Origin of the sequence: Microcoleus sp. CAWBG58, assembly GCF_020883045.1 — a bacterium.
Classification (GTDB): domain Bacteria; phylum Cyanobacteriota; class Cyanobacteriia; order Cyanobacteriales; family Microcoleaceae; genus Microcoleus.
Genome location: NZ_JAHRFA010000007.1, coordinates 48,510 through 145,020 on the forward strand (window position 1 = coordinate 48,510; position 96,511 = coordinate 145,020).

Consider the following 96,511-nt stretch of genomic DNA (forward strand, 5'->3'; position numbering starts at 1 on the left):
TAAAGTCCTCACTACTAACCAATTATGGAAGGACTAAAGTCCTCACTACTAACCAATTATGGAAGGACTAAAGTCCTCACTACTAACCAATTATGGAAGGACTAAAGTCCTCACTACTAACCAATTATGGAAGGACTAAAGTCCTCACTACTAACCAATTAGGAATTCAAATTATCGCCGATTTTAACTGTACCGCTGTTGATGATTTTGGCTAAAACTCCTGTTTGTGCGTGACCGAATTCTTTTTGTAGTAAACTCAGTAGGGCTATATCTCGATCGCCCGTTTGTGGATTTACTTCTACGTTGACACAGCGACCAATTCGTGCAGTAACTTCGATCCGTGCCGCACCTAATTGAAACTTTTTTCCGATCAACTCAAATTCCGACCAAGCTGAAATGCCATCTAGCACAACGTTTGGGCGAAATCTGCCCACATCTATATTTTGCTGGGCGACTTCGGTTAATCGATCGAGTGTAGCTTGACTGAGGAGAGAAATATGTACCGGTTCTCGATCGGGATAACGAGTTTCGCCACTACTGTTACCGATTAACCGCAAAGGTACAAGCTGCGGGTGTCTCGCTTCTTTTGTTGGTTGAATCGCCGCCAGATAGTCGGTAAAAAAAGTGCTGATGCGATCGCGCCCCGCTGCTGTGTTCGTTTCTGCCGATAATACTGCAACTCCTTGACGCTTGACTGTTAAAACAGCCGTTTCCGGTTGATAATGGCATTCCAAAGCTGCTAGCAGAGGCCAATCGTTTTGAACCGCCAAATATTTTTTGCTAATCCAAGACGCGCTATCGGCGGGCATCTTTGCACCTTCAAGATAATCTGTAAATAGCAGTGCAAAAGCGCGATCGCCCTTAATACCGTGTCCTTTCGTTAAAGCAAACTCCGACATTGCTTGCGGTGTTAGTCCTTTAATTGGATAAGTAAATAACTGTTTGACTGTTGCTACTATCATAAAAATCTCGGAAATTGCTACAATTTTAACTTGAGATCTTCTTCCACCTTTATTAAGGTTATGCAGGCTAGTTTGATTGTCATGCTTAAGGTATGTAGTTGCGCTTCAGCGCTCTTTATAATATTAGGAAAGAGGGCTAAAGTCCAACAACGTACCTATTTCTCTTTAGTCAAGGTATGTAGTTGCGCTTCAGCGCTCTTTCCTAATATTATGAAAGAGGGCTAAAGCCCAACTACGTACCTGTTTCCATGATAACAATAAAACCACCGCAGACATTAATTTAACTCAACCTAAAAACCAATTAAGCTAGCAATTCATAGCGGCGAATATCTGGAGGTGCAACTGCTAAACCGTCTAATTTCTTCACGGCGGCTTGAATGTGAGTTGAAGCGAGATGCTGTTCGAGCAAAGCTGCACTTTCCCACTCTTCAACGAAGGTAAAATCTGTAGGATCAACTTTATTTTGGAGAAGTTCGTATTTGATGCAGCCTTCTTCTTGCCGAGTTGGCTCCATAATGCTCAGCAGTAGAGATTTAAGTTCTGCTACTTTGTCGGGAAAGGCTACGAGGCGTGCGACTACTCGCAAGTTTGGTGTGGACATAGGAGAAAAAATCAACAGATATGGCGATCGAATTTACCGAATATTTATCGGGCAAACTCTATTAAACACGATTTTATATCATGTCTGCGGTGACCACAACAATTAAATAGGTTCGTAGTGAGGACTTCAGTCCTCATCCAAGAAAGGACTGAAGTCCTCACTACAAACCTTTTTTCTTGGTGTATTCTACCTTCTTCCCTCTACCTTCTTCCCTCTACCTTCTTCCCTCTACCTTCTTCCTTCTACCTTCTTCTCAATCTTTGGGATAAAATCGCTTGTTGTCTGTAGAATATTCCCAGGCGATCGCCTCCGGGTCTTTTTCGCTACTCCACTGAGCAAACTCTGGCTTAACTTTCCATTTGCCGATCGTACTTGCATGAACCTTGAACCTGCGGGAAAGTTCCGTTTGGGTAAAAGAGATTTTGGGCTTTTGAGGAGTCTTGGTTTGAGCAATCGGAAATAAATTTGGTTTTTTATCTTGTGCTTTTTCCCGATTTGTGGGAGGCTCTTGAACAGCTACTGTTGCATTAGGTATTTCGCTTTGAGTGACAGTTGGAGCTATTTGAAAATAATACAAAATTCCGCCTTCTTCGGTTACTTGAAAATCGGCGGCAAACTCAAGAGCCCGTTCGTCGAGATATTCTTGAACCTTGTCTCCGGGGAGTTTCGCATTCATCGCCAAATCCAAGGCCGTAACTCGCCCTTGATTTTCCTTGATCAACCTGTAGAAAACCGAGTCTAAATGAGCGAGTCTGTGTTTTTGCTGCTGCTGGTAAAGCTTGTAAGCCCAAGCAATGCCCGCTGTGGTGGCGATCGCCCAAAACATCGTTCCCGACTCGAAACTGGCAACCGCCGTCAAGCAAATAGGCAAAAGCAGGGTAAGATATCCCCAAATGCTGCCCTTCTGTTGGTTATTGCTGTTTTTGACCATAGTTCCTAAACGGCTACGTAGTTTAGTTTAGCAGAGCGTGTCTGAAAGCCGCAGGAGTGTTTTGACACTGGATATCTCGATCGCCCTTGCCAAAAAACGGATACCGTCCAACGTACTCCTGTCAAGCGATCGCTTCCAATTTTACAGCCCAGTTCAAGCCCCCAGATTCAGATCGAGGAGTAAATCTCAAATCTAAAAATGGAAAATCGACTGAAACACTCTACTACAACATCCTATAATTTACTTTTTGCAACCGAGGATTCATGTACTTTTTTCGCAAACAGATTGCCATCCTGTTCGTAGTTTTTGCTTGCTGTACGCTGACGATTAGTTGCAGCGGCGATAACCGAACTGTCCAGTGTACCAAACTTATTGCAATTGTCACCAAAGGCAGCGCTCTCATCAATTTTAAGAACGGCACCTACGATGCTGCAACGAGCAAGAACTTAGCTAAAGATTTGAACCAGACAGCTAAAGAAATTGAAGCTTTGCGAATCACAGATGCAACCCTCAAAGAAATTCAGGGGCCGTCGGTTAAATATTTCCGGGACATGGGTCAAGGACTCGGCGATATAGGTAAAGCTCTTGAGGCAGGAAATCGGGCTTCTACAAGTATAGAAGGTCGAGAGCAAATCAAAACAGCTCAAGCAGATATTATCCAAGCCGGACAGCGGGCAAATCAAGCAGCCAAAAGTCAAGATGTTTTGACTGCCAAACTGATTAATTATTGTAAGAGCGATCGCTAATTCAACAGTTGACAGTTGACAGTTGACAGTTGACAGTTGTAGAGCGACCTCTACCTATAAGTCAGAGGATTGAAACAGTGAATAATTTTGTTTTATTTCCCCCTCGAAGGAGGAGGCTTTAAACAGTTGACAGTTGACAGTTGACAGTTGACCATGGGAAAGCGATCTCTACCTAAAAGTCAGAGTATTGGAGTAATGAATAGTCCGATCGTAATTTCTACGCCCAAGGGAGAGGCTTTCAATCAATTCTTTCTGGTAAACCCATTCTTCTTGGTAAGTAATTACAAAAACAAGCAGAACATCAATTAGACTACCCAGCAAGATGTTATTGTTTTTGGCGATCGCCTAGATCACAACCAATCACCAATGACAAAATTCAATGATGAATTTCTAGATTCAAAATATAGGAACCGAGTTGTACTTTTTCCGACCACAACTCATATTCTAACCGCAGGTGTTCCGGTTCCGGCTTGCCTGTCAGGGTCAAGTTGCGGGTGAAGTTTCGGAGGCGCAACTGTTCGGGAGTCGCCAGCGATTCGCCCTGAAGCCAATAACGGCTCAAGCCGTACATTCCGCGTTCCCAGCAGTGGCGGTAACTGTACTTGCCGTTTCCTTGCATCGTCATAATCACTCGATAGGGCGAAACTTCCAGCCACAGCAACCGGGGTTTTGTAGTTGTGGGCAATATAGCGACTTGCTCGGCAGAGTCGTCGGATTCGTCGGCAACTTGGCGATCGAGTATTGCTGGTTCGTGCAACAACAAGTGAAAGCGATCGCGGTCTTTTTGATACAGGGTACCAGCGGTTTCAACAACTGACCACAAAGGTAAATCTGTGGATACCAGCGATAAACTTACGGGCTTGCGATGGTGCGTCAGCATAAATAAAAGTGTACGAGTTATTGTGGTTCGGGCAGTTTGAGATTTGAGATTTTAGAGTTTTGATTTTAGATTCTAGATTTTCTCGGCTCCAAATTCCGGAACTTTTGATTAAAAAACATACAAAATCTACAACTCGCAGTCAGAAACATAAATTTTTTCAGTCCAAAGTCAATTATCCGATCGATAACTCAGAGCTGAACCTGAAATCTCAGCAGATATACGGACTGTAATTGTGAAATTAAGGTAAAATCCATGCAGTGGTATCTCCTCTCCCCTGTAGCCCATCGCAGTTTTAGCAAATAATGGAACTGTATCCACCTGCTCCCAACCCTTATGCAGTCTGTCATTCCCCAATCTAAAATTTAAAATCTAAAATCTAAAATGGTATGACTTAGGACTGGGAAAAGGTTAGGATAGCTAACGCCGTCCCATCCTAGTCTATCTCATGCAAGCTGCCATTATAACTACTTCGCCCCAGAGCGAAAGTCAAACTTTAAGCATTCAAAAACCTGCCTCGGGCTTGTCGCTGGGAGGCAGGATTCGAGTTCCGGGCGATAAGTCGATTTCTCACCGCGCTTTGATGTTGGGTGCGATCGCCCGCGGTGAAACGACAATTGAGGGACTGCTGCTAGGAGAAGACCCCCGCAGCACTGCTAAATGTTTCTCCCTTCTGGGAGCATCGGTTTCGGAACTCAACGAGGAACGGGTGACTGTCCGGGGCGTTGGAATTGGTGAGTTACAGGAGCCTCTGGAAGTCTTGGACGCGGGTAATTCCGGCACGACGATGCGGTTGATGTTGGGAATTTTAGCCTCTCATCCGGGGCATTTTTATGCGGTAACGGGTGACAGTTCTTTGCGATCGCGCCCCATGTCGCGCGTCATTAAGCCGCTGCAACAAATGGGCGCGCAAATTTGGGGTAGAAAGAGCAATTCTTTAGCTCCTTTAGGGATACTCGGACAGCAGTTAAAAGGGATTCACTACCATTCTCCGATCGCCTCAGCTCAAGTTAAATCCTGCATTTTGCTAGCCGGTTTGATGGCCCATGGAGATACTACAGTCACAGAACCCTCTCTTTCGCGGGATCACAGCGAGCGGATGCTGCGGGCGTTTGGAGCTAAATTAACCGTCGATCCAGAAACTTGTAGCGTGACAGTCAGTGGCGGAGCGCAACTGCAAGGACAGAATGTAATTGTACCGGGAGATATTAGTTCGGCGGCCTTTTGGCTAGTTGCTGGGGCGATCGTCCCAGGTTCCGAACTCGTAGTCGAAAACGTCGGCGTCAACCCAACTCGTACAGGTATTTTGGAAGCTTTGGAGATGATGGGCGCCGACATTGAACTGCAAAATCAGCGAGATGCTGCGGGGGAACCGGTAGCAGATATCTTGGTTCGCTTTTCCCCACAGTTGCGGGGATGCACCATTGCTGGCGACTTAATTCCCCGACTGATTGACGAAATCCCGATTTTGGCAGTAGCCTCCGCCTTTGCGTCGGGTACTACCATCATTCGAGATGCGGCCGAGTTGCGAGTCAAAGAGAGCGATCGGCTGGCCGTGACTGCTGCGGAACTCAACCGCATGGGAGCCAAAATTACCGAGTTACCAGACGGTTTGGAAATTACCGGGGGAACTCCGTTAACTGGCGCGGATGTTGACAGCTACACCGATCACAGAATAGCGATGAGTTTGGCGATCGCAGCCCTCAGCGCCACAGGCGTTACTAACATTCACCGGGCCGAAGCCGCTGCCATTTCCTACCCCGACTTTACCGCCACTTTGCAACAAGTTTGCCATCCAAATTGAGAGGGGGAGAGGGGAAGATTTGGAAAATATTCCCGGGAGTATGTCATTTTTTCAAAAAACATTTTTTTTACAGTGCTGTCCCCGCTCGCGAGCTGATATAGACCGCGAGCGGGGAAGCTCGCACTACATATCAAATGCAAAACTGAGATGCTCTCTATATTCCCTCTTTCTTCTGTCAACCCTTGTCTAAGCGAGCTGTCAACTGTCAACTGTCAACTGTCAACTGTCTAATTAAGAATCTCGACCGACAACTTGTTCTTTTAAAGAATCAATTTCCGTTAACAACTCTTTGCGGCTAGTAGCATTGAGCAAATAGCGGTAGACAAACCAACCCGTATATCCGATACCAATCAACTCAAAAAAGGGAGCTACCAAAGGGACATCATTAAGAGCATCTAAAACTCCCAGCGTTACCTTAATACTAATAGCGCCTGCCAGGATTAAACCAATAGTTACCAGAGGTTTTTGATATTCAACAAAAAAGGTTGAGAGATAAGCTGGAAGCTCGGACAAAATTGTGAGAATTCGATCTTTAATATCTTGGGACTGGCTCTCTGATGTTTCTGAGGTTGTCATTGTAGTGATGACCCCCGGCTGTTCATTCACTAGGTCTACAGTCACAACTTCAGTGATGGTTTGCGTGTCGTCAGAAAAGTTAGCTTGGTTCATGGGATAGTTCCTCCGTTGTCAAGTAAAATTGCACGCTTTGAGTTACTGCCAGTATGATTATCCGGCAATTAGCACAGCATTAATGCTACTGGGGCTAATTGATGAGATTAAGGCAGAGCTTCACCAATTGCAAGCAAAAATAACGATATGTGTTGATTCTAAACAATTGCCACTGTTGACAAATCGCTCTTTTGGCTCATTTTTTGACTTCCCTGAGGTCGATTTGATTGGCACAAGTGCGTCCTTGTTCAAAATCGGTGATATTGCCGATCGTGGTTTCAGCGATATTTTGCAACGCTTCCTCGGTGAAAAAAGCTTGATGTCCGGTAATCAGGACGTTGGGAAAAGTCAGCAAGCGCTGAAATACGTCGTCTTGAATCACCTGATTTGACAAATCCTCAAAAAACAGATCCGTCTCTTGTTCATACACATCTAAGCCGAGGTAGCCAATTCTACCAGACTTCAGTCCTTTGGTAACAGCTTTAGTGTCGATCAACTGACCGCGACTGGTATTGATCAACATCATCCCCGGTTTCATTTGCCCGATCGCCTCTGCACCGATTAAATGATAAGTTTCTGGTATCAGCGGACAGTGGAGGCTGACAATATCAGAGTTGGCGAACAGTTGGGCCAGCGCCACGTATTCCATCCCCAAGGCTAAGCAATCAGTGTTTGGGGAAACATCGTATCCCAGCAAGCGACAGCCGAATCCGTGCAGAATTTTGGCAGTTAGCGCCCCTATTTTGCCAGTTCCGACGATTCCCACCGTTTTACCGTGGAGGTCAAAACCCAACAAGCCGTCTAGGGCAAAATTCCCTTCGCGGACTCGGTTGTAGGCGCGGTGGATTTTGCGGTTGAGGGACAAAATCATTGCGACTGCGTGTTCGGCGACGGCGTAGGGAGAATAAGCGGGAACTCGGAGAAGAGTTAAGCCTAAATCGCGGGCTGCTGCTAAATCGACGTGATTGAATCCGGCCGATCGCAAAGCCAACAACCGAACGCCATTTTGGGCGATCGCCCGGAGCGTTTTTGCGTCCAAAGAGTCGTTAACGAAGGCGCAGACTGCCGGAAATCCAGCAGTCAGAACGCTAGTTTCCAAGTTCAGGCGCGGTTCAAAAAACACCAACTCGTGTTTGTCGGCGTTGGCTGCTGTCAGAAAAGTGCGATCGTAGGATTTGGTGCTGAATACGGCTACCTTCATGATTTTTGCCTGCAAATCCAGTAATAGTTGGCGATTCCTTCCAGATTAACTCTCTTTCCTTACCACCACCCCATTCCCTCAAAAAACTTGGCTTCCCTGAGAAATATAGCGTTTGGCGACTATAGCATTTCTGAAGCAACCCGATTTTTAGCCCGATCGCAAATCCTGGTGACGTTAGAAAAAAAACTGCTTAAACTATAGTAAAGCACGAGCCTTCACTTACTAAGTTTTTAGGATAACTCAGATGCGAAAACAACTCAAAACAATAATTTATGAAATCTTAGAATTCTCAGAAAACAAGAATTTCTACAGTTTACTAGATGACATTTTTATCACCTGTTTGATTTTGATAAATGTCGCAGCTTTTATTGCTTCTACTTCGCCTCACTTGTCGCAGGAGTACAAAGTATTTTTGGAAAATATCGAAATTGTTTCATCCTTAGTGTTTACAATAGAATATGCTTTGAGGTTGTGGGTGTGTACCGTCGATCGCAGATACAGCCACCCACTTTGGGGAAGATTTAGATACAGTCTGACACCGCTAAGCATAATCGATTTAATCTCAATTTTGCCATTTTACGCCTTGCTATTGTTTCCGAATTTAAGCTTCGTTAATTTAATTCGACTCCTCCGTTTGTTGCGCTTGCTAAAAATGAGCCGTTATTCAGAGTCTGTAAGAACTCTAGGAGCAGTATTGTATGCAAAAAAAGAGGAGTTAATCGCCACTGCATTTGCCGTTTTCATTCTGTTAATATTTGCATCTAGCGTCATGTATTTTGTTGAATACGAAGCGCATCCAAAAGCTTTTGGAAGTATCCTCGATTCAATGTGGTGGGGAGTTGTGACATTGACAACTGTCGGCTACGGCGATATTTATCCTATCACTCCTTTAGGTAAATTGTTAGGAGCAATGTTAGCATTTTTAGGTATAGGAATTTTTGCACTGCCGGCTGGGATAATTGCTTCGGGTTTTTCCGAGGAAGTGCAAAGGAGAAAACAAGAAAAAATTGGGGCAAATTTAGACCAATCTGCTAATTGTCAATCGGTACAAATGCTCGGGGAAGTCGAGATTGGTTTTGAACAACAGCAAAGGGCGATCGCGCTTTACGTCGAAAGTTCCGCCGACTTAATGCAAATGTGCATCAACTCAGCGAAACAGAAGCTAGGAAGTCATATTGAGAATGAAGAAGTTCTTCGGGATTTAGCTATTCATCTGTACAACGAAACTGTTCGCAAATTCCAGCTTTAATCGAAGCTAAATATTATCTATCGATTACAGGTTCGTAGTGAGGACTTTAGTCCGCATTCCTGAAGGACTGAAGTCCTCACTACGAACCAATGACTAATTACCAATCTGGCGGTAAATTGTAATATTCAAGAGTCGATCTATCTTTGAGCAATTCTTGAGTTTGTTCATCCACCCGAATCTGACCATCAGCCAAGATTAACGCCCTTTGAGTCGTTTTCCCAATCCAGTTCAAATCGTGGGAAGCGATCAAAATTACCTCGATCGGCAATTGCGACAAAACCTTAGCCAAATGCCTACGCCACGATGGATCTAGTCCATTTGTTGGCTCGTCTAAAATTAAAATTGCCGGCTCTAATGCTAAAATAGCCGCTAATGCTGCTAACCTTCTTTGACCCCCAGAAAGCTCGTGGGCCGAACGGTTAGCAAATTCTACCAAACGGAATTCGTCTAATAAGCTTAAAGCCCGATCGCGCGCCATCTCCAAAGATACCCCATAATTGCGCGGCCCGAACATCACATCCTCTAAAATAGTTGGCATAAATAGCTGATCGTTAGCATCTTGAAAGCAAAACCCAATCTGCCTCCGCGCTTCCGATAAAGTTGCCTGTTCTAGCTTAATTCCCTGCACTATAACCTCGCCAGATTGAGGCATTTTCAAGCCGATTAAATTTTCCAGTAAAGTGCTTTTGCCAGCACCTGTTAAACCAAGTAGAGCAACTCTTTCTCCCGGTTGTAAGGTGAAGGAAATTCCTTGCAATACAGGTTTTTGCTGCGGATATCCGAATACTAAGTCTTGCACTTCGATTGTTGGCGTCATTTTGAGATTAGTCAATTTTTGTTTACCTCGATTTTGGGATTAAGAGTTTTTAACCGCAGAGGGCGCAGAGAGCGCAGAGAGAGGAATTGAGAAGGTAAAAGGTAAAAAGTTAAAATATAGATGCACGAATTAATCAATTCCCAATGCCCTATGCCCAATTCCCATAAGAAGCTATTGTTAATCCGACTGCGGTTAAAATCGTGACTGTGAGCCAGAATCGCTCTTTTGATGTTGATTTTGACTCGGTGGGTAAAGTTCCTTTGTAGCCGCGAATTAGCATGGCTGCGTGGACTCTCTCGGCGCGATCGAGACTTCGCAAATAAAGAGCTCCTATCATTGAAGCACTGGCGTATCTCAGCCATCCTACGCTACCCGACAAACCTCGCAGTTGAGCGGATCGTTTCATCCGGTTGACTTCTGCGAGCAATATTTCTAAGTATTGTCCAGCTAAAAGCACAATCTCTTGTAAGCCTGCTGGTAGGGGCAATCCTTTCAGGGCAATTCCGAAACTGTGGGGCGGCAAAGTTAGCAGAAAACTGTTCATAATTAGCAGGCAAATGAGGGAACGCAGCAACAGAAAACTCGCTCGTTCCCAACCTTGGGGTAGCACTAATAAGGAGAGGAAAATTAATTCTGCTCCTAATAGTTGCAGCAGGGTTCGCAGCGGTGCTTTCAGCCAAAGTGACCAAAAAAGTGCGATCGCCCCATAGATGCCCAGCCACAGCCAAGCACCCATTTTCATAAAACCAATCCCAATCACAATTGTGAGAGACAGTCGCAATCGAAAAGGTATTGATAATTTAAGCATCTTTAGATTTCACCAACTGAGCAATCCCAAAAGCCGTACCGAAACAAATAGCAGAGCCTAAAACTCCAGCAATGCTAGTACCTATTGGTTGTTCTTCTAATCCTTTAACACCGTAACCAGCTAGAGGAGTTGGAATCTCAATCGCCACAGCTTCTTTATCTTTAAAACCGTATTGTTCTGCTACCGCTTCTAACCCATCAGGCCAACTTGAAGCAAACAGCGAAAGCACACCACTAATTAATAAAACTCCAATTACTGGCACTAGCCATTTCTGTAATTGTGGCTGTTCTCCTGGTAACAAATCCGGCCGTACTTTCACGAGATAAGTTAAAACGCCGCCTGTAATTAGCCCTTCACCAATGCCAATTAAAATATGTATGCCTACCATTGCTGGCAATGCGATATTCAGCGGTACTGTACCAGAAATTGCCAATTCAATAGCCACACAAATCGAAGCGGACACAACACTGAGGGCGGCCGCAATCCCCGCAGCTAGCGGCAAGCGATTTCTGGAACCTCCCAATAGTTGCTGCAATGGCTGCAACAGCCACCAACCCACCCAAATTCCGACTAGCCCCATATTAAAAATATTCGCTCCCAGTGCGGTGATGCCCCCGTCGGCAAACAAGACGCTTTGAATTATAAAAACCGTACTCATCGCCAGAGTTGCCGCCCAAGGGCTACCCAAAACCACGGAAGCTAGCGCGCCTCCCAACAAGTGCCCGCTGGTGCCACCTGCTACAGGAAAGTTAATCATCTGGGCCGCAAACACAAAAGCCGTGGTTAAACCCATGACAGGAGCTTGTCGCAACCCAAGACTGGCGCGGGTTCGATTTAGGGCAACTGCAATAACTGCTGCGCTTGCTATGCCCGTGGCAATTGCTACGGGCGGTGAAAGAAAACCATCAGGTATGTGCATCGATATCTCCAAAACATGAGAACTCCCAACCTTTTAGTCAACTCTTTTTTACAAAACTTTACAATCCCCTCTGGGGGGATTTTTGCCGATTTTGGTTTCAGAAGCCACGTATTATCGGCTTTTTGATAACTATTATCAATAATTCGCGATCGACCAGGCAGTAAAATTCATGAACAGTAAGGCTTTTATGCAAATATTAAAATAAAATTAACAAAAGACTGAAAGTCAATAATTAGTTTTATTATCTGTTTTTGAGAATAACTTGCATTACTAGCTTTTTAAAAGAAGCAGCAAAAATGCTCATTAGCTAGTAAAACTAAAAGTTTTGGGTGCTCTAAAAACTAAAAAGCCGGATTCTATTGCTAGTTAATGTCGTTTTAGCAGTATTTTAAGGCGATCGATCGCGTGAATGTGCGATCGGTCTTTTCCGTGCGGCTTAATTCTCAATAACATCAAAAAACTGATGCAATTATTCTCAAATAAGTTCCTGAACAATCCAAACTCAAGGAGGCCCAGCAGTGGTACAACAATCAACACCAGATTCAACTACCGATTTAATTCCATCTGAATTTCCCAGACAATTAGATATCGCTCAAGTTTCCGTCTATGGGCTGAGTATTTTATCCGCTGGTTTATTTCTGTTTATGCCCTTCGTTAACGTACTCCATCCCAGCCCTTGGCAACGGTGGATGGGAACCATTCATGGCATGGGTTCAATGTTGGCATTAGTAGTCATGGCTTATACCGGACACTTAGCATTTCCCTTGCTACGAGGAGTCGGTAAAATTTTGCCGCAAATGCGTACATTAGCCTTTTGGTCAACTCTTTTGAGTTTTTTAGCCATTGCTACTGGCAACTTATCATATATGCGCTATCGAGCAGGCGCAGATTTTGGTGGAGCTCGCGCTTGGCTGAAATCAAACTCACCTTTAGTCCAGTATGTTTTGATGGAATACCACGAATTTACCGTGCTATTTACCTTGCCATTAGCAGCAGCTTGCACCTGGATTTTGTGGTACTACGGCGACTCAATTTTAGAGAAAAAGAACCGCCCAGTTTTAACAGCTACTTGTGTAGCTTTGATGGGAATCATGTTTTTTGCAATGGGTGGCATGGTGAGCGGACTTGGTGTTGCCAAAATTCGCGCTCTCTAGTTAGTTTTTAGCTTGACTAATGACTAACAACTAATAACTAATAACTCAATCTAGGAAATACTCAAATGACTCGACAGCTATCCCGCGACAAATCAGCGGCAAATGAACCTATTTACGGCAAAATCTGGAGCAATCTCAAAGAATTTCCACAAGGATTAGCTGAGGGAGCAGCAACTCCGCCGAGTAATTCTGGCCCGGCTGCTGCTGCATTAATTAGTGCTGGCATTGGTTGTTTCACAATGATGGTGAGTCACCACTTAGGGGACACATCCAAAGAGATAAACGAAATGCTTTGGAATCTCGGCACTTGGATTCCCGGAAGCAAAACTGGCAATGAAATGTGGGGAAATATCGGCAGTTACACGGGCAAGGAAACTATGTTGCTTATCGGTTGGCTGATCAGTTGGCCAATCCTGTATGCAATTTGGAAGCATAAAAGTGTTAAAAGTCGGACCATATTTTTCTGGACATCTGCTTTGCTAGTGGCTGCCACAGCTATGTCTTGGCATCCTTTGTTCCCCTATTTGCCGTTAATTTAAGTAATACGAGGTTTGATGATGGAAACACAAAATAAGCCACTTCCGGCGAGGGAGATGCACAAATTCGTTTGGGGTTGTGTAGGAGTTTTTACTCTTGGATGCGTGACTTATCCCATTGCTATGTGGCGCGTCACTCAAATGGAAAAGTTTCGTGGTATTTATGTCAAGTCTTTGACAATTGAGGGCAAAGAACCCGCGAAGAAGGTGGCAGATGCTAGCATTGTTGCTAAGGTAGCGGAACCAGCTATTGCCAGTAGCCCAGCACCTTCGGCTTTAGTGGTTGATAGTACAAAAAAACTGCCTGAAAAGTCTCCTGAAATTGTGCCTGTTGCGAATAAGTCTCCTGAAACGGCTATTGCAAGTAGCCCTACAGATAAGACTGTCCAAGCTTTACCTGTGTCAGCGGGTAAGCAGGATGTTCAGGCGGTTGAGGTCACTAATCAGACAGCGGAAATTACCGATCGCACCAAACTAGATGAGTTAGCTCTAAAAGTGTACGATCGCATAAATCAAACGTGGCAAGGTACTCCCACATTTACTCAAAATCTAGTCTATCGAGTCAGTGCAAGTCAAGACGGGGCGATCGGCAACTTCGAGCCCCTCAACCAACCAGCCAAGGATTACACCCAAGAAACCCCCCTGCCAAATCTGCTCAAATCTGCCCAAACTACCAGCAGCAGTGCAATACCCGTAGCTAAATTGACAGTAGTATTTGCACCTACTGGAACCTTAGAAGTTAACCCCTAACTCAGATACAACATCCGTCTCGTAAGGTGCATAATTTGCACCTTACTTTTGCTTGTTAACTAAAATGTGATATTATAAACACCACCCTGTTAAGCATTCTACCTCTCAGACAACAAATGAAAGAACTTGACGAGAAAAAAACCCAAGAACTGCTATGCACCATCATGGAATGGGAACTAGCAGGAGTAGTGCGCTACACCCACTATGCACTCATGGTGACAGGGCCAAACCGAATTCCCATCGTGCAGTTTTTTCAAGCACAAGCAACCGAATCCCTACTCCACGCCCAACAAGCCGGAGAAATTTTAACAGGTTTAGACGGACATCCCAGCCAAAAAATTGCCCCCATCGAAGAAACATACAAACACTCCATCAAAGACTTGTTGGAAGAAAGTTTAAATCACGAGAAAAAAGCGCTCAAAAAGTATAAATCCTTACTTGAAGTCGTCACAGACTCCAGCGTTTATCTCGAAGAATACGCCCGCACCCTAATTGGACAAGAAGAATTGCACCAAGTGGAACTAAAAAAAATGCTGCGGGATTATAGTTGATTTAGTCATTAGTCATTAGTCATTAGTCATTAGTCATTAAGGGTAGGGTGCGTGGCTACCTTGAATCCCTTAAAAAAATAGATGATCTCGGAGCGACGCACCTTGCTATTGTTCAATACCCCGGACTGTTTTTTGAGCAGCGACCCAAAGCCTCATTCTACCGTTAATATTTCACAGAGGCTGGAGCCCAGAACCCCCATTCTACCCTTGGTCATTGAAAACTGTCCGGACTATTGATTGTTAGTTGTTATTGATTGCGATAGATAGCAGCTTCTGAATAACCTATGACTATTTGACTAATCACCAATAACCCTTCGACTCCGCTCACGGTACTGCAAATAACTAATAACCAATAACTAATAACCAATAACTAATAACCAATAACTAATAACCAATAACCAATAACCATATAATGAACTTTACTGAAGCCATCCCAACCTTTGTAATTACTCTCCGTGAAGGCGTAGAAGCCGCCTTAGTCGTCGGAATTGTCCTAGCTTGCTTGAAAAAAGCCGACCAAACTCACCTCAATTCTTGGGTTTATGCAGGTATCGCAGCAGGCATTGCTGCTAGCGGTTTTGTCGGTGTTTTATTCAATGGATTGCTCGCAGCACTATCAACATCAAATCAGCCTTATGCACCCGTAATTAAACAGCTATTAGAAGGCGTATTGGGAATTTTTGCGATCGCCATGCTAAGCTGGATGCTAATTTGGATGACTCAGCAAGCCCGCTTTCTCAAAGCTGAAGTCGAAGGCGCCGTCACCGCCGCTTTAAAAGAAAATACTAATGCCGGTTGGGGCGTATTCGGATTAATATTTATCGCCGTACTTCGCGAAGGTTTTGAAACAGTTATATTTATCAGCGCTCAATTTCAACAAGGTTTAACTCCAGCTTTAGGTGCTGTGGGCGGTTTGCTTGGGGCTGCAATCATTGGTTCCCTAATTTTTAAATGGGGTGTCAAAATAGATATCCGCCAGTTTTTCAAATTTATGGGAATCTTATTATTGCTAATCGTCGCCGGTTTAGCAGTCTCTGCACTCAAACATTTTGACGCCTCCGCTGCCATTTTGTCCCAGACGGATAGCCAGTATGCAGCAATTTGTGTTTTTTACGATCGCACTGCACAACTCCACTCTTGTATTTTAGGCCCGATGGTGTGGAATGCAGCCGGAGTTTTGCCCGATCGACAATTTCCGGGAGTGATTCTCAAAGCGCTCTTTGGATACCGCGATCGAATCTATCTTTTGCAAGCTGTTGGTTATACAATATTCTTACTAACAGTCGGCGGTCTTTACTTCCAAAAATTAACCCCTCAAGCGACTCTTCCTACAAAAAATACTCAGCCTGCTCCCCCTCAGTAGCCTTAGCCTTAACTACCAGTTTTTATCCTTTTCTTGGCTGCTCCAAGGCAATCGTAAAAAAATCCTCTCAAATTTTCCGGCTGGGGGATTGATTATTTGAATTATGTATGATACTATTTAATAATGGCAATATAGTTTATTTTTTTGATAAATACTTATATTTCTATTATTTAATAATACCGTCAATAGCGACAAAAAGCAAGTGGCAATCTTCAAAAAAAAGAAAATTTTTTCACTAAACCTAACAAAATTTTAAAAGTTAACAACGAGCGGTTAACAGATGTCTCAAAAACGGGGCCTAAGTGTTACAGCATTTAAGCCGTATATTTCAATGACCCGTTATCGAGTCGCCAAATCCTCTATCCGAATTCCACTCTCTGGGTCGATCGCCACAGACAACCTCTGACACCCGCAGCAGCTTACCCTTAGCGCCATTGCCTGAAGTCCCAGGCAAACCCAGAATAAACCGGAAACTGTTCTTGTCGGCAAAAAATCGACTCCCAGCAAGATTTTTGGCGAACAGTTTTCTGATATGCGCTCAAGAGGGCTTATAATTAGTACAAGAATATTTACAGAACCCTAAAAGTTCTTAATGAACCTTATAATCCTTAATGCAGCTTAAAATTAAAAAATTGCTCCTTAAAGTTACCTGGAACCCCCAGAAGGCTGTAGCCTCCGCCATCTGGTTAGCGGTGAGATAAATGATGATGCCTCGGATACTTGTTATTGATGATGACGCGGCGATCGCCGAACTCGTAGCCGTCAACCTAGAAATGGCTGGCTACGAAGTCACCCAGGCAGAAGACGGCATCAAAGGTCAGGCACTAGCAATACAAATGCTCCCCGACCTGATCATGCTAGACCTGATGCTGCCTAGAGTAGACGGATTCACAGTGTGTCAGCGATTGCGGCGTGACGATCGCACCGCCGACATACCCGTCTTGATGTTGACAGCCTTAAGTCAAACTCAAGATAAAGTAGAAGGCTTCAACTCCGGCGCCGACGATTACCTGACCAAACCCTTTGAACTAGAAGAAATGCTGGCACGAGTGCGAGCCTTGCTGAGGCGCACAGACCGCATCCCCCAAGCTGCCAAACACTCAGAAATCCTGAATTACGGCCCGCTAACTCTTGTCCCCGAAAGGTTTGAAGCTGTTTGGTACGTTAATACCGTCAAACTGACTCACCTAGAGTTCGAGTTGCTGCACTGCTTGCTCCAGCGCCACGGTCAGACAGTCTCTCCCAGCGAAATTCTCAAAGAAGTCTGGGGCTACGACCCCGACGACGACATCGAAACAATTCGCGTACACATAAGACATCTGAGAACCAAGATGGAACCAGATCCCCGCCATCCTCGGTACATCAAAACCGTATACGGCGCGGGTTATTGTCTGGAATTGCCGAGCAACGAGCAAGTCGCCGAGGAAAGCAAATCCTCTGCTTGAGCTAGCGCCCCAGATGCGACGAGCAATTAAAAATCTAGCTAAAAAAGCCTGAGAGCAAGTGTTCTCAGGCTTTTGATTTGAAAGGAAGAAAGTTCGGCAACGGATTCTGTAACGGATTTAACGGATGTTAGGAATAATGCAGAATCTGTATCGAGGGCTTTGTACCCTGGAGGTTTTTGGTCAATTGCAACACCTTAGTAAAATTCTTTATCAATAAATCTAGATATATTTCACGATCGCTAAATCCATACCAATCAGAAAAACTCTGGTTATCGATCCCTCCGACTCCATGAAACCCTTATAAAACAGTCTTTTCCGCAGCCTTGTTACATATCTAAACCAAAATTAATGAAAAACTTTATCAAAAAGACTTGACTCAGCCAGCAAAATTGTTGATTATCTATATCAATAAGCTCCACAAGCTTAAGACTCAATTGACACTGTTCTCAAGAGGTAACTCGCCGTGACAAGCATGGCCAAAAAATCCTTCCCAGCCGAAGGAGAAACCTTTCCCTGGTGGGCCGGCAACGCCCGCTTAATCAACCTTTCCGGTCGCTTGCTGGGCGCTCACGTCGCCCAAGCCGGCCTCATAGTCCTCTGGGCGGGAGCCTATAGCCTGTTTGAGCTTTCGCGATTCAACCCAGAATTACCCATGTACGAACAAGGCTTGATTCTGCTACCAAACCTAGCCAGACTCGGCTTAGGTGTCGGAGCCGGAGGCAAAATTGTCGATACTTATCCGTACTTTCAAATTGGTGTCGTACACCTCATCAGCTCAGCCTTTCTCGGCTTCGGCGGCATCTTCCACTCCCTCAAAGGGCCAGCCACCCTCGAAGAAAAAACTCCTTTCTTCGGCTACAGATGGGAAGACAAAGACAAAATGACCACCATCTTAGGCATCCACCTAGTTTTGTTAGGTATTGGAGCCTTCTTGTTGGTGGCCAAAGCAATGTATTTCGGTGGTTTGTATGATACCACGATCGGGCAAGTGCGCGTTATTTCGGAACCGACTTTCAACCCGACTGTGATTTTTGGCTACCTGTTCGGTGCAGGCGGCAAAAACTGGATTGCCTCCGTTAACAACCTCGAAGATGTTGTCGGCGGCCATATCTGGGTAGGAATTCTCTGCATAGTCGGCGGGTTGTGGCACATTCGCACCAAGCCTTTTGCCTGGACAGAAAACCTGTTCGTCTGGTCAGGAGAAGCTTATCTCTCTTACAGTCTCGGCGCTTTAGCTTTAATGGGCTTCATCGCCGCCTACTTTGTCTCAGCCAACACCCTGGTTTACCCAGTTGAATTCTTCGGCCCAGCTTTAAAAATTGGCATCCAGCAATATCCCTATTTCGACAGTGGAGAAGTTTTGACTTCTCGAACTTGGCTAGCAAATTCGCACTTCTGGTTAGCCTTCTTCTTTTTGCAAGGACATATTTGGCACGCTTTACGAGCAGCAGGATTTGACTTCCGCAAAGGCGAAGTCGCGAACCAAGTTGCAGCGAATGCGGCCAGTTAATCAGAATTTACGCGCGGGGGTCAAAAACCCGGTTTCTGCACCAACATTTCTCGAAAAAAGCGACGACTTTTGTGAGAAACCGGGTTTTTTGGGCAACTCCAATTCACCGAAATTAGAGGAAAGCGAAAATGCAAGCAATAGCTGAACCGAATTTAATCCCAGAACCGGAAAACTCCGAAAACGAGTATGGCTGGTGGGCTGGTAACGCCCGTTTCACAGAATTTTCAGGACGTATTTTAGGAGCTCACGTAGCTCACGCAGGTTTGATTGTACTCTGGGCAGGGGCAATGACCCTGTTTGAAATTTCCAATTTCAATCCGCAGCAGCCCATGTACGACCAAGGTTTAATCCTGCTGCCACATTTGGCAAGTTTGGGTTTAGGAGTAGGTAAAGGCGGTCAAATTGTTGATGTCTATCCCTATTTTGCGATCGGAGTTGTGCATTTAATTAGCTCCGCAGTTCTTGGTGCCGGCGGCCTTTACCACTCCTTGCTCGGCCCGAAAGTATTGCCACAAAACAACACTTTCTTTGGTTCCTTCGGCTACGACTGGGAAGACAAAGATAAGATGACCAGCATCATCGGCATTCACCTATTACTATTAGGTGCTGGTGCTTGGCTGCTAGTCGCAAAAGCTTTATTTTGGGGAGGTCTTTACGATCCCCACGTCGCGGATGTACGGATAATTAGCGAACCAACCCTCAATCCCGCCCGCATCTTTAGCTATCTCTTGCCCGTACACGGCCCGGAAGGAATGGCAGCAGTTGACAACTTAGAAGATGTTGTCGGCGGTCACATTTATGTTGGCTTGCTGTGCATCATTGGCGGTTTCTGGCATATCTTCACCAAGCCTTTTGCTTGGGCCCAGCGAGTCCTATTTTGGTCGGGAGAAGCTTACCTTTCTTACAGCCTAGGCGCTCTGGCTTACATGGGCTTTTTGGCAGCCTACTTTGTGACGGTAAATGACACAGTTTATCCAGAAGTTTTCTACGGCCCTGTGGGTTTGACAGGCCCCGAAGCCACAGTAGTTTCTTCGCGGACTTGGCTGGCAACAAGCCACTTTATCTTAGCGATTTTGGCGCTTTCCGGTCATATTTGGCACGCCCTGCGCGTTCGTACAAAAGCGGCGGGGTTTGATTTTCGATCGGGCGAATTTGTAACGGCAACTCCTGCTATGGTTCCAGTTGCAAGTGCAACGACAACCGTAAGTTTTTCTGACACGACTGTAACTTTTTTGCGGAATTTGCCGATTTACCGCAAGGGATTGTCTCCCATAGTTAGGGGATTAGAAGTTAGCTTGGCTCACGGCTATTTCCTGGTAGGAGCTTTTGCAGTATTGCTGCCTTTGCAAGAAAAAGGTTTAGCACCTCTGGCAGCATTGCTGGCAACACTGGCATTAGTCTTGATTTTAGCAATGGGCCTCTCGATTTACGAGAATCGGAACATCGAAGCAGGTAAAGTTCTTTACTGGCACAAAACCTCGGAAGATTGGAGTTTATTCCGGGGCGGTTTTTTGCTCGGAGGTACGAGCGGAGCTTTCCTTGCTTATTTGCTGCTAGACAATTTTGCTGGCATTGATGCAATTTTCCGAGGAGTTGTGAACTGAGTTCAAAATAGAATCTGAATCCAATTTAAGCAAGAAATTAGAACTTTGTTTCTTGCTTAAATTGGCTCATTTCTGGATTTGTATGTAGTGTTGAGAAAATCACCCTATGACTGTTTTTATTTGCTGTTTCTGTATCGGGACTGTGATGGTTCTGTTTTTGTGCAGTATTTCGGTAGCGCTGCGAGAAGGATTCCACCAAATTCGGCGACTGCATCAAATTCCGTGTTCGGATTGCGAGTTTTTTACTAATGACTACCGTCTCAAGTGTACCGTGCGGCCATCTGTTGCCTGTACTGAAGATGCCATCGGCTGTACTGACTTTGAACCGAAAACTTGTTTTGCCAATTCCTGTCAGCGACATTGCTCCAGACTTCACAAAGCTTATACAGAAATACCGACAACTAATTCTCCAATTACATCTGCCGAAATTCTTTCTTCCTAACATCCGTTAAATCCGTTACAGAATCCATTGCCGAACTTCCTGACATCCGTTAAATTCATTACAGAATCCGTTGCCGAACTTCTTCCTTCACAAATATGAATTTATACAGTCCTAACTCACTTAAACTCGAACTAAACCAGAGGGGTTGCCGCTTGACACCCCAGCGAGAAACTATTTTGAGCGTCTTTCAAAATCTGCGGCAAGGCAATCATTTGAGTGCCGAAGAGTTATATAAAACTTTACAGAATCAAGGAGAAGGAATTGGCTTATCTACTGTTTATAGAACACTGCATTTATTAGCCAGAATTGGAATTTTGCGCGAACTAGAATTAGCAGAAGGACACAAACACTACGAACTAAATTTGCCTGAATTGCACCACCACCATCACCTGGTTTGCATTCAGTGTCACAAGACTTTTGAGTTTAGCGATGAATCGATTTTAAAGATTGGTAAGAAACAAGTTGAAAAAGCTGGTGTAGAACTGCTAGACTGTCAATTAACTGTGCGTGCTGTTTGTTTGGAAGCCTTGCGGGAGGGATGGCCTTCTTTGTTGCCGAGCAATTGGTCCTGTCCGAGATATCATTCAGAACTTGAGGATAAGGTTAGTTAAGTTGGATGAAATAAACCACGGGAATTGGTTATTGGTCATTGATAATTGGTCATTGATAATTGATAATTTCTTGTTAGTTATACCGTTTTGAAAAAAATCAACAAAAGATTTGCTGGGTTTGTTTCGTCCACCTAATGTGCAAGGTGCGTCGCTATGAGATTATAGGTTAAATTTACGGATTGTTCGCAAGCGACACACCCTACGAATACTCATGACTACTGCCAACTGCCAACTCACTAATGACTTAAGTTGTACTCAAGCAACCTCTGAATCGAAACGTTGGTGTTCCATGCGGAATACGTTAGCGTACAAACTAGCAACAATCTGTTTGCCTTCCTGCGTCAACTGCAAATAACCGAGAGATTCGCTGATGTGAGGATAAATTCCACTCCAGTAAAACTTAGAGTAGCTTTGCAGCAAGTCGCCCGGATGTCGGTATCCCAAAACTTTAGTAGCACCGCTTTCTTCCAACTCGTAAAACAGCGCGCCAATTTTTTGTAAATATTGTGGGTTGCTGAGCTGACCTATCAAGTCAGCACCGCGAACTAAACTAGAATAATTACCTGCATCTTGGTCAATGTTGCCGTCAAGCACCGAGAAACGAGTTTGTTCTATGTTTTGCTTAATTATCTCAGCATTAATTAGCTTGTGGTTGCCGAAGCGCTCGTCAATGAATAGTTTTGCTCTGTCAACTCGGTAAGGAGATAAACTAGCCGCTGTTGCACCAGGAGCAAGTGCAATTCTCATGCCATCTTTTCCGGTAGCATACAATCCTGCTGATGCTTGGTCTTCTCGGCAAACTCCTTTGACATATCCGATATCTTGGCACAGCAAAGAAATGATGAAGTGCAGCCAATTTTCACAGGAGACTCCGCCCTTGCGAATGTGTTTTCCCCGCAAAATTTCTTGACCGACCAAGGTAATACAAATGGCGTGTTCTGTATTGTGATAAAGAGCGTCGCTGCTGGCAATGTTTTCTAACGCCATTGCCCCCACCCAGGCAATAATATCGGCATAGTCGGATTTGTAGCCTCCGTAAGTGCGGCTGTATCCGTTCTCTAGTTGTTTGATGAAAGCCTCGATCAGCAGTTCTGTAGAATTAAACATACCCTGTCCTTTTCCTTTAATATTGCCTGTCAAGTGTGATGAGTCTTATTTGAGTCTCTATATAATATAATTTATATATGATTTTATGGATGAGATTTTAACTCAAAACTCAAAACTAACTCACCTGCGTTGTTGGCGCTTGCCTTTGGAGGTAATATCAACACTCCAAACGCCACTTAGTCCATGACTAAAAGCCATCCCCGTCGGACTGCATAGAGCAGTCTGCTAACAATTTTTAGCTCGTCTGAACTTTTTAAAGTTTCAGAATTAATTTCGTATTGAATTTGGTGGAACACCGTCCGATCTATCTTACCGGATTTCCAAATATTCAAGTAAAGTTCGGAAATTGTACTTTCAGGAATATAAGTTTTGGTTTTCATCTGCGCTCAACTAAATGTATATTGCTTATTATCAGGTAATTTTATATAACTTTATGTGATGTCGATCTCTCTGAGGCTGTGATGCGATCGCACGGTAGAGTTGATGGGCGTCTCGGAAAAATGGTGGTTCGATATTTCGATCGCGATCGATTTTGCACCGCTGCTGTGACCCTCTTCAAAGTTGGGCTTCAATATATAATGCCACATATGTATTGGTACGACGGGCGATCGCCGCATCCCAACTTCCAGCAAACAAGCAAGAAAGTTCGCCCGCCGTGGAAATTTCTTGCCAAAAAAACTCGAGTCGTGTACTATATAGAGTCTGGTATCCTCACTTACCCATAATTATTTTCATTTATCCCGTCCCCCCACAGGGGAAGGGACTTTCAGTGCGGATGCCGCCAAATCACTATATTCAGCAAAAAGCTAGAAATGCCGTAACTCATGCCCACTATTCAGCAACTCATCCGTTCAGCACGGGAACAAACGCAGAAAAAAACCAAATCGCCAGCTCTCAAGAGTTGCCCCCAGCGCCGCGGAGTTTGCACCAGAGTGTACACGACCACCCCGAAAAAACCCAACTCGGCGCTGCGGAAAGTGGCTCGGGTACGGCTGACCTCTGGTTTTGAAGTGACAGCCTACATCCCCGGGATCGGTCACAACTTGCAAGAACACTCGGTAGTAATGATCCGGGGCGGTAGGGTAAAAGATTTACCCGGAGTTAGATACCACATCATTCGCGGTACATTAGACACCGCCGGAGTGAAAGACCGCAAGCAAGGTCGTTCCAAGTACGGGGCCAAGCGTCCTAAAGAGAAAAAATAACGCGGATTTCGCCCGATCGCCGGAGTTAAGAAGCAAAAATAAATCCGATCGTCGATCGAGATTTGAGCTAAAAACTCCCAATTCAATCAATCAAAATCAAAAATCCCAAATAGAACTATGTCTCGCCGCACAGTTATTCAAAAACGTCCAGTTCCGCCAGATCCAACCTACAACAGCCGGTTGGTAAGCATGATGGTGAGACGGATCATGCAGCACGGCAAAAAATCCGTGGCCTCCAGCATAGTCTACGACGCCCTCAAAACCATCCAGGAACGCACAGGAGCCGAACCGTTAGACTTGTTTGAAAAAGCAGTCAAAAACGCTACACCCCTGGTAGAAGTCAAAGCCCGCCGGGTAGGTGGCGCTACATACCAAGTGCCGATGGAAGTACGTTCCGATCGCGGAACTACCCTCGCCCTCCGTTGGCTGATCAGATTTGCCCGCGCCCGCACAGGCCGCTCGATGGCAGCTAAACTGGCTAACGAACTGATGGATGCAGCTAACGAAACCGGTAGTGCAATTCGCAAGCGCGAAGAAACACACCGTATGGCAGAAGCTAACAAGGCTTTTGCTCACTACCGTTACTAATTGCCAACTAGGGCATGGAGAAAAGGTCGATCGCGCAGCATAAAAGCATCGGGCGATCAATTAAAAAGTGTAAATTTTGAGTATTGAGATTGCTTCTCCAGGGACAATGCTGCCGGCCATTCGTGAAGCAAACTCAAAACTCCCAAAGTAAAAATTCACCCTGTCTCTGAATCCTCCATGTCGCATCCTTAATATTTTTGTAAACAAATGTTGCAAACAATATTAAAATGTAACAATAAGCTCAATAAACTTATGTTGTAAGTCGATTGGGAGTGCAAAATAAGGTTACTGTGTAGTATAATAGTATTATAACAGCAACACAAGATTAAGGAGGTAGCTGTGGTACGTATCGTCCCGCTAGAAAAAACTCGCAACATCGGCATCGCCGCCCACATTGACGCGGGCAAAACAACAACAACAGAAAGAATTCTGTTCTATTCTGGCATGGTTCACAAAATGGGTGAAGTGCACGATGGAACAACAATTATGGACACGATGGCGCAAGAGCGAGAGCGGGGAATTACGATTACTGCTGCCGCTATCACCACCACTTGGAAAGAGCACAAAATCAACATCATCGACACTCCCGGACACGTAGACTTCACGATCGAAGTAGAACGTTCCATGCGAGTGCTTGACGGAGTGATCGCAGTATTCTGCTCGGTAGGCGGAGTGCAACCACAATCGGAAACAGTTTGGCGGCAAGCCGATCGGTATAAAGTACCGCGAATCGTGTTTGTCAACAAAATGGATCGAATGGGCGCGAACTTCTACAAAGTCTATGCTCAAATTTGCGATCGGATGAGAGCGAACGCTGTACCCATCCAAATCCCGATCGGCAGTGAGGAAAACTTCCGGGGAATTGTAGACCTAGTGCAAATGAAAGCCTATATCTACAAGAACAACATCGGCACTGATATCGAGGAAGTAGAAATCCCCGATGAAGTCAAAGAGCTAGCTGCCCAATATCGCACCAAGCTGATCGAATCCGTAGCAGAAACCAGCGACGCCCTTACCGAGAAATACCTCGAAGGTGTAGAACCAACCGAAGACGAAATCCGTTTGGCCCTGCGCCACGGTACTGTCGCAGGTACGATCGTCCCCATGCTGTGCGGTTCGGCATTCAAAAACAAAGGCGTTCAGTTGTTGTTGGATGCAGTCATCGACTACCTGCCGTCGCCCTTGGAAGTTCCCCCAATTCAAGGACTCCTACCCAACGGCGAGACAGCAGAGCGCTTTGCCGACGACAACGCCCCGCTGTCAGCCCTGGCATTCAAAATCATGGCAGACCCCTACGGTCGCCTGACCTTCCTCCGCGTTTACTCCGGTGTCCTCAAAAAAGGTAGCTACGTCCTCAACTCCACCAAAGACAAAAAAGAGCGGGTTTCTCGCCTAATTGTACTCAAAGCGGACGATCGGATAGACGTAGAAGAACTCCGCGCCGGAGACTTGGGAGCAGCCTTGGGTCTGAAAGACACCTTCACAGGCGATACCATCTGTGAAGAAGGCTCGGAAGTGATTCTGGAGTCCCTGTTCATTCCCGAACCGGTCATTTCGGTGGCGGTAGAACCGAAAACCAAACAAGATATGGAGAAGCTCTCCAAAGCCCTCCAGTCCCTCTCGGAAGAAGACCCCACCTTCCGAGTCAATGTTGACCCAGAAACCAATCAGACAGTCATCGCCGGCATGGGCGAACTGCACTTGGAAATTTTGGTAGACAGGATGCTGCGCGAATTCAAAGTAGAAGCCAACGTGGGTCAGCCCCAAGTAGCCTACCGAGAAACCGTTCGCAAAGCCGTTCGCGCCGAAGGTAAATTTATCCGCCAAAGCGGTGGTAAAGGTCAGTACGGTCACGTCGTGATCGAACTAGAACCCGCTGAAGAGGGAACCGGCTTTGAATTTGTCTCCAAAATTGTCGGTGGCACTGTACCGAAAGAGTACATCAATCCGGCAGCACAAGGGATGAAAGAAGCCTGCGAATCAGGTATTCTAGCAGGATATCCCGTGATCGACCTCAGAGCTACTATGGTAGACGGGTCTTTCCACGATGTAGACTCTTCAGAAATGGCATTTAAGATCGCCGGTTCAATGGCAATCAAAGAAGCCGTGATGAAGGCGTCGCCAGTGCTGCTAGAGCCTATGATGAAGGTAGAGGTTGAAGTTCCCGAAGATTACATCGGGAACGTCATCGGAGACCTCAACTCGCGTCGGGGTCAGATCGAAGGTCAAGAGACGGATCAGGGAATTGCCAAAGTTTCTGTAAAAGTTCCACTAGCAGAAATGTTCGGTTACGCTACTGACATCCGCTCAAAAACCCAAGGTCGAGGCATCTTCACAATGGAATTCAGCCATTACGAAGAAGTGCCGCGAAATGTGGCTGAAGCCATTATCGCTAAGAACAAAGGGAACTAATGATTTAAGGTTTTAGATTTTGGATTTTGGATTGAATCCAAAATCTAGAATCTAAAATCTCAAGTCTAAAATCGCTAAAAAAAACAAGGAACAGATCGAGAATGGCACGCGCAAAATTTGAACGGACTAAACCCCACGTAAACATCGGCACAATCGGTCACGTTGACCACGGCAAAACAACTTTGACCGCGGCGATTACGATGACTCTATCTGCACTGGGTCAAGCAAAGGCTAAGAACTACGCCGATATCGACGCTGCGCCCGAAGAAAAAGCACGGGGTATTACGATTAATACCGCTCACGTAGAATACGAAACCACAGGTCGTCACTACGCCCACGTGGATTGCCCCGGACACGCTGACTATGTGAAAAACATGATCACCGGTGCTGCTCAAATGGACGGCGGCATCCTAGTAGTGTCAGCGGCAGACGGCCCCATGCCTCAAACTCGCGAACACATCCTGCTAGCTAAGCAAGTTGGCGTTCCCAGCTTGGTTGTCTTCTTGAACAAAGAAGACATGGTGGATGACGCTGAACTTTTGGAATTGGTAGAACTGGAAGTTCGCGAACTTTTGAGCTCTTACGATTTTCCTGGCGATGACATCCCCATCGTGACTGGTTCGGGCTTGAAAGCTCTCGAAGCAATGCTTGCTAATCCGAAGACTGTCAAGGGCGAAAATGAGTGGGTTGACAAGATTTACAAGCTGATGGAAGAAGTAGATGCTTACATCCCTACTCCAGAACGCGAAATTGACAAGCCTTTCTTGATGGCTGTAGAAGACGTATTCTCGATTACTGGTCGGGGTACTGTGGCTACTGGTCGGATTGAGCGCGGCAGTGTCAAAGTCGGCGAAACAGTCGAAGTGATTGGTCTTAAGGACACTCGCAGCACTACAGTGACTGGTGTGGAAATGTTCACCAAGTCCTTGGATGAAGGCTTGGCCGGCGACAACGTGGGTCTACTTCTCCGGGGTATTTTGAAGGCTGATATTGAAAGAGGCATGGTAATTGCCAAGCCAAAATCCATCAGTCCTCACACTCAGTTTGAATCTGAAGTTTACATTCTGAAGAAGGAAGAAGGCGGCCGTCACACGCCATTTTTCTCTGGCTACCGTCCTCAATTCTACGTCCGTACAACTGACGTAACCGGTACAATCATGCAGTTCACTGCTGATGACGGTTCGGAAGCTGAAATGGTGATGCCAGGTGACCGGATCAAAATGACTGTCGATCTGATTCACCCGATCGCGATCGAACAAGGAATGCGCTTCGCAATTCGTGAAGGCGGCCGCACCGTCGGCGCCGGCGTTGTTTCCAAAATCCTCAAGTAGGAATCCGCTAACAGCCGTGATAGCAGAAAAGCCGACAAAAGTCAATAGGCTTTTCTGCTATTTAGTGAGTAGTTAGTAGTTATTGGTTAGTAGTTATTGGTTAGTAGTTATTGGTTAGTAGTTATTGGTTAGTAGTTATTGATTAAATATTCGATAATAAAGAACAAATAACAAGTAACAAAGAACAAATAACAAGTAACAAAGAACAAATAACAAAGAACAAAAAATAAACTGAACCTAGAAAATTAAAGAAACCAAAATGGCAGCTATCCAACAACAAAAAATTCGCATTCGCCTCAAAGCTTTCGATCGCCGAATTCTCGACGCATCCTGCGAAAAGATTGTAGATACAGCAAATCGGACAGCAGCCACTGCGATCGGCCCGATTCCCCTACCGACAAAACGACGGATTTATTGCTTGCTGCGATCGCCCCACGTAGACAAAGATTCTCGCGAACACTTTGAAACCCGCACGCACCGCCGCATCATCGACATTCACCAGCCTTCTGCTAAAACAATTGACGCTTTGATGAAATTGGATTTGCCAGCAGGCGTAGATATTGAAGTCAAGCTGTAGATTGACAGTTTGAGAAATAACAAGAGAAGGAACAATGGAAAAATACATTGTTCCTTTTTTTTATCAAATTCTTAATGAAAATTTCCCGATTGCAATGGTGACGCGCGGGTGGCTAGAAACCGGGTTTTTACGAAAATTGTTGGTAACAGCGCGGAAACTCAAAAAAACCCGGTTTCTTAGATTAGGCGCGGGTGGCCAGAAACCGGGTTTTTACGAGAATTCTTGGTAACAGCGAAAAAACTCAAAAAAACCCGGTTTCTTAGATTAGGCGCGGGTGGCCAGAAACCGGGTTTTTACGAAAATTGTTGGTAACAGCGCAGAAACTCAAAAAAACCCGGTTTCTTAGATTAGGCGCGGGTGGCCAGAAACCGGGTTTTTACGAAAATTGTTGGTGACAGCGTAGAAACCCATAAAAACCCGGTTTCTTAGATTCCTCACGGGTGGCCAGAAACTGTAACTGTCAACAGTCAACTCCTATAACTCCCCACCAAGCAAAAAATCCTGTCACAATAAATGAAGACTACGGAGAGATCGAGGGTATGACGAGAGAGGAGTTGTTGCAGTTAATCGATCGAGCAGCCTCAGAGGGCTCCAAAGTATTGGATTTGTCGGGGTTGGGGTTGGAGGAATTGCCGCCGGAGATTGGCAAGTGCACGCAGCTTCAGCGTTTGATTTTGGGGAAGTGGATTGATGAAGATGAATTTGATGAATATGAAGGCTTGGGCAACAAGTTGACGGCATTGCCTCGTGAAATCGGTCAGCTTACCAATCTCAAAATTTTACAGCTTGGTTTTAACGCCTTATCCAGTTTGCCTGATGAAATGAGTCAACTGGTGAATCTCAAGGCGTTGCATTTGCCTAAAAATCAGTTTACTCAACTGCCCGATTGTATTTTTCAGTTACATCAGCTTGTTTATCTGGGATGTCGGGAAAACCAAATTTCTATACTGCCACCACAAATTCAAAACCTGAAGCTACTGGAAACACTGGGACTGGGAGAAAATCAGCTTCAATGTTTGCCAGATGAAATCGGAACGCTGCAATATCTGAAAGGTTTTTACCTGTGGGGAAATCCCATAGAGTCTCTGCCTGAAAGTTTCGGCAAATTGGAGAACCTTCGGACTTTCTCTCTGTCCAAAATGGCGCTGCGAGAGATTCCTGAAATAATTGGTAAATTTTCTAAGCTGCGATGTTTGCAGATTCGGGATTCACAGATTACAGAAATTCCCGAAGTTCTGGGGAAACTGTCGAATTTGACGCAGCTTTACCTCATTGGCAATCAGATTACAGAAATTCCCGAAGTTCTGGGGAAACTGTCGAATTTGACGCAGCTTTACCTCAGTTTCAATCAGATTACAGAAATTCCCGAAGTTCTGGGGAAACTGTCGAATTTGACGCAGCTTTACCTCAGTTTCAATCAGATAACGGAAATTCCCGAATCTCTGTGCAAAATGAAGAAGCTGCAACAATTGGATTTGCGGGGTAATCCGATACCAATTCCGCCGGAAATCCTGGGCGAAAAGGAATTTTATAAAAATCCTGGCGATTTGCGTACCATCCTCGATTTCTACTTCCAAACTCGTGACCCCAATGCTACCGAAGAACTCAACGAAGCCAAACTTTTGATTGTCGGCGAAGGCGAAGCAGGCAAAACCACCCTAGCAAACAAACTCCTCAACCCCGACTACCAACTCAAAGAACGAGAACCCACCACCGAAGGCATCGATGTCCTATCCTGGGAATTCCCCCAAGCCAACGGCAAACCTTTCCGTGTTCACCTCTGGGACTTTGGCGGACAGGAAATCTACCACGCCACCCACCAATTTTTCCTCACCGAACGTTCTGTGTACGTCCTCCTCGTCGATAACCGCCGCCAAAACCCCAACCTCTGCTACTGGCTGAGAATCATCGAACTCCTCAGCAACGGCAGTCCCGTCTTCCTCGTCCACAACGAAAAACAAGACATCCGCTGCGAAATCAACATCTCCCAACAACGGCATGACTTTCCCAACCTAGAAAAAGATTTCCCTACCAATCTCGCCACCAATCGCGGACTTGAAGCCCTCCAACGCGCCCTGCAAAACCGCATCGCTACCCTCGAACACATCAGCACGCCCATCCCCAAACGCTGGGCAAACGTCCGCTATGTTTTGGAAAACTATTCCCAACGCCAAACCCATATCGAAGTAGGTGAATTTTTCAACATCTGCGCTGGCCAAGGCTTCAAAAAATCCGATAAAACTGCGATGCTGAGTCTCAGCAAATACCTCCACGACTTGGGTATTATCCTGCATTTCCAAAAAGACCCCATCCTCAAAAACATAGTCATCCTGCGTCCCGAATTGGCAACCAACGCTGTTTACAAACTCATCGGCAACAAAAAAGTCACCGACAATGGAGAAGTCACAGATAACGCAGAAATCATCGCTAACTGCGGGTATTTCACCCGAGAAAATCTCAAGCAAATCTGGCGCGACAGAGAATACCAAGACTTGCACGACGAACTGCTGCACTTGATGAAACACTTCAAATTGTGTTACGAAATCCCCTGCAAACCCGGACAATACATCGCCCCGCAACTTCTCCCCCTCGAAACGCCCAATTACGACTGGGACGATACCGATAACCTGATTTTGCGTTACGAATACGACTTCATGCCCAAAGGCATCATTACCCGATTCATCGTAGAAATGCACTTGTTAATCTACCGCCCTCAATCCGATTTACCAAACGGAAAGGGTGATATTGTCTGGCGTGATGGAGTCATCCTCGCCGACAATTACGCCAAAGCCGAAGTTATCGAAAGTTACCACCAACGAGAAATCCGCATTCGAGTTTCCGGCAACCATAAAAAATCTCTTTTAGACCGCATCCGCCACGAACTCTGGAAAATTCATGCTACTTATGACGATCGCCTAAAATACCAAGAATTCATCCCCTGCAATTGTCACCAATGCCAAGGCAGCCAAGACCCTCACCTCTACGATTTTGAAAAGCTGCGCCGCCGTTTGGCAAACCACCGCTACGAAGTCGAATGCGAAAAATCTTATCAAATGGTTCAGGTGCGCCGCTTAATGGCAGATTTCCCCGACAATTCGGAACGATGGAAAGAAACAGAGCGAATTTCTGGAATCAAGCAAGCTGAATCTGTAGATTCTGCTACTAATGTTATCATGAATATCAGCATCGACGGTAAAAAAATGACTCAAAATTCTCCTCAAAATAACAACTTTTCCGGCGCACAAATCGGCAGCGTAGCTATCGCGAATGAAGTCAAAGACAGCGCCCAACAAACAGCCTCTGGTGGCATTCAAATTAATAACGCCAATACGGCAGAAATTTTCAAACTAATTTCATCAATGCGCGAAACCGCAATGCAGTTTCCTGAAGATATTCGAGATGATATAATTATCGATATTCAAGATGTCGAAACTGAAATTAATAAACCGAAAGATCGATGGGATAGACCGAGATTAAAGAAATGCTTAAAAGGTATTGCAGCAGGGGCGGCTGCGATCGGAGTTGGGATTGCAGGTGCTGTAGACTTGGCTAATAGTACGATCGACCTCGGTGACAAAGTGGGTATTGAAGTTCAAGTACCTTGGGCGCGGTAAATTAGATTCGAGATAAGTTCGTAGTGCGGACTTTAGTCCGTAAAATTTCAGCGGACTGAAGTCCGCACTACAAACTGTCCGCACTACAAACTGCACTACAAACTGCCCGATCGCCCGCACTGCATTTTCCGCCGATCGCTCCTGCCCCGGAATTGCTCAAATCAGTTAAAGTAAGAAAAAGAAGCGCAAGTACCGTCACCTTTGAGCGACAATGGCATCCTCCTCCTCTGTAGCAGTTCGCGAACTCCCGTTATTTCCCTTGCCGGAAGTGGTTCTATTTCCAGGTAGACCCCTGCCGCTGCAAATTTTCGAGTTTCGCTATCGAATTATGATGAATACGATTCTGGAGGGCGATCGCCGTTTCGGTGTGCTCATGTGGGATCCGAACCAAAACAAAGTCTCAGCCGTTGGCTGTTGCGCCGAAGTCATTCACTGTCAGCGCCTCCCGGACGATCGCATGAAAATCATGACTCTCGGACAGCAACGGTTCCGAGTCCTCGACGCCGTTCGGGAAAAACCCTATTTAGTCGGTTTAGTAGAATGGATTGAAGACGAACCGCCGCAACAAGATCTCCGATCTTTGGGCAAAGAAGTCGAACAACTGCTTCGCGATGTAGTTCGCCTCTCTAGCAAATTGATGGATCAGCCGATCGACCTACCCGAAGACATTCCCAGTTTGCCCACAGAACTATCCTACTGGGTAGCCAGCTACCTTTACGGTGCAGCGACAGAACAGCAAACTCTCTTAGAATTGCAAGATACAGCAGCGAGATTGGAACGCGAAACCGAAATTTTAACTTCCACTCGCAATCACTTGGCCGCAAGGACTGTACTCAAAGATACCCTCAAGTAGTCAATTTTCATAGAACTGAAGCATCCTCAGTTCTGCCTCGGATAACAACTCTTTCCGAGGCGAGAGTCCCAAACATTGTGCGATCGCAAAAACGCCGATTTTCAACTTGTTGTTCCCAAAAGCAAAGGGAAGGGCTGGGAACTGTTAGCAGCCGACAGTGCTATAACTGTCAACTGTCAACTGTCAACTGTCAACTGCTATAAGTGCTTGTGTTAGAAAATCTCGACCAACCGAAACCCTACGATGCAGTTAGAGGCGGTCAAATGCCGCCTCCGGTGGGCGGTGTGGTACTCGGCGGACTAGCAGGAGTCAGACACCGACTGTCTAGTTCAGTCAGCGAACATCGGATTGCAGCGCTAAAGGAAGCCTTGAATTACGGCGATGCAGGCTTAAAAATAGTCATCAAAATTTGTCAAAGCGAAACAGGGCCCGTGCAGCGGGTGGCCTGCGATTTGCTGCGAGAAAGGCTGAGTGCGATCGCCCGCGAAAAATTAGAAGCCTTCGTACCTGCAAGTTTAGATTCAGAAACAGCGGCAGACAGAACTCAAAAAATCTTAAAGAACTCAGCCAGTAAAGTCTCAGAAAAAGGTGATCGGCAGTTATCAGAAGCACAGTTAATATTTGAGACAACTGTGCAGCAGATGGAACCCAATTTGTTGCTCTTAGAAGCATTAGTAGCCTCTGTAGAACGCCAAGACTTTACCAGCGAACTGATGAATTTTTGGGATTTATTAATCTTAGAAATTCAGGAACCTCTCAAAGAACTTCGTCAGGCTGTTGGTAGCGCGATTTCAGCCCAACTGCGGATTCAGTGGCAGTACAATCAATCTGAATCCCAAGCCAATCAGTGGCAGCAGCGAGCTTTGCTAGCTCTTCAGAAAGGCGATGAGAACTCCGTTCGACAAGCCTGGGTTCGCAAGCAAATAGAGTTGGATAAGGTAGCAAAAGTGAAGATTGATTTAGACGACCAAACTGTACGAGTAGAAACTCTCAACCGCAATTTGCTAGCTTTGGAAAGTAAGATTGCCGAAGCTAATTCTAAGAAAGAAATACTCAAGATGCAGGTTCATTTTTCTAAGGTACAGGAGCAAATTAACTGCACTTTCAGCCAAATGAATACTATATTTTTTAGTCCTTAGCTGTTCGGATTGTGTGCGGATATATTGTTTGATTTCAGACTTGTCTGATGCAAAACTGAATCGCCCCGCTTAAATTTGTGGTGTCATCTAACTTAGCGCCTTCGCGGTTAGCTCCGCACAAAAATGCCCCGCTAAAATTAGCACCGCGCAAATCAGCTTCTCTCAAATCTGCATCCTGAAGGTTACTTTCAGACAAAAATGCTCCTCTCAAGTTGGCTCTTCTGAGACTTGCTCCCCGCAGTTTTACCTCACTGAGATTTGCTCCTTCGAGATTGGCTTCATCCAAGCAAGCATCTATCAGGTTGGCTTCCATCAGGTTGGCTTTATACAAGTTTGCCCCGGTTAAGTTGACACCAATCATTTTGGTATCTCCCAAGTTGGCATTTGCCAGGTTTGCATTAATCAGATCTGCCCCTGTTAATCTGGCACGAGTTAGCTTCGATCCCCTGAGATCTGCCCCATTCAGATCCGCCATGAGCAGACAAGCATTTTCGAGGTTTGCACCAATTAAGTTAGCCCCACTTAGATCTGCTTCAGATAGAATTATGTCTTTTAAGTTGGCACAGGCAAGGCAAATATGAAGGAGGTAAGCTTGTGACAGGGAAGCACCTATTAAGTTGGATTCGTGAAAATCTCTTTCTCCGGCTGCATATCGCTTGAGAAGTTCATCAGTATTCATCTCGCTAGCCCCCTAAGTATTAATTAGAATTATACTACTGACAGTACAGTGTAGCAACCAAAGATTTTTAAAGTTTCCGTGTGTTTTTTTAACTCTTCTAGTGCCGATCGCACTAATGTAGAACAAACATCGGCTTCCACGTCCATAAAGAAAATATATTCTCCGAGCGATCGCTTAGTCGGCCGAGATTCAATGCGACTTAAATTAATACCCCGACTGGCAAATACTTGCAAAGGTTTTACCAGTGTTCCAGGCATATTAGCAGGTACGCTAAAAGCTAGTGACGTGTGAGTACAATTCGCCGAAGTTGAATCTAGGTGCGAGTTAGCCGCTAGTGTGGCGCCGGATGTCATTGATGACTCGTGGGATTCTGCGAAGTTTCCTAATTTTCCTGCATCGGAGCCAAGTACCCAAAATCGAGTGTAATTGTCGGGATAATCATTAATCGGGCTCGCTAGCACTGGCAATTTGTAGAGTTCGGCGGCTCTTGGCGAAGAGATTGCCGCTATACTGCTATCTTCTAGATAGTGCAACGCTTCCGTCGTTGAATTAGCCGGAATCAACTGAGCCTGTGGGATAAACTCCGCCAACCACAATTGACACTGAGCTAGGGCTTGCGGGTGAGAGTAAACTTTTTGAATCTCGTTAAAATTTTGAGCATTTGACAGCAGCGCGTGGGAAATCGGCAAAACCAGGGCGTGTTTAATTCGCAGTGCATCCAGCCGCCACAGGGTATCGAGGGTGACAGTGACGCTACCTTCTATGGAATTTTCTACCGGCACAATTGAGCAATCAACCACCCCGGAGGCAGATGCCTCTAGTGCCTGAGATATGGTGGAATAAGGATACAGCGTGCATTCGGAGTTAGTTTCCCGGCTCAACCAATTGACATAAGCCTGAGCTGCTGTTTCTGCATTGGTACCTACAGGGCCGAGATGTGCAATGGAAATTTTCATAATAATCGGCAATTTTGCGTTACAAATGTTTGCTTTACTCTCATCAGCCAGCAAGTATGATGAAAAAAATAGCCTGAGTCCCGAAAGCTTTTATCAGTTATTTTTCGGATGACATGGCGGGAGTGAGCGAGTTAATGCGCGACTCATATCCCCTTAAAAAAGTTATAGTTTATCAGAAAACTGGGTTAAAAACCCCGTCTTTTAAGACGGCTTTGGATTTAAGTTTTTCTGTGATAACATACTATGAGTAGTTTGGTAAGGAAAATGTTGAAAGCGTTCAAGTACAAAATCTATCCGACAAATGTGCAGTCAATTTTGCTTGCGAAGTCGTTTGGATGTACTAGATGGTTTTACAACTACGCTCTCAATCTAACCTCTGAGACCTATAAGCAAACAGGAAAGGGGTTAAGCAGGAATGAAATAATCAACCTTTTACCTTCCCTAAAGAAAGAGTACGAATGGCTGACAGAAGCACCGTCACAAGTGTTGCAGCAAGCCGCCTTGAATCTTTCGAGTGCTTTTCTCAATTTCTTTGAAGGAAGGGCTAAGTATCCAAACTTCAAAAAGAAACAAAATCGACAATCGATTAGATTTCCTCAAGGATGTAAGTTAAAAGACGATACCTTGAAATTACCCAAAATTGGCGATGTTCATTGTAAGGTATCAAGGCAACCAGAAGGAAGTCTAAAGTCGGTCACGGTTTCAGTTAGCCCATCGGGAGAATATTTTGCGGCTTGTCTCTATGATGACGGGAAAGTGTTACCCGAAAAATCATCAGAAGGGAAAGCCATCGGGATAGACGTTGGGTTAACCCATTACGCTATTACTTCCAATGGAACTAAGCATGGAAATCCCAAATACTATCGAAAGTATGAAAAAAAATTAGCTAAAAGACAAAAGCAATTAAGCCGTAAGCTAAAAGAGTCTAATAACCGCAATAAAGCTAGAGTTAAAGTTGCTAAAGTTCACGCTAAGATTGTCCGATGTCGCGAAGATTTTTTACACAAACTAAGTCGTAAATTAGTTGACGAAAACCAAGTCATCGTTGTAGAAAATCTGGCAGTTAGAAATATGGTTAAAAACCACAGCCTAGCTAAATCAATTAGTGATGCTGGCTGGGGGCAATTTTGTACCATGTTGAAATACAAGGCCCAGTGGGCAGGAAAAACCTACATTGAAGTAGATAGATTTTTCCCTAGCTCCAAGACCTGTAATAACTGCTTAAATCGTGTAGATAGCTTGAGTTTGAATATTCGTAGCTGGCAATGTCCTAAGTGTGGAGAAAACCACGATAGAGATATTAACGCAGCTAAAAATATTCTATATGAAGGTTTGCGAATTTTGACGGTAGGGCATACCGCTACTGCTTCGGGAGGGAGAGTAAGACCAAGTAAAGGCAATGCTTTTACAAGGCTTCTCCCTGTGAGCGAAGAATCCTCTCGCCTGATAGCAGAGGAGTGTCAATAAGATATGCTTACGAATCCTATATATTGACATATTCTCATGTATATCCGATTTCATGCTTCGCAATCCGTTGAGATCGCCGTACCAGATGAACGGGTTCCCATTCAACATTATCTGCGCCAGCCGAGGCGACTGGTGAATGCCCTAGTCGATCGTACTCGCACAGAGCAACTAAGCGATGACTGTTTCCGCCTGAAAATGCGACCGTTACAATTTATGATGCTGAGCATTCAACCCACAGTAGACATGAGGGTATGGGCGCAGTCGGAGGGCGCAATCAACTTGGAGTCCGTCGCCTGCTCGATTCTTGGTGTGGATTATATAAACGATCGCTTTGCTCTCAATCTTAAAGGAAAGCTTTACGTACACCAAAGCAGTGGGGTAACGTACTTGAAAGGAAAAGCAGATTTAGAGGTGCAAGTAGAGTTACCGCCACCGTTTTGGCTGACACCCAAACCAATTTTAGAAACAACGGGCAACGGTTTGCTCAAGAGCGTGCTGCTGGGCGTCAAACAGCGGTTAATGTATCAGTTGCTCTTAGATTACCGCCGTTGGGCAAGCAGCGAAACAGAAGTAATATCGAGCGATATCCCTCAAATCTTATCGGTTGAAGGTTGAGCGGATTCTAGAGAATGACGTTGCTTAATCAGGGTATGAAAATGGGGAACTTCAAAATTAAGCTATATTAACTGACCAGACGATCGAATGCAATGCAGCCTGAATTTTGTTGAAATTTCCTAGCTCCCATAGATAGCAGCGGGTCACTCAAAATCGATGTGAGTCAGCGCTCCATCATCGTCTTCCATGATTCCCCTAGGCCCAGACCAAGCTGTTGATTTGTCTTGTGAAACTTCTTCTTTTTTGTCGGCGAGTTCGCGCTGTGGTGGCCGAGTTATTTTGCTCGGTTGCACATTCGTCGCCCCCACCCGGATTCGGATTTTTGGTCCGGAATTGCCCAAGCGAATCGTCATCCCGTCCGCTACCGATAGCTGAGCGATCGGTTTATCATCTACATAAGTACCGTTAGCGCCAAAATTAATAATTTCCCAGCCATAAGAATGATTCCACAGCTCTACGTGGTGGCGGGAAACAACAGCGCTGTAAATAATTACATCATTGTCGTTCGATCGACCGATCCGAACCACAGATTCGGATTCAAAACACCAACTTTGAACCGGGACAGATTGAATAGGATGTAGCAAAGTTAAGGTAATCACTGATGTTTTGACACTCCGCCGCATGACAGAAACGGGGATGCTTCAAGAACCAATTTTTGGGATAAAACCGCAAAAGAGTTGATGCTTAAAGGCGTTGTCAGCGCGCCGCTACTCCCTCGCTTTGCCGTAAAAGTTGAACTTTTGACTGCTTGAGGCATTTGAGCAAACTTTTGATTGTGAGCTTGGACTCCAGGTGCGAACTTTGCCTGTCCTCGATCGCCACCAAACACGATCGTATTAATCTGGTGAACTTGGCCGCGATCGACAGCAGTGCGAAGTTCTCGATCGATTGAATCTCGGATGGAGCTACCCGGCCGATCGCCCATCTGGGCCCATCGAGCGGTGGAGTGACCATTTTCCCACAGGTCGATCGGAGAATTCAACTCAGACGAGTGCTGGTTGCACCGCTGATTCGAGTTGTCGATCGGGCGACAGTCTGCGACGATCGGCGAATTGCTGTTTGCCCCTACAGAAGTTAACCAATGATTAAGGCTGCGGGTTCTAGATAAAATAGGAGTTGGTTCTCTCAAACAGCATAGGTCTTTTAGGGTTGCTAACATTTTTCGTATTGATGCGATACCTTTAAAATACAATGCTTTGAGCACTAGAATTCCTCGCCCAGAAAGCCTCTATTTCGCGTACTCTGTACCGATCGACCTTTCGGGCGCCCGCCACCCAAAAATGCGATCGGCAAGCAGCTACTTTCTCGATCGGGAAGGCCGCACTTCAGGGCAAATCCGACTCTGGCGGTTGGGCCGGATCGGGCGGTACAGATTCATCCTTTTGCCGCTTCAACTCTGCGACTTTTTCTTGAGCTACATCCCTGACCTCTAGAGCTTTATCTTGAAGTTTTTCCGCCAGATTTTGAGCGTTCCGCTTCACGCCAGCCACATTTTTAAGAGTTCTGTCAAGATCTTCCTGTAAAAACTCGGCTACCATGCCGACTTTATGGTGCAGTCCCTCCGCGTACTGCACGGGTTCGGATACAGCAGCCTCAGAGACGATCGCCCGCTTGCTGCCGATCGTCGAAATCGCCTGCACCGGCAACAAGTAAATCCCGTCTAAAACGCCACGCCAGCCGCTAGATTTAAACAGGTAATCCCTAACAGAACCAGTCCGGACATCAAATAGGTAGTCAACCACCGTACCTGCCTTATTTCCTGCGTCCGTAAGTACCTCAAGGCCGATCGGACAAACAGCTTGTTCCGGCTGATGCAATTCTGGCAGTTCCGGGTTAATCGTCACCAAAACATTTTCGCCCACCGTATCAACTTGCGCCCAAGCGAACCAGCGTTTTTTGTTGCCCAAAAGTCCCGACTTGCAAGTAAAGCCGATCGCCCGCTGGGAGTGAGGATCGAGCCAAAGCCGATCTACCCTGCCGACCTCTTCCGCCGTGCGGCGGTCGATCGTGCGGCGGTTGATCAGTTCGCTGCGCTTAACAATCTGTTGTGATTTACTCATAAATAAACTCCTGAGTGCCGCCTGCAAGAAAAATGTCGATCGTCCAAAGATGTCGATTTAATATTCTTCTTCTTCTTCTTTTTCTTCCGAATAATGGGGAGTATTTTCTGCCTCAGTTAACTCGTCTTCTTCCCTGGAAGTGCCAATTTCTTTTTGGCTGGGAATAGGAATCGTGCTAAGCAGTGCGCCCCCGGAGGGAGCGTGAATTGCCTTAGCATCCCTTGACTTGACGCTAGTTTGTGCTAACTGGGCTGAGGACTGATTCCCACCGACGTTGATTTGAATTTTCGGGCCCGAGCGAGCCAAGTGAACGATCAGACCGTCCACAACGGGAACCTTAGCGATCGGCTTACCATCGAGGTAAGTACCGTTGGTACCTAAATTGATCAGTTCCCAATTAATGCCGCTGCGTCGCAATTCGATGTGGCGACGAGAAACCACAGCGCTAAAAAGAACGACGTGGTTTTCCGTCGATCGCCCGATCCGGACGACCTGTTCGTCTTCAAAGATCCAACTGCGGACGGGAATAGACTGGAGTGGATGTAGCAAGGTCAGCTTAATCACATTGGCAGCATTGAGTTTTGGTAGAGCGCCTCAAGATGCGATTTTAGATTTTAGACTTTCGATCGCCCAATCCAAACTCGATCTAAGAGATTTGAAATAGAAACGTAACCAGGTCTCCTTTTCCCAGAGAGATGCGGTCTCCCGGTCGCAACCGATGTCGGTTTCCCTTGGGCAGGGGAGTATTGTTGACGTAAGTGCCGTTAGAACTGCCTACATCTTCTAGGTAGCAAGCATCTCCCTCCACCCGGAGATTTGCGTGTACCCGAGAAACTATCTCAGAATTAGCAAATCCCGAAACATCAATATCTGGGGGCACCAAGTCATTTGGCTTGCCGATGTGAATCACAGCGAGATTGTGAGGCAATTCCATCGGCGTATTTGTCTGAACGTGTATCAGTCGCGCCGACTGCTGTTGCAGTTGAGTTTTAGCCACACCCGCTGGCTGTGGGTCGGGAACCGGGGGAGAGGTATTTGGTGCTGTTGCCACCGATTCTGTTGTAACAGGAACCGAGAGCGACGGCGGGGGATCGGGAATTGTCGGAATGCTGGCGGGAGTTTTTTCTAAGTTCGGCCCCGGATCGGGGGTAACTAGAGGTTCCATTGCGATCGTCGGCGGTTCGGTTGCCCCTAAGTCCGGCACCAGTGGCGATACCACTGTGGGGCCCACAGGCGAGGCGGACGGTACGGTCGCCTCAACTTCTGGAACGTAGGAACCCGGACGCAAATTAAAGCCACACTGACCGCAAAATGCTGCATCTGTCTGAACCGCTGCACCGCAGTTAGAGCAACTGGCGGTAACGGGTAAAGGCGTGTAACAAGACTCGCACTGGCTGGCCCCGTCGGGGTTCTGGTGATTGCAATTGGGACAGACAATCATCGATTTCTCCTTGCTATCGGCCAGATTTTCCAATCAGCCTCATAAAATATAGTCGTGTATATGGTCAAATTTTAACTTTAACCGCCACAATTCTTATATTGCTTCGCTAATACTAGCAACTGAGTTATAGCGGTTATCAGAAAGATTCGCGGACGTTGTTGGGCTTGGGCCCTAAGAGTTTAAGGGTTATATAAGCTGTCAGTTATACCTCATCTTTTTGAGAAAGGCTATAGTTCCGTGACATTCGGAACTAAGGAAAAGAATTAGTTAGTGATACTGCTGACAGTGCTGACACTCTCAGCTCTCTCAGTTATTTTACTGCAACGCCTGCGGCAGCATCGAGCAGCCACCAAAGTTCGCCCTCTGGTTGAACGAGTCTGGCTGGATAGATTGTGGAGTCGGCTGCGGGGGCAAAAATTTGACTGAGGGCGGGTTGTTTGCTGGCTCCTGCCACCATGAAGATGACGCATCGGGCGCGGTTGATTAAGGGGAATGTAAAGGTGATGCGGGGTTGACCGTCTTTGTTGCCGACGGTTATTAGGGAGTCACGGACTTCTAAGGCTGGTGTGCCGGGGAATAGAGAGGCTGTGTGGGCGTCGTCTCCTATGCCCAATAGGATGATGTCGAAAGCGGGAAACTCGCCGTCGGATATTTTGAAGAATTGCTGCAATTCGGTTTGGTGCGTCGAGGCGTCGGCTGCGGGGTCAGCCGCGCCTGTGGGCATGGGGTGGATGTGGCTGGCGGGGATGTTTACTCGATCGAGCCAAGCGAGACGCGCCATTTTTTGATTGCTGTCCGGGTGATCTGGCGCAACGTAGCGTTCGTCGCCCCAGAAAACGTGAATTTTGTCCCAAGGCAGGTCTTGGGTGGCGATCGCTCTGTAGAGCGGTTCTGGTGTGCTGCCACCCGCCAAGGCGATCGTGCAAATTCCACGTTCTGCGATCGCTGCTGGGATTTTGGATAGGACAACCGCGAGCGATCGCTCTATGAGTTCTTCCCGATTTGCTAATACTTCTACTACTTTTTTCATTAATTTCCTCTCAACTTTTCTCTTCGTCTGGAGCTGGGCAATTACCCAAATTCGGCCTTGACATTTTGCTTTGAGGTCGATCGGCTGACACGCTTGGAAGGCTCTACACAGGGTCAAGTCGGATTTTATCATTCTTATCAGAAAACTGGGTTGAAAACCCCGTCGTTAATACGACGGCTTTAATCGTAAACTTTTGTTGCAAAGCCCAAATTGTTTGTGCTGAATAAAGTAGCATAAGGAGCGAGAGGTAAAGCCATGATAGTATTTGAATTCAAAGCTTACGGAAATAAGAGCCAATTCACAGCAGTTTTTGACGCAATTCGTACGGCACAATTTGTCCGCAATAGCTGTTTGCGTTATTGGATGGACAACCCAAAAGTTAACAAGTACGACTTGAATAAATACTGCGCTGTCTTAGCTCGCGAATTCCCATTTGCTGACGAACTCAATTCTCAAGCCAGACAAGCTAGTGCTGAAAGAGCCTGGTCTGCTATCTCCCGATTTTACGAAAACTGTCGCTCCCCGAAGGGGGGTGGCAAAAAAGGATACCCGCAGTTTCAGAAAGACTGTCGCTCTGTTGAATACAAATCGACGGGCTGGAAGCTTGCATTCGATCGGAAGTCAATTCAATTTACCGATAAAAAAGGAATCGGACGACTGAAGTTAAAAGGAACGCGAGATTTACACTTCTACCAAATCGCTCAAATCAAACGGGTGAGATTGGTAAAACGTGCGGATGGCGTTTACGTCCAATTTTGTGTTGATGTTGACCGAAAAGAACAGATTGAACCTTCGGGAAAGACGATCGGGTTAGACGTAGGGCTGAAAGAATATTACACGGATTCAAACGGGGTAACGGTGGAAAATCCGAGATTCCTAAGAACCGGTGAAAAAGTTTTGAAGCGTTCCCAAAGAAGGGTTTGCCGAAAAGTAAAAAGTTCAAAGAATCGAGGCAAAGCCAGACAAATTATGGGCAAGCGCCACCTCAAAATAAGCAGGCAACGTAAAGACCATGCAATTAAACTTGCACGGTGCGTAGTTCGATCAAACGACTTGATAGCCTACGAAGATTTGAGGATTAAAAATCTGGTGAAGAATCACTGTCTGGCTAAGTCAATAAACGACGCATCTTGGTATCAGTTTCGTATCTGGCTCGAATACTTCGGTAAAGTATTTGACCGAGTGACGGTGGCGGTCAACCCGCAATATACTAGCCAAGAATGCTCTAGTTGCGGTGTAATTGTGAAGAAGACCCTATCTACTAGAACACACGTTTGTCAATGTGGGTGTAGATTGGATAGAGATTTCAACGCAGCTAGAAATATCCTCAGTCGGGGATTGGGTACGGCGGGGCACGTCGGAACCTTTGCGAAGCACGCAAGCAACGCTTTGGGAGAATCAACCTCTACTTTGGTTGGAGAAATCCTGCCCCAGCAAGTTGGCTCGTAGATCGAAGAATCCCGCGGTACGGCCGGGGAGTGTCAAGTCTGCTTTATTTTACTGGGCAAAACTTATTTTTGTCGGTACTTAATCGAGCTTCACCTGTTACATACATCTGTAGCAACCGTTTCCGAGAGTTAGGACGTTCTTAATTGCACTTTTCACAGGATATATATAGTAGAACTTCCTTCATAGTTCTTGCTTCTGCTATTATATTTTTCGCAACTTGCAATCAAAATCGCGATCGCACTTACCTGGGGATAGCAAAAATCATGAAGATTGATGTGGTAGACTTATGAAAAATAGTTTTAAGTCCCCAGGCTCGGATGGAAGCAAAACTATGTCAAATTTCAAAAAATTCCCTACATCTGTCCGCTATCTAATAGCGCGTTTCCGCCACTGGACGCAACCGTCGGTTTGGGCTCCGCTAGCCGTGCTGTGTGCGGGGGGGTTTTTTATCTGGGAAGTCTCCGTACATCCAGAAAAGTTGAGCATAGATGGCGAAGAAGAAGCAGCAAACTCAAACAATCCAGATGCGCTCCCCGGGCTATCTGCTGAAGATAGTGCCATTGCTGCTGAAATCGACAGCTTGCCGGTGCTAGTCAATCAGTTCAATCGCTCCAATTCTGAACTGAACTTGTTGAATTCATCAGCAGTCAAAGGTAAAGGTTTATTCGACGAAATTCGCAGTCGCGGCTCAGAAAAGCCTAACCGATCTTCAGAGCCAAAGTCGGCGGCAATCAACACATTTGTGTCGCTGTCAAATTTACAAAATCCTGCGATTGGGACAGTCAACAATAACTCACAAGATTCCAGCTTGCCAAGTTCAAACCCGACATCTGATTTGAGTTTGTCGGGCATAAAAACGATCGACTCTGAGTCTGCGGGTGTACCGGAAGCAACTTTACCGGAGGCATCAGGTAGCGGTACTTCCAGCAAACAAAACGACAATCCTCTGCCTTTGAGCCCGCTGCAAGCAGCCATGAAAAAATACGTCGCTGCTGACATTTCAGCAACGGCGGCGGCCGTGAAAAGTGCAAACACCCCTAAATTGCTCGATCGACCAGCTTCCCTTGGATCTGGGACAAATCCGGCAAATTTGTTGCCAACGCTCGCTACAGCTCAAGGGAAAGCAAATCCTGGGAATGTTCCTGCGACAATCTCCCCACTTCCGGCTTCTACAAATACAATTATTAGCGACTCTCAACAATTTTTAAACCCGGCAGCTACACTTCCTGAATCATTTACCGGGTTAAATTCCAAAGGATCAGTCATCCCCACAATTACTCCACAGGCTCCAACGGTGGCTTTGCCAAAAAATCCCTACCAAACTAATTTATCCGAGTCGGGCTTGGCACCGGAAGTTCAACCTGTGGCGCTTCCTGTCGCCACACCTTCACCAATACCGCTAATTCCGAATTTCGGGCAATCTCCTAGCACGAGTGCCGGAGCAAACAAGATAATTAATCCTCAATTCTCTCCCAATTCAGCGAATTCTCAATTTCAACAACCTCAACCAAGTCAGATTAATTTGCCAAGCCAGCCTAACTTTGGATCAGTTCCTCAAAACACCAATCAGGGCGGACAGCTAATGCAACCGCAACCTTTTTCTACACCTCGCTCTTTGACTCCGGGACGCTATATTGGCGGTGGCGAAATCAATACTTTTGCCAATCCGTGAATCAAGGAAGAAGGAAGAAGGAAGAAGGAAGAAGGAAGAAGTTGAATTGTAGGGTGTGTCGCCCTTGAGAATCCGTGAAGTTGACAGATAATTTCACAGCGACGCACCTGAAAAAATTTTGAGAAATTGTATAAGGTGGGTCGCTATGAGATTGTCGATATTGAGTTAGAGATTTTTCTTGGGCGAGGCACCCTACAATTGTGAATTTTCTGAATTACCAATTATCAATTATATCGTGTACGGTCGATTGACTGCAATAAGTAAGGAACGCACGTGTGGACTTTAGTCCGCAGTATATTGCGGACTAAAGTCCACACTACGAACGGTTTTTGTGATGGTAATCGACGGGACGTGATACATTGCTGACAAGTTAAGCTAGAGATAGATTTGTCAATCAGTAATTATACTCAAAATTAACTCGGATTTTGGGTGAAAAACTGAGATTTTGGCTAACTTACGATCGAGCCGTAGCGTCATATTGATGTCCATTCACCCCATCAGATGCGAATTTCGACAGCTCAACCAGCAGTTTTTTGAGTAATATTACTGATTGACAAATGGAACTAGGTCTTAACTTGTCAGCAATGGACGTGATATTACCAATTCCAAATTCTAAATTCCACTTTGATTGGTAAAACTTACCTAGAGGCGGCTCTTCCCAACAACAATCCGCCGATTCCTAAGCCAAATGCGATCGGCAACCAAGCCGATAGAATCGGTGTTAAAACAGCTTTCACGCCCATAGAACTGGTGATGAAAGAAAATACATAGTAAGTGAAAATCACCACCACGCTAATACCAAAACTTGTTCCTTTGCCCGATCGCCTCGGTTGAGTTCCCAAAGCGGCTCCCACTAAACCAAATACCAAGCATACGAAGGGAAAAGCATATTTTTCTTGAATTCGCACCCGGAGTTTGCGAATTTGTGGTGCATCGCCGCTGTTTTTAATGATTTCCAAACGCTCTAATGCTTGAGCAATGTTCATTTCCTTGAAATCTCGCACTCTCGCAGCTAAATCTAAGGGCGTGCGGGGAAGTTGCAACTGCTGGTGTTGAAATCTAACTATATTGCGGTAAGAGCCGTCTGGAGCTACTATATAGGCGGTGCCGTTGAAAAAATCCCAGGTGTTTGCTGAGGGATTCCAAGTCGCTGATTCTGACGAAACGATTTGATTGAGGCCTGGAGCGGAGCGATCGATAATTGTTAAACCTTTCATTTTCTGGCCGTCAAACTGTTCTGCATAAAAAAAGCGGGACAGGATTTCTTCACCGCCTTTTTCGGGTTTGCGAAATTCTGTGTAGATGATATTTCGATCTTGAAATGTCGGTTTTTCTCGCTTTAGAGCTCTGTCTAAAGTCATGGTAGCTCGGTAGCTGGCGGCGGGTACGACTAATTCTTGCAAAGCAAAGGTGAAGCCGGCAACTATTAAACTCATAATGACTGCCGGCATTATCAATCGGTAAACGCTAACTCCGCAACTGCGGAGGGCGATGAGTTCGCTGTCGCTGGAGAGTCGGCTGTAGCTCATTAAGGTTGCTAACAGCATTGACATGGGGAAAGCTAATACTACAAAGTACGGAATTTGCAGCAGAAAAATTTCCAGGGCGGCACCGTAGGGGAGGCCTGATTCTGCTACTCTGCGGACTAATTCAAATAGGGCTCCCACGGTGACGGCTACTGATGTAAATAGTCCGACGCCAAACAGAAATGGGCCGATTAGTTCTTTGGTAATGTACCAGTCCATTACTGATATTCTCGGCAGCCAGTTGAGGGGATTGAAAGATTTGGACATTGCTATTTTCATATTTTGGCGTTTTTGCGGTTGGCTCCTCAAGTTAAATTTTAAATTCTCAATTCTTCAATTATGTGTTGTGTTTTTATAGTTGAATCTAGTCGTGGGGGGGGCGGGTTTATAGATATTTGGGCTAGGATATTGATATTTAGGCGAACCCGCCCCTATGGCATCTGTCTTAACTCTTTTAGCGGTTGCTATCACAGACTATCGCACGAAGTTGTCGCCTAGGTAATACTGCCGCACTAAAGGGTTGCTGTAGAGTTCTTCTTCAGCCCCGGAGGCTAAAATTTGACCGTCTCGCATGATGTAGGCTCGATCGGTAATTTCGAGGGTTTCTCGGACGTTGTGATCGGTGATCAGGATGCCGATTTTACGATCGCGCAGTTTGGCAATAATCGTCTGAATTTCGTCAACTGCGATCGGATCGACGCCTGCAAACGGTTCGTCTAAAAATAGAAACATCGGCCCGTCTCGCCCAGCAGCTAAGGCTCTCGCTAGCTCAGTCCGCCGTCTTTCTCCCCCCGAGATTTGAATTCCCAAACTGGATGCTATTTTTTCTAAGCGAAATTCTTGCAACAGGAAATCGACTCGCTGCTTCCATTCCCCACAAGGCACTTGAGTTTGTTCTAGGACTAACAAAATGTTGTCGCGGACGCTCATGTTGCGAAAAATGCTGGCTTCTTGAGCGAGATAGCCTATTCCCAACTCTGCTCGTTTGTGCATCGGCAATTTAGTGATGTCTAAATCGTTGAGCCAAACAGTCCCTTGATTGGGTTTTTCTAATCCGGTAGCTATGTAAAATGTTGTGGTTTTGCCTGCACCGTTGGGGCCGAGGAGTCCGACGATTTCTCCTTGGGCTACTGAAAGGTTGACGCGACTGACTACATTGCGTTTTCCGTAGGATTTGTGAATATTTTCGAGTACAATTTTCATGATTGCCGACGCAATTTCTACCAGCTAAATTTCGGACTGTGGGTTTGTGCGATCGCGTTTGAAGTTTACATTCTACCTTTTCAAACTTTTTAGTTTTTAAAAGACGAAATTTCGCATCTATCTCAAGTAGTATCTTTTTGCCGATGCGAAATTTTGCTGCTACCTGGCGTGTTACTTAGGAGCTGTTCGGGGACGGGCGGGCGGTTTAACAGCGGGATTTGGATTAACCGGAGCTGGTTTGGGCCCGATCGCATTTTGGGCTGCTGCATCTTGTTCTGGCGCCACCAGATAGACCGATTCTACTTGTCCTGGGTTGTCTGGGAGCGCAATAAACCGCCCTTCGTCAATCAGGTATGTGATGGTTTCGCCGCGCAGGCTGTTGCCTTGCTGCAATACGTACACGTCGCCGCTGAGAATGATCCGGCGCTCGCGGCTGAAGTATTGAGCTTGAGCTGCGGTTGCTTGTATTTGGCGGGCTGGGTAGTTGATTTGGACGTTGCCGCGGGCTGTCACGATGCCGGTTTTGGAGTCGGCTTCTTGAACGTCCGATCGCACGGAAAGAGTGCGGGGCGGTGCGGCTTGCGGGTAGGTGGGAGAGGCGATCGCGCTAGCCAGAGTCAGTGGCAACAGCAGCGATAATCCTTTGAATAGGCGGGAACTCAGTAGTTTAGCGGAGGGCATCATAGCTTGCAAGCCTCAAAATTTTTGAAATTGCTGAAGGGCATTATCTCACCCCTGATTTTTCTCTATGGAGATTAGATCCACCACACCCGATCGGTTAGATATTTTATCTTAACGGCCGTGAAAAATTCCCGTGAGGTCGATCGACCTGCCCGAGAGCGTCAACCAATTATCCTAGCAAGACAATAGCGAATTTAACGACGTGTTTGGCTGATTTACAGTTTGTAGTGAGGACTTCAGTCCTCTGGCTGCGGTTTGTAGTGAGGACTTCAGTCCTCTGGCTGCGGTTTGTAGTGAGGACTTCAGTCTTGGGTGTGACTTTTAGTCAATAAACTTGTTGCTTAAATCTTTGATTGATAGTCAACCGCAGATGCAAAGCAGATGTACACAGATGTACGCAGATAATTTGAAGAAGTGTCAACCGTGCATCTGATGTTTCAAAATGTATGGTAATTGCAAGCCTGCAACTTCTGTACCTGCGAACAACGGTACAAAATCAGCAACTTTTTCCGGGCCAGCTTGTTGCAATACGCTCAAAAGTTTAGCACTTTGTCCGAGCAAATCTTCAACAGCAATTCCCGCATAACTCGGTTGATAATAATTGAGCCGATTTATGCCTTCTCCCAGCAAGATGACTGCACCGCGCCAGTTTTGATTGCTTAAGTGATAAAGCGCGACAGAAATTTGCAATATTCCCTGATAAAACCTTTTGTCCGGCTCGCCCGCTTCCATCCACAAAGCCTCTAAGGTATCGTGACAAGCGTAAAAATCTTGGCTGTTAAATTCTTCGATACCTTGCAAAAACTCGATCGGCATTTCATCTGTCATTGATTGAAATTGGGAATTTTCGATTGGGTGCGTGTTTCAGTAGGCAGCGATCTTTTTTTCAATAGCTAAGTCTTAAAAATAGGAACAATAACGACCTATTTTTACAGATAAAATTGGGTCTGAAGCCTCCCCTTTTAGGGGGAAATCAAACAAAATAATTCATTGCTCCAATCCTCTTCTATCGACGGAAGAGGTAGCTGTCAACTGTCAACTGTCAACTGTCAACTGATGAAAACAGCTACCAATTTTACCAGAAATAATTGGTTTAAAGCCAGAGCCCCGATCGGGAGAAATTAAAAGAAGACTATTGATTACTCCAATCTTCTTCCTTTCAGGTAGAGGTCGCTGTCAACTGTCAACTGTCAACTGTCAACTGAAAACCGCCTACTTAACCGATTACATAGTCTCTCTGACTGCTTGAATCTGCTCCATGCTAATTTCCTGATTAGTTCCAGCAAAATCGTTATCTGGCGTCAGAAATAACATACAGTGACATTCTTTCCGCTCGCGCATGGGAATGCAAGGACAGTTCCAGTAGGCGGCTTTGACTTCGGCTTCTTTGTCTTCGTAATGGCGACAAGGGCATAGGGGAGCGCCTAGTTCGTCCTTGTGTTTTGCTAGTCCTTCTATGACGACAGCAGTGACTGAAGGCTCGGAACAAAAGTAAGTACCGGTGCGCTTGGCATAGGTTTCGGAGAAATTCTTCATCGCCTCCAAAGTTTTTTCGTTGGAGAGTTTGGATTTTTCTGTTGTGTTCATAGTTTAGGATCGGAGTTGAGGATGTCACGAGCTTTTCACGATTGTACCCCAGAATGTGATTTTAAACACTTGTATATTTCTCTTTACTTACAAGGAGGAAAAACTTGACAAAAATTGAGTTTTAGGTTGTCGGTTTTTTGGTGATTTTTCTGCATCCCTCCGATTTCGGGAAACTGGCGGTTGACCCGGTTTTTGGAGCTGCTAATAGATTTGGGCGATCGCCCGCCCAGACAAAAACATCCCCCAAAGGGGATTAAAAAGGATAAAATATGAGACCGCTGTCCCTGTTTCCGGCATCTCATGGCAATTTCCCCGCACCCCACCCGCACCAAAAAAGTTCCTTCCTCTGGGCTAATTTGGCCGGCTGACACCGAGTTAGTCGGATTAGTGTTTGAATTGACCCCCCGCGCAGCTAGCTATCTGTACGCGCAGTATGCTATAGGTTTGCACGCTTGGTTTTTGTATCAAATTCAGGAAACTGACCCGGAATTATCGCAACTTTTGCACGACTCGCAGTCAGAAAAAGCCTTTACTATTTCGGGATTGGAGGGTGAGTTGCTCCCAGCCGGTAAGGAATTTCAGCTTTTGGGCGATCGCATTTACCGCTGGTATGTCACAGGACTTTCCCAACGAGTAGTACAATGGCTGAATCAGTGGCTGCAAAATTTGCCCCAAGAGATTGATTTGCGAAATGCTCCGCTACTCATTCGCTCTTGGGAGATTGCTTTTTCTCCGACAACTTACCAGCAATTGCTAACAGCAGAAACTCCATTATCTAAAAACATAAAACTTAGTTTTGTAACTCCTACAAGCTTTCGCAGCAAAGGGCATCACTTCCCGCTACCAGTTCCAGAAAATGTTTTTCACAGCTATTTGCGCCGCTGGAATAACTTTTCGGGTATGAATTTTGACCAAGCAGAATTTATGACTTGGATTGACGAAAATGTAATTATTAGCCGCCACAAGTTGGAGTCGCAAAAGGTGGCGGCTGGCAAAAAAGGTATGGTAACGGGATTTACTGGGGCTGTAGAATTTGCGATCGGGCGATCGGCCGGATTGCGCCCTGATTTTGTACAATTATTTTATGCCTTGGGGCAATTAGCACCTTACTGTGGCACAGGACACAAAACAACTTTTGGATTGGGACAAACCCGATCGCAATGGTTGACAGAATCCCTACCCGAAGTCTCTATCCAAAGCGTATTGGCGGCGCGAATCGATGAATTGACAGATAAGTTTATAGCGCACAGAAAGCGTACAGGCGGAAGTCGGGCTGGTGAGATTGCGGAAACTTGGGCGACGATTTTAGCGCGCCGGGAATTGGGGGAATCTTTGTTGGATATTGCTGCTGATTTGGAAATGCCTTATGAAACTGTGAAAACTTATGTGAAGTTAGCAAGAAGAGCTTTGAAAGTTGAGGATTGAAGCGAAGCAGACACACAACGAAAAAGCCCAGTACGCTGAGCCTCTCATGGAAAAAAGCTCGACGACAGCCAGCCAGACGATGAAGCGGATGGATGAGAAATTTTGATTGAGTTGTCAAATTCATTCGCTGTCGCTTATATTGGTAGTTAGAGCGATCAATTTTATGTGAAAAAAAACGATAACTGGTTGGCGAGTAATTCAATCGATTTACTATTAGGAGACCTGCGAAAAATTCTCGAAGTATTTGATTTATTTTAAGTCCTGGGTTTTGGTTTTTTTACAAGTAATTGTGATTATAATATATCCAGTTTCCACCATTAGTTCTATGCCCGAACCTAAAAATAGATTTAAACTTGGTCTCTTATTAGATCTATATGAGAGCCATTTCTTAAAGCATTCATTTATGCGAAAGTTGCGTTTACGTCATCTGAAGCATTGGTTCAGTTGTCTCAAGCTAGGACAAAAGATTAGTGTGGGCTATGGACTGGCGCTCGGAGTGGCAATTCTGGGAACCGCTACAGGAATATCGATTGCTGACCAATATCATCAACAAGCTGTTAAACACGAACAAGATGCGATCGAAGAAACTCAATCCATCAGTGAATTGCAGATCCACCTCTTTCAAGTTCTCCTCCACCAACAGCAGATCCTGATGCTATTGGAGAATCGGGATTTGCTAGACCAACAGTATTCCTATTTTTTAAACCATGTGGATCTATTCAAAAAAGAATGGTCTGAGTTTAAAGCATCGGAAGGAGATACAAAAAATGCTAAGGTTGAGGAGTCACCTGGTGAAATAGAGACCCTCAAACGTTTTCTGCAAGCCAATGAAGAGATTCCAGAGGTTTACTTGCAGCAGACAGAGGCGATATTAAAGGCAATTAATACCGCTGAATTATCACCCGCAGAAATTCAGATATTCCGCAGCCAGCTCTTGACTTTTGGCAGCAGTCCTGCATCGCTGCAATTGAAGAAATTTTTACAAGATATAGAGCAATTAAAGGTAAGAGCGTATAAAGAGTACAGAGAAGCAAAAACTGAGTTTGAAAATGTACAGGTGCTACGAGTGCAGGTTATTGCTGGGAGCATGATTTTGTCAGTGGCGATTGGGATTTTCCTCGCGATTTATACCAGTCGGGCGATCGCTCGTCCCCTCCAACAAGTGACCATTATTGCTCAGGAAGCAACCCAAACTGGCAATTTTGATTTACAAGCTGCTGTTACCACTAAAGATGAAATTGGTATATTAGCAACAGCTCTAAATAAACTGATTCGACGAGTCAAGCAACTGCTACAGGAACAACAAGCCGCATCCACAGAACGCCTAATTCAACATGAAAAAATGGCGACTTTGGGACAGTTGATTGCAGGAGTAACCCATGACATTAACAATCCAATTAATTCCATAGCCGGCAACCTAACCCATACAGAAAGATACCTAAAAGACTTACTAGAACATTTGCACATCTATCAGCAGCATTACCCCGAACCTGCGTCAGAAATTGTCGAACACGCTGAAGCCATTGAGCTAGAATTTGTAGAAGAAGATATACCCCTAATGCTTGCATCTCTTCAGCAGAGTGCTGAACGTATCCGCGATATCAGTTATTCCATGCGGTTGTTCGCACGAGCAGACTCTTCCCAAAAGATTGCTTTCGATATCCACGAAGGCATCAACAGCACGCTATTAATTTTAAAACACCGACTCAAAGCTAATAATAATCATTCGGAAATTACTGTCACCAAAAACTACGGTAACTTGCCAAAAGTTAAATGTTTTGCTGGACAACTAAATCAAGTATTTATGAACATTATCGGTAATGGGATTGATGCCCTAGAGGATGCAATGGATCGAAGTAAAAATTCTGATGATTCTGAAGTCGTCCTGATTCCTTTAATTAAAATTCAAACTAAAATTGTCGAAGATAATTGGGTCAGAATTACGATTGCTGATAATGGTTCAGGCATCGATGAAGCGTTTAAATTACGGTTGTTTGAGTCATTCTTTACAACCAAAGATGCTGGGAAAGGCACCGGGCTAGGACTCTCAATGAGTCACCAGATTGTGACCCAAAAGCACGGGGGGAAACTCTACTGCCATTCCCAAATTGGACAGGGAACGGAGTTTGTGATTGAGTTACCTATTGGTTAATTTCAATGAATAATCAAAAGCAGAGTTATACGAATTTTTTATGAGGCTGCATAGAATCCGAATACAAATTAGGTACGTAGTTGCGCTTCAGCGCTCTTTCCTAATATTATCAAGAGCGCTGAAGCGCAACTACATACCTATGATGACAATAAAATCACCCTGCTTATTAAGGGGGACTTAGGGGGATCGGGATATGTGCAACTTCAGATTAAATTGGTATTAAGGGTCAATTTGACCGGGTGAAAATATTATATCGTTCGCTCTCATACGATTTAAAATTATTTATTAGCATTTTGGACAAATAGATAAATATCATCCCGCTGATATTTGAGTCTAAATTGGGGATGGTTGGCGACTTGAGTTATGAGGTTTTGCACAAAAGCTCGATCGCTCATCCAGCCAGGATACCTCAGATTGAGCAAGACATACTCAAACTCTGCGAGATTTTCAGGAGGCGTCTGAGCCTGAGTTAAGCGTACTACAGGGCGGTGCGTTAGGTGCGGAGCCATGTGAGAAGTGGTTAAAACACTACCTTTGGTGTTGACGAGAGTGATGGCTTCTCTGCTAGCCGGCAAAGTGTCGATGGCATCTAGATAAATAGTCCAAAAATAGCCGTACTTCGCTAAAGCTAAGAAACCAATTAACGACCAAATTACAATGACTCTCGGCAACTGATAATCTGGCATTGGCAATCTATCAAATATTGTCTTTACCTGTTGCTGATTCCTATCTGCCAAAGTCGAAATTACCGCCACCAACAAAAACGGCAATATCGGAATAGAATATTGATGGATCAAGTCTCGTTGAGCCGGGATATCCGAAAGAATATTCATGGCTAACATCGGGGAAGCGCTAATTAAAGGTGTCAGATGCCGTGGCGAAATCCACCAAATTACAGGTAATACTAACAAGGCTAAATATTGAAAAGTATCAGCCGAAAACAAACGCCCTAAAATCAGATTTGGTTTCAAGATTAAATTAACAGCTATTTCTAAAACCGAGTTTCCCAAATATTGATATCGCCCGATTCCCGCGTGTTCTCTTCCCTGATTAAAATATGGTATAACTCCCTGAGTAACTACTAAAAACCAACCTACCCCGACAAATAGAGCTATCAGCCCGCAATTGCGTTTTTTGTCAAAACACAACAGCCACAATCCCATCGCAGCTACAGTTAAAGATAACACGGCTTTGCAGCTCAAAACTAAGACGATGGCCGCACAAAACCACAGAGTTTTATTGAGTCGTGCGGCGAGGATGGCTGCTAGCAGTGCGGGCAAAGCAATGACTTCGGGGTGGAAGTCGAAGAGGTTGACATTGAAGACTAAGGGGTAGAAAAGGTAGATACAGGCGATCGCCCGAGCTATACTATTCTTTAATCCGGCTTGACTGGCCAAACACCAAACTGGCCAAGCCCCGGATGCTAAGGCTACTGCTTGCACTAACAACAGCCAGTGAACATTGGGATATATTTTGTAAAGCCAACCGACGGGATACATCACCCCAGCGGCATGATTTCCTAGGTGATGAATTTCGAGAAATGAGGAAAACGGCGTCTTTCCTTGACTGATAAGATACGCTACTTGATCGTAAATTCCGAGCTCAAAGGCGTTGGATTCAAGCAGGGCGTGGCGTACACTGCTGCAGAGGAAAAATATCAGGGCAAAAAGGGCGATTTGCCAAATTACTGGATGATATTTTAGCTTAAAATTGTTCATAGTCTTAGCCGGGGCGGGTTTATTTGATTGATGCACTTTCTCAAAGACAATGGTGAACCCGCCCCTACAGAAATTACGGTTAATTCACCAGATTTTATTTTATACCTATTTTAAACTAAATAACAGTATTCTTGTCCCCCCCCTTACCAAGGGGGGGCTAGGGGGGGTCGAAGAGTGTTGCACAATTTTAGATAAATGGTATTACTTATTATCATACTATTTGCGGACTTTTTGAAACAAAAATACATCGTCTTGCTGATAGCTTATTTGAAACAAAGGAGATTTTTTCAGTTGAGTCACAACACTTGCAGCAGTATCCGCAGTATCGTGCCAAGGATGGCGCATATTTAATAGTACATACTCAAATTCATTTAAACTTTGTCCGTTGGTAACTTGATGCAACAATTTAATTGTTGTACGATGAGCGAGATGAGTTGCTAGGGAATTATCTGTCAACACATTGCCTTGAGTTTGCACTCTATTAATTGCCTGTCGCGTCGCTTGCCAAGTATCTAGAGACTCTAAATAAATGGTCCCAAAATACCCATATTTTGCTAAAATCAAGAAACTCAAAAAAGACCACAAAACCAACAATTTTGACACATTAGCAAACAGCAATTTTCCCCACCTCCAACTGCGGCGAATCCACAGGCGGCTCATCCAGATATGTTTGACAGATTTAAGCGAAATCTTTTTCGAGATGGGCTTCCAAATTCGGAGTATCAAATTCCGGTGATTCCATAAATAGTTTCGGAAATTTTTCCAAAAATCATTGCCTCTTATCTGTCTGTCTGCTAGTGTAGAAATTACCACGATTAATAAAAATGGAAATATCGGTACCGAATACTGGTGAATCAAATCTCGTTGGGCTTCAATATCCGAAAGAATATTCATCACTAGCATGGGAAAAGCACCAATTAATGGTGACAGGTGACGCGGCGAAAGCCACCAAATTACAGGGGAAAATAATAAAAACACATAGCCGAAAGTCCCAGCAGAAAACAAACGCCCTAAAATGAGATTTGGTTTCAAGATTAAATTAATCGCAATTTCCAAAACAGAGTTTCCTAAATACTGGTATCGCCCGACACCTGCGTGTTGTTTGCCTTGATTAAAATATGGTACGATTGCTTGAGTGGCTATCAAAAACCAGGCTGCACCGAGAAACATAGCGATGAGTCCGCACTTGCGAGTTTTTTCAAAGAAAAACAGCCAAACACCCATCATCAAAACTGTCAAAGATAGCACGGCTTTGCAGCTTAAGATTAGGAGGATGGCGGCACAAAACCACAATGTTTGATTGAGTCTGGCGGCTAGGATTGCTGCTAAAATGGCGGACATTGCTATGACTTCGGGGTGGAAGTCGAAGAGGTTGACGTTAAATACTGCGGGATATAGCAGATACATGGCTGCAACTGCGATCGCCTTTGGTTCAGTTAATCCCGCTTGACGTGCTAAACTCCAACTAGGCCAAGCACCTAAGGCCAGGGCAAAAGCTTGGACGAATAACAGCCAGTGCACGTCGGGATATATTTTGTAGAGTAAAGCTAGGGGATAGAAGATAAAGGCAGCATGATCTCCTAAAATATTGATTTCCATTAATGAGGAAAATGGTGTTTGATTTTGGGAGATCAAGTAAATTGCTTGGTCAAAAATGGCTAAGTCGTAGGCAGTGGAATGAAACAAAGCGTGGCGTGCACTGCTGGCTGCAAATAAAATTATCGTTGTTACGACAACCATTAACAATACTGGATGGGATTTTGGGGATTGTAAGGTTAGCATTTTCTTGGTTTAAGCGGCGATGCGTTTAAATAGTAGAACTTGGTTTTTTTGATAAGTTAATTGAAAAGTGCGATCGTTTTTAAGTTGATTTGCTAAGGTGTTACCAATTTTTTCGGTATCTGGCCACGGATGGCGGAGGTTTAATAATATATATTTAAATTCAGCTAAATTTGTTTGAGGTGAAATTTGTGAAAGCAATTTGACTGTAGGGCGATGGGCAAAGTGAGGAGCAAGTCTATTATCTGTTAAAATACTGCTTTGGGTTTGAACTTGGGCGATTGCTTCCCGTGTGGCTTGCCAGGTATCTAGTCTACTTGCATACAGAATAAAGTCTTTGGATTCTCCCAGCAATAGGAAAATTATTAATGACCAAATTACCATTGCTTTGGGTAATTGCATTCCGAGCCACAGTTGCGGAATTGGGATTTTTTTTAAGCGTAAATTAGCTATTTTTGGTAATTGAATATTTTCTGGATTGAGAGATGTAGCTTGACTTACGTTTTTGATTGCTGCTGCTTGGGCGATAATTGCTAAGATTAAAAATGGAACAATTGGTACTGAATATTGATAAGCTAAACTCCGTTGAAATGGTAAATCGGAGAGGATATTGATAATTAATGTAGGGATGGCTGGAATTAAGGCTGTTAAATATTTGAGGTTGGTGGGGCGGGAAAATGGCAGCAACAGCCAAATCACGGGTAAGGTGAGAATAAATAAGTATTTGAATGTGTCGAAGGAAAGAATTTTTCCTAATACTAGCTGTGGTTTTAATATGAGGTTGATGATGATTTCGAGGACGGATTTGCCTAAATAGCCATAACGCCCGACTCCGGCGACTTCGCTACCGCTAAAGTAGGGGATGATTTTTTGGGAAGCTATCAAAAACCATGCTACACCGAGTAAAAGCGCGATCGCCCCAAACCGTTGTTTTTTTTCGCAAACAAACAGCCATAAGCCAATGGCAGCAACGGTTATAGACAAAACTGCCTTACAACTCAACACGAGCAGAATTGCGGTACAAAACCACACCAGTTTATTTAAGCGCGCTGCTAAAATTGCTGCTAACAGTGCGGGTAAAGCGATTACTTCCGGGTGAAAATCAAATAAGTTGATGTTGAATACCACCGGATAGAGCAAATAAATTAGGGCGATCGCGCGAGACTGTTCTTGATTTAAACCCGCCAAACGCGCTAAACTCAAGCTAGGCCAAGCTCCCAGCGATAAAGCAACTGCCTGTACCAAAAACAGCCAATGCACATCCGGGTAAATTTTGTACAGCAAAGCCAGCGGATAATAGATTACCGCAGCGTGATCTCCCAAAATATGAATACCCATCAAGGAAGAAAACGGCGTTTGGTTTTGACTCAGCAAGTAAATTGCTTGGTCAAAAATTCCCAAATCGAAGGCTGTGGATTGGAATAAAGCGTGCCGCAAACTGCTACAGGCAAAGAAAATTGTAGCAGCAATCGCGATCGCCCAAATCAAACTCGACGGTAAGCGCGATCGACCTTCTTCTGTATTTTCCCCGATTCCAACGCCGATATCCTCACGGTTACCAGCAAAATTTTCCCCATTCTCCATGAAATCTGGCACTAACTGACTGCTCAAAATATGATTCCCTCAAATATGCTTGCCACGCCATAGTTCAATACGGTTCACTTAAAACTATTTATGCGCCGGAGATCCCCCTAAATCCCCCTTAATAAGGGGGGACTTTGAAAGCATTCTTGTCCCACCCCCTACTCCCCTTTTTTAAGGGGGGTGCCAGGGTGATCTGTCTTAATTGAACCGTATTGCGCCATAGTTAACCGCTAATTTGAGTCCGGTAATCGTAATATTAGAATGATCCACAAAACCTTAAAAAATTGTGAAAGCAATAACTCTTCTCGGCTCCACAGGCTCCATCGGCACTCAGACTCTGGATATTGTAGCTCAATACCCGGAACAATTTCGGATTGTCGGGTTAACAGCCGGACGAAATGTAACGTTACTGTCACAACAAATTCGCCAGTTTAAACCGGAAATAGTCGCGATTTGCGACGAAGATAAATTAGAGGAATTGCAAAGGGCGATCGCAGATCTCGACCCTCAACCTATTTTACTTGCTGGCGAGTCAGGCGTTGTCGAAGTTGCCAAATATGGCGATGCTGAAGCCGTCGTCACCGGCATAGTTGGCTGTGCCGGTTTGTTACCAACAATTGCCGCCATCAAAGCAGGCAAAGATATCGCCTTAGCCAATAAAGAAACATTAATCGCCGGCGGCCCCGTTGTCAACCCCCTGATCGAAAAATACGGGGTTAAAGTATTGCCGGCAGACTCAGAACATTCAGCAATTTTTCAATGCCTCCAAGGCATACCGGCGGGAGGTTTGCGCCGAATTATTCTCACAGCTTCGGGCGGTTCTTTTCGAGATTTGCCGATCGACAAATTAGCACAAGTAACAGTCGCCGATGCCTTAAAACATCCCAATTGGTCGATGGGGCAGAAAATCACCATTGATTCTGCTACTTTGATGAATAAAGGATTGGAAGTAATTGAGGCTCATTACCTGTTCGGGATGGATTATGATGACATTGATATTGTCATCCATCCCCAGAGTATCATTCACTCGTTAATTGAGCTACAAGATACATCCGTTTTGGCACAATTGGGCTGGCCGGATATGCGTTTGCCCCTACTTTACGCTTTGTCTTGGCCGGAGCGAATTCAGACAGATTGGCCGCAGCTAGATTTGGTAAAATCCGGTGATTTAACTTTCCGAGAACCCGATCACGAAAAGTATCCCTGTATGCAGTTAGCCTATGCGGCGGGACGTGCGGGCGGTTCGATGCCGGCGGTACTGAATGCGGCAAACGAACAGGCGGTAGCGCTATTTTTGGAGGAAAAAATTACATTTTTGGATATTCCGAAATTAATTGAAAAGGTGTGCGACAAACATCAAGCCGACAACTGTGAAAGTCCGGCTTTGGAGGATATTCTGGCGGCGGACAAGTGGGCGCGGCAGGAAGTTTTGGCTGCAAGTGTCGAATTGGGCGATCGCATTCTTTCGGTGCGCTAATTCTTTAGTTCGTAGTGCGGACTTCAGTCCGCATAAAAACCAGAGGATTAAAGTCAATCATCGAGCATCTCAGCTTTGCATTTATAGTGCTGTCCCCGCTCGCGATTTGTAGAATACGCGAGCGGGGACAGCACTACAATCAAAAAATGCTTTTAACAAAACTGATGCTCCCGTCAATGATTGTGTCAGCAAATTTGCGCTTACCCACAAGCCCTAGGAGTGAATTAATTCCCCGTCTCATAGAAGACAGTCGGTTGAAACCGACTGCTCAATCTTGATAAATATCCAGTCCTGTTTCAGAGGACTTTAGCTATGAGACAGGGGTTTTTAACCCCTGGCGGACTATGCCAAAAAGTGCAAAATATCCAGCAAAGCCAAATCAAAGTTTTGGGCGATCGATTCTTGAATCCCTTGATAAAATAGAGCTATGAGTTCCATTTCAGGAAGCAACCGATGCAAACAGAAACCAAACCAACAGTATTTGAGCTAAATCAACTAATTATCCCACCCGGCAATAAAGTGCAGTTACAAAACGTTAGCTGGGAAATGTACTCGTCTATCCTAGACGAGCTAGGGGAAGGTTACGCAATTCGACTTACTTATTACGAAGAAATACTGGAAATCAGGATGCCACTACCAAAACATGAAAAAGCTAAATCATTAATTGGATACTTTGTCAACGTGCTTTTGGAAGAACTTAATATAGATTGTGAAGTTTTAGGTTCTACTACATTCAAAAGCAAAGAAATGCAGAGTGGCGTAGAGCCTGACGATTGTTTCTATATTCAGAACCAAGCTGCTATCATAGGTAAAGATAGAATAGATTTAACAGTAGATCCGCCTCCCGATTTGGCGATCGAGATTGACAACTCCTCACAAACCAGTTTAAACAGCTATCAAGCTTTGAAAGTGCCGGAACTTTGGAGATATGACGGGCGAACCCTGAAAATCTATCTGCTTCAAGACGGAAAATATACTGAGTCCGATACTAGCCAAAATTTCCCCGACTTTCCCATTATTGATGTAATTCCCCAATTTGTCGATCGCGCCAACACCCAAGGAAGAAGCCCAACAATCAGAGCATTTCGAGCTTGGGTAAAAGAGCAACTTCAAATCAAAGACTCCTAGCGGCGGGTTTCACTAATTTTTGACTGGCGCCGCCAAATCAGTCGCACTCATCTTTTCGTACATTTCAAAAGGTTGGTGAATCCAAGGATTATCCGGCAAATAATCTACATAATAATCCGGTTTCGCCGCAGAACAAGCCTTGTACCAAAGCACAGCAGTCCGAATTTCCTGAATATCCTCGCCGTAACGACTCTTCAGCCAAACAATAGCTTGCTCTAAACTAATTCCCGAATCCACCAAATCGTCAACTAGCAGAATCTGGCTGCCCAAATTATCGCCCACCATTGTCAAATCCCGCGCAAACTCGATCGCCCGCCGGACTTTTCCCTCCGCCCCACCATAGGACGAGGCCGCTAAAATCGCCAGAGGTTTGTCGAAAATCCGCGACAGAGTATCGCCGACACGCAGCCCTCCCCTCGCCAAACAGACAATGCGATCGAATTTCCATTGAGATTCATTAATTTTTACTGCCAAATCCTCAATTTTTCGATGGTACTCAGACCAAGAAACGTAAAGGTCGCTCATGCCTAATATTATTATTGAAATATCAAAGATATTATTCAATATTTTGGGAAAAATGACATGAATGCAGAGGAACTTCTCAGACGGTATGCAGCCGGAGAACGGGTTTTTCGTACAGTTGATCTGGCTGGGATCGATATGTCAAGGACAAATTTGCGCGATATAGACCTGACAGGAGCTAGTTTAACAGGTGTAAGTGCGATCGGCATAACGCTCTACAGAGCCAATCTGTATCAAGCAGATATCAGCAAAGCTGACTTCTCCCAAGCCAACCTCATGTCGGCTAATTTCGGCGAATGCGAGGCGATGGGAGCGAATTTGAGCGGAGCTATCTTGCGGAGTGCCGTGCTCAGCGGGGCAGATTTTACGGGGGCGAGTCTCAGGGGTGCAGACATCAGAGATGCGAACCTTCAACGGGGAGTTTTGATTCAAGTTTATGCAGTTAACGCTAACTTGCAAGGTGCCAATTTGACAGAAGTAAAACTTTGCGGAATTAACCTGACTCAAGCAAATTTAACTGACGCCAACTTAACACAAGCCGATCTCAGCCATGCTAACCTCACTCAAGCAAATTTGAGTTGGGCTAATTTGACAGAAGCAAATCTCCAAAAAGCTAATTTGAAGGGAGCAGATTTGAGCGGAGCTAATCTGACTTGTGCAAATCTGCATCTAGCAGATTTGAGTGGAGTTTCTCTTAAGGGAGCAAATTTCAGGGGAGCAAACTTGCATCAAGCTTATTTGCGCGGGACAAATTGGAAGGAGGCGAATCTGAGAGAGGCTATGATGCCTGACGGCACAATTTCTGAGTAAATAAGCTGGCAACACAGAATTTAAAACCGCAGGGTGCTGGTGTCGCACCCTACATTTAGCTTAATTCCAGATTTTATTGAGGGGATTTAATTAAAGCTTCAGGTTTCCTCGCCCAAAAACGGATACAGCTATCCGAGATTCGCCTAGTGAAGAGTCAAAAATTTTAGATTAAAGTTCAATCTCCAGATTCATCTGTTGATAAAATTTCTTATCTAAAATGTAAATTCTCAAATCTAAAAATGATTGACAGTGCATTGAAAGAAAAGTGACAAAATTTTGGGCAACAGTTTAATCTACAACTTTCAGCCAGCCCCGGCGAACCGCGTGGAGCAAGCGGTTGATGGCTGTTTGATCTTCTTCGGTAAGACAGTCATTTAATAGCGCTGTCTTGAGCTGTTGTCGGTGAGTGGGAGTCAGCAGACCGGAGTGATATACCTGAAACACTAGCTCTGCGATCGTAAATTGAGGTAAAAACGTTTGGGTCATCATTAGTTTTTTTTTGAAATCACTTTTGATAGTATTGACTGATTTTCCCAATATTTATGTGATTCAAATACGCCAGTAAATGTGATCGATTCTGTCTTGATTGGTGATTTGTGTCAATCGGACTTGGGGAGCGGATGTTTCCTCGATCGAGAGAGCATCTCGAAACACAAACCCCGTCCCGATTCCTCCTTTTTAGTAACTCCAAAATCTGTGTTTTTTGTTAAAAGCTGCTGACAAACAAGTTAATATTAATTTAACAAATCACTAAGTATGTCCTTACCAATAAACATAGATGCGTTGAGGGGTGAGAACACTCATTTACTCTTTTGTATATGAGCGATCTTGATGGTGAAGAATACCTACAATATACTATCTTTATTTTTAGGATGACTGCTAAGTAATTACTACTAACTAAATCGACCCATATTAAACGTAAAACTTTTATGGTGTTGAGAAACCCACTTGGCTTGCATTTACTGGGTATCTTTGTGTAGTTTTTTTTCCGTAGATATACTTAATGAGTCCCCGCTGCTGACTACTGACTACTGTCCGCGTGCGGGGACAGCACTAAGGACTGTTAACGGTTTTGCATCAAAAATCCCGGCATCTTCAAGAAACCGGGTGCGATCGCCACGATCGCAACAAAAAATATTTTTGAGAGGTTAATGGAGAGACCTACTCAGGGAAATCTTACTTGCGGGCAAAGCTTTACACCAGACAGATCGGAACTACCGATCTAAACTTACTGTCTGACGGTACTAATCGGAAATTCTGACCCATCCGCGGCGGATGGCGTGAAGTATACGGTTGACTGCATCTCGATCGTCTTCGTTGAGAGCGCTTTCACAAAGTGCACGCAGTCCGTGACTTTCGGTACGACTCAGATTGCCCGAATGCGTGACTTGATAAAATAGTTCAGCGATCGTGCGATCGGATTTTAAAGTCAGAGTTTGCATGAAATCTCGTTGAACTCTACTATTCTAATATCCAGCATTTGAAAACAGAGTAGGGTGATGGCCGTCGGCTAAGCTCTGTGATCTTTCTGAGATCTGCTTGCGATCTAAATCACTAAGTGTACGTGAGTCAAATCACCTAAAAGGAGAGACCTCGATCGCATTTGCTGTGATTGTGGCGGTAGCCTCCTGGTTGGACGAAACCTCAAAAACTCCTGATGGCAAGACTTTGAGTGCGATTGTTGGTGGTTTCGTCGGTGTGCCTCCGACATCCTAGGCTGTGGACTCCCAGACTTGTGAAACTGTTCGTTTTCAACACTCCTCACTCCCGGCCTCCAGTTGCGATCGGCGAGCCACAGCCTGAGATACAATAAATTATCAATACTTCGACCCCATCTATAGGCAGGCAGGTAAAAGAATGCTCATTATTGGCTACTTTTCGGTTTCCTTAATCGTTTTTGTGGTTTGGTTCATTGTTTTTTGGAACGATACTTCAACATCCAAAAAAGACTTGCTCTCTTGGGTGGCCTTACTACTCGGCCCCCTGGTTTGGCCTATTGTTCTACCCTTATCCCTGTTCCAAATTAGTAGCAGAAAGTCGGTTGAACAAGAAGCTAAATCAGAGCAAAAATTATAGTAAATTGTGGAATTAACTGACTCAAACATAGTTAGTCAGCTTGCCTGAATCATCATTCCTCGCTCCTCCCATCCAGTAAATCATCTTGTTTTATGACAAAACGTGGCATCTAGAAGGTGGAATCAGATAATAAAAATGCTGAATCCTAAAACAGTATGTTTTTACCCCTATCAAATTCTGCCTTCTGTTTTTTGATGCCTGCTGTTATTTGGTCAGATTGTGATTTAAGGCTGCCACTCAGTCAAAAGTGTGAGACCCCGATTTTGGACAGCGAACGCAACATTTTTTCAGTCATAAATTATCTGCCACCTCCACCAAGCTCAAACTTAACAGGCAATATAACACGTTCTCTTGCTAGCCAGAGTATAACTTCAGACATATTTTAGCGTTCCGCTTACAACTTAATAATTTTTATTATTTCCGGCTTCTGCTTACCATTAATCGAATTGGCGAAAATTATTGCTGGTTTTTGATAAAAAGCTATAGCCTTTCTCAAAAAGATGAGGTATGACTTACAGCTTGTATAACCCTTAAACGTATAGGGCCTTCTTCCCAACAACGTCCGCGAATCTTTCGCTAGATCCGCTATATATTTTTTACGCTATAAGCTTTTGATGCTAGATATTTCCAGATTGTAACAGCTTTTCAACAGAAAATTGTAGAGTTCGATATCGCCACAATTCCCAAACTCTTACCACAGTTAGATACACAATTAAAGGCAGAGACTTCAATATGAAATAGCCAACAAAACTATTGCTTGTCTCAAGCAGGACTTGTTTGATGGGAGGAATGACGAGTGAGTTTATGAGGCGAGCGATGGGATTTTGATCTGGTGCTGCATTTTTGGGAACTTCCCCAAAACAGTGCCGTCACAGTATCAGAATTTACTATTTGTACAAACAGTTAGGAGTGAAAATGAACGAAATGTCTGAGAAGCGAATTTATGGAATTCTTAACGCAGTGTCGCTGCTAGCGCTGACCTACTATGCAGCGACTTCAATCAATTATCTTTTCCAAACTGACGCTCACATCTACAGCTACGACAGCCAGAGCTATGTCAACGGGTCACCAGCAGACTTAGAATCACACTGAGCGGGTAAATAGTACAGCTTGTCTATGAATGCCAACGATTTTTTGGGGAAATAGCTAATCGTTGATTTATTGCGATCGATCGCGTCGGAATTAGCAATTAGCAATAAATAATTGCTGAAAACTAGAATTTATAAAATTAAATTTTTAAATATAACTGTATTCAAAGTTACCTCAGATTTAGGCAGCACAGACACTTTTACAAAGGGCTGCTATTGATTTGTTGTGCAAAACTGTGTTGAGGTGCTTCCCATGACACAAAATATCTTATGCACGGGTCATTCCCACAGATAACCTGTGGGGATCGTTGGTTTCGGCTTCTAAAACTTTGCTGCTTAAGGCTTTGGAGGCCAATCAAGTTTTTTTGTTTTTTGGGCGGAACTAATATTTTAACTCAACAGTCAGGTTGATTGAAGCGTACTAAGAAATGGCACTCTGTTAATTATTACGCAATCCTGACGATCGCAATTTGTGCGATCGACAATTATTTTATTAGCCATCTGGCGTGCAAGTTCTATCAAAGAGCATAGTCCCATTAAAAATGGTACATGAAAGCCTATAGCAGCCGGGTCAATCTGGGTCTCAACCGATGTCCCGTTTAATTGATGAAATCCCGTTGAAGGGAACAAGTAGAAAAAATAATTGAGGGGGGGAATGTAAATGACACAGGTAACTAATCCAACTCAGCCAGCATCTGCGGTTGAAAATCGTGGGGGTGGACTTGATATTATCGGCACCCAAGGCGATAACAGGATACGGGGAACGATCGAAGAGGATATCATCCTAACTTTTGGGGGCAACGATATCATTGCTGGTGGCAGTGAGAATGACCTGATTTTTTCAGGAGGTGGCAATGATAGTGTGGGTGGTGGCAGCGACAATGATACTGTCTATGCTGGTACAGGAAACGATGTAGTCGATGGTGGTAACGGCAACGACACACTCTTCGGCGGTAAAGGTTTCGATCTCGTCAACGGCGGTGATTGGGATGATTTCGTCTCCGGAGATCGGGGCAATGACACGGTACTTGGCGGATCGGGTAACGATACTGCTTTGGGTGGTGACGGCAACGATATCGTCTTGGGCGGTGACGGCAACGACAGTCTGTTCGGCGGTCGAGGTAACGATACTGTCGATGGCGGGAGAGGGGATGACTTTATCTCTGGCGACAGAGGAGCTGATCTTCTGACTGGCGGTGCCGGTAGCGATACGTTCTACTTTGCTGGTGTTGGTGGCGATTATGGAATTGACACAATTACCGACTTTAACCCCGGTGAAGATAAACTCAGTTTCGATCGCAATGCTTTCTCTGGTTTGGGTGGCTCTTTCGATGCTACCGACTTTATCGTGGTTGCTGGTTTTGCTCCCGGAAGCGCACCAGCAAATACTTTGAACAAGATCGTCTACGACCCGCAAAACGGTTTGTTGTACTACAATCCAGGTAACGGCGGAGTGAAGACTGTGGCTCAACTGCAACCGGGGCTCAATCTTAGCTCTACTGCTGTCAGCAAGAACAACTTCGAGCTGTTCTAGAGAAACTAGCTATTGTGAGAACAGCACCGGACAGATTCCGGGGCTGTTCTCACGCGGCAGTCTGACAATTTTGACGGCTTTCAACTTAGTTCTGCCACAGGCAGAACTAAGTTGAAGGCTTCAATCTTAAGAAAGTGATCCTATGTGTTTAAGTAATCGATCGCCAAATCGATCGCCAAAATATAAATAATCTTAGAGTATAAAAATCTCAAATCATAACTCTGGGGGTTCACGCCGATGGGCTGAATTTCGAGGGAATAATGTGCTGGTCAACAAATTTTATTTTTCGGGAACTCTGGGCGGAACTTAAAAGTCTCGTGATTCAGAGTCTACTGAAAAATCGCAACTCAGTTTAAGCTCGATTGCGGGCGATCGAACTTACGGGCGATCGACAGCTGCCAAGGACTGCGGTGCAATTTCTCAATCTTGAGAGCATACTCCCATTAACAAATGGTCTATGTGTATTTCTGGCTACAGTTTAAAAAATAAGTAGCCGCACCCAAGGTACGTATGGTAGACTCACAAACGTTTAAGTGCAATATTTTCGTGCTAGAGGAGGGAGTGATGGAGTCGAGAGTCCAAGGCAGAAAACAACTGATACTTGCTGCTCAACGAATACCAGATTCAACTCGCGGTTCCCGGCTCCCTGCTGACAAATTAAATTACATGACAGCTTATAGCAGCCGGGTCAATTAGGGTCTCAACCGATGTCCGGTTCGATTTATTGAATCCCTTTGGAGGGAAAAGTGTATTGTAGAAAAGTGATTCATCTTTTAGGAGGAGTGTAAATGACACAGGTAACTAATCCAACACAACCAGCAGTTTCTCTACCAGGAGCTGGCGGCTCTAGTGTTGTCGGTCTCGGAACCGCAAACAGATTAAGTGCAGGCAATCTCAACGATATCATCCTGACCTTTGGGGGCGATGATGTCATCGCCGGCAACGGTGGGGACGACATCATTTTTTCCGGTGGCGGCAATGACAGTCTCGGCGGCGGCAGCGGTAACGATGCCCTCGTTTCAGGCAGTGGCAACGATGCTGTCTCTGGTGGTGACGGCGATGATAGAATCTTTGGCGGCAAAGGGAATGACCAGCTTGACGGCGGTGCTGGCAATGACTTGGTTTCTGGAGACCAAGGCAACGATCTCGTACTCGGCGGAACTGGTAACGATACCCTGTTTGGCGGCCAAGGCAGCGATACTGTCAGCGGTGGCGATGGCAACGATACCATCTGGGGCGGTAAAGGCAACGATACTGTCGATGGTGGCGCTGGTAATGACTTCGTATCTGGCGACAGAGGCAGCGATGTCCTGACTGGCGGTGCTGGTAGCGACACGTTCTACTTCGCGAGTGCTGGCGGCGATTTCGGCGTAGACACGATCACTGACTTTACGCCTGCTGAAGATAAGATCAGATTGAAGACGACCGGCGGCGGCGTGTTCGGTGCTTTGGGCAACAGCGTCGATACCAGCGAGTTTGTTGTCGTTTCTGGTTTCAGCGCCAGCAGCCCAGGATCCACCACTAACAAGTTGATCTACGACCCGACAAACGGTGCGTTGTTCTTCAACAGTGGCAACGGAGTGCTACAGGTTGCTCAGTTGCAGACTGGCCTGACTATTACCTCGAACAATTTCGAGGTGTTCTAAAACAACTGGCGGTTGTGGGGCGACACCGGATTTTATCCGGGGCTGTTCTCACAAAAGCCGATAGTTTGAAAGGATTTCAACCTCATTCTGCCAACAGCGGGGTGAGGTTGAAATATTCAAGGGATCAGTTCAACAGTTGACAGTTGACAGTTGACAGTTGACAGTTGACCTCTGCCTAAAAGTCAGAGTAGGGGAGTAATGAATAGTCTGATTTTAATTTCTCCCGCTCCGGGAGAGGCTTGCAACCAATTCTTTCTGGTAAAGCAAGAGCATTAAAAAAAATCGACTAACACCGATCGACCGAATTAATATTTTATTTTGCCTTCTGACATCATGTGCGATCGATTACTATAACAAAAAACTGTTCGTAGTGCGGACTGAAGTCCGCAGCATATTGCGGACTGAAGTCCGCACTACGAACGACCCGATCGCCTAAAATATAGATAGTCTGAAAAGATCAAAGTTTTAAAATCAGAATTTATAAGTTTTCCTGAAGCGGTAAAGCAACCGCAACTGCACCGCAAGCAATGACCACTCAAGAATACATCCGGCAAGCCCAAGTTTATTTGAACCAGGGAAAGTTAAGTCAGGCGATCGATTTTTGCCATCAGGCGATCGAACTACAGCCATTTTCGCCGCTAGCTTACACCACTTTAGGCGAAATCCTCGAAGCGAGCGGAGATCCGACGGCAGCAAGAGATGCTTTTGTGCAAGCTTTGGAGATTTCGCCGACGTTTGTGCTGGCCCATGCTTACTTGGGTCAACTTTACAGCGAGTATTGCTGGCTGGATGAGGCGGCTTTTCACTACGTCAAAGCTCTGGAGTTGAAGCCAGACTGGCCGGAGTTAAATTATAACTTGGGAAATGTTTTTCACAGTCAGGGTAATTTGTTGGGGGCGATCGACTGTTACCGCAAGGCGATTGCCCAAAAACCCGATTATTTACTTGCTGTATTCAATCTGGCTGTGGTTTTAAATGAAAATAATCAGCTAGAAGCGGCAATTGATAGCTACCGTCAGGCGATCGCCCTCCAGCCGGATTATGTGGAAGCTTACAGCAATTTGGGCGTGATTTTGCTGAAGGAAGATCGCCCTGCTGAGGCGATCGAGATTTACCAGCGGGCGATCGAGATTAAGCCGGAATGGGCAACGCTGCACAATAATTTGGGCCAGGTGTTCCACGAAAAAAGTCCCTTCAAGGCGATCGCATCTTACCGTCGCGCGATCGATCTAGAGCCGGAGATGGTTTTGGCTCACTACAATCTAGGGAAAGCTTGGCAATTGCAAGGCGAACATTTGGCGGCGGTTGCTTGTTTCGATCGGGTAATCGAACTCAATCCCCAACATATTTCCGGCTATACAGACGCCGGATTTTCTTTGATGTTTTTGGGCAAAATTGCCGAAGCCATGCCTTATTTCAAGCAGGCGGTAGCTCTCAAGCCAGAATTTGTTGAGGCTTACTGTCGTTTGGGAGAAACGAGGCAAGTTGCTGCTGTAGAGGATGATGAATTGTCAAGGGCGATCGCTGCGTGCGATCGATTTCTGAAAGCGCTAACTGGAAGTAAGAAGGAAGAAGGAAGAGGGCAGAAGGAAGAGGGCAGAAGGAAGAAGGAAGAAGGAAGAGGGAAGAAGGAAGAAGGAAGATTAATGCCCGATGCCCAATTCCCAATGCCCGATGCCCAATTCCCAATGCCCGATGCCCAATTCGCAATTCCCGATGCCCGATGCCCAATGCCCGATGCCCAATTCCCAATTGCTGAAATATGCGATTATTTAGCAGAAATTTACCTGCATTTGGGGAATGCTTTAACAGAGTATGGCGGATATGAATCAGCCGCTGCTTATTATCAAAAAGCTTTGCAAATTCAGCCAAAAAATGTAGAGCTTTACTGGCGGCTGGGAAATTGCTTGGCCCAGCAGCACCGATTCGGCGCGGCAATTATCGTTTACCGCATGGCTTTGAAAATTCAACCAGCTTTACCTCATGTTTATTTTGAGTTAGCAAAAGTGCTGGAAAAACAAGGGCATTTGGAACGGGCGCTGGATTATTACGAACAGGTTTTAAAGTTGCAATTGCACGGGTACGGACAGCCGAAACAGTGGGACAAACAGAGTTTTATACCGTCAGAATACAATTCGTTAGAACGTCCGCGCGGGATTTATTTATCGAGTTGGGATTGGCTGGTTAATGCTAAGTTGGATGCTGATAATTATGTAGAAATTCTTTGGGAATCTGCCACAGAAGCTAGGGCAGAAAATATTCCGAATTCTAAATTTGCTGTTAATTCGCAGTTGGCAAATTCAGAGTGTGCCGGTTTAACTTGCGGGCTGTGTTTGCACAAAATCTCTAAGTGGTTCGATCCGGTGCATTTGGGTTGGGGAGTTTGCCGTTTGTCTAACTCGCAGCCGATACCTGTGGAAACCCCAAAAACTTTTGTCGCACAGATTCCCAGCGGGCGAGTTTGGATTGTGCCTCAGCAAAATTATTGGCTGATTTGCAAAGCGATTGCTGTCATGACTCCTGATAATTATTTGTTGGCTGATGTGTCGAGAGATTATCCGGGTTTGTTGCCGGGATGCGAGAAGCATGATATCAGAAAACACAGCGTTTTTAAGTTAGAATCCTTTCCACCTTTAAAGCAAATTGACGGCAGCGTGGCGGTGCTTTCTGGTTTGTCGGGAAATGTCTATTTTCACTGGATGGTGGATGTTTTGCCGAGGATAGAATTGCTGCGGCGCAGCGGTAGGGATTTGGCGGAAATTGATTGGTTTTTGGTGAACAGTTGTCAGCACGATTTTCAGCGCGAAAGTCTCAGGATTCTGGGAATTCCACAAGAAAAGGTTTTGGAGAGCGATCGCATTCCTCACCTGCAAGCAACAGAGTTAATTGTACCTTCTTTTGCGGGATATTTGGGCTGGCCGTCCGGATGGGCGATCGATTTTTTGAGGCGGGAGTTTCTCAAGGGAATTATACCTGGTTCAAGTTATCCAAAGCGCATTTACATCAGTCGCAGCAAAGCCAGATATCGCAGAGTTTTGAACGAGGAAGATGCGATCGAGATTTTGGCACGATCGGGCTTTGTTTCTATTTTACCTGAGTCGATGTCTTTGGCAGAGCAAATTGCTCATTTTTACCATGCTGAGGTGATAGTTGCTGCCCACGGTAGCGGGTTGACAAATACGATTTTTAGTAAATCTGGAACTAAAGTAATTGAGTTGGTGTCGCCTCATTATATCAGTCATTATTACTGGGGAATCAGTCAATATTTGCAGTTGGAACATTACTTTTTAGCTGGTGAGGCTTTTGAATGTTATCCTATTAGACAGTTAATGTATCAAAATTCGCTGACTGAGGATATTTTGGTGAACTTGAGTTCGCTAAAAAGGATGGTTGAAATAGTTGGTTTGGGTTAGCTGGCGTCTGGAGTAAGTTTATTTATGCCCTCGATTGAGAAGATGGAAAAAGCAGCGGTTGATTTGAATCGGCAAGCAGAAGTTTATTTGGTTGAAGGAAGGTTGAATGAGGCAGTTGCTGCTTGCGAGTCAGCGCTGAAAATTGAACCGAATTTGGCGGTGGCTTGTCAGACTCTTGGGAAGATAATGCAGGTTCAAGGTGAAGTCGAGCAGGCTAAACAATGGTATGAAGCCGCACTCGATCGCAATCCGAATTTGCCGGAAGTGTATGCTAATCTAGGCAGTCTGTATTCTCAAGGAAAACAGTGGGAAAAGGCGATCGCCAGTTGTGAAAAAGCGATCGCCCTAGCACCGAATTTTGCCGCGGCTTATCGGCTGTTGGCGAAAATTTGGATGCAGTTGGATCGGCGATCGCAGGCGGCAGACTGTTGGTATCAAGCTTTCAAGATCGAGCCAAATTGGGCAACGGCTGAGGAATACGTCACTCTGGGAAATAGTTTAGTTGAATTGGGAAAGCTCGATCGCGCTACTGAGTGTTATTCGCGAGCAATTGAACTAGACCCGAAGCTGGCAACAGCTTATCACAATCTGGGGGAAATGCTGGTCGCACAGAAACGGTGGGATGAGGCGATCGCCAATTACCAACAAGCCATTGCTATCAATCCAGATTCTTTTGAATCTTACCACAGCTTGGGTCAAACTTTGGCGGAGCGAGGAGAAGGCGATCGGGCGATCGACTGTTACCGGCAAAGCCTCGAAATCAATCCGAATTACGCTCGCTCTTATATGGGTTTGGGAAATCTTTTCGCGCAAAGACGCGAATTTGATGAGGCTATTCAATGTTACCGTCAGGTGCTGGAAATAGATCGTGATTCCTATTGGGCACACAATTACTTAGGGGAATCTTTAGCTCACAAACAAATGTGGCAAGAAGCTATTAGTAGCTACCGCAAAGCCATCGAACTCAGATCGGATATTCTGGTGTTTTATTCTAATTTAGGATTTGCCTTAATTAGGGAAAACTTATTGGAAGAAGCTGTTGCCACTTACCGCCGCCAAATAGAAGTAGATCCGAATAATTCTAAGCCTTACAGCGACTTGGGAAATCTTTTACCGCGATTGGGGAAAGTGGAAGAAGCGATGGTTTTCCACCAAAAAGCCGCTGAATTGAGAGGTTGGCCTGAGTGTGCGGCCAAAAATTATGAATTTACCCAAGATTGGTTTACTCACAACATTCATATTTGGAAACGGCATTTGCAGCATCTAGCGGGAATTGCAGATTTTAAAGTGGTAGAAATTGGCAGCTTGCAAGGAATGTCAGCTTGCTGGTTGTTAGATAATATTTTAACTCATCCGACGGCAAATATTACTTGTATCGACTTGTATTTCCAAGAACAATTTCATGGCAATATTGCCAAAACTGGTTCAGCCGACAAAGTAATTCCCTTGCAAGGTTATTCTCAGAAAGTGTTAGTAACCTTGGATTCAGAAGCTTACGATATTGCTTACATTGACGGGTGTCACAAAGCCGGCAGTGCTCTGCAAGATGCGATTTTATCTTGGAGGGTGGTAAAAGTTGGCGGCTTGATGATTTTTGACGATTATGAGTTTACCTATCCCGACAACCCGGAGCAAAATACTAAAATCGGGATAGATCTTTTTCTGGAAATGTTTGGAAGTCAGTTAGAAGTAGTGCACAAAGGCTATCAACTGATTGTCAAAAAAACCGGGAATCAAAGTTTGGGCGAAGAGCAAGCAGTTTTGTGTCAAGGTTGGGAAAAGTTGGGGCATATTGCAGCAGGTGGCGGTTATCTGGATGAGGCGATCGCCTGCTATCAAACTGCGATCGCAATTAAGTCGGGCAATTATCTAACTTACCACAAGTTGGGTAAATGTCTCCAAGATAAGCAGTTGTGGGAAGAAGCTGCGATCGCTTACCAACAGGCGATCGCACTAAATCCTAATTTTAGTTGGGCTTACCACTTTTTGGGAGAAACGTTGCAGGAACTCGATCGATATGGCGAAGCCGCTGCTGCTTACTGCAAAGCTATTGAGTTAAATCCCGATTTTTGCTGGAATTACAGCGGTTTAGGCGATATGTTGGTGCAGCTTTCTGAGTGGGAGGAAGCTGCGACGGCCTACCGCAAGTTTATCGAACTAAATGCGGATTTTTATTGGTCTTACGAGAGATTGGGTAAGGCTTTGATTGAATTAGAAAATTTGCAAGATGCAGAAACAGCTTACCGCAAAGCTATTGAATTAAATCCCGATGGTTGGCTGTACAATAGTTTGGCGGAAGTTCTAGAAAAACAAAGAAATTGGCCGGAAGCAGCGGTTGCTTTTGCCCGTGCTGTTGAGCTAGAACCCCAGCATAGCTGGCTGTACAAGAAGCTGGGCGATGCTTGGCGGGAGCAAGGCGAACTCGAAAGGGCGATCGCAATTTACGAGCAAGGCATCAATATCGATCCAAAATCATTTTGGTGTTACGAAGGATTGGGTTTGAGTTTAATGGCACAACAGCAGTGGGATAGGGCAATATCTAATTTTGTTCAAACCCTGCAAATCAAACCAGATTTGTTTGGAGTTTACTATCATCTAACATATGCTTTAGAACAAAAAGGAGAAGTGAATGAAGCAGACCTGCTCAAACTTGGCTATAATTTTTTGCCGTTAAGTTTTCTCAAAAAATACTGTGGATTTACAGATGATTTGGTGATAGCAGCAGAGTCAGATCCGAGGATTACTTGCACAGACATCTATCCTGCCAGTGAAATCAATTTATCTGACTCCAAAACAATCCACACCAACAGCAAATGCTGGAAAGATGAAAAAATTCATATCAAAAAATCTTTTGTTGCTACCATACCAAAAGGACGAGCTTGGGCAGATATTGCTACTACCGCTGTCATTACTTCAGACAATAAACTTGTTCCCGATATTTCAACGGGTTGTCCTGAGTTGGTAATAAGTTCCGACAAATTGTCTCCCCCCGAACACGTCGAGGGAAATGTAGCTTTTTTATCTGCTCGCTGGGGAGGCGCAGCTTATTTTCACTGGATGTTTGATGTGGTTACACGGTTCGAGCTTTTGCAGCGCTGCGGATTGATAGACACTATTGATAAGTTTGTTGTTAATGCTTGGGATTCGGCTTATGAAAAAGAAACTTTAAATACTTTAGGAATTCCACAAGATAAAATTTTAGAAAGTCGCTACCTGCCTCACTTTACAGCAGATAAATTAATAGTTCCTTCAATTTGTGATGGTGCTTCGGGAACCTCTAAATGGAAATGCGAATATCTAAAACGAATATTTTTAAAGCAAGATGATTGCCAAAATACAAAATATTCAAAACGAATTTATATCAGTCGAAATCGAGCATCCTATCGGCGAATAGTCAACGACGAAGAGGTTGTCGCCTATCTAGAAAAAATTGGGTTTCGTACAGTTAAGTTAGAAATGATGTCGGTAGCGGAACAAGCAGCCTGTTTGGCTGCGGCTGAGGTAGTTGTCGCCCCTCACGGAGGTGGATTGACTAATTTAGTTTTTTGCACTCCGGGAACTAAGGTAATTGAGATTTTTTCTCCTATTTATGTGCCAACTTGCTTTTGGACTATTAGTAATTTGTGTGAGTTGGAACATTACTATTTAATTGCTGAATTGTTTGATGACCAAACTCATAAATATTCTGGCCATAAAGATATGCGGGTAAATATCAACTCGCTAGAGAAGTTGATGAATATTGCAGGAGTTGTGCATGAATAGTCACGATTACCACGAGTTGGGCAATTCCCTGCAAGAAAGCGGTGAGTTTAATGATGCTGTTGCTGCTTATTGCAAAGCTGTTGAGTTAAAGCCCGATTTTTCTTGGTCTCATCACAATCTGGGCGATGTTTTGTTGAAACTGGAACGCTGGCAGGATGCTGTCGCGGCGTACAAAAAAGCTGTCGAGTTAAATCCAGCTTTTTCGTGGTCTTTTCACAATTTGGGCGATGCTTTACTGAAACTAGAATTCTGGGAAGATGCTGTCGCTGCTTACCGCTGCGAGATTGCACTCAACTCAGATTTTGCTTGGTCTTTTTACAATTTAGCCAACGCTTTAACTAAACTCAAACAGTGGGATGAAGCTATTGTCGCGTATTTAAAAGCTATTCAAATTGACGGAGATTTGCCGGGAATTTACCAGAAGTTTGGATATGCTCTCGGACAAACAAAGTCTGACTCAAAGTCATTATCACAACAATTTCAATTGCCAATTACACCGGAAAATTTAGAGTTTTATTTACAGTTAGGAAAGAATTTAGCACAGCGCGATCGCCCAAAAAGTGCAACAATTATTTACCAAATAATCTTGACAATTATACCAGATTGTGGAGAATCGTTAGCGGACTTGGAACGGTTGTTGCAGGAGCAGCAAAAGTACCTTAGCGAAGCCCTCGAATGCGATCGCATTTTAGCCTCAGCCCGCGCCACAGTCGCCCAAAAACCTGATGATTGCTGGTCTTATTACAATTTAGGTGCGGTTTTGAGCCAGCAAAAATATGGAGAGGAAGCGGCGGCAGCATTTTTGCAAGCAATGACAATAAATCCCGATCTTCCTTGGTGGTTTTATTACAATTTGTGGGAAGTTTTGATTGAGGAAAACAAGCTGGATCGAGTGGAGAACTTTTTCCGAGAAGTTGTTGATGCTCAACCGGAAGCTTTTTGGCCTTATTTAAATTTGGGAGAAGTTTTGACTAGACAAGGCAAAATTGCCGACGCAATTAGCTGTTATCAAACTGTTAGTTACAAACAAAGTTTTGCATCTATTCTTAGCAAGAAAGCAAGCAAAATGCCTGTTGCACAAAATATTGAGACAGGCAAGATATCTGTTCCAGAAAATACAGACACAGGCAAGATATCTGTTCCACAAAATACAGACACAGGCAAGATATCTGTTCCACAAAATACAGACACAGGCAAGATGCCTGTTCCACAAAATTGGAACTTAAAACCAGTCAAATTTCCTAAGTTTATAATTATTGGTTCTCAGCGATGCGGCACGACTTCTCTGTACACTTATTTAGCTGAACACCCGCAAATTTTGAGTCCGATTAAAAAGGAGATGGATTTTTTCTCGTGGCACTTTCACAGAGGAATTCATTGGTATTGGGCGCATTTTCCCCCAATGCCACAGGGAGGGGAATTTATAACGGGTGAGGCAAGTCCGAGCTATTTTGATTTTCGGGAAGCGCCGGAACGTCTCTACAGCGCGTGTCCAGAGGCAAAGCTGATTGTGCTGTTGCGAAATCCGGTCGATCGCGCGATTTCTCATTTTTACCGCTTAAAGGGCTTAAACTGGGAAGGGCGATCGCTCGATCGGGCAATTGGCGACGAAATCGAACGGCTGAATCAAAACCCAGAATACATCATCGGTGAGGAGCCTGGGAATTACTTAGCTCGCGGTAGGTATATAGAATTTATTAAAAATTGGCTGTCTTTCTTTCCGCAAGAACAGTTATTAATTTTGAAAAGCGAAGATTTGTATGCAGGTGCGGCGACAACTGTCAATCATGTTTTAGCCTTTTTAGAGTTGCCGGAATATCAATTATCTGAATACCAAAATGCTAATCCTGGTTCTTATCAGCAAGTAAATGAGTCAGTTCGCAAACTGTTGAGCGATTATTTTAAACCTTACAATCAGGAATTAGAAGAGTATTTGGGGAGAAAGTTTGATTGGAAATAAGATATAGCGGTTCTCATAAAGATGAGGTATGTTGTTGGGCTTCAGCCCTCTTAGTTTGATTTGTAGTAGGGTGCGTCAGCCACTTCTGGCTCTTCACCAGAAAATTCTGCTTATCGCTGACGCACCCTACAATATCCACTCGCACGGCATTAAAAGCCAAAGATATATGCACCATTATCTTCTATTTGCATCCGGCTGATATAGCTTTTCTCAAAAAGATGAGGTATAACAGACAGCTTGCAAAACCACTAAATTCAGAGGGCTAAAGCCCAACAACGTCCGCGAATCTTTCTGATAAGCGCTATATCATTTCAAAAGACCCTGTTTCAACCGCCGTCTGCTAAAATTAGAACAACTTGTAATGAGGTAATACAATGCTGACAATCGAGCTAGATACATTACTTAAAGAACAAGCACTCCAACGCCAAGATTCTGAAGAGCGTTACATCACGGATACAGTGAACTGGGAACAATACCAGACACTGCTAAATAGAATTGGAGATACTGCGGGATATCGAGTTACTTATTTAGATGGAGTTTTAGAAATTATGTCACCTTCTCGCCGCCATGAAAATGGTAAAACTCGCATTGGAAATTTGCTGGAAATTTACTTTGTAGAAGCTGATATTGAATATTTCCCTTTTGGGTCTACAACTCTGCGAAAAGAGGAAAAAAGTAGCGGTACTGAACCGGATGAAGCTTACTGTATTGGCACAGATAAAGAATTTCCCGACTTGGTAATTGAAGTGATTGTTACCAGTGGCAGCATCGATAAACTAGAACTCTATAGAAGGTTGAATGTGCAAGAGGTTTGGTTCTGGCGAAATGAGAGATTTTCGATCTACCATTTGCGAGAAGAGATTCCGGTTGAGTTTGTATCAAACTGCGGTTATGAATTAATTACCCAAAGCGAATTGCTACCGGAACTTGATATCGAGATGTTGGCAGAATGTGTCAAAAATCCTCATCCGCTAGCAGCAGCAAAGGCATGGAGACAGACTTTGCGTTAGCGAAGCTTGCAGAAGCAGGATCGATGCTAAACAGCAAGTTTTAATAAATCTGCTCGATCGCCAAGCTGTCGCCAAGACAAGGCACTGACTCTCCCACGCCCCGGAGTTTCAAGAAAAAACCAGATCCCTCTTGACAAGTCGTACTCGTTATGAGTACGCTATAGCAAGCAAGGAAATTTAACCCAAGTACCCAAGGATTCAAAATCATGCTGACGAACCACGAAGGTCAAAGAGTACCCAAAGTCACGTTTCGCACTCGCAAGGACAACGAGTGGGTGGATGTCACCACCGATGATTTGTTTGCAGGCAAAACTGTAGCAGTCTTTTCTCTACCGGGAGCATTCACTCCGACTTGTTCGTCAACGCACCTCCCTGGCTACAACGAATTGGCGAAAGTTTTCAAAGCAAATGGCGTAGATGAAATCGTTTGTATTTCCGTCAACGACACTTTTGTGATGAACGAGTGGGCAAAAGACCAAGAATCAGACAATGTGACGTTAATTCCCGACGGTAACGGTGAGTTTACCGAAGGCATGGGAATGCTGGTAGATAAAACTGATTTAGGCTTTGGGAAGCGGTCTTGGCGTTATTCGATGCTAGTCAAAGATGGCTTGGTTGAAAAAATGTTTATTGAACCGGAGGAACCGGGCGACCCTTTCAAGGTTTCCGATGCCGAGACGATGCTGCACTACATCAACTCCGCAGCAGCTAAGCCGAAGGTAGTTTCGCTGTTTACAAAAATGGGCTGTCCCTTCTGCGCCAAGGCTAAGGTAATGCTGACTGAAAAGGGCTTGGATTATGAAGAAATCGTCTTGGGCCGGGATGTCACAACCCGATCGCTCCGGGCGGTGACTGGGGCTACAACCGTGCCGCAAGTCTTTATCGACGGCAAGTTGATCGGCGGTTCCGAAGCTCTAGAGTCTTATTTGGCAACTGCTTAGTTAGGGAAAAATACTTAGGCTGCGGGTTGGCAGCGCACACCTTACTCTGTTGTTGTGGGTGTACGCTGTCAACCTGCAACCGTCTTTAGGAATATATATCGCCATTCCCAGAGTTCGATCGCACCATTGATCCATTCTCGTGTAACAATTATTTGTGAAGTAATATTAAAAAAATCAGAAATGGGAGTGAACGATCGTGGATTTAAGCCTCGTAGCGTCAAATATCTTAAATCCACCAGTATTAGCATTTTTCATGGGAATGCTGGCGATTTTCCTAAAATCTGACTTAGAAATTCCTGCACCCATCCCGAAACTGTTTTCGCTGTACCTGCTGTTTGCGATCGGATTTAAAGGCGGCGTCGAACTGTCCCGAAGCGGAATCAACCAGCAAGTCGCCCTGACAATCTTCGCAGCGATGCTGATGTCAGCTCTAGTACCAGTTTATACTTTCTTCATACTGAAGATCAAACTCGACTCCTACAATGCCGCGGCGATCGCAGCCACCTACGGTTCCATCAGCGCCGTCACCTTTATCACCGCAACTTCCTTCCTAAAAGAATTAGGAATCGACTTTGATGGTTACATGGTAGCAGCGCTAGCATTAATGGAATCCCCTGCAATTATCGTCGGTCTAATTCTGGTAAGTGTCTTCGGTGGAGAGGAAGGAAAACGCGAAATAGTTTGGTCAGAAGTGCTGCAAGAAGCCTTCCTCAACAGTTCAGTTTTTCTGCTAGTCGGCAGCCTCATTATGGGCATTCTGACAGGAGAACACGGTTGGGAAGTTATGAGTCCGTTTACTCAAGATTTGTTTTACGGCGTTCTGACTTTTTTCTTGCTAGACATGGGTCTGGTTGCTGCTAGCAGAATTAAAGATTTGCAAGAAACAGGAATTTTCCTGATCGCCTTTGCAATCCTAATTCCTATAGTTAATGCAGCAGTTGGTTTACTGATAGCAAAATTAATCGGAATGCCGCAGGGAGATAGCCTGTTATTTTCGGTATTGTGTGCGAGTGCTTCTTACATCGCAGTACCAGCAGCAATGCGGCTGACAGTTCCCGAAGCTAACCCCAGCCTTTACATTTCAACAGCCTTAGCAGTGACGTTTCCGTTTAACATCGTTGTAGGCATTCCCATGTATTTATACGCAATCAATATGTTTTGGATGTGAACTTATGGACGCAGTTAAAAGGATAGAAATTTTTGCGAACTCGGTGGAGCTCCCAAAGATTTTAGACGGTTTAGACAAAGCTGGCGTCCCTGGTTATTCGGTGATTCGCGGTGTCGCCGGCAAAACCACTAGGGGACGCAAATCGGACGATTTAGCAATGAGTATGCTGGATAATATTTATGTGCTGGCTTTCTGCGAACCCGATAAAATATCGGCAGTTGCAGAAAATATTAGACCGGTGCTAAATAAGTTTGGCGGGGCGTGTTTTATTTCGGATGCAGTGGAATTGCTCACTACTAAGTGCGTCGGGTAGTCAGTTGATAGTTGACAGTTGATAGTTGACAGTTGACAGTAGTCATTAGTCATTAGTCATTAGTCAGTAGTTACTGATTATTGGCAGATATAGTCTTTGTCAGAAAGATTCGCGGACGTTGTTGGGCTTTAGCCCTCTAGTTTAAGGATTTATACGAGCTGTCAGGCATACCTCATCTTTTTAGGAAAGGCTATATAACAATTACCAACAGTCAACTGCCATTAGAAACCCGGTTTATTTGATAAATCGGGTTTCTGAATATCTAGCCATTTCACATTATGAAAATCAGCCATTGCTCCTGCATAAAGCAGATTGAGCTTTTACATAAGTTTTTTTTAATTAATTTAGAGTAATTTAATCAACGATAATGTGAGAAAAATCTGTGTTGATTATAGCAATTTTACAATTTAAAAATCATCAGCCATCATTAGCCAGCGGTCATTTCAGGATTAATTGCCCTTCGCTGCCCGCACCTAATTCAGAATTCTTAAGATATAGAAAAGAATCAGTTGCCCAAATCCGTTAGCGTGGTAAATTCTAAGCCACAACAGGCGATCCTCTTCGTTGGCGTAGCCCCCGTAGGGGCGGGCTTCGCTAACGCGCGATCGACTAGCGATATTTTCAATAGGAGTTTAAACATGGCTGCATTAAAAGTCGGCATCAACGGATTTGGTCGCATCGGACGGCTAGTCATGCGTGCCGGCATCAAAAACCCGAACATCGAATTTGTCGGTATTAACGACTTAGTTTCGCCAGAAAACCTGGCTTATCTTTTCAAATACGACTCTACCCACGGTATTTATGACGGCGAAGTTGAAGGGAAACCAGACGGGATTGTCGTTGACGGACATTTTATTCCCTGCACTTCGATTAGAAATCCGACCGAATTGCCGTGGGGTAAAGCGGGTGCGGATTATGTTGTAGAATCTACCGGATTGTTTACAGATTTTGACGGCGGTTCAAAACATTTGACGGCGGGAGCAAAACGAGTAATACTTTCCGCACCGACTAAAGATCCAGAAAAAGTTCCAACTTTTCTAGTAGGCGTCAACCACCACAAATTTGACCCGACAAAAGATACTGTTGTTTCTAATGCTAGCTGTACTACTAATTGTTTAGCACCAATTGCCAAAGTTATCAACGATCGTTTTGGTTTGGAAGAAGGTTTGATGACGACTGTTCACGCGATGACTTCTACTCAGCCAACTGTAGACGGGCCCAGCCAAAAAGATTGGCGGGGAGGACGCGGTGCGGCTCAAAATATTATTCCTTCTTCGACTGGTGCGGCGAAAGCTGTTAGTTTGGTGTTGCCGGAATTGAAAGGAAAATTGACGGGTATGGCTTTGCGGGTGCCGACTCCTGATGTGTCTGTGGTTGACCTTACTTTCAAAACGAGTAAGGAAACTAGCTATAAAGAAATTTGTGAAGCTATGAAGAAAGCTTCTGAGGGCGAACTGAAAGGTATTCTTGGATATACTGAGGATGCGGTGGTTTCGACAGATTTTCAGGGCGATGCCCGATCGAGCATTTTTGATGCAGGTGCGGGTATTGAACTCAATTCTAAGTTTTTTAAGGTCGTTTCCTGGTATGACAACGAGTGGGGTTATTCTAACCGCGTGATCGATTTGATGCTGTCGATGGCCGAGAAAGACGGACTTTTGGGTAAGTAGTATTGTAGGATGGTTCGGCGGGGCGATCGAATGCGAACACCAATAAATCTAGATTTTGCCGCGCCGAACCTAGGATCTGGGTAGACCACCATAGGTTAAATTTTTGTTATTGTCGATCGCACTCCAAGTCGAATTATGTCTGAATTGCCACCGCTGAACAACGAAACTATTTGGGCCATCCTCAACGAAGAAATGGACGATGCTGCTGTCAACAAATTAGTTTGGCTGTATCTGGGCTACCGCCTCGATGCGGAGACTGGTAAGTGGAACAGCGATAATGTTGCTAGCGAGTGGCGCGAAGATTATCCAGAACCGCCGGATTTTATTGATTCTAGGCCCGCGACAGTGAAATTGACGCGATCGACTCTTCCTGAAAACAAGCAGTTGCTAAAGGAAAAATTGGGATTTAAGGGCTATAAAATCGGGGAATTCGGGCCGAGACAGACTCGCAGGGCGACGATGGCTAATTGGTTGATGGCTTTTATGGAGACTGGGGCGTAAAGGGAACTATATTTTTTCTCTAAAAGTGCGTCTGTTGGTAGGTGTAAAAATTGAGGGGTTGAATTTTTCGGCTGTAATTCAACTACTGTAAGGGTTTGATGCCTCAAGCGGGAACAAAAGTCAGACGCAATTGCTGAAGCCTTTATCTGATGGTAGTTTCAAGGCAGAAGTCAAGATTTGATGTTGACAGGTAGAGGCTGAAATGATATTTTTAACTTGTCAGACGCAAACGAACCTTGAAAACTAAATACCGCAATGGTTTTAAATGCGATCGCGCCGTAACCTACCTAAATCCCTATTAGGGATTGAAACTACCAAGCGCCGGGTTCGCAGGTCGCTTGCCAGCAATCCAGGTCGTAACCTACCTAAACCCCTATTAGGGATTGAAACTCGCTTGGCATATTCCAAGCAAATTTAATGCCTCGAGCCGTAACCTACCTAAATCCCTATTAGGGATTGAAACTGCCCTGCAATTTTGTCGGTTCGGACGATCGTACAAGCCGTAACCTACCTAAATCCCTATTAGGGATTGAAACTTCACATCGCACTTAAAAGCGATCGCAAAATCCCGCCGCAACCTACCTAAACCCCTATTAGGGATTGAAACCAGGAGCCAATGAGTCTATGAATATTGTAATCCAAGAGCCGTAACCTACCTAAACCCCTATTAGGGATTGAAACTGCAAGATTGTCAGGAACCGTATCAATTTCAAAATTGGCCGTAACCTACCTCAACCCCTATTAGGGATTGAAACCAGCTAAAAAAGCGATCGCCGATTATTCCCGGCGAGACCGTAACCTACCTAAATCCCTATTAGGGATTGAAACACTCGGCGCTTGGCCTTAGTGACTGCTTTCATCGGCCGTAACCTACCTAAATCCCTATTAGGGATTGAAACTCTTAATCAGCTAACGCAAGGTGGTGTCGTCAAGCCGTAACCTACCTAAATCCCTATTAGGGATTGAAACTCAAATTCATCAGGCTCAAAATAAGTAAATTTTGCCGTAACCTACCTAAATCCCTATTAGGGATTGAAACTCGCCGTCGGCATTGTCATCCCACACCTGTTTCATGCCGTAACCTACCTAAATCCCTATCAGGGATTGATATAGTCTTTCTTAAAAAGATGAGGTATAGCTGACAGCTTATATAATCCTTAAACTCAGAGGGCTGAAGCCCAACAACGTACCTTATCTTTCTGACAATTGCTATATCTCGATCGCACTCTACGCCTCTACCTCTCTTTCTCTGTATCAAAAGCGTACTCTGCATTTAATCGACAAAAATTCAGCCTTGTGAAACTCAAAAAACACCAAAACTCGATCGCCCACACCAACATTATCAGCACCACACCTGACATCCGGCGGTTGGATGCACTATTCTAGAGTCTGCACAGAACCATTGTGACGAAAAATTCATGAAAACAACTACCATATCTCGCTTAACCAGTATTTCTCTAGCTACTCTGATGCTAGTCGGCGTTTCAGTAAATGCGATCGCCACACCAGCCACCACCCAACCCGCAACCCAACTCGCCCAAGCTACCGCCAAAAAGCGCCTAGTAGTCATGGACTTCGACTACGGCACTACCAACAGCTATTACAGTTCCTACAGAGGAGTCGGCGCAGCTAAAGGCATCAGCGAAATGCTAATCAACGAGCTTGTCAACAACGGCACTTACACAGTAGTCGATCGCAGCAAACTCGAACAAGTCCTCAAACAAGAAAATCGTAGCGGTTCAATGGATGCCGGTACCGCAGCCGAAATTGGCAAAAAACTAGGAGTTGACGCCGTACTTATCGGCACTATTACCAAGTTTAATATCGACAGACAATCCGGCGGCGGCAGTTTCATGGGTATCGGTGGCGGTTCCCAAAAAACTAAAGCTACCGTGCAAATAGACGTGCGGTTAATCGGAACAGCTTCCGGAGACATTCTTGCCACCGCCAAAGCAGTAGGAGAAGCAGATAAAAGCGATTCGAGTTTTTCTGTCAGAGGCATTGGTGGCAATTCCGGCAGTAGCAATGAAGATGGACTTTTGAGCGCAGCAGTTGACAAAGCCGTAGCCCAAATGGTCACTAAACTTGCAGAAGTCTCTAAGAAATTAGGCTAATAAGTTTCCAACTATTTTAGATTTTAGATTTAATTATGCCAAATCTAAAATCTAAAATCTAAAATTTTAATATCGTGTCCGTTCTATTGCCTGTTAAAAAGCAATACCGTTTACTGGTATACAGTCCTGGGGGTAAACTGCTATGAAAAATAGATACGGAGATTGCTTCGTTCCTCGCAATGACAATTTTAAGTAAACCGTATTGTGTTAAAAAGTTCTTTCCCTCGTTGAGGGCGTTTTATAGAGATTGTGAATATCAATCAAAAATTGTTACTGAAATCCGCCCGACTCATTTAATATTTATTGGTAACTGCATCAAATCTGGCCGACATAGCTGTTCTCATTCTCGATTGAGCTATAGCATTTATCAGAAAGATGAGGTATGACTTTAAAAGGAGTTTTTGATGCGACCTCGCTTACTATATAACACAAGAGGGCTGAAGCCCAACAACGTACCTCACCTATCTGAGAAGGGCTATATGACAGTCTTTTAGGGGGGAAATAAAACCAAATTATCCACTGTTTGAATCCTCTTCCTTTTAGGGAAAGGTAGCCCGCAAACGGTCAATTTTCAACTGTCAACTGAAAACCAAGCCTTAATAGTTTAATTAGTTTTGGGGTTTGAGTCAGAAACAACAACGCATTTCCCCTGTTGATTCGGGTCGGGACTCGGATTAGTTGCTACCTTAGAAATAGCATCTTGTTCTTGAATCCATCCGATATCCCCTGCTTGCAATTTGGCACTTTCTACTCCCACTGTTGGTTTAACCGTGGGAGAGGGCGAGGCAGTTGCGGATGCCGGAGATGGAGAGGAATTTGCCGAGGCCGGAGATGGTGAAGCAGTTGCGGATGCCGGAGATGGTGAAGGATTTGCGGATGCCGGAGAGGGCGAAGGATTTGCGGATGCCGGAGAGGGCGAGGCAGTTGCGGATGCCGGAGATGGACTGACTGCTGGTGTTGAAACAGTAGAAAAATCCTTATTTAAGTTGGGCTTGGGAGAGTTCGATCGCGCTATTTCAGGAATCGAACAAACTTTCAATTCCAGCCAGTTGCCTTGAGGCGTAAGCTGTTTGTTTGTTACCTGCAAAACGCTACCGGCAGGGACTGTTCCCTTAACGGGCGACTCACCGATCGCAACTTGCAAATTCAAGCGATCGCCCAATGAGCCCAATTCCTCATTCGCATAACTTTTAATCTCTACAAACGTGCCTTTTTCTAAAGATTTGCTCCCAGTAGGTACAGATTCTACTGTTTTCCCCGGCCCGTTTATAGGATTAGTTAAATGGCGTTTCCCAAAAAGCGACTCCCCGGCAGTATCGATCGCCCGACCCACCGGAGGAATGAAAAAATAAGCAAATACACCCCCCAAACCCAACAAAAATACAATTTTGACCAGCAGCGTCAATAGACTTTTGCCTTTTTCTGGCAATCGTACTAACTGCGTCTTCACTTGAGAATTGGTATCGCTAAGGCTGGGGCTTTCCGTCAAATCGGTTGGCATATCCTCGCTGTCAGCAATTAGTTCCATCGGCACTTCTAAAGGTGCGACAGACAATTCTGTCAAAGTATTGCTTTCTTCCCTCAAATGTGCTTGACAGTGAATCAAAGCTACAGTGACATTATCGTGACCGTTTCTAGTATTAGCAATCTCGATCAGTCGATCGCGCGCCTTCGCCACAGTAATGCTACCGTCGAGAATCGGCAAAATCTCCTCTTCCCAACATTGCTCAACTCGGTCTTTATCGCTCAAACCGTCGGAACACAGCAGCAAAACGCAATCCTCATCCACCGGAAAACGTTGCACCGTCGGGTGGAGAGTGTTGGAAGAAGTAATGCCCAAAGCTTGAATCAGAGCTCCGGCGGCCACTTGTTCCAAAGCATCCCGGTAGAGAGAGTAGCCCAAACGCACCTCGCGGCAAGCCACATCGTCATCGAGAGTAATTTGATAGCAGCCGGTGCGGGTAATCCAGTAGGCTCGACTGTCTCCCACGTGGGCGACATAGAGCTCGTGAATGTGCGCTAAAGCCATCACCAGGGTAGTACCCATGCGCTGGCGACCTTGGCGGTGTTCCGTGTCGTTGCGACCGGCTATTTTGTCGTTAGCAGCACAAGCTGCCCGTTCCAACTTAGAAGTCAGGCTCAGCGGATCCCAATTAGCTTGATGCAGGGGCATTTGCAGCAACTTGTCCCGCAGCACAGTAATCGCCAATTCCGAAGCGACTTCGCCGCCGTCTTGTCCGCCGATACCGTCACAGACGATCGCACAAGCTTCCGCTCCCGGAATTCCCGAAAACACCGTACCATCGGACGGATAGCAAGCATCTTCGTTGTGAGCCCGCGCTCTACCGACATCCGTGCCCGTGGCAATTTCCACAGTCCGATCGTAAAATCGGCCGCATTTTGCCAGAGCTTTATCCAATTGGCTCATCAGTTGTTCGCCGTGGCGCACTTGACCGGCGACCATTTGCTGGCAAAGCTGTCGCAAAAAATTGGCGATTGCTGGGTGAGCATCATCGATCCACTGCTGCCACAATTTGCCCAATTGCGACAAACTAGGCGGTTTGCGATCGGGCTGCAATTCCAGAAACCGAACTAATTGCCCTTCCACCCGCAGCAGTTCCGGAGTCAGCAGCGTCGCAGCCACGCCCTGAGCGATAAACGGCTGCCAAACTTTGGCAATTTGCCACAACCAATTTAGCTGTCGCATGGCGGCGGCCCCTTTCCAGGTGTCCGCCAATTCCGGCATTAATGATTCCGTCACCTTTAAAATAGGTGAGTTTTCCAGCAGCCAGATATCTCCCGAGAGCTTGCTGATCCGGGACGATACCAGTCCGTATACTTGAGGTACGTGCAACTGATAGGCAAACAGTCTCAGATAAGGAGCGATCGAACTCGGAATCTCTTCGGGCATTTCGGGCAACTGTTCAGGTTGAGTATCGACAAGAAGTCGATCGCGCTTGACCAAATAGCGACCCCCGATCAGATCGCCCGGCTTACACGCTTTGATCCCTTCACCTACAGCCCACAAATAGTGTTTTGGCACAGAGTTTTGCATAAGGGTTCCTGACGCCTTTGGGCCCAGTGCTGATCTGAACTATTCTAGCGCTTGAACCTCGATGGGTTGATACGTGGCGATTATTTTACACCCCCGCTTTCTCAGCACGCGGGGATTTTTAAGAATTTACAGTGCTAATTTCCTGATTTTTCAGGTTCCTAGGCTCACCAAGCTAGCACTTTTCCGTGCTCTGTTATTTCTCCAGATAATGTTTTAGGCGTGACTTCCCCCAGTCCAGCAGTTGGTTTTAATGTCTTGTACTGACAAAAACAGTCTACCATTTTGTGGGCGCCCGCATAAATCTGGCGATCGGCTTTGAGAGCTTGACCCAGGCGCGACGGAACCGAAGTCAGGAAGCTGGAGGGATCGATGTTTTTACCATATTCCCGATCGTGCCAATTTCCTAAGCAATCGCGACTTTGACCCCGAATAGAGACTTTAACTAACTGTAATGCTAGGATGCAGGTACGTAGAAGTCCCCTGAGCCAGCAGGTATAAATAAGTATCAATTCTCACTTTGGTCGCGCAGGGCGATCGGTGCCTAGTGCTTGAGTTTCGCCAGTCAAGTTAAATTTAACCTTACCCGCATACCGATGCCAGCCCCCGACAGGAGTCGCAAGCAGCACAAAAAATTAGATATTAGTTCAAGCCCCCAGATTCATCTTTGGTCTCAATCTAAAATCTAAAATCTAAAATCTAAAATTTAAAATCGATCGGCCTCTGCAAGCAGTTAAGTATATAACCATGCCCGTACAAGAGCCCAGTACCATTCCCGAGAATTTGCCCGAGCCAAAGCTGCTCCCTCCCGTCGAGGTAGACGAAATGCTGACTAAGATTAAGCATTCCCACGGTTTTTATTACCAAGTGATGAATCTTGAGGTGTGGGCGCTGGTGGAAACCTTGGATGGGCTATTTCCGGGCGCTTGGGGTCAGTTTATGACCAACCGCCAAGTTGCGGTAAAACAGTTTTTGCAGCGCGATCCCAATTGTGCGGTAACTTCCAACAATAGCGGGAAAGACGCAGAAACGGCGGGGAGCGAGGAAGATTGATCGAGCAAGTTCGGCAATGGATTTTGTAGCGGATGTAACGGATGTAACGGATAGGAAAAAGGACGTTCGGCCTTACTCGCAATGTGCGGGATGTAACGGATAGGAAGAAGTAAGAAGGAAGAGGGAAGATTTTCTTAATCTCCCCCTCTCCCTCTCTCCCTCTCCCCTTAGAGGTGAACTTTGGCATCAACTTGAGGAAGTCCCATGCTGTAGTTGACAGCGCGGCTGTTGAGGTTGTAGCTGATTTGGCCTTTTTGTAAGAGCGATCGCACCAAGTGTTCCAATTCCGAACCAATGCGGCGGAGATTGTATTCAGTCAAGTCTTCGCCTTCGTAGGAGTCTACGAGTTGGTCGAATTTGGCATATACCTGTTTGACTGACTCGTCGTTCCAGTTGAGTTCGTTGTCTGGGTCAATGTCGATCGTCAAAAGGTCGTTGCTGGGTACGAGTTCGTTGTCTTCGAGGATGGCGGTGTATATGCGAATATGGCGGGTTGTGGACTTGAGCTGCATGAGTTCGTATTTGTAAAGATTTTTTCCTGAACCTATTGTAATGGGTCAAAGACCCTTGCAGGACTAAAAACGAAGGCTTTCGCAAGTTACAATAGTTCCGAATTGGGATAGGAGGACAAGGTGGAAGGCAAAAGATTTATTCACTCCCTGCAACTGCAAAACTTCCTTTCCTATGGAAGTGAGGGGGAAAAAATTGAACTGCAACCCCTGAATGTATTGATCGGTACTAACGCATCGGGCAAGTCTAACTTAATCGAAGCGATGGGAGTGTTGAAGGCAACACCTACAGACTTACTTGCTCCGATTCGTCAAGGAGGTGGTATCAGCGATTTTTTGTGGAAAGGTGAAAAAGGTACTCCCACAGCAAAAATTGAGGCTATTTTAGATTATCCAGAACGAACGATGCCACTGCGCTATCAGATTAGTTTTACCACATCCGGTCAGAGACTTGAGGTAGTGGACGAAGCTATAGAAGATATGAAACCGCGCGATAGTTCAGAAAGCGAGCCATTTTTTTATTACCGTCATAATAATTGGGGGCGCCCAGTTATCAACGTTACAGAGGACAATGAGCAAACAAGAAAGCTGCGGACTCTGCGGCGAGAAGATATCATTCCCGATCAATCTATCTTATCTCAAAGAAAAGATCCAGAACAATATCCAGAACTATCATATCTGGGAAATAAATTTGCAGATATTGGTTTATATCGTAACTGGCAGACAGGGAGAGATTCAGTATCGAGAAAAGCTCAGCAAACTGATTTGCCCGAACATCCACTCCTAGAAGATGGTGGCAACTTAGGACTGGTTTTAAATAACTTACAGTTACAATTAGGAAGCAGGCAGATTATTGAAAAATTACAACTGTTCTACGATGCAGCCGAAGAACTGAATATCAAGATTTATGGCGGTACTGTCCAGATATTTATCCGCGAAACAGGATTAATTCAGCCAATTCCCGCAACTCGTTTATCAGACGGTACGCTGCGTTATTTATTCTTAATAGCTTTACTCCTAGATCCAACTCCTGGGCCACTTATTTGTATAGAAGAACCGGAGATTGGCTTGCATCCCGACATTCTGCCTGCGATTGCTGAAATGCTGATCGAAGCCTCAAAGCGTACACAATTGATTGTGACGACTCATTCCGATGCTTTAGTGTCGGCGCTGAGTCCTGAGTCTGTGTTAATATGCGATCGGGATGATAGAGGAAGTCACCTGAACCGTCTCGATCCAGAACGACTAAAAAAATGGCTTGAAAATTACACTTTGGGAGACCTCTGGCGGATGGGAGAAATCGGGGGAAACCGATGGTAAAGGAGGTTCGCATTTACATCGAAGGTGGCGGGGATGGCAAGAATACAAAGCAATTGCTCCGACAAGGATTTAGCAGTTTTTTCAAAGAACTGGTGCAGGTTGCCCGCAGCAAGCAAATCAAGTGGCAGATCGTGCTCTGCGGTTCTAGGAATAATGCTTTCAGGAATTTTAAAAATGCTTTGGCAGATCACCCAAATACCTTTGTCATACTTCTGGTTGACTCAGAAGCACCTGTTGAAAAGCAGTCGCCTTGGGAGCATTTGAAGTTCAGGGATAATTGGGATTCGCCTGGGGTTGATGACACTCATTGCTATCTCATGGTTCAAGCGATGGAAGCTTGGTTCCTGGCCGATATTGATACTTTAAAAAGATTTTACGGGCAGGGATTTAAAGAAAATGCGATTCCTAAAAATAGGAATGTAGAGATGATTGAAAAGGATTTGTTAGAACCAAGTCTGAAAGCAGCTAGCCGCGACACAAAATCGAAAGGCGAATATCAAAAGATACAGCACGCTTCCAAGCTGTTAGAAATGTTGAATGTTGACAAGGTTCGCAAAGCTTCTTCAGAGTGCGATCGTATTTTTAGAACTCTCACCGAACTCATGGAACAAGCTAAATGAACAAGTATATCTAAGTAATAGAAGGACTCTTCGTCCTTACTACAAACAGGCTCGTAGTGAAGACTTTAGTCCTTCTTCTTCTAAGGACTAAAGTCCTTACTACAAACATTAATTTATTTGTAAGTTTTCCCGTCTGGCATAATTGCGCCTGTGAGCTTTGCCTTTTCCAGATTTGCTCCTGTTAAGTTTGCTCCAGCCAGTTTAGCCTCCTTCAGGTTAGCTTTCTCTAGGTTTGCCATCGTCAAGTTTGCCCCGCGCAAGTCTGCTAAAGTTAGATTTGCTTGACTCAAATTGACGCGGATCAAGCTAGTTCCGCAGAGATTGAACCCGCTTAGGTTTTGCCCGCTCAAGTTGACGCTATCAAGGTTTACTCCAACCAAACTTACCCCTACAAGATTAACACCTCTGAGATCGAGACCTCTGAGGTTAGCTCTCTTCAAGTTAGCTCCAACAAAACTTACACCTGTGAGGTCAGCAACCTTCAAATTAACGTTCATCAGGTCTACTCCTGCAAAACTGACACCTGTCAATTTAACGCCTGTTAGATTAGTACCAATTAGGCTGGCACTGTTAAGATTTGCTTGACTTAAATCTGCTCCTGCCAAATTAGCACTATTGAGATTAGCCGAAGTTAGGTTAGCATTATTTAGATTGGTGGCGGTTAAGTTTGCTCCACTGAAATTTGCCCCTGTTAAGTTTGCTCCGCTGAGATTTGCCCCTGTCAGGTTTGCTGCTGTGAAATTTGCATCGCTTAATATGGCTTGATGGAAATTTGCTTGAATCAGTTTTGCATACTCCAATTTGGCCTTAGTTAGGTTTGCACTGCTTAACTTAGCTCCTATCAAATCAGCTTCTTGCAGATGTGTTGAACTTAAATTTGACTTTTGCAGATTAGCTCCACATAAATTTACTTTTTTTAAAGTAGCTCCCTTGAGGTTAGCTTCTGTCAAATTTGATTCTGACAAAATGACATCAGCTACCAAAGTTTTTTCACTCAAATCTACTCCGAATAAATTGCAGCCGGTAAAGTCCCTTTCACCCGCATTATATCGCTGCCAAAATTCTTCAGTGCTGATAGCTAGTTCTCGATCGTCAAGCTTAGCATTCACAGGAATAGCAGCAGGCGATTCTACCGCTTTGCTAGATACAGATTCTGCTTGCAATTGCTTATCTACCCGATCGCTAAAAAGCCTCAAAACCTCAGCATCATCAAGCTTCTGAGCCACATTCTCGGTGCTTTTCACCTTATTCTCAACATGATACTTGTCCACAAAACTTTGCAATCCAGCATTATATCCTTGTCCTACAGCTTGAAATCTCCATTCACCATTCTTTTTGTACAAACGTCCAAACTCTAAGGCCGTTTCTTGCGAAAAAACCTCTTTTAAATTATACCGAACCAGTTCGCTACCAGTCTTGAGATTGTAAAGCCGGATAAAAGCATTCGTGACTTGACTAAAATTTTGATTATTTGCCTGTCCCTCGTGAATGGTAACGACAAACACAATTTCCTCAACAGCAGCATCGATCAGACTCAAATCCACAAAAACTGTCTCGTCATCTCCCTCAATTTGCCCGTTCCTGCTGTCTCCGGAATGGCGCACCGCACCGTCGGGGGATGTCAAATTGTTGTAAAATACAAAATATTTTTCATCGGGAATCCGACCGTCAGCCCCTAACATGAAAACAGATGCGTCAATGTCGTAGTTTTGTGCTGTCTGGCTGACTTGCCACCCCAGGGCGATCGCAATTTTATTGAAATCAGGAGATTCCTTAGAAAGATTAAATCTTTCACCCTTCGTTAATTCGATAGTCATCTTCAAAAATTACCGGATATTTGAAATTAGCGCCTTAAATATTTTAAGCTATTAGTTAAAGAGGATACAACAATGTTGTGCCCCTACCCAGCCTACAATACAGATTATTTATGTTAAACCGGAAACAAATTGCATTTTATCTAGAAGATATTGAAACACCCACAGGGAGAACCGTTAGTTTAATTATTACCGGACTAATTCTCCTCTCTTCCGCCAGCTTTATCGCCGAAACTTATCCGATTTCCCAATCCGTTAGAATCAAATTACAAACTCTCGACACCGCCCTTTTAGTTGTTTTTGCTGTCGAGTATCTACTGCGCCTTTGGTGCGCTGACTATAAAATTAAGTTTATTTTTAGTTTTTTCTCTATAGTCGATTTGGTGGTGATTTTACCATTCTTTTTGGGATTTGTCAATGTCAGTTTTATTCGGATTTTTCGCTGGTTTAGAATTCTCAGACTCATCCGCTTTTTGGAATTGAAAAATTCAGTGCTTCGTATCAGCAGCGAAGATGGAGTAATTTTTTCCAGAATTCTGTTTACTTTGCTGGCGATAATTTTTGTTTATTCTGGTTTGATTTATCAAGTTGAACATCCCGAAAATCCTGAAGGTTTTAGGACTTTTTTGGATGCTGTTTATTTTTCGGTTGTCACGATGACTACGGTGGGATTTGGCGATGTTACTCCGATTTCGGAATCAGGCCGTTTTCTGACTATTTTGATGATTTTGACTGGAATTGCTCTGATTCCTTGGCAATTGGGGGATTTGATCAAGCAGTTAGTTAAAAGTGCTAATCAGGTAGAAACTGTTTGTACGGGTTGCGGTTTGTCTGTACATGATGCTAATGCTAAATTCTGTAAAATATGCGGCACTCAGTTAGATAATGGTAAGAGGTAATTGGGCATTGGCCAAACAGGGAAGAAGGCCAAACAGGGAAGAAGGCCAAACAGGGAAGAAGGCCAAACAGGGAAGAAGGCCAAACAGGGAAGAAGGCCAAACAGGGCATTGGTTATTAGAATTAACCAATAACTAATAACTAATAACCAATAACCAATAACCAATAACTAATAAGCAATGACTTCTTTAAGCCAAGAGTAACAAGATTTCAAATTCGGTACCGATGCCTAATTGCGATCGCATTCTGAAGGCCCCGCCGTGTTTGCCGGTCACGATTTGATAGCTAACGGCTAAGCTGGTTTCTTTGAGGGTACGTTTTTCGGTAGAGAATGATTCTAATATTTTATTGTACTTGTTAGCTGACATTCCTGGGCCGTTATCTGCTAGGCGAATCGAAACCCAGCGAACGTGTAGTTTATCCAAATCGCTCGCAGGTTCGGGACAGCAGACTTGAGTTGTGATTTCAATTTGAGGCTGGCGCTCGAATTCTTTTATTACTCCACCTTTGAACTCTTTTGCCAATTCTTGACCGACTGCTTCGTTAATTAATGTATTAATAGAATTGGTCAAGATATTCATAAATAGTATCCGCTCAATAATTCGGGGTAGCAGAGAAAAAAAGTAAGCAGAGTAAAAAAAGTGTGATAAAATAGGACACATGACGCCAAAGATTATTTCACAAGACAAGTCACCCTACAATATACTGCTGCT

Annotated in this window: 89 protein-coding genes; 51 read left to right on the top strand and 38 right to left on the bottom strand. The window is 44.9% G+C overall.

Features of this window, described 5'->3' with window-relative positions; all coding sequences use genetic code 11:
• Nucleotides 1–158: 158 nt before the first annotated feature.
• From QZ918_RS04450 to QZ918_RS04460, 3 genes are all read right to left on the bottom strand, one after another.
• Nucleotides 159–962: an MOSC domain-containing protein gene (locus tag QZ918_RS04450; protein ID WP_293331583.1), complete on the bottom strand. Its 804-nt coding sequence runs from the start codon at nucleotides 960–962 to the stop codon at nucleotides 159–161.
• A gap of 301 nt (nucleotides 963–1,263) precedes the next feature.
• Nucleotides 1,264–1,563 carry a putative quinol monooxygenase gene (locus QZ918_RS04455; RefSeq protein WP_293153548.1) on the bottom strand — a complete coding sequence of 100 codons (300 nt, stop codon included), beginning with the start codon at nucleotides 1,561–1,563 and terminating at the stop codon, nucleotides 1,264–1,266.
• A 253-nt stretch (nucleotides 1,564–1,816) separates the two neighbouring features.
• Nucleotides 1,817–2,494 (bottom strand): superantigen-like protein SSL4, encoded by a 678-nt coding sequence (locus QZ918_RS04460; protein WP_293153551.1) that lies wholly within the window; start codon nucleotides 2,492–2,494, stop codon nucleotides 1,817–1,819.
• A 263-nt stretch (nucleotides 2,495–2,757) separates the two neighbouring features.
• Between QZ918_RS04460 and QZ918_RS04465 the strand changes: the two genes are divergently transcribed.
• Entirely contained in the window at nucleotides 2,758–3,240 is a 483-nt protein-coding gene (locus QZ918_RS04465; RefSeq protein ID WP_293153554.1) for a hypothetical protein, read from the top strand.
• A gap of 376 nt (nucleotides 3,241–3,616) precedes the next feature.
• Here QZ918_RS04465 and QZ918_RS04470 read toward each other — a convergent pair whose 3' ends face one another.
• Nucleotides 3,617–4,120 carry a hypothetical protein gene (locus tag QZ918_RS04470; protein ID WP_293153557.1) on the bottom strand — a complete coding sequence of 168 codons (504 nt, stop codon included), beginning with the start codon at nucleotides 4,118–4,120 and terminating at the stop codon, nucleotides 3,617–3,619.
• A gap of 445 nt (nucleotides 4,121–4,565) precedes the next feature.
• On the opposite strand from QZ918_RS04470, the gene aroA reads away from it, so the two are divergent.
• Nucleotides 4,566–5,921: a 3-phosphoshikimate 1-carboxyvinyltransferase gene (gene aroA / locus QZ918_RS04475; protein WP_293331586.1), complete on the top strand. Its 1,356-nt coding sequence runs from the start codon at nucleotides 4,566–4,568 to the stop codon at nucleotides 5,919–5,921.
• 231 nt (nucleotides 5,922–6,152) lie between these two features.
• Here aroA and QZ918_RS04480 read toward each other — a convergent pair whose 3' ends face one another.
• Together QZ918_RS04480 and QZ918_RS04485 are read right to left on the bottom strand one after the other, a co-directional pair.
• The gene (locus QZ918_RS04480) at nucleotides 6,153–6,590 is read right to left on the bottom strand and encodes a CAAD domain-containing protein (RefSeq protein WP_293331589.1); all 438 of its coding nucleotides are present in this window, start codon (nucleotides 6,588–6,590) and stop codon (nucleotides 6,153–6,155) included.
• 196 nt (nucleotides 6,591–6,786) lie between these two features.
• Nucleotides 6,787–7,791 (bottom strand): 2-hydroxyacid dehydrogenase, encoded by a 1,005-nt coding sequence (locus QZ918_RS04485; protein WP_293331592.1) that lies wholly within the window; start codon nucleotides 7,789–7,791, stop codon nucleotides 6,787–6,789.
• Between the two features lie 244 nt (nucleotides 7,792–8,035).
• On the opposite strand from QZ918_RS04485, the gene QZ918_RS04490 reads away from it, so the two are divergent.
• Nucleotides 8,036–9,040, top strand: a complete 1,005-nt coding sequence (locus QZ918_RS04490) for an ion transporter (protein WP_293331595.1) — start codon at nucleotides 8,036–8,038, stop codon at nucleotides 9,038–9,040.
• A gap of 97 nt (nucleotides 9,041–9,137) precedes the next feature.
• On the opposite strand, the gene QZ918_RS04495 is transcribed toward QZ918_RS04490, so the two are convergent.
• The 3 genes from QZ918_RS04495 to QZ918_RS04505 form a co-directional block, all read right to left on the bottom strand.
• Complete coding sequence (locus tag QZ918_RS04495) at nucleotides 9,138–9,872, bottom strand: energy-coupling factor ABC transporter ATP-binding protein (RefSeq protein WP_293331598.1); 735 nt, start codon at nucleotides 9,870–9,872, stop codon at nucleotides 9,138–9,140.
• Between the two features lie 133 nt (nucleotides 9,873–10,005).
• On the bottom strand, nucleotides 10,006–10,665 hold the full coding sequence (locus QZ918_RS04500; protein ID WP_293153575.1) for an energy-coupling factor transporter transmembrane component T family protein: 660 nt from the start codon (nucleotides 10,663–10,665) through the stop codon (nucleotides 10,006–10,008).
• Complete coding sequence (locus tag QZ918_RS04505) at nucleotides 10,658–11,584, bottom strand: energy-coupling factor ABC transporter permease (protein WP_293153578.1); 927 nt, start codon at nucleotides 11,582–11,584, stop codon at nucleotides 10,658–10,660. Before QZ918_RS04505 ends, QZ918_RS04500 begins: the two co-directional genes overlap by 8 nt.
• A 518-nt stretch (nucleotides 11,585–12,102) precedes the next feature.
• On the opposite strand from QZ918_RS04505, the gene QZ918_RS04510 reads away from it, so the two are divergent.
• The 5 genes from QZ918_RS04510 to QZ918_RS04530 all read left to right on the top strand — a co-directional run bounded on the left by QZ918_RS04510 (nucleotide 12,103) and on the right by QZ918_RS04530 (nucleotide 15,938).
• Nucleotides 12,103–12,738 carry a hypothetical protein gene (locus QZ918_RS04510; protein ID WP_293331601.1) on the top strand — a complete coding sequence of 212 codons (636 nt, stop codon included), beginning with the start codon at nucleotides 12,103–12,105 and terminating at the stop codon, nucleotides 12,736–12,738.
• Between the two features lie 65 nt (nucleotides 12,739–12,803).
• Nucleotides 12,804–13,277, top strand: coding sequence for a hypothetical protein (locus tag QZ918_RS04515; protein WP_293331604.1), 474 nt, complete (start codon nucleotides 12,804–12,806; stop codon nucleotides 13,275–13,277).
• A 15-nt stretch (nucleotides 13,278–13,292) separates the two neighbouring features.
• Nucleotides 13,293–14,024 (top strand): hypothetical protein, encoded by a 732-nt coding sequence (locus QZ918_RS04520; protein ID WP_293331607.1) that lies wholly within the window; start codon nucleotides 13,293–13,295, stop codon nucleotides 14,022–14,024.
• Between the two features lie 116 nt (nucleotides 14,025–14,140).
• Nucleotides 14,141–14,575 carry a ferritin-like domain-containing protein gene (locus QZ918_RS04525; protein ID WP_293153590.1) on the top strand — a complete coding sequence of 145 codons (435 nt, stop codon included), beginning with the start codon at nucleotides 14,141–14,143 and terminating at the stop codon, nucleotides 14,573–14,575.
• A 412-nt stretch (nucleotides 14,576–14,987) separates the two neighbouring features.
• Nucleotides 14,988–15,938, top strand: a complete 951-nt coding sequence (locus QZ918_RS04530; RefSeq protein WP_293331610.1) for an FTR1 family iron permease — start codon at nucleotides 14,988–14,990, stop codon at nucleotides 15,936–15,938.
• A 339-nt stretch (nucleotides 15,939–16,277) separates the two neighbouring features.
• On the opposite strand, the gene QZ918_RS04535 is transcribed toward QZ918_RS04530, so the two are convergent.
• A complete protein-coding gene (locus tag QZ918_RS04535) occupies nucleotides 16,278–16,427 on the bottom strand; it encodes a hypothetical protein (RefSeq protein ID WP_293331613.1) in 150 nt (49 codons plus the stop codon).
• Between the two features lie 218 nt (nucleotides 16,428–16,645).
• Between QZ918_RS04535 and rpaA the strand changes: the two genes are divergently transcribed.
• The 5 genes from rpaA (at nucleotide 16,646) to QZ918_RS04565 (ending at nucleotide 21,550) form a co-directional block, all read left to right on the top strand.
• The gene (rpaA, locus tag QZ918_RS04540) at nucleotides 16,646–17,383 is read left to right on the top strand and encodes a two component system response regulator RpaA (RefSeq protein ID WP_293153650.1); all 738 of its coding nucleotides are present in this window, start codon (nucleotides 16,646–16,648) and stop codon (nucleotides 17,381–17,383) included.
• Nucleotides 17,384–17,855: 472 nt separating this feature from the next.
• Nucleotides 17,856–18,893, top strand: coding sequence for a chlorophyll a/b binding light-harvesting protein (locus QZ918_RS04545; protein ID WP_293331616.1), 1,038 nt, complete (start codon nucleotides 17,856–17,858; stop codon nucleotides 18,891–18,893).
• Between the two features lie 128 nt (nucleotides 18,894–19,021).
• On the top strand, nucleotides 19,022–20,497 hold the full coding sequence (locus QZ918_RS04550; protein WP_527250386.1) for a chlorophyll a/b binding light-harvesting protein: 1,476 nt from the start codon (nucleotides 19,022–19,024) through the stop codon (nucleotides 20,495–20,497).
• 106 nt (nucleotides 20,498–20,603) lie between these two features.
• Complete coding sequence (locus QZ918_RS04560; RefSeq protein ID WP_293153599.1) at nucleotides 20,604–20,939, top strand: hypothetical protein; 336 nt, start codon at nucleotides 20,604–20,606, stop codon at nucleotides 20,937–20,939.
• Between the two features lie 95 nt (nucleotides 20,940–21,034).
• Nucleotides 21,035–21,550, top strand: a complete 516-nt coding sequence (locus QZ918_RS04565) for a ferric uptake regulation protein (protein WP_293153601.1) — start codon at nucleotides 21,035–21,037, stop codon at nucleotides 21,548–21,550.
• Nucleotides 21,551–21,805: 255 nt separating this feature from the next.
• On the opposite strand, the gene QZ918_RS04570 is transcribed toward QZ918_RS04565, so the two are convergent.
• The 3 genes from QZ918_RS04570 to QZ918_RS04580 form a co-directional block, all read right to left on the bottom strand.
• Nucleotides 21,806–22,657 carry an Npun_R2479 family HD domain-containing metalloprotein gene (locus tag QZ918_RS04570; protein ID WP_293186982.1) on the bottom strand — a complete coding sequence of 284 codons (852 nt, stop codon included), beginning with the start codon at nucleotides 22,655–22,657 and terminating at the stop codon, nucleotides 21,806–21,808.
• 176 nt (nucleotides 22,658–22,833) lie between these two features.
• The gene (locus tag QZ918_RS04575) at nucleotides 22,834–23,037 is read right to left on the bottom strand and encodes a hypothetical protein (RefSeq protein WP_293153605.1); all 204 of its coding nucleotides are present in this window, start codon (nucleotides 23,035–23,037) and stop codon (nucleotides 22,834–22,836) included.
• Between the two features lie 51 nt (nucleotides 23,038–23,088).
• On the bottom strand, nucleotides 23,089–23,289 hold the full coding sequence (locus QZ918_RS04580; protein ID WP_293331619.1) for a hypothetical protein: 201 nt from the start codon (nucleotides 23,287–23,289) through the stop codon (nucleotides 23,089–23,091).
• Nucleotides 23,290–23,481: 192 nt separating this feature from the next.
• Here QZ918_RS04580 and rpsL point away from each other — a divergent pair, with 192 nt between their 5' ends.
• The 9 genes from rpsL (at nucleotide 23,482) to QZ918_RS04625 (ending at nucleotide 34,376) form a co-directional block, all read left to right on the top strand.
• Complete coding sequence (gene rpsL, locus QZ918_RS04585; protein ID WP_006632197.1) at nucleotides 23,482–23,862, top strand: 30S ribosomal protein S12; 381 nt, start codon at nucleotides 23,482–23,484, stop codon at nucleotides 23,860–23,862.
• A 117-nt stretch (nucleotides 23,863–23,979) separates the two neighbouring features.
• Nucleotides 23,980–24,450 carry a 30S ribosomal protein S7 gene (gene rpsG, locus QZ918_RS04590; RefSeq protein ID WP_006632196.1) on the top strand — a complete coding sequence of 157 codons (471 nt, stop codon included), beginning with the start codon at nucleotides 23,980–23,982 and terminating at the stop codon, nucleotides 24,448–24,450.
• Between the two features lie 339 nt (nucleotides 24,451–24,789).
• Nucleotides 24,790–26,862, top strand: a complete 2,073-nt coding sequence (gene fusA / locus QZ918_RS04595; RefSeq protein ID WP_293331622.1) for an elongation factor G — start codon at nucleotides 24,790–24,792, stop codon at nucleotides 26,860–26,862.
• Nucleotides 26,863–26,963: 101 nt separating this feature from the next.
• Nucleotides 26,964–28,193, top strand: coding sequence for an elongation factor Tu (gene tuf / locus QZ918_RS04600; RefSeq protein ID WP_293153609.1), 1,230 nt, complete (start codon nucleotides 26,964–26,966; stop codon nucleotides 28,191–28,193).
• A gap of 259 nt (nucleotides 28,194–28,452) precedes the next feature.
• The gene (rpsJ, locus tag QZ918_RS04605; protein ID WP_015174046.1) at nucleotides 28,453–28,770 is read left to right on the top strand and encodes a 30S ribosomal protein S10; all 318 of its coding nucleotides are present in this window, start codon (nucleotides 28,453–28,455) and stop codon (nucleotides 28,768–28,770) included.
• A 440-nt stretch (nucleotides 28,771–29,210) separates the two neighbouring features.
• Entirely contained in the window at nucleotides 29,211–32,384 is a 3,174-nt protein-coding gene (locus QZ918_RS04610; protein ID WP_293331625.1) for a leucine-rich repeat domain-containing protein, read from the top strand.
• Between the two features lie 211 nt (nucleotides 32,385–32,595).
• Complete coding sequence (locus QZ918_RS04615; protein WP_293153621.1) at nucleotides 32,596–33,237, top strand: LON peptidase substrate-binding domain-containing protein; 642 nt, start codon at nucleotides 32,596–32,598, stop codon at nucleotides 33,235–33,237.
• Between the two features lie 75 nt (nucleotides 33,238–33,312).
• A complete protein-coding gene (locus tag QZ918_RS04620; protein WP_293331628.1) occupies nucleotides 33,313–33,453 on the top strand; it encodes a hypothetical protein in 141 nt (46 codons plus the stop codon).
• A complete protein-coding gene (locus QZ918_RS04625; RefSeq protein WP_293331631.1) occupies nucleotides 33,441–34,376 on the top strand; it encodes a PspA/IM30 family protein in 936 nt (311 codons plus the stop codon). The genes QZ918_RS04620 and QZ918_RS04625 overlap by 13 nt, the downstream gene beginning before the upstream one ends.
• A 34-nt stretch (nucleotides 34,377–34,410) precedes the next feature.
• Here QZ918_RS04625 and QZ918_RS04630 read toward each other — a convergent pair whose 3' ends face one another.
• Nucleotides 34,411–35,055, bottom strand: coding sequence for a pentapeptide repeat-containing protein (locus tag QZ918_RS04630; RefSeq protein WP_293331634.1), 645 nt, complete (start codon nucleotides 35,053–35,055; stop codon nucleotides 34,411–34,413).
• A 29-nt stretch (nucleotides 35,056–35,084) separates the two neighbouring features.
• Nucleotides 35,085–36,011, bottom strand: coding sequence for a prephenate dehydratase (pheA, locus tag QZ918_RS04635; RefSeq protein WP_293153630.1), 927 nt, complete (start codon nucleotides 36,009–36,011; stop codon nucleotides 35,085–35,087).
• A gap of 264 nt (nucleotides 36,012–36,275) precedes the next feature.
• Between pheA and tnpB the strand changes: the two genes are divergently transcribed.
• Both tnpB and QZ918_RS04645 read left to right on the top strand, forming a co-directional pair.
• Nucleotides 36,276–37,478, top strand: a complete 1,203-nt coding sequence (gene tnpB, locus QZ918_RS04640; RefSeq protein ID WP_293331774.1) for an IS200/IS605 family element RNA-guided endonuclease TnpB — start codon at nucleotides 36,276–36,278, stop codon at nucleotides 37,476–37,478.
• 36 nt (nucleotides 37,479–37,514) lie between these two features.
• Complete coding sequence (locus tag QZ918_RS04645) at nucleotides 37,515–38,093, top strand: DUF1997 domain-containing protein (RefSeq protein ID WP_293331637.1); 579 nt, start codon at nucleotides 37,515–37,517, stop codon at nucleotides 38,091–38,093.
• 143 nt (nucleotides 38,094–38,236) lie between these two features.
• Here QZ918_RS04645 and QZ918_RS04650 read toward each other — a convergent pair whose 3' ends face one another.
• From QZ918_RS04650 to pgl, 6 genes are all read right to left on the bottom strand, one after another.
• Complete coding sequence (locus QZ918_RS04650; protein ID WP_293153636.1) at nucleotides 38,237–38,692, bottom strand: FHA domain-containing protein; 456 nt, start codon at nucleotides 38,690–38,692, stop codon at nucleotides 38,237–38,239.
• Nucleotides 38,689–39,252, bottom strand: a complete 564-nt coding sequence (locus tag QZ918_RS04655; RefSeq protein ID WP_293153639.1) for a hypothetical protein — start codon at nucleotides 39,250–39,252, stop codon at nucleotides 38,689–38,691. Before QZ918_RS04655 ends, QZ918_RS04650 begins: the two co-directional genes overlap by 4 nt.
• 166 nt (nucleotides 39,253–39,418) lie before the next feature.
• The gene (locus tag QZ918_RS04660) at nucleotides 39,419–40,153 is read right to left on the bottom strand and encodes a PRC-barrel domain-containing protein (RefSeq protein WP_293153642.1); all 735 of its coding nucleotides are present in this window, start codon (nucleotides 40,151–40,153) and stop codon (nucleotides 39,419–39,421) included.
• A gap of 57 nt (nucleotides 40,154–40,210) precedes the next feature.
• Nucleotides 40,211–40,717 carry an FHA domain-containing protein gene (locus tag QZ918_RS04665; RefSeq protein ID WP_293153644.1) on the bottom strand — a complete coding sequence of 169 codons (507 nt, stop codon included), beginning with the start codon at nucleotides 40,715–40,717 and terminating at the stop codon, nucleotides 40,211–40,213.
• Nucleotides 40,718–40,799: 82 nt separating this feature from the next.
• Nucleotides 40,800–41,594, bottom strand: a complete 795-nt coding sequence (locus QZ918_RS04670) for a double zinc ribbon and FHA domain-containing protein (protein WP_293331639.1) — start codon at nucleotides 41,592–41,594, stop codon at nucleotides 40,800–40,802.
• A 310-nt stretch (nucleotides 41,595–41,904) separates the two neighbouring features.
• Nucleotides 41,905–42,624, bottom strand: a complete 720-nt coding sequence (pgl, locus tag QZ918_RS04675; RefSeq protein ID WP_293331641.1) for a 6-phosphogluconolactonase — start codon at nucleotides 42,622–42,624, stop codon at nucleotides 41,905–41,907.
• A gap of 255 nt (nucleotides 42,625–42,879) precedes the next feature.
• Here pgl and QZ918_RS04680 point away from each other — a divergent pair, with 255 nt between their 5' ends.
• Nucleotides 42,880–44,073, top strand: coding sequence for an RNA-guided endonuclease InsQ/TnpB family protein (locus QZ918_RS04680; protein WP_293331643.1), 1,194 nt, complete (start codon nucleotides 42,880–42,882; stop codon nucleotides 44,071–44,073).
• A gap of 331 nt (nucleotides 44,074–44,404) precedes the next feature.
• On the top strand, nucleotides 44,405–45,745 hold the full coding sequence (locus QZ918_RS04685; protein ID WP_293331645.1) for a hypothetical protein: 1,341 nt from the start codon (nucleotides 44,405–44,407) through the stop codon (nucleotides 45,743–45,745).
• Between the two features lie 638 nt (nucleotides 45,746–46,383).
• Here the strand turns inward: QZ918_RS04685 and QZ918_RS04690 are convergent.
• The 4 genes from QZ918_RS04690 to QZ918_RS04705 form a co-directional block, all read right to left on the bottom strand.
• Nucleotides 46,384–47,550 carry an LptF/LptG family permease gene (locus QZ918_RS04690; RefSeq protein WP_293331687.1) on the bottom strand — a complete coding sequence of 389 codons (1,167 nt, stop codon included), beginning with the start codon at nucleotides 47,548–47,550 and terminating at the stop codon, nucleotides 46,384–46,386.
• A gap of 195 nt (nucleotides 47,551–47,745) precedes the next feature.
• Entirely contained in the window at nucleotides 47,746–48,474 is a 729-nt protein-coding gene (gene lptB, locus QZ918_RS04695) for an LPS export ABC transporter ATP-binding protein (protein WP_293157236.1), read from the bottom strand.
• A 171-nt stretch (nucleotides 48,475–48,645) separates the two neighbouring features.
• Nucleotides 48,646–49,158 (bottom strand): LptA/OstA family protein, encoded by a 513-nt coding sequence (locus QZ918_RS04700; RefSeq protein WP_293331690.1) that lies wholly within the window; start codon nucleotides 49,156–49,158, stop codon nucleotides 48,646–48,648.
• Nucleotides 49,159–49,572: 414 nt separating this feature from the next.
• Nucleotides 49,573–49,983, bottom strand: a complete 411-nt coding sequence (locus QZ918_RS04705; protein WP_293157227.1) for a DUF309 domain-containing protein — start codon at nucleotides 49,981–49,983, stop codon at nucleotides 49,573–49,575.
• A gap of 162 nt (nucleotides 49,984–50,145) precedes the next feature.
• On the opposite strand from QZ918_RS04705, the gene QZ918_RS04710 reads away from it, so the two are divergent.
• Entirely contained in the window at nucleotides 50,146–50,280 is a 135-nt protein-coding gene (locus tag QZ918_RS04710; RefSeq protein WP_293331693.1) for a hypothetical protein, read from the top strand.
• 99 nt (nucleotides 50,281–50,379) lie between these two features.
• Here the strand turns inward: QZ918_RS04710 and QZ918_RS04715 are convergent, their stop codons facing one another.
• Nucleotides 50,380–50,742: a ferredoxin-thioredoxin reductase catalytic domain-containing protein gene (locus QZ918_RS04715; protein WP_293331696.1), complete on the bottom strand. Its 363-nt coding sequence runs from the start codon at nucleotides 50,740–50,742 to the stop codon at nucleotides 50,380–50,382.
• 300 nt (nucleotides 50,743–51,042) lie between these two features.
• On the opposite strand from QZ918_RS04715, the gene cas6 reads away from it, so the two are divergent.
• Both cas6 and QZ918_RS04725 read left to right on the top strand, forming a co-directional pair.
• A complete protein-coding gene (gene cas6 / locus QZ918_RS04720; RefSeq protein WP_293331699.1) occupies nucleotides 51,043–52,167 on the top strand; it encodes a CRISPR-associated endoribonuclease Cas6 in 1,125 nt (374 codons plus the stop codon).
• A 403-nt stretch (nucleotides 52,168–52,570) separates the two neighbouring features.
• Nucleotides 52,571–54,319 carry a sensor histidine kinase gene (locus QZ918_RS04725; RefSeq protein ID WP_293331702.1) on the top strand — a complete coding sequence of 583 codons (1,749 nt, stop codon included), beginning with the start codon at nucleotides 52,571–52,573 and terminating at the stop codon, nucleotides 54,317–54,319.
• A 278-nt stretch (nucleotides 54,320–54,597) separates the two neighbouring features.
• On the opposite strand, the gene QZ918_RS04730 is transcribed toward QZ918_RS04725, so the two are convergent.
• From QZ918_RS04730 to QZ918_RS04740, 3 genes are all read right to left on the bottom strand, one after another.
• Nucleotides 54,598–56,037 (bottom strand): DUF2079 domain-containing protein, encoded by a 1,440-nt coding sequence (locus QZ918_RS04730; RefSeq protein ID WP_293331705.1) that lies wholly within the window; start codon nucleotides 56,035–56,037, stop codon nucleotides 54,598–54,600.
• A gap of 216 nt (nucleotides 56,038–56,253) precedes the next feature.
• Nucleotides 56,254–57,777 (bottom strand): DUF2079 domain-containing protein, encoded by a 1,524-nt coding sequence (locus tag QZ918_RS04735; RefSeq protein ID WP_293331708.1) that lies wholly within the window; start codon nucleotides 57,775–57,777, stop codon nucleotides 56,254–56,256.
• 51 nt (nucleotides 57,778–57,828) lie between these two features.
• Complete coding sequence (locus tag QZ918_RS04740) at nucleotides 57,829–59,400, bottom strand: DUF2079 domain-containing protein (RefSeq protein ID WP_293331777.1); 1,572 nt, start codon at nucleotides 59,398–59,400, stop codon at nucleotides 57,829–57,831.
• Between the two features lie 286 nt (nucleotides 59,401–59,686).
• On the opposite strand from QZ918_RS04740, the gene dxr reads away from it, so the two are divergent.
• On the top strand, nucleotides 59,687–60,877 hold the full coding sequence (gene dxr / locus QZ918_RS04745; protein ID WP_293331710.1) for a 1-deoxy-D-xylulose-5-phosphate reductoisomerase: 1,191 nt from the start codon (nucleotides 59,687–59,689) through the stop codon (nucleotides 60,875–60,877).
• 453 nt (nucleotides 60,878–61,330) lie between these two features.
• A complete protein-coding gene (locus QZ918_RS04750; RefSeq protein WP_293331712.1) occupies nucleotides 61,331–62,005 on the top strand; it encodes a Uma2 family endonuclease in 675 nt (224 codons plus the stop codon).
• Nucleotides 62,006–62,017: 12 nt separating this feature from the next.
• On the opposite strand, the gene QZ918_RS04755 is transcribed toward QZ918_RS04750, so the two are convergent.
• A complete protein-coding gene (locus QZ918_RS04755; protein WP_293331715.1) occupies nucleotides 62,018–62,530 on the bottom strand; it encodes a phosphoribosyltransferase in 513 nt (170 codons plus the stop codon).
• A 57-nt stretch (nucleotides 62,531–62,587) separates the two neighbouring features.
• Here QZ918_RS04755 and QZ918_RS04760 point away from each other — a divergent pair, with 57 nt between their 5' ends.
• Entirely contained in the window at nucleotides 62,588–63,337 is a 750-nt protein-coding gene (locus QZ918_RS04760; RefSeq protein ID WP_293331718.1) for a pentapeptide repeat-containing protein, read from the top strand.
• A 288-nt stretch (nucleotides 63,338–63,625) separates the two neighbouring features.
• Here the strand turns inward: QZ918_RS04760 and QZ918_RS04765 are convergent, their stop codons facing one another.
• On the bottom strand, nucleotides 63,626–63,826 hold the full coding sequence (locus QZ918_RS04765; RefSeq protein ID WP_293122028.1) for a hypothetical protein: 201 nt from the start codon (nucleotides 63,824–63,826) through the stop codon (nucleotides 63,626–63,628).
• 755 nt (nucleotides 63,827–64,581) lie between these two features.
• The gene (locus QZ918_RS04770; RefSeq protein WP_293153792.1) at nucleotides 64,582–64,779 is read right to left on the bottom strand and encodes a hypothetical protein; all 198 of its coding nucleotides are present in this window, start codon (nucleotides 64,777–64,779) and stop codon (nucleotides 64,582–64,584) included.
• A 97-nt stretch (nucleotides 64,780–64,876) separates the two neighbouring features.
• Between QZ918_RS04770 and QZ918_RS04775 the strand changes: the two genes are divergently transcribed.
• The 8 genes from QZ918_RS04775 to QZ918_RS04810 all read left to right on the top strand — a co-directional run bounded on the left by QZ918_RS04775 (nucleotide 64,877) and on the right by QZ918_RS04810 (nucleotide 78,816).
• On the top strand, nucleotides 64,877–65,053 hold the full coding sequence (locus QZ918_RS04775; protein ID WP_293331721.1) for a hypothetical protein: 177 nt from the start codon (nucleotides 64,877–64,879) through the stop codon (nucleotides 65,051–65,053).
• A gap of 1,203 nt (nucleotides 65,054–66,256) precedes the next feature.
• Nucleotides 66,257–66,505 carry a hypothetical protein gene (locus tag QZ918_RS04780; protein ID WP_293331724.1) on the top strand — a complete coding sequence of 83 codons (249 nt, stop codon included), beginning with the start codon at nucleotides 66,257–66,259 and terminating at the stop codon, nucleotides 66,503–66,505.
• 657 nt (nucleotides 66,506–67,162) lie between these two features.
• A complete protein-coding gene (locus QZ918_RS04785) occupies nucleotides 67,163–68,035 on the top strand; it encodes a calcium-binding protein (RefSeq protein ID WP_293331727.1) in 873 nt (290 codons plus the stop codon).
• A gap of 510 nt (nucleotides 68,036–68,545) precedes the next feature.
• The gene (locus tag QZ918_RS04790) at nucleotides 68,546–68,731 is read left to right on the top strand and encodes a hypothetical protein (protein WP_293153783.1); all 186 of its coding nucleotides are present in this window, start codon (nucleotides 68,546–68,548) and stop codon (nucleotides 68,729–68,731) included.
• Between the two features lie 92 nt (nucleotides 68,732–68,823).
• Nucleotides 68,824–69,681, top strand: a complete 858-nt coding sequence (locus QZ918_RS04795; protein ID WP_293153780.1) for a calcium-binding protein — start codon at nucleotides 68,824–68,826, stop codon at nucleotides 69,679–69,681.
• Between the two features lie 527 nt (nucleotides 69,682–70,208).
• Nucleotides 70,209–73,094 (top strand): tetratricopeptide repeat protein, encoded by a 2,886-nt coding sequence (locus tag QZ918_RS04800; RefSeq protein WP_293331729.1) that lies wholly within the window; start codon nucleotides 70,209–70,211, stop codon nucleotides 73,092–73,094.
• Nucleotides 73,095–73,118: 24 nt separating this feature from the next.
• The gene (locus tag QZ918_RS04805) at nucleotides 73,119–76,856 is read left to right on the top strand and encodes a tetratricopeptide repeat protein (protein WP_293331731.1); all 3,738 of its coding nucleotides are present in this window, start codon (nucleotides 73,119–73,121) and stop codon (nucleotides 76,854–76,856) included.
• A complete protein-coding gene (locus QZ918_RS04810) occupies nucleotides 76,849–78,816 on the top strand; it encodes a tetratricopeptide repeat-containing sulfotransferase family protein (protein ID WP_293331733.1) in 1,968 nt (655 codons plus the stop codon). The genes QZ918_RS04805 and QZ918_RS04810 overlap by 8 nt, the downstream gene beginning before the upstream one ends.
• A 13-nt stretch (nucleotides 78,817–78,829) precedes the next feature.
• Here the strand turns inward: QZ918_RS04810 and QZ918_RS04815 are convergent, their stop codons facing one another.
• Nucleotides 78,830–78,991, bottom strand: a complete 162-nt coding sequence (locus tag QZ918_RS04815; RefSeq protein ID WP_293331736.1) for a hypothetical protein — start codon at nucleotides 78,989–78,991, stop codon at nucleotides 78,830–78,832.
• 199 nt (nucleotides 78,992–79,190) lie between these two features.
• Here QZ918_RS04815 and QZ918_RS04820 point away from each other — a divergent pair, with 199 nt between their 5' ends.
• The 7 genes from QZ918_RS04820 (at nucleotide 79,191) to QZ918_RS04850 (ending at nucleotide 86,533) form a co-directional block, all read left to right on the top strand.
• Complete coding sequence (locus QZ918_RS04820) at nucleotides 79,191–79,826, top strand: Uma2 family endonuclease (RefSeq protein ID WP_293331739.1); 636 nt, start codon at nucleotides 79,191–79,193, stop codon at nucleotides 79,824–79,826.
• Nucleotides 79,827–80,032: 206 nt separating this feature from the next.
• Complete coding sequence (locus tag QZ918_RS04825) at nucleotides 80,033–80,767, top strand: glutathione peroxidase (protein WP_293153765.1); 735 nt, start codon at nucleotides 80,033–80,035, stop codon at nucleotides 80,765–80,767.
• Between the two features lie 196 nt (nucleotides 80,768–80,963).
• Nucleotides 80,964–81,935, top strand: a complete 972-nt coding sequence (locus tag QZ918_RS04830) for a sodium-dependent bicarbonate transport family permease (protein WP_293153762.1) — start codon at nucleotides 80,964–80,966, stop codon at nucleotides 81,933–81,935.
• 4 nt (nucleotides 81,936–81,939) lie between these two features.
• On the top strand, nucleotides 81,940–82,248 hold the full coding sequence (locus QZ918_RS04835) for a P-II family nitrogen regulator (protein ID WP_293153759.1): 309 nt from the start codon (nucleotides 81,940–81,942) through the stop codon (nucleotides 82,246–82,248).
• A gap of 638 nt (nucleotides 82,249–82,886) precedes the next feature.
• Nucleotides 82,887–83,918 carry a type I glyceraldehyde-3-phosphate dehydrogenase gene (gap, locus tag QZ918_RS04840; RefSeq protein ID WP_293331780.1) on the top strand — a complete coding sequence of 344 codons (1,032 nt, stop codon included), beginning with the start codon at nucleotides 82,887–82,889 and terminating at the stop codon, nucleotides 83,916–83,918.
• A 135-nt stretch (nucleotides 83,919–84,053) separates the two neighbouring features.
• Entirely contained in the window at nucleotides 84,054–84,419 is a 366-nt protein-coding gene (locus QZ918_RS04845; protein WP_293331742.1) for a DUF1823 family protein, read from the top strand.
• A gap of 1,418 nt (nucleotides 84,420–85,837) precedes the next feature.
• On the top strand, nucleotides 85,838–86,533 hold the full coding sequence (locus QZ918_RS04850) for a CsgG/HfaB family protein (protein ID WP_293331745.1): 696 nt from the start codon (nucleotides 85,838–85,840) through the stop codon (nucleotides 86,531–86,533).
• Nucleotides 86,534–87,137: 604 nt separating this feature from the next.
• Here QZ918_RS04850 and QZ918_RS04855 read toward each other — a convergent pair.
• Together QZ918_RS04855 and QZ918_RS04860 are read right to left on the bottom strand one after the other, a co-directional pair.
• Nucleotides 87,138–89,588: a PP2C family protein-serine/threonine phosphatase gene (locus tag QZ918_RS04855; protein WP_293331748.1), complete on the bottom strand. Its 2,451-nt coding sequence runs from the start codon at nucleotides 89,586–89,588 to the stop codon at nucleotides 87,138–87,140.
• Between the two features lie 164 nt (nucleotides 89,589–89,752).
• Nucleotides 89,753–90,097 (bottom strand): hypothetical protein, encoded by a 345-nt coding sequence (locus tag QZ918_RS04860; RefSeq protein ID WP_293331751.1) that lies wholly within the window; start codon nucleotides 90,095–90,097, stop codon nucleotides 89,753–89,755.
• Between the two features lie 235 nt (nucleotides 90,098–90,332).
• Here QZ918_RS04860 and QZ918_RS04865 point away from each other — a divergent pair, with 235 nt between their 5' ends.
• A complete protein-coding gene (locus QZ918_RS04865; RefSeq protein ID WP_293331754.1) occupies nucleotides 90,333–90,638 on the top strand; it encodes a hypothetical protein in 306 nt (101 codons plus the stop codon).
• 167 nt (nucleotides 90,639–90,805) lie between these two features.
• Here the strand turns inward: QZ918_RS04865 and QZ918_RS04870 are convergent, their stop codons facing one another.
• Nucleotides 90,806–91,150 carry an NAD(P)H-quinone oxidoreductase subunit M gene (locus QZ918_RS04870; RefSeq protein ID WP_293153741.1) on the bottom strand — a complete coding sequence of 115 codons (345 nt, stop codon included), beginning with the start codon at nucleotides 91,148–91,150 and terminating at the stop codon, nucleotides 90,806–90,808.
• 120 nt (nucleotides 91,151–91,270) lie between these two features.
• Here QZ918_RS04870 and QZ918_RS04875 point away from each other — a divergent pair, with 120 nt between their 5' ends.
• Nucleotides 91,271–92,467, top strand: coding sequence for an AAA family ATPase (locus QZ918_RS04875; protein WP_293331757.1), 1,197 nt, complete (start codon nucleotides 91,271–91,273; stop codon nucleotides 92,465–92,467).
• Nucleotides 92,461–93,087, top strand: a complete 627-nt coding sequence (locus QZ918_RS04880) for a DUF4276 family protein (RefSeq protein ID WP_293331760.1) — start codon at nucleotides 92,461–92,463, stop codon at nucleotides 93,085–93,087. Before QZ918_RS04875 ends, QZ918_RS04880 begins: the two co-directional genes overlap by 7 nt.
• A 113-nt stretch (nucleotides 93,088–93,200) precedes the next feature.
• Here QZ918_RS04880 and QZ918_RS04885 read toward each other — a convergent pair whose 3' ends face one another.
• Nucleotides 93,201–94,904, bottom strand: coding sequence for a pentapeptide repeat-containing protein (locus QZ918_RS04885; RefSeq protein WP_293331765.1), 1,704 nt, complete (start codon nucleotides 94,902–94,904; stop codon nucleotides 93,201–93,203).
• Nucleotides 94,905–95,014: 110 nt separating this feature from the next.
• Between QZ918_RS04885 and QZ918_RS04890 the strand changes: the two genes are divergently transcribed.
• On the top strand, nucleotides 95,015–95,800 hold the full coding sequence (locus QZ918_RS04890; RefSeq protein WP_293331768.1) for an ion transporter: 786 nt from the start codon (nucleotides 95,015–95,017) through the stop codon (nucleotides 95,798–95,800).
• A gap of 186 nt (nucleotides 95,801–95,986) precedes the next feature.
• Here the strand turns inward: QZ918_RS04890 and QZ918_RS04895 are convergent, their stop codons facing one another.
• Entirely contained in the window at nucleotides 95,987–96,379 is a 393-nt protein-coding gene (locus tag QZ918_RS04895) for an ATP-binding protein (RefSeq protein ID WP_293331771.1), read from the bottom strand.
• Nucleotides 96,380–96,511 lie beyond the last annotated feature (132 nt).

What these genes read in the sequence shown, in the direction of transcription:
- QZ918_RS04450 (WP_293331583.1), bottom strand. Translation starts at nt 962, where the DNA reads ATGATAGTAGCAACAGTCAAACAGTTATTTACTTATCCAATTAAAGGA.
- QZ918_RS04455 (WP_293153548.1), bottom strand. Translation starts at nt 1,563, where the DNA reads ATGTCCACACCAAACTTGCGAGTAGTCGCACGCCTCGTAGCCTTTCCC.
- QZ918_RS04460 (WP_293153551.1), bottom strand. Translation starts at nt 2,494, where the DNA reads ATGGTCAAAAACAGCAATAACCAACAGAAGGGCAGCATTTGGGGATAT.
- QZ918_RS04465 (WP_293153554.1), top strand. Translation starts at nt 2,758, where the DNA reads ATGTACTTTTTTCGCAAACAGATTGCCATCCTGTTCGTAGTTTTTGCT.
- QZ918_RS04470 (WP_293153557.1), bottom strand. Translation starts at nt 4,120, where the DNA reads ATGCTGACGCACCATCGCAAGCCCGTAAGTTTATCGCTGGTATCCACA.
- aroA (WP_293331586.1), top strand. Translation starts at nt 4,566, where the DNA reads ATGCAAGCTGCCATTATAACTACTTCGCCCCAGAGCGAAAGTCAAACT.
- QZ918_RS04480 (WP_293331589.1), bottom strand. Translation starts at nt 6,590, where the DNA reads ATGAACCAAGCTAACTTTTCTGACGACACGCAAACCATCACTGAAGTT.
- QZ918_RS04485 (WP_293331592.1), bottom strand. Translation starts at nt 7,791, where the DNA reads ATGAAGGTAGCCGTATTCAGCACCAAATCCTACGATCGCACTTTTCTG.
- QZ918_RS04490 (WP_293331595.1), top strand. Translation starts at nt 8,036, where the DNA reads ATGCGAAAACAACTCAAAACAATAATTTATGAAATCTTAGAATTCTCA.
- QZ918_RS04500 (WP_293153575.1), bottom strand. Translation starts at nt 10,665, where the DNA reads ATGCTTAAATTATCAATACCTTTTCGATTGCGACTGTCTCTCACAATT.
- QZ918_RS04505 (WP_293153578.1), bottom strand. Translation starts at nt 11,584, where the DNA reads ATGCACATACCTGATGGTTTTCTTTCACCGCCCGTAGCAATTGCCACG.
- QZ918_RS04515 (WP_293331604.1), top strand. Translation starts at nt 12,804, where the DNA reads ATGACTCGACAGCTATCCCGCGACAAATCAGCGGCAAATGAACCTATT.
- QZ918_RS04520 (WP_293331607.1), top strand. Translation starts at nt 13,293, where the DNA reads ATGATGGAAACACAAAATAAGCCACTTCCGGCGAGGGAGATGCACAAA.
- QZ918_RS04525 (WP_293153590.1), top strand. Translation starts at nt 14,141, where the DNA reads ATGAAAGAACTTGACGAGAAAAAAACCCAAGAACTGCTATGCACCATC.
- QZ918_RS04530 (WP_293331610.1), top strand. Translation starts at nt 14,988, where the DNA reads ATGAACTTTACTGAAGCCATCCCAACCTTTGTAATTACTCTCCGTGAA.
- rpaA (WP_293153650.1), top strand. Translation starts at nt 16,646, where the DNA reads ATGCCTCGGATACTTGTTATTGATGATGACGCGGCGATCGCCGAACTC.
- QZ918_RS04545 (WP_293331616.1), top strand. Translation starts at nt 17,856, where the DNA reads ATGGCCAAAAAATCCTTCCCAGCCGAAGGAGAAACCTTTCCCTGGTGG.
- QZ918_RS04550 (WP_527250386.1), top strand. Translation starts at nt 19,022, where the DNA reads ATGCAAGCAATAGCTGAACCGAATTTAATCCCAGAACCGGAAAACTCC.
- QZ918_RS04560 (WP_293153599.1), top strand. Translation starts at nt 20,604, where the DNA reads ATGACTGTTTTTATTTGCTGTTTCTGTATCGGGACTGTGATGGTTCTG.
- QZ918_RS04565 (WP_293153601.1), top strand. Translation starts at nt 21,035, where the DNA reads ATGAATTTATACAGTCCTAACTCACTTAAACTCGAACTAAACCAGAGG.
- QZ918_RS04570 (WP_293186982.1), bottom strand. Translation starts at nt 22,657, where the DNA reads ATGTTTAATTCTACAGAACTGCTGATCGAGGCTTTCATCAAACAACTA.
- QZ918_RS04575 (WP_293153605.1), bottom strand. Translation starts at nt 23,037, where the DNA reads ATGAAAACCAAAACTTATATTCCTGAAAGTACAATTTCCGAACTTTAC.
- rpsL (WP_006632197.1), top strand. Translation starts at nt 23,482, where the DNA reads ATGCCCACTATTCAGCAACTCATCCGTTCAGCACGGGAACAAACGCAG.
- rpsG (WP_006632196.1), top strand. Translation starts at nt 23,980, where the DNA reads ATGTCTCGCCGCACAGTTATTCAAAAACGTCCAGTTCCGCCAGATCCA.
- tuf (WP_293153609.1), top strand. Translation starts at nt 26,964, where the DNA reads ATGGCACGCGCAAAATTTGAACGGACTAAACCCCACGTAAACATCGGC.
- rpsJ (WP_015174046.1), top strand. Translation starts at nt 28,453, where the DNA reads ATGGCAGCTATCCAACAACAAAAAATTCGCATTCGCCTCAAAGCTTTC.
- QZ918_RS04615 (WP_293153621.1), top strand. Translation starts at nt 32,596, where the DNA reads ATGGCATCCTCCTCCTCTGTAGCAGTTCGCGAACTCCCGTTATTTCCC.
- QZ918_RS04630 (WP_293331634.1), bottom strand. Translation starts at nt 35,055, where the DNA reads ATGAATACTGATGAACTTCTCAAGCGATATGCAGCCGGAGAAAGAGAT.
- pheA (WP_293153630.1), bottom strand. Translation starts at nt 36,011, where the DNA reads ATGAAAATTTCCATTGCACATCTCGGCCCTGTAGGTACCAATGCAGAA.
- tnpB (WP_293331774.1), top strand. Translation starts at nt 36,276, where the DNA reads ATGTTGAAAGCGTTCAAGTACAAAATCTATCCGACAAATGTGCAGTCA.
- QZ918_RS04645 (WP_293331637.1), top strand. Translation starts at nt 37,515, where the DNA reads ATGTATATCCGATTTCATGCTTCGCAATCCGTTGAGATCGCCGTACCA.
- QZ918_RS04655 (WP_293153639.1), bottom strand. Translation starts at nt 39,252, where the DNA reads ATGTTAGCAACCCTAAAAGACCTATGCTGTTTGAGAGAACCAACTCCT.
- QZ918_RS04660 (WP_293153642.1), bottom strand. Translation starts at nt 40,153, where the DNA reads ATGAGTAAATCACAACAGATTGTTAAGCGCAGCGAACTGATCAACCGC.
- QZ918_RS04670 (WP_293331639.1), bottom strand. Translation starts at nt 41,594, where the DNA reads ATGATTGTCTGTCCCAATTGCAATCACCAGAACCCCGACGGGGCCAGC.
- pgl (WP_293331641.1), bottom strand. Translation starts at nt 42,624, where the DNA reads ATGAAAAAAGTAGTAGAAGTATTAGCAAATCGGGAAGAACTCATAGAG.
- QZ918_RS04680 (WP_293331643.1), top strand. Translation starts at nt 42,880, where the DNA reads ATGATAGTATTTGAATTCAAAGCTTACGGAAATAAGAGCCAATTCACA.
- QZ918_RS04685 (WP_293331645.1), top strand. Translation starts at nt 44,405, where the DNA reads ATGTCAAATTTCAAAAAATTCCCTACATCTGTCCGCTATCTAATAGCG.
- QZ918_RS04690 (WP_293331687.1), bottom strand. Translation starts at nt 47,550, where the DNA reads ATGAAAATAGCAATGTCCAAATCTTTCAATCCCCTCAACTGGCTGCCG.
- lptB (WP_293157236.1), bottom strand. Translation starts at nt 48,474, where the DNA reads ATGAAAATTGTACTCGAAAATATTCACAAATCCTACGGAAAACGCAAT.
- QZ918_RS04700 (WP_293331690.1), bottom strand. Translation starts at nt 49,158, where the DNA reads ATGATGCCCTCCGCTAAACTACTGAGTTCCCGCCTATTCAAAGGATTA.
- QZ918_RS04705 (WP_293157227.1), bottom strand. Translation starts at nt 49,983, where the DNA reads ATGACAGATGAAATGCCGATCGAGTTTTTGCAAGGTATCGAAGAATTT.
- QZ918_RS04715 (WP_293331696.1), bottom strand. Translation starts at nt 50,742, where the DNA reads ATGAACACAACAGAAAAATCCAAACTCTCCAACGAAAAAACTTTGGAG.
- cas6 (WP_293331699.1), top strand. Translation starts at nt 51,043, where the DNA reads ATGGCAATTTCCCCGCACCCCACCCGCACCAAAAAAGTTCCTTCCTCT.
- QZ918_RS04725 (WP_293331702.1), top strand. Translation starts at nt 52,571, where the DNA reads ATGCGAAAGTTGCGTTTACGTCATCTGAAGCATTGGTTCAGTTGTCTC.
- QZ918_RS04730 (WP_293331705.1), bottom strand. Translation starts at nt 56,037, where the DNA reads ATGAACAATTTTAAGCTAAAATATCATCCAGTAATTTGGCAAATCGCC.
- QZ918_RS04735 (WP_293331708.1), bottom strand. Translation starts at nt 57,777, where the DNA reads ATGGTTGTCGTAACAACGATAATTTTATTTGCAGCCAGCAGTGCACGC.
- QZ918_RS04740 (WP_293331777.1), bottom strand. Translation starts at nt 59,400, where the DNA reads ATGGAGAATGGGGAAAATTTTGCTGGTAACCGTGAGGATATCGGCGTT.
- QZ918_RS04750 (WP_293331712.1), top strand. Translation starts at nt 61,331, where the DNA reads ATGCAAACAGAAACCAAACCAACAGTATTTGAGCTAAATCAACTAATT.
- QZ918_RS04755 (WP_293331715.1), bottom strand. Translation starts at nt 62,530, where the DNA reads ATGAGCGACCTTTACGTTTCTTGGTCTGAGTACCATCGAAAAATTGAG.
- QZ918_RS04760 (WP_293331718.1), top strand. Translation starts at nt 62,588, where the DNA reads ATGAATGCAGAGGAACTTCTCAGACGGTATGCAGCCGGAGAACGGGTT.
- QZ918_RS04765 (WP_293122028.1), bottom strand. Translation starts at nt 63,826, where the DNA reads ATGATGACCCAAACGTTTTTACCTCAATTTACGATCGCAGAGCTAGTG.
- QZ918_RS04770 (WP_293153792.1), bottom strand. Translation starts at nt 64,779, where the DNA reads ATGCAAACTCTGACTTTAAAATCCGATCGCACGATCGCTGAACTATTT.
- QZ918_RS04785 (WP_293331727.1), top strand. Translation starts at nt 67,163, where the DNA reads ATGACACAGGTAACTAATCCAACTCAGCCAGCATCTGCGGTTGAAAAT.
- QZ918_RS04790 (WP_293153783.1), top strand. Translation starts at nt 68,546, where the DNA reads ATGGTAGACTCACAAACGTTTAAGTGCAATATTTTCGTGCTAGAGGAG.
- QZ918_RS04795 (WP_293153780.1), top strand. Translation starts at nt 68,824, where the DNA reads ATGACACAGGTAACTAATCCAACACAACCAGCAGTTTCTCTACCAGGA.
- QZ918_RS04800 (WP_293331729.1), top strand. Translation starts at nt 70,209, where the DNA reads ATGACCACTCAAGAATACATCCGGCAAGCCCAAGTTTATTTGAACCAG.
- QZ918_RS04805 (WP_293331731.1), top strand. Translation starts at nt 73,119, where the DNA reads ATGCCCTCGATTGAGAAGATGGAAAAAGCAGCGGTTGATTTGAATCGG.
- QZ918_RS04810 (WP_293331733.1), top strand. Translation starts at nt 76,849, where the DNA reads ATGAATAGTCACGATTACCACGAGTTGGGCAATTCCCTGCAAGAAAGC.
- QZ918_RS04815 (WP_293331736.1), bottom strand. Translation starts at nt 78,991, where the DNA reads ATGGTGCATATATCTTTGGCTTTTAATGCCGTGCGAGTGGATATTGTA.
- QZ918_RS04820 (WP_293331739.1), top strand. Translation starts at nt 79,191, where the DNA reads ATGCTGACAATCGAGCTAGATACATTACTTAAAGAACAAGCACTCCAA.
- QZ918_RS04825 (WP_293153765.1), top strand. Translation starts at nt 80,033, where the DNA reads ATGCTGACGAACCACGAAGGTCAAAGAGTACCCAAAGTCACGTTTCGC.
- QZ918_RS04835 (WP_293153759.1), top strand. Translation starts at nt 81,940, where the DNA reads ATGGACGCAGTTAAAAGGATAGAAATTTTTGCGAACTCGGTGGAGCTC.
- gap (WP_293331780.1), top strand. Translation starts at nt 82,887, where the DNA reads ATGGCTGCATTAAAAGTCGGCATCAACGGATTTGGTCGCATCGGACGG.
- QZ918_RS04845 (WP_293331742.1), top strand. Translation starts at nt 84,054, where the DNA reads ATGTCTGAATTGCCACCGCTGAACAACGAAACTATTTGGGCCATCCTC.
- QZ918_RS04850 (WP_293331745.1), top strand. Translation starts at nt 85,838, where the DNA reads ATGAAAACAACTACCATATCTCGCTTAACCAGTATTTCTCTAGCTACT.
- QZ918_RS04855 (WP_293331748.1), bottom strand. Translation starts at nt 89,588, where the DNA reads ATGCAAAACTCTGTGCCAAAACACTATTTGTGGGCTGTAGGTGAAGGG.
- QZ918_RS04865 (WP_293331754.1), top strand. Translation starts at nt 90,333, where the DNA reads ATGCCCGTACAAGAGCCCAGTACCATTCCCGAGAATTTGCCCGAGCCA.
- QZ918_RS04870 (WP_293153741.1), bottom strand. Translation starts at nt 91,150, where the DNA reads ATGCAGCTCAAGTCCACAACCCGCCATATTCGCATATACACCGCCATC.
- QZ918_RS04880 (WP_293331760.1), top strand. Translation starts at nt 92,461, where the DNA reads ATGGTAAAGGAGGTTCGCATTTACATCGAAGGTGGCGGGGATGGCAAG.
- QZ918_RS04885 (WP_293331765.1), bottom strand. Translation starts at nt 94,904, where the DNA reads ATGACTATCGAATTAACGAAGGGTGAAAGATTTAATCTTTCTAAGGAA.
- QZ918_RS04890 (WP_293331768.1), top strand. Translation starts at nt 95,015, where the DNA reads ATGTTAAACCGGAAACAAATTGCATTTTATCTAGAAGATATTGAAACA.
- QZ918_RS04895 (WP_293331771.1), bottom strand. Translation starts at nt 96,379, where the DNA reads ATGAATATCTTGACCAATTCTATTAATACATTAATTAACGAAGCAGTC.